This window comes from Moraxella caviae (genome assembly GCF_002014985.1).
Classification (GTDB): Bacteria; Pseudomonadota; Gammaproteobacteria; order Pseudomonadales; family Moraxellaceae; genus Moraxella; species Moraxella caviae.
The window spans coordinates 57,672-141,939 of sequence record NZ_MUXU01000034.1 but is presented as its reverse complement, the minus strand read 5'-3'; the positions used below and the strand labels follow the sequence as shown (position 1 = coordinate 141,939).

The 84,268-nt window shown below is 48.3% G+C and carries 63 protein-coding genes (1 of these 63 running past the window's edge); 30 read left to right on the top strand and 33 right to left on the bottom strand.

Going from position 1 to position 84,268, the window contains the following annotated elements; translation table 11 throughout:
• Nucleotides 1-193: 193 nt before the first annotated feature.
• Both nudC and dnaQ read right to left on the bottom strand, forming a co-directional pair.
• A complete protein-coding gene (nudC, locus tag B0181_RS05560) occupies nucleotides 194-1,213 on the bottom strand; it encodes an NAD(+) diphosphatase (RefSeq protein WP_078276513.1) in 1,020 nt (339 codons plus the stop codon).
• A 75-nt stretch (nucleotides 1,214-1,288) separates the two neighbouring features.
• Entirely contained in the window at nucleotides 1,289-2,845 is a 1,557-nt protein-coding gene (gene dnaQ / locus B0181_RS05555; protein ID WP_242620177.1) for a DNA polymerase III subunit epsilon, read from the bottom strand.
• Nucleotides 2,846-3,191: 346 nt separating this feature from the next.
• Here dnaQ and B0181_RS05550 point away from each other — a divergent pair, with 346 nt between their 5' ends.
• The 10 genes from B0181_RS05550 (at nucleotide 3,192) to B0181_RS05505 (ending at nucleotide 15,382) form a co-directional block, all read left to right on the top strand.
• Complete coding sequence (locus B0181_RS05550; protein WP_078276523.1) at nucleotides 3,192-3,902, top strand: class I SAM-dependent methyltransferase; 711 nt, start codon at nucleotides 3,192-3,194, stop codon at nucleotides 3,900-3,902.
• A complete protein-coding gene (locus B0181_RS05545; RefSeq protein WP_078276512.1) occupies nucleotides 3,895-5,220 on the top strand; it encodes a TIGR03862 family flavoprotein in 1,326 nt (441 codons plus the stop codon). The genes B0181_RS05550 and B0181_RS05545 overlap by 8 nt, the downstream gene beginning before the upstream one ends.
• A gap of 21 nt (nucleotides 5,221-5,241) precedes the next feature.
• On the top strand, nucleotides 5,242-5,727 hold the full coding sequence (locus tag B0181_RS05540) for a DIP1984 family protein (protein WP_371829212.1): 486 nt from the start codon (nucleotides 5,242-5,244) through the stop codon (nucleotides 5,725-5,727).
• Between the two features lie 287 nt (nucleotides 5,728-6,014).
• On the top strand, nucleotides 6,015-7,097 hold the full coding sequence (gene serC, locus B0181_RS05535) for a 3-phosphoserine/phosphohydroxythreonine transaminase (RefSeq protein ID WP_078276510.1): 1,083 nt from the start codon (nucleotides 6,015-6,017) through the stop codon (nucleotides 7,095-7,097).
• On the top strand, nucleotides 7,078-9,174 hold the full coding sequence (locus tag B0181_RS05530; protein ID WP_078276509.1) for an extracellular solute-binding protein: 2,097 nt from the start codon (nucleotides 7,078-7,080) through the stop codon (nucleotides 9,172-9,174). Before serC ends, B0181_RS05530 begins: the two co-directional genes overlap by 20 nt.
• 174 nt (nucleotides 9,175-9,348) lie before the next feature.
• On the top strand, nucleotides 9,349-10,152 hold the full coding sequence (gloB, locus tag B0181_RS05525; protein ID WP_078276508.1) for a hydroxyacylglutathione hydrolase: 804 nt from the start codon (nucleotides 9,349-9,351) through the stop codon (nucleotides 10,150-10,152).
• A 139-nt stretch (nucleotides 10,153-10,291) separates the two neighbouring features.
• Entirely contained in the window at nucleotides 10,292-10,870 is a 579-nt protein-coding gene (locus B0181_RS05520; protein WP_078276507.1) for a manganese efflux pump MntP, read from the top strand.
• 241 nt (nucleotides 10,871-11,111) lie between these two features.
• Nucleotides 11,112-12,191 (top strand): ABC transporter permease subunit, encoded by a 1,080-nt coding sequence (locus B0181_RS05515; protein ID WP_133141554.1) that lies wholly within the window; start codon nucleotides 11,112-11,114, stop codon nucleotides 12,189-12,191.
• A 226-nt stretch (nucleotides 12,192-12,417) separates the two neighbouring features.
• Nucleotides 12,418-13,584 carry an ABC transporter permease subunit gene (locus B0181_RS05510; protein WP_078276505.1) on the top strand — a complete coding sequence of 389 codons (1,167 nt, stop codon included), beginning with the start codon at nucleotides 12,418-12,420 and terminating at the stop codon, nucleotides 13,582-13,584.
• Nucleotides 13,574-15,382, top strand: coding sequence for an ABC transporter ATP-binding protein (locus tag B0181_RS05505; protein WP_078276504.1), 1,809 nt, complete (start codon nucleotides 13,574-13,576; stop codon nucleotides 15,380-15,382). Before B0181_RS05510 ends, B0181_RS05505 begins: the two co-directional genes overlap by 11 nt.
• A 192-nt stretch (nucleotides 15,383-15,574) precedes the next feature.
• On the opposite strand, the gene putA is transcribed toward B0181_RS05505, so the two are convergent.
• The 11 genes from putA to B0181_RS05455 form a co-directional block, all read right to left on the bottom strand.
• The gene (gene putA / locus B0181_RS05500) at nucleotides 15,575-19,165 is read right to left on the bottom strand and encodes a bifunctional proline dehydrogenase/L-glutamate gamma-semialdehyde dehydrogenase PutA (RefSeq protein WP_078276503.1); all 3,591 of its coding nucleotides are present in this window, start codon (nucleotides 19,163-19,165) and stop codon (nucleotides 15,575-15,577) included.
• Nucleotides 19,166-19,547: 382 nt separating this feature from the next.
• The gene (gene rocF, locus B0181_RS05495; protein ID WP_078276502.1) at nucleotides 19,548-20,468 is read right to left on the bottom strand and encodes an arginase; all 921 of its coding nucleotides are present in this window, start codon (nucleotides 20,466-20,468) and stop codon (nucleotides 19,548-19,550) included.
• A 134-nt stretch (nucleotides 20,469-20,602) separates the two neighbouring features.
• On the bottom strand, nucleotides 20,603-21,796 hold the full coding sequence (locus tag B0181_RS05490; protein ID WP_078276501.1) for an ornithine--oxo-acid transaminase: 1,194 nt from the start codon (nucleotides 21,794-21,796) through the stop codon (nucleotides 20,603-20,605).
• 10 nt (nucleotides 21,797-21,806) lie between these two features.
• Entirely contained in the window at nucleotides 21,807-22,970 is a 1,164-nt protein-coding gene (nhaC, locus tag B0181_RS05485) for a Na+/H+ antiporter NhaC (protein WP_207384384.1), read from the bottom strand.
• Nucleotides 22,967-23,245 carry a hypothetical protein gene (locus B0181_RS12255; RefSeq protein WP_207384385.1) on the bottom strand — a complete coding sequence of 93 codons (279 nt, stop codon included), beginning with the start codon at nucleotides 23,243-23,245 and terminating at the stop codon, nucleotides 22,967-22,969. Before B0181_RS12255 ends, nhaC begins: the two co-directional genes overlap by 4 nt.
• Nucleotides 23,246-23,715: 470 nt before the next feature.
• Nucleotides 23,716-25,011, bottom strand: a complete 1,296-nt coding sequence (brnQ, locus tag B0181_RS05480; RefSeq protein WP_078276500.1) for a branched-chain amino acid transport system II carrier protein — start codon at nucleotides 25,009-25,011, stop codon at nucleotides 23,716-23,718.
• 171 nt (nucleotides 25,012-25,182) lie between these two features.
• Nucleotides 25,183-26,010 (bottom strand): hypothetical protein, encoded by an 828-nt coding sequence (locus B0181_RS05475; protein WP_133141466.1) that lies wholly within the window; start codon nucleotides 26,008-26,010, stop codon nucleotides 25,183-25,185.
• A gap of 174 nt (nucleotides 26,011-26,184) precedes the next feature.
• Nucleotides 26,185-26,898, bottom strand: a complete 714-nt coding sequence (locus tag B0181_RS05470; protein ID WP_078276498.1) for a sulfate/molybdate ABC transporter ATP-binding protein — start codon at nucleotides 26,896-26,898, stop codon at nucleotides 26,185-26,187.
• A 46-nt stretch (nucleotides 26,899-26,944) separates the two neighbouring features.
• Complete coding sequence (cysW, locus tag B0181_RS05465; RefSeq protein ID WP_078276497.1) at nucleotides 26,945-27,784, bottom strand: sulfate ABC transporter permease subunit CysW; 840 nt, start codon at nucleotides 27,782-27,784, stop codon at nucleotides 26,945-26,947.
• A gap of 103 nt (nucleotides 27,785-27,887) precedes the next feature.
• Complete coding sequence (gene cysT, locus B0181_RS05460) at nucleotides 27,888-28,751, bottom strand: sulfate ABC transporter permease subunit CysT (protein WP_078276496.1); 864 nt, start codon at nucleotides 28,749-28,751, stop codon at nucleotides 27,888-27,890.
• A gap of 391 nt (nucleotides 28,752-29,142) precedes the next feature.
• A complete protein-coding gene (locus B0181_RS05455; RefSeq protein WP_078276495.1) occupies nucleotides 29,143-29,727 on the bottom strand; it encodes a Uma2 family endonuclease in 585 nt (194 codons plus the stop codon).
• A 319-nt stretch (nucleotides 29,728-30,046) separates the two neighbouring features.
• Here B0181_RS05455 and B0181_RS05450 point away from each other — a divergent pair, with 319 nt between their 5' ends.
• From B0181_RS05450 to B0181_RS05430, 5 genes are all read left to right on the top strand, one after another.
• Entirely contained in the window at nucleotides 30,047-30,688 is a 642-nt protein-coding gene (locus B0181_RS05450) for a response regulator (protein WP_078276494.1), read from the top strand.
• A 361-nt stretch (nucleotides 30,689-31,049) separates the two neighbouring features.
• Nucleotides 31,050-33,797 (top strand): DNA gyrase subunit A, encoded by a 2,748-nt coding sequence (gyrA, locus tag B0181_RS05445; RefSeq protein WP_078276493.1) that lies wholly within the window; start codon nucleotides 31,050-31,052, stop codon nucleotides 33,795-33,797.
• A 312-nt stretch (nucleotides 33,798-34,109) separates the two neighbouring features.
• On the top strand, nucleotides 34,110-35,189 hold the full coding sequence (locus B0181_RS05440; protein WP_242620121.1) for an RluA family pseudouridine synthase: 1,080 nt from the start codon (nucleotides 34,110-34,112) through the stop codon (nucleotides 35,187-35,189).
• A 91-nt stretch (nucleotides 35,190-35,280) separates the two neighbouring features.
• A complete protein-coding gene (locus tag B0181_RS05435; protein ID WP_078276492.1) occupies nucleotides 35,281-36,219 on the top strand; it encodes a purine nucleoside phosphorylase YfiH/LACC1 family protein in 939 nt (312 codons plus the stop codon).
• A 114-nt stretch (nucleotides 36,220-36,333) separates the two neighbouring features.
• Entirely contained in the window at nucleotides 36,334-36,912 is a 579-nt protein-coding gene (locus B0181_RS05430; protein WP_078276491.1) for a flavodoxin family protein, read from the top strand.
• A gap of 193 nt (nucleotides 36,913-37,105) precedes the next feature.
• On the opposite strand, the gene B0181_RS05425 is transcribed toward B0181_RS05430, so the two are convergent.
• From B0181_RS05425 to tolQ, 5 genes are all read right to left on the bottom strand, one after another.
• Nucleotides 37,106-37,477: a hypothetical protein gene (locus B0181_RS05425; RefSeq protein ID WP_133141465.1), complete on the bottom strand. Its 372-nt coding sequence runs from the start codon at nucleotides 37,475-37,477 to the stop codon at nucleotides 37,106-37,108.
• Nucleotides 37,477-38,781: a PD40 domain-containing protein gene (locus B0181_RS05420; protein ID WP_078276489.1), complete on the bottom strand. Its 1,305-nt coding sequence runs from the start codon at nucleotides 38,779-38,781 to the stop codon at nucleotides 37,477-37,479. The genes B0181_RS05425 and B0181_RS05420 overlap by 1 nt, the downstream gene beginning before the upstream one ends.
• A 254-nt stretch (nucleotides 38,782-39,035) precedes the next feature.
• Nucleotides 39,036-39,896 (bottom strand): hypothetical protein, encoded by an 861-nt coding sequence (locus B0181_RS05415; RefSeq protein ID WP_078276488.1) that lies wholly within the window; start codon nucleotides 39,894-39,896, stop codon nucleotides 39,036-39,038.
• A 212-nt stretch (nucleotides 39,897-40,108) separates the two neighbouring features.
• On the bottom strand, nucleotides 40,109-40,552 hold the full coding sequence (gene tolR / locus B0181_RS05410) for a protein TolR (protein WP_172462136.1): 444 nt from the start codon (nucleotides 40,550-40,552) through the stop codon (nucleotides 40,109-40,111).
• Between the two features lie 127 nt (nucleotides 40,553-40,679).
• Nucleotides 40,680-41,345 (bottom strand): protein TolQ, encoded by a 666-nt coding sequence (gene tolQ / locus B0181_RS05405; RefSeq protein ID WP_078276487.1) that lies wholly within the window; start codon nucleotides 41,343-41,345, stop codon nucleotides 40,680-40,682.
• A gap of 190 nt (nucleotides 41,346-41,535) precedes the next feature.
• Here tolQ and hrpA point away from each other — a divergent pair, with 190 nt between their 5' ends.
• The 7 genes from hrpA to B0181_RS12075 all read left to right on the top strand — a co-directional run bounded on the left by hrpA (nucleotide 41,536) and on the right by B0181_RS12075 (nucleotide 54,579).
• Nucleotides 41,536-45,768: an ATP-dependent RNA helicase HrpA gene (gene hrpA / locus B0181_RS05400; RefSeq protein WP_078276486.1), complete on the top strand. Its 4,233-nt coding sequence runs from the start codon at nucleotides 41,536-41,538 to the stop codon at nucleotides 45,766-45,768.
• Nucleotides 45,769-46,049: 281 nt separating this feature from the next.
• Complete coding sequence (locus tag B0181_RS05395; RefSeq protein WP_078276485.1) at nucleotides 46,050-47,195, top strand: beta-ketoacyl-ACP synthase III; 1,146 nt, start codon at nucleotides 46,050-46,052, stop codon at nucleotides 47,193-47,195.
• A gap of 230 nt (nucleotides 47,196-47,425) precedes the next feature.
• On the top strand, nucleotides 47,426-48,502 hold the full coding sequence (prfA, locus tag B0181_RS05390; RefSeq protein WP_078276484.1) for a peptide chain release factor 1: 1,077 nt from the start codon (nucleotides 47,426-47,428) through the stop codon (nucleotides 48,500-48,502).
• A gap of 103 nt (nucleotides 48,503-48,605) precedes the next feature.
• Nucleotides 48,606-50,111 (top strand): lysine--tRNA ligase, encoded by a 1,506-nt coding sequence (lysS, locus tag B0181_RS05385; protein ID WP_078276483.1) that lies wholly within the window; start codon nucleotides 48,606-48,608, stop codon nucleotides 50,109-50,111.
• 159 nt (nucleotides 50,112-50,270) lie between these two features.
• Nucleotides 50,271-52,637, top strand: coding sequence for a DNA polymerase III subunit gamma/tau (gene dnaX / locus B0181_RS05380; RefSeq protein WP_371829205.1), 2,367 nt, complete (start codon nucleotides 50,271-50,273; stop codon nucleotides 52,635-52,637).
• A 541-nt stretch (nucleotides 52,638-53,178) separates the two neighbouring features.
• Entirely contained in the window at nucleotides 53,179-54,060 is an 882-nt protein-coding gene (locus B0181_RS05375) for a LysR family transcriptional regulator (RefSeq protein ID WP_078276482.1), read from the top strand.
• Between the two features lie 348 nt (nucleotides 54,061-54,408).
• On the top strand, nucleotides 54,409-54,579 hold the full coding sequence (locus B0181_RS12075) for a hypothetical protein (RefSeq protein ID WP_158078936.1): 171 nt from the start codon (nucleotides 54,409-54,411) through the stop codon (nucleotides 54,577-54,579).
• A gap of 101 nt (nucleotides 54,580-54,680) precedes the next feature.
• Here B0181_RS12075 and accC read toward each other — a convergent pair whose 3' ends face one another.
• From accC to yajC, 7 genes are all read right to left on the bottom strand, one after another.
• A complete protein-coding gene (accC, locus tag B0181_RS05370) occupies nucleotides 54,681-56,036 on the bottom strand; it encodes an acetyl-CoA carboxylase biotin carboxylase subunit (RefSeq protein WP_078276481.1) in 1,356 nt (451 codons plus the stop codon).
• An 11-nt stretch (nucleotides 56,037-56,047) separates the two neighbouring features.
• Nucleotides 56,048-56,476: an acetyl-CoA carboxylase biotin carboxyl carrier protein gene (accB, locus tag B0181_RS05365; RefSeq protein ID WP_078276480.1), complete on the bottom strand. Its 429-nt coding sequence runs from the start codon at nucleotides 56,474-56,476 to the stop codon at nucleotides 56,048-56,050.
• Nucleotides 56,477-56,972: 496 nt separating this feature from the next.
• A complete protein-coding gene (locus B0181_RS05360) occupies nucleotides 56,973-57,626 on the bottom strand; it encodes an LOG family protein (protein ID WP_078276479.1) in 654 nt (217 codons plus the stop codon).
• 172 nt (nucleotides 57,627-57,798) lie between these two features.
• On the bottom strand, nucleotides 57,799-58,710 hold the full coding sequence (locus tag B0181_RS05355; RefSeq protein WP_078276478.1) for a DMT family transporter: 912 nt from the start codon (nucleotides 58,708-58,710) through the stop codon (nucleotides 57,799-57,801).
• Nucleotides 58,711-58,900: 190 nt separating this feature from the next.
• Nucleotides 58,901-60,055: a protein translocase subunit SecF gene (secF, locus tag B0181_RS05350; RefSeq protein WP_078276477.1), complete on the bottom strand. Its 1,155-nt coding sequence runs from the start codon at nucleotides 60,053-60,055 to the stop codon at nucleotides 58,901-58,903.
• 8 nt (nucleotides 60,056-60,063) lie between these two features.
• Complete coding sequence (gene secD, locus B0181_RS05345) at nucleotides 60,064-61,941, bottom strand: protein translocase subunit SecD (RefSeq protein ID WP_078276476.1); 1,878 nt, start codon at nucleotides 61,939-61,941, stop codon at nucleotides 60,064-60,066.
• Nucleotides 61,942-62,067: 126 nt separating this feature from the next.
• On the bottom strand, nucleotides 62,068-62,394 hold the full coding sequence (yajC, locus tag B0181_RS05340; protein WP_078276519.1) for a preprotein translocase subunit YajC: 327 nt from the start codon (nucleotides 62,392-62,394) through the stop codon (nucleotides 62,068-62,070).
• Between the two features lie 327 nt (nucleotides 62,395-62,721).
• Between yajC and B0181_RS05335 the strand changes: the two genes are divergently transcribed.
• The 3 genes from B0181_RS05335 to B0181_RS05325 all read left to right on the top strand — a co-directional run bounded on the left by B0181_RS05335 (nucleotide 62,722) and on the right by B0181_RS05325 (nucleotide 68,123).
• A complete protein-coding gene (locus B0181_RS05335) occupies nucleotides 62,722-63,930 on the top strand; it encodes a CNNM domain-containing protein (protein WP_346221995.1) in 1,209 nt (402 codons plus the stop codon).
• A gap of 376 nt (nucleotides 63,931-64,306) precedes the next feature.
• Complete coding sequence (locus B0181_RS05330; protein ID WP_133141507.1) at nucleotides 64,307-64,900, top strand: hypothetical protein; 594 nt, start codon at nucleotides 64,307-64,309, stop codon at nucleotides 64,898-64,900.
• 469 nt (nucleotides 64,901-65,369) lie between these two features.
• Nucleotides 65,370-68,123 (top strand): LysM peptidoglycan-binding domain-containing protein, encoded by a 2,754-nt coding sequence (locus B0181_RS05325; protein WP_078276475.1) that lies wholly within the window; start codon nucleotides 65,370-65,372, stop codon nucleotides 68,121-68,123.
• 209 nt (nucleotides 68,124-68,332) lie between these two features.
• Here the strand turns inward: B0181_RS05325 and B0181_RS05320 are convergent, their stop codons facing one another.
• The 4 genes from B0181_RS05320 to B0181_RS05305 all read right to left on the bottom strand — a co-directional run bounded on the left by B0181_RS05320 (nucleotide 68,333) and on the right by B0181_RS05305 (nucleotide 73,151).
• Nucleotides 68,333-69,673, bottom strand: a complete 1,341-nt coding sequence (locus tag B0181_RS05320) for an MFS transporter (protein ID WP_078276474.1) — start codon at nucleotides 69,671-69,673, stop codon at nucleotides 68,333-68,335.
• Nucleotides 69,674-69,896: 223 nt separating this feature from the next.
• A complete protein-coding gene (locus B0181_RS05315) occupies nucleotides 69,897-71,654 on the bottom strand; it encodes a phospholipase D family protein (RefSeq protein WP_242620143.1) in 1,758 nt (585 codons plus the stop codon).
• A 61-nt stretch (nucleotides 71,655-71,715) separates the two neighbouring features.
• The gene (locus B0181_RS05310) at nucleotides 71,716-72,897 is read right to left on the bottom strand and encodes an aspartate aminotransferase family protein (protein WP_078276473.1); all 1,182 of its coding nucleotides are present in this window, start codon (nucleotides 72,895-72,897) and stop codon (nucleotides 71,716-71,718) included.
• 65 nt (nucleotides 72,898-72,962) lie between these two features.
• Nucleotides 72,963-73,151: a DNA gyrase inhibitor YacG gene (locus tag B0181_RS05305; RefSeq protein ID WP_078276472.1), complete on the bottom strand. Its 189-nt coding sequence runs from the start codon at nucleotides 73,149-73,151 to the stop codon at nucleotides 72,963-72,965.
• Between the two features lie 600 nt (nucleotides 73,152-73,751).
• Between B0181_RS05305 and B0181_RS05300 the strand changes: the two genes are divergently transcribed.
• Nucleotides 73,752-75,257 (top strand): DUF3360 family protein, encoded by a 1,506-nt coding sequence (locus B0181_RS05300; protein WP_078276471.1) that lies wholly within the window; start codon nucleotides 73,752-73,754, stop codon nucleotides 75,255-75,257.
• Nucleotides 75,258-75,531: 274 nt separating this feature from the next.
• Nucleotides 75,532-75,702 carry a hypothetical protein gene (locus B0181_RS12215; protein WP_169835762.1) on the top strand — a complete coding sequence of 57 codons (171 nt, stop codon included), beginning with the start codon at nucleotides 75,532-75,534 and terminating at the stop codon, nucleotides 75,700-75,702.
• Nucleotides 75,703-75,809: 107 nt separating this feature from the next.
• Here B0181_RS12215 and B0181_RS05295 read toward each other — a convergent pair whose 3' ends face one another.
• From B0181_RS05295 to aspS, 3 genes are all read right to left on the bottom strand, one after another.
• Entirely contained in the window at nucleotides 75,810-76,577 is a 768-nt protein-coding gene (locus tag B0181_RS05295) for a glycosyltransferase (protein ID WP_078276470.1), read from the bottom strand.
• An 84-nt stretch (nucleotides 76,578-76,661) separates the two neighbouring features.
• Nucleotides 76,662-77,570 (bottom strand): lysophospholipid acyltransferase family protein, encoded by a 909-nt coding sequence (locus tag B0181_RS05290; protein WP_078276469.1) that lies wholly within the window; start codon nucleotides 77,568-77,570, stop codon nucleotides 76,662-76,664.
• A gap of 15 nt (nucleotides 77,571-77,585) precedes the next feature.
• Nucleotides 77,586-79,382 (bottom strand): aspartate--tRNA ligase, encoded by a 1,797-nt coding sequence (gene aspS / locus B0181_RS05285; protein WP_172462135.1) that lies wholly within the window; start codon nucleotides 79,380-79,382, stop codon nucleotides 77,586-77,588.
• Between the two features lie 571 nt (nucleotides 79,383-79,953).
• Between aspS and B0181_RS05280 the strand changes: the two genes are divergently transcribed.
• The 3 genes from B0181_RS05280 to B0181_RS05270 all read left to right on the top strand — a co-directional run bounded on the left by B0181_RS05280 (nucleotide 79,954) and on the right by B0181_RS05270 (nucleotide 83,914).
• Complete coding sequence (locus B0181_RS05280) at nucleotides 79,954-81,840, top strand: potassium/proton antiporter (protein ID WP_078276468.1); 1,887 nt, start codon at nucleotides 79,954-79,956, stop codon at nucleotides 81,838-81,840.
• A 132-nt stretch (nucleotides 81,841-81,972) separates the two neighbouring features.
• Nucleotides 81,973-82,983 carry a protease SohB gene (gene sohB, locus B0181_RS05275; protein ID WP_245953309.1) on the top strand — a complete coding sequence of 337 codons (1,011 nt, stop codon included), beginning with the start codon at nucleotides 81,973-81,975 and terminating at the stop codon, nucleotides 82,981-82,983.
• 76 nt (nucleotides 82,984-83,059) lie between these two features.
• Nucleotides 83,060-83,914 carry an SDR family oxidoreductase gene (locus tag B0181_RS05270; protein WP_078276466.1) on the top strand — a complete coding sequence of 285 codons (855 nt, stop codon included), beginning with the start codon at nucleotides 83,060-83,062 and terminating at the stop codon, nucleotides 83,912-83,914.
• Between the two features lie 107 nt (nucleotides 83,915-84,021).
• Here B0181_RS05270 and B0181_RS05265 read toward each other — a convergent pair whose 3' ends face one another.
• Nucleotides 84,022-84,268 carry the final stretch of an ABC transporter permease gene (locus tag B0181_RS05265; RefSeq protein ID WP_078276465.1) on the bottom strand. 581 nt of this gene lie beyond the right edge of the window, so the window shows 247 of its 828 coding nt (coding positions 582-828); its start codon lies beyond the right edge, outside the window; the stop codon is at nucleotides 84,022-84,024.

Here is an 84,268-nt window from a genome sequence, read left to right as displayed (position 1 = left end):
CCTGATTTTGAAAATAGCCGTTTTAAAAAATGAACAATAAAAAGAGCGGTTTGTAAGCCAAATCGGCTAAAATTTCAAAAATATATTTTACAACCCATTGAATTTATTAAATTTTCTTTCTGAATTTAATCTGTAAATAGCGTTGAATTGCAATATCAAATCAAGCCAATAAACAATCATCAATAAACAACCATCAATCGGTTTGGCTGACAGGCTGATTATCCGCCAAATCCACACCGTGTGCGGACAACACATTTACAATCAACTCATGCGCAATCGTCCCCACCGCAGGAATGCGTGGAAGTTTGTCAAGGTCAAAAAACTTAGCATCGGTGATTTCATTGGGCTGCACGCAAATCTCGCCACCCGCCCAGTTGGCGGTAAATCCCAGCATGATGTTCGTAGGATAAGGCCAAGGCTGGCTGCCGATGTAGCGTGGCTCGTCAATCGTCAGCCCAACTTCTTCCAAGACTTCACGGCGCACCGCAGATTCCAGCGATTCGCCAGCCTCCACGAAGCCAGCCACCAAGCCGTACATACCTGTGGCGGTGTGGCGTTGGTGCAGCGCCAAAAGAATTTGCGGCTGTCCGCCTGTGGGGTGCGTGCGTGTGATGGCAACGATGATACACGGCTGCACCCTAGGATAAGCACGGTGGCGGCAGCGTGGGCAAACCATGGCATGCTCAAAATGGTGCTTGCGTGTGGGCGCAGCGCAGCGTGAACAAAAGCGGTGGTCGGCTTGCCAAAGGCTTAGCTGAATGGCACGGCTGATGAGTTCGTTGGCGTGGCGGCTGTGATGGCTGACTAAGTTGCGATATTCCACCAGTTGCAGCGATTTGTATTCGCTGCTTAAAAACACATCGCCATGCTGTCCAATCACGCCACAAGAAAGGGCGTAATCCAGAGAAATGACGTAAAGATGATTTGCCGAAATGCCATCAAACACATCGCAGTCATCCAATGCACCGCAACTGGCGGCGGTTTGGTTTGTGTTGGTGTGCGATTTATCAACTGAGTTATTGGCTGAATCATCAACCGAATTATCATCGGCATTCTCACCATGCGCTTCAAAAAATCCTAAATTAACCGCAAATCCTGCGTCATTTTTCGTGCGGAGAATCTCTTCGCTGATACTGCACAAAGCAGGCGTACCATCAGCGCACAGCACGCTTTCACGGTGAATGATTAGGGCTTTTTTGGGCGAATTTTTCATGGGTGATGATGGGTAAATATCGTGATAAATCAAAGGTTTAGTGTAAAAACGCTGTCAAAATTGCCGTGCGTTTACTTATTTTAGCACCTGCGCACGCCAAGCGGCATCTGCGTCTGCGTCCGCCACTGAAGCGGTGAGCAAATGTGCGTATTCGTGCAGCGGCGTAAAGTGCGCCTTGCGTGTGCCGCCTTCGGTGTTTGCGCTTTCGTCTTCGTCAATGGCAAGCGCAATTTGCCCGCCTGTCATCGCCAAATACACTTCTGCCAAAATCTCGGAGTCAAGCAAAGCCCCGTGGAAGGTACGGTCTTGCTTACCGACATCAAGGCGGCGCACCAGTGCGTCTAGGGAGTTTTTTTGCCCCGGATAGAGTTGCTTGGCGATGGCGAGCGAGTCGGTTACTTGCACACGGTCGCTAAAATCCGTCAAGCCAACCTTGTCAAATTCCATTTTCAAAAAGCGCATATCAAAGGCGGCGTTATGTGCGATGATTTCGCTGTCCACCATAAAATCATAAACCGCTTGAGCAACGTCCGCAAATTTTGGCTTGTCGGTCAAAAATTCATTAGAAATGCCGTGAACTTTGATGACTTCATCGTCCATGGTTTTTTCTGGATTGATGTAAACGTGCAGTTTGTTGCCAGTAAATCTGCGCCCAATCATCTCAATCACACCCACTTCCACAATGCGGTCGCCATTTTGGTCTTCAAAGCCTGTGGTTTCCGTATCCATAATCAGCTGTCGACTGGAGCTGTAGCGGTGATTTGGCGCTGGCAAAATCGCCCAAAAATCAGGATTGGCGCGGTCGGTTTTGCCGTCATAATTGGGGTTTTGGTTATTATCAGGGCTGATGGCGAATGTGGTCATGGCTTGCTTGCTTTGTTGGTTGGTTTTTTGATTGATTGGAGTGTTGTTTAAATGGTCGTTTGTGTTATCGTTTGTGTGATTGCTGGTATTGTCATGATTGTCATCAAAATTGGCATGAAAACCGTTTTGGTAGTCGTCATGAAAATCACTGGTTTGATTTGCCAAAATTTGCGGTACGCTGTGCGTGGTTGGTGTTTCTGTCGTGGCTTGATTTGCCGCTGCTCGATTTGCCATAGCCACGTTACTGACAGCGTCCGCAGGCTGCTTTTTTGCGTGGTCATCGCCTGCTTGGTTTGCTAAATGAGCGATAAATTCTCTGCCTGCGCCCAGCGCGCCACGATTGGCAAGCTCGTCCGCCATTTCGTTGCCAGCGTGTCCTGCGTGTCCTTTCACCCATTGCCAGTCAATTTGTCGCCCTAGACTTAGTGCGTCAAGGCGTTGCCAGAGTTCGGCATTGAGTACAGGTTTGTTGTCTTTTTTGCGCCAGTTGTTCTTTTTCCAAGCAAAAATCCACTCGGTAATGCCGTTTTTGACATAAGCCGAATCCGTCCACAGCTGCAGCGGTGTGGTTTTTGGGGTGTTTTCAAGGGCGGTGATGGCAGCGAGCAGCTCCATGCGGTTGTTGGTGGTGTCCGCTTCGCCGCCCCAGATGTTGTCAATGTCGCCATTAGGATAGCAAATGTGTGCGCCAAATCCGCCCGCTGCGGCTGCGTTTTTGCCGTTGCCTTTGCACGCGCCATCGGTATAGGCGATGATAAATTGTGTCATGGTTTAAGTTTGTTTGTCGTGATGAATGCTTTAAAGTGCTATTATATCACGAATTGGTGCGCTTGCTAAAGTTGGCTTTGGTGTGGCTGTTGGCGTGTGGATTTTGCTGTGTTTAGCCAAATCATTGATAAGCCTGCAGGCGTTTGGCGGCTAAATTGGCGAACAATTCGGCGGATAAATTGCTTGGATAAAGACAAAATGTTGGCGTGTCTTGTGTTATAATGTTGAGATTTAGCTTACCCAATTTCAAACCCAAATTTAAACAACATCGCAAACGCCCAAATTTATGAACACCGCAGCCAACCCAGCCGATACCGCACAAACTCTGACAAATCACGCCGAGCAAATGAGCGCCAAAGTCTCGCACCGTTTTGTGCGTCAATTTGCCGCTGACAAATTAAGCCGTCCTAAAAACATCGTATTGCCAGCGTTGGACGCAAGACCGCTGTTTTTTGAGATTGGCGCAGGCAAGGGCAAGCACGCGTTATTATTCGCCAGTGAACACGCTGATAAACGCTTGATTGCCGCTGAGCGCACGAGCGAAAAATTCGCCGCCTTTGCCAAAGCGGTGCGCACCAAAGCAGGCGTGGCAGAACAAGACGCAGCGATTGCAAGCCTTGAAAATTTGGACGCTGTACACGCAGATGCGATGGCGTTTGCGGTACATTTTTTGCCGCCAGCTTCGCTTGATGGCGTGTTCATTTTGTACCCCAATCCTGAGCCGCACAACAAAAACCAACGCTGGCTGAATATGCCGTTTTTTGAATTTTTGATTTCACGGCTCAAAGCAGGTGCGCCCATCGTGCTGGCAAGTAACATTGCCGAGTACATTGACGAAGCGGAAAACTTGCTGAACCAAACGTGGCTGCTGCCTTATCAAAAGCAGCAAATCAGCGCCAATTCGGCACGCACGCATTTTGAAGTCAAATATTTGGCGCGCGGCGAGATGTGCCAGCAGCTTGTGATGTTTAAGCCAAATTATTATCGCACACGTTTTGATGAATTTGACGGCACAAAAGGCGATGCCAGCTGTGATGACGAGCGTGCGCATGAATGATGGGCAAAACACGCCTGCCAGAGCAAGTGGTGATTTGCAAGCAGGCGCACACGATAAAACCGTTGCCATTGTGGGTGCGGGCGCAGCAGGGCTGATGGCGGCTGAAGTGCTGTCTGCCAAGGGCGTGCGTGTGTTTGTGTACGAGCAAATGCCCAGTGCAGGGCGTAAGATTTTATGGGCAGGCAAGACAGGCTTAAACATTTCTCATGCCGAGCCCAGCGAGCAATTTGTCAGCCGTTATGCACCAAGCGAGCCACTTGCCAAGATGGTGGCGGATTTTGGCGCAGACGCAATCCGTGCGTGGCTTGACGACTTGGGCGTGCAGACGTATATCGGCTCAAGTGGGCGCATTTTTCCTGTAGAGATGAAGGCTTCTAAGTTTTTGCGTGCGTGGCTTGGCAGGCTGCATCATCAAGGCGTGCGCTTTTTCTACCGCCACCGTGTGCAAAAGATTTGTGGCAATACGCTTGAAATCGTGGACGAGACGAGCGCTTGCCAAACGCATACTTTTTCGGCGATTATCCTAGCGTGCGGTGGCGGTTCGTACGCACGGCTTGGCAGTGATGGCGCATGGCAGGCGTGGTTTGCTGATGATGAGCTTGCGCCACTGTTCGCCAGCAATGTGGGCGTGTGCTGTGCGTGGTCGCCCTTTGCCGCACCGATTTTTGGGCAAGCGTTAAAACGTGTGCAGGCGAAAGTTTGCTTGGAAAATACGCACCACAAAGCTCAGCCGACCGCAAACACACCGCAAAACACGCCAGAAACCACCGCCATAGGCGATATTGTGGTGAGTCATTATGGGCTAGAAAGTGGCGTGATTTATCGGCTGGGGCGTGCGCTCAGACAGACGCAGCAAGCGAGCCAAACTGGCAAATCTGCCTTCACGCTGTGGCTGGATTTATTGCCAGAGCGCAGCGAGCGTGAGATTTTGGCGGCATTAAAAGACAAAAAACGCTCACTCACCACTTGCCTAAAAAAGGCGGGCTTGGATGCGGTTAAAATCACGATTTTGCGTGAATGTGTACCAAAAGAAAGCTGGACAAACCGCAGCCACATCGCCCACGCCATCAAAAATTTACCCGTACCACTCACAGGATTTCGCCCAATGGACGAAGCCATCAGCACAGGCGGCGGCGTGCGTTTTTCAGCGGTGAATGACGCATTGCAACTAAAAAGCAATCCTTTTGTGTTTTGTGCTGGCGAAATGCTGGATTGGGACGCACCGACTGGCGGCTATTTGCTGACGGCGTGTCTTGCAATGGGGCGCAAAGTTGGGCATAATGTGGCACAGTTTTTGACGGTTGAACCGAAAAGTTGATATTTAGCTAAATCTGATTTTATGATGAAACTTGCCGAAGCGCTGATTATCCGCAGCGATTTACAAAAGAAATTTCAGTCTTTGCAAGCACGCCTGCACGCCAATGTGCTGGTGCAAGAAGACAGCGAGCCTGCCGAAGCACCTGACGAGCTTTTGGCTGAGCTGATGCAGGTGAGCCGTGAGCTGCATGCGCTGATTTATCAAATTCACCGCACCAACGCTACCGCTACTCTTGCTGATGGGCAGCCCATGCTGCAGGCACTGGCACTGCGTGATGAATACGAGCAGCAGCACAAATTATTGCTAAGCGCCATTGAAGCTGCCACGCCAAGCCAGCGTTATGGGCGTAACGAAATTAAATGGCAGTCTTTGGTTGATGTCAAAGCCTTGCAAAAGCAAGCGGACGACATTGCAGTCAAATTGCGTGCGCTGAATATGGCGATTCAGGCGGCAAATTGGCAAGTGTCTTTGATTGATGATGGGCGTGTGAATAATAGGGCTGAGTGATTGGTTTTATTATTTAGATTGTCTAAATATTTTTAGTTTTGAGTATGTTGGGCGAATATCAAGCCCAGACTTGGGGCGAAGCAAGTCATCTTTACTTTGCTAAGCGTGGGGGCGCGCTATGCCTTATGGCAGTACAATTTCGCCTTGCACTTTGTATTGATTACATCGGCACGCAGCACTTATTATCACCAGATATTGACGGCATACTCATCTTTTTATGACGAAAAATAAGCGTTGATTGAACGAAAATTTACTGTGTTTTTATCCACATTTATTAAGGAAAACTTATGAATCGTTTTGCGAATTTTTGTGCAGGCCCAGCCGCTATGCCAACCGTGGTGCTTGAGCGCGCCCAGCGTGAGCTGCTTGATTGGCAGGGTAAAGGCTCATCGGTGATGGAAATCAGCCATCGCAGCGCGGATTATATTGAAGTTGCCGAGCGTGCCGAAGCCAATTTGCGCAAACTGATGGGCATCAGCGATGATTATGCGGTGCTGTTTTTACAAGGCGGCGCGGCGTTGCAATTTTCTGCCATTCCGCTTAATTTGATGAATGGCGGCACAGCAGATTATCTGACCACAGGCGCATGGTCGCAAAAGGCGATCAAAGAAGCCGAACGCTATGCAGCGCTTGGGCTTGGCAAGGTGAATTTGGTGGCAGCAGGTGATGGTACGGACGTGCCAGATGTCAGCGAGTGGCAGCTGTCGGATAATGCAGCGTATTTTCATTATTGCCCAAACGAGACCATTCATGGCGTGCAGATTTTTGACACACCAAAAGTGAATGCGCCTATCGTGGCGGATTTTTCATCGTGCATTTTGTCTGAGCCTGTGAATGTCAATGATTTTGGTTTGATTTATGCAGGCGCGCAAAAAAACATCGGCCCTGCTGGTTTGACGATTGTCATCGTGCGTAAGGATTTGCTGGATCGTGCCAGTGCATTTTGTCCAAATGTGATGAATTATAAAAATCAGTTTGACAACGATTCAATGCTCAACACGCCTGCGACTTTTGCGTGGTATTTGTCTGGCTTGGTGTTTGAATGGCTGCTGGAGCAAGGTGGCGTGGAAGCGATTGCCGTACAAAATCGCAAAAAAGCCGCCATGCTGTACGAAGCCATTGACGGCAGTGATTTTTATAGCAATAACGTCAATCCAAAGCACCGCTCTATCATGAACGTACCGTTTCGCTTGGCGGACGATGGTTTGGACAAGCTGTTCTTGGAAGAAAACAAAAAGGCGGGCTTACTAAACCTAAAAGGTCATCGTGTGGTGGGTGGTATGCGTGCGAGCATTTATAACGCCATCACGCCAGAGCAAGTGGCGGCATTGGTGGCGTTTATGAAAGAATTTGAAGCACGCCACGGCTGATTTGCAGTTGATGAAGGCTAGATTTGCCCGTACAGCGTACAGTAAATGTCTGTGCGCTGTACGTTTGTGCGCCAAACAAAACAGGGCAAGCGATACCGCCAAACAAAACTCAGCCAAAAATTTGGGTATATCGGCTTGTGCGGCTGGTATTTTAACAGTCAGCGTTTTGGCGTTGGTAGGGTGTGGCAATTCTTTGAACGACACCGAGAAAACCGCCAACCAAACCGCTCAAGCTGCCAGTTTGAATGATAGCGCCCAAGACAATGCCGCTCAAGACAATGCCGCCAAAGACAAGCCATCTGCGGCTGATTTGACCGTGCCTGATTTGAATGCGCCAAGCGTCATCACCACGACCACCATCGCCATTAAAAATCATGCCGAATACGAGAATGCCGAGCATTTGCCCTACGCCAATCCCAACGCGCCACAAGGCGGCACGCTTGCCATGACAGCGACAGGTGCGTTTAACAGCGCCAATGCTTTTATTGATGATGGCGTGGCGGCGGCAGGGACGTATTATCTTTACGACACCTTGATGACAGGCTCATTGGACGAAGCCTTTGTGCTGTATCCGCAGCTTGCCAGCGCCATCACGCGTGATGTCAATGACCCAAGCTGGGTGGTGTATCACATCAATCCCAAGGCGAGATTTTGGGACGGCACACAGGTAACTGCGGCAGATGTGCAGGCGACTTTTGAAGCGATTTTAGATAAAGGCTTGATGTCTTGGCGTGGGTTTTTGGCAGGTATTCGTGCGGTGCGTGCGCTTGATGATGGGCGAGTGATTTTTTATTTTCATGACCATGCCAGCCCTGAAATGTTCGCCAATGTGGGGCTGATGCCTGTATTTGCCAAGGCGGATATTGACGCACGTTTTACAAAAGTTTCTTTAACGCCTTTGATGGGCAGCGGTGCGTATCGGCTGACGAAAATTGAGCCGTCTCGCTTGGTGGAATACACCAAAGACCCAAATTATTGGGGGGCGGACGTGATGGCGAATCGTGGCAGGTTTAATTTTGAGCGCATTCGTTTTGTATACTATCAAGACGAAGCGGTGGCGAGCGAAGCGTTTTTGGCAGGGCAATTTAATTTATTGATTGAAAGCAGTCCTGCTAGGTTTAATGCCTTGCCTACCCCAAAAGGCGTGGTAAAACAGAGCTTTACCAACACCAATCCTGTGCCGATGCAGGGACTTGTGATGAACACACGCCGTGCGCTGTTTGCTGATGTGAAGGTGCGCCGTGCGCTGAATTTGGCGTTTGATTGGTCGTGGGCAAAAAGCGTGCCGAAGTTTGTCAATGCCAAGCGTCTAAACAGCTATTTTTATGGCTCAAAACTGGCAGCAACAGGTGCGCCAAGCGATAAAGAGCGTGAAGTTTTACTGTCTTTACCGCTTGACGATGTGGAAAAATCAGCACTGGTGGGTACGCCCAGCTATCTACAAATCGGCAAGCCACATTCGCACCGTGAAAATTTACTGCTGGCAAGGCAGCTGTTATTACAAGCAGGATTTCGCTACCAAACGCCAGATGGCAAGCCGCCAAACGCCAGCACGCCAAGCGTTTTGGTGGATAAAAAAGGCGTGCCTGTGCGTTTTGAGATTTTGCTAGACAGTGATGAATATGCGCCTTTGCTGCTGCCTTTTGTGCGCAATTTGGCACGGCTGGGCATAGACGCACGCTTACGGCGCATGGAGCGAGCCAGTTTTATCACCGCCAAGCGTGCCTTTGATTATGATTTGATTGTGGACAGCTTTATGCAGGGCAACTCACCGGGGGCGGAGCAGGCGTATTTGTGGGGTTCGGCAGCGGCTGATGAAGCAGGCAATCAAAACAGCATTGGCGTAAAAAGTGCGGCGGTGGACGAAGTGATTGCACGGCTGATTGCGGCGGATAATCGTGCCGACATCGTGCTTTATACTAAGGTGCTTGACAGGCTGCTTTTGGCGGGCGAATACATGATTCCGTGGGGCGGCGAGAACGCCACTTATGTCATGTACAAAGACATCACGCCACCGCCACGCACACCGCAGGCAAGTTTGGGTTTGGATTATTGGTATCGTGCGGATACGCCTTGAGCGGTCGTATTTTTGAAATTTTGACTAAGATTTGGGTGCGGTTTAAAAGCCGTTATGTTTCGACAGGCTCATCAAGAACGGTTTTTGTGATTCAAAAGACTTACCAAGAACGATGCTTTAACACCCCGAACGATTGTTTAAATCACTAAAATCAATTTTATCAGGAAAATAATCATGCAAATTCACGCCATCAAAGCCTTTGATGATAATTATATTTGGACGCTGGTGAATGGCGATCAAGCCATTGTGATTGACGCAGGCGATGCTACACCTGTGCTTAAATTTTTACAAGTCAATCAGTTAACGCTTGTCGCACTTCTCATCACCCACCACCACCACGACCACTCAGGCGGCGCAAGCGAGCTTTTGGCAGCCTATCCTAAAGCGCAGCTCATCGCTCATCAGGCGCATGGCGTGGCGCAGACGGTGAGTGTAGATGAAGGCGATGTGCTAAATTTTGAGGGTTTTGGTGAGTTTCAAGTGTGGCGCACCGCAGGGCATACCGACACGCATTTAAGCTATGTGGCGAAATTTGCCGATGACGTACGCCAGCACGTTTTTTGTGGCGATGCGCTGTTTAGCGGCGGCTGTGGGCGTGTTTTTACAGGGACGCTGGACGAGCTGCACGCAAGTTTGCGCCGTTTGGCAAGTTTGCCTGACGACACGCTGTTTTATCCTGCGCACGAGTACACACTGGGCAATTTACGCTTTGGCTTGGCGTTTGCCGAGCAGCCGCAAGACATTCAAGCTGCCATCACACGCACGCAGGACAGTCTTGCTAAAGGCGTGCCATCTTTGCCAACCAGCCTTAAAAACGAGCGTAAAATCAACGTCTTTTTGCAGGCTTGTCAAGACGATGTGAGTGCGGATTTGGCGCAAAAAGTTGCCGAGCGCGCCAATAAAGCTGGGCTAAAAATGGCAGATTTGTCGTCTTTGTCGGTATTTAGTGCTTTGCGCGAGCTAAAAAATAAGGCGTGATGGATTGCCGAATGAACGCACTTGGTAAAACTTGCTTAAATTTGCCAAGCAGGCTGTGATACAATATGCAAAAAGTGCGCCAAGGTGCGTAAAAACGACACAAAACCGCGCAAAACAATAAAAATAAAATGGGCTGGGTATGAATCTGCTGTCTTTGCTGGTGTTGGCATTTGGTATGTCTATGGACGCTTTTGCAGTGGCGCTTGCCAAAGGCGCAACCGAGCGGCAGCCGCATTTTTGGCAATCGCTCAAGGCAGGTGCGGTGTTTGGTGCAGTCGAAGCCATCACGCCTGTCATCGGCTGGGCGATTGGTTCAGCCGCCAGCGCGTGGGTGGCGCAGTACGATCACTGGATTGCTTTTGTTTTGCTGTCTTTTTTGGGCGCGCGTTTTATCAAAGAAGCCTTTGCTGGCGATACGGCAGATGAAGTGAGTGCAAGCCAAGCCGCCAAGCCAAAACCGAGTAAGCTGTGGCTGCTGGTGCTGACCGCCTTTGCCACCAGCATTGATGCGATGGTGGTTGGTGTGTCGCTTGCGTTTATGGAAGTGAACATTTGGCTTGCGGCATTGCTCATTGGCATGGCGACCACCATCATGGCGACCATTGGGCTGTATTTGGGCAATCGTTTGGGTGCGTATTTTGGCAAGCGTGCGATGCTTGCTGGCGGCGTGGTTTTGCTGGTGATTGCCGTGTCTATTTTGTGGGCGCACGTGGGTTGATGGCGTGTTTAATTAGCGTGTTTAATTAGCGTGTTTAATGGACGTATCAAATAAACAAAAAGGGCAGGCGTGATGTTTGTTGCTTTTGGTTTTAAGATTTTTTAAAAATTGCACGCTTGGTGTGGATTTTTCATTTAATTTTATTTAGGTTTGTCTGAATTTGGCGTTGCTTGCTTAATGCTATTTATTTAACATCATTTGACGCTGTTTAACTTCATTCATCATTAAAGTAAATCTAGGGGTGGCTGTGCGGTATGTGCTGGGGCGGCTTTTGCTGTTTGTGCCGACTTTATTGGTGATTTTGGCGGTGAATTTTGCGCTGATTCAGGCTGCGCCGACTGGACCGCTGGAGCAGAGCATTGCCGCCATCACCGAAGAAAAGCGCGCGCTGGGGCAAGGTTTTGCGCTGGACGGCGTGCGCTATCAGGGCGCAAATGGGCTGTCTGATGATATGCTTGCCGAGCTAAACGCGCGCTTTGGGTTTGACAAACCTGTGCTTGAGCGTTTTTGGCTAATGGTGTCGCAGTATGCGCGGTTTGATTTGGGGCAGTCGTTTTATCAAGGCGAAAAAGTGGCAACGCTCATCGCTCAAAAACTGCCCATCACTTTGCTGATGGGTGCGCTAAGCCTTGTGCTGATGTATGGCGTGGGCGTCAGTGTGGGCGTGTGGCAGGCGCACAGTCGGTTCAACGCACCAAAACAAAACCGCGCCAGTAAATTTGACACGCTGACCACACTTGTGTTGTCTGCGCTGCACGCTGTGCCGTCTTTTGTGCTGGCACTTTTGCTTTTGGTGCTGTTTGCAGGCGGGCGATTTTGGCAGTGGTTTCCCATGCAGGGCGTGATGTCGGCAAATTTTGCTGAACTTAGCACGCTTGGTAAGGTTTGGGACGTGCTGCACCATTTGGCGCTGCCTGTGCTTGCCAATGCGGCAGGGTTGGTGGCGGCGATTGCGCTGCTTGTGAAATTTAGCGTTTTAGGGCAGCAAAATGCGCCTTATGTGCTGGCGGCGCGTGCGCGTGGGTTTACAGGTGTGCGCTTGGTGCGCGGGCATTTGCTAAAAAACGCCATTTTGCCATTGGTTGCTGAAATGCCGCTTGTGGTGGTGGGTGTGCTGTTTTCGGGTAATTTTTTGGTGGAAGTGGTGTTTAACATTGATGGTTTGGGGAGGCTTGGCTATGAAGCCATCATCACCAAAGATTATCCTGTGATGTTTGGCGTGCTGTATGTGTTTACGCTGCTGTCTATGGTGGTGCAGCTGGTGTTTGATTTGCTGTATGCGCTGATTGACCCGCGTGTGAATTTCGCCAAAAAATACTGACAAAGCCATTGTTATCAATGAAAACCATTTAAAAATACTTAATAATAAATCCATAAAGTTATCATCTATTTATTAAGTTTTTTTAACCAATTTACCCATCGTGCCAACGCAGTTAAAAACCCGCGCCCTTATCAAAATCTCGCTTATCGTCAGTCTATTTTAGCATTGCCTGCTTTTAATCCATCTTTTCTCATTTCCGATTTTAATCTCTGAATTTTAAAACCGCATGACCCACGCCAAGCACAGCCGTTCTTACGATTTTCAGCAAAACCGCCAAACTTTTTGGCGCAGTTTGTCTGTGCTGTGGCGTAAATTTGCCCGCCAAAAATCCGCCAAAATTTCTGCGCTATTATTCGCCTTGGTGTGTGTGCTTGCATTGGCAGCGCCCATCATCGCCAATGACAAGCCGATTTTGGTGTATTATCCTGCAAGCCAGCCAGTAAACAACTTTTTACAGCAAACTTCATCACAAACGGCAAACCGCTCTTTTTCTTGGTCTTTCCAGTCAAATTCACCTGCGTCAAACTCATCGCCTTGGTTTTTCCCTGTGTGGCGTGATTATCCAGAGACGGCATTTGGCGGCGTGTTTGAGACGAGCGCGGATTTTTCTGACCCTGCATTGATGGCGCACTTGGCGCAGCACGGCTGGGTTGTCATGCCGCCCATCACTTATGCAGCTGGCACGATTGCACCTGTTCAAGATGGCGTTTTACACCCAAGCGCACCAAGCAAGGCACACTGGCTTGGCACGGACAGCGTGGGGCGAGATGTGCTGGCGCGCGTGCTGTACGGACTGCGCACATCGCTTGGTTTTGCGCTGCTTTTGACGCTGCTTGGTGCGTGCATTGGTGTGGCGTTTGGTACGCTGATGGGCTATGTGGGCGGTGCGGTGGATTTGCTGGGGCAGCGGTTTTTGGAGATTTGGCTTGGCTTGCCGCAGCTGTTTATTTTGGCAATGCTTGCCAGCGTGTTTGCGCCATCTTGGTGGCTGCTGTTTGCTGTCATGTTGGCGTTTTCGTGGGTGAGTTTGGTGCAGGTGGTGCGTGTACAGATGTTGCAATTACGCAATATTGACTATGCGCTTGCCGCACGCAATCTTGGTGTGTCGCATACGCGCATTGCCGTGCGCCATCTGTTGCCGCCTGTGCTGGCGGTGGCGTGTGCGCAGCTGCCTTTTGTGATGGTGGCGAACATTTCGGCATTGGCAGCGTTGGATTTTTTAGGTTTTGGCTTGCCCGCCACATCGGCAAGTTTGGGCGAGCTTTTGGCGCAGGGCAAAAATCATCTGGATTCGCCGCATTTGCTGCTGGTGGGTGTGGCGGTGCTTGGTGGCGTGCTGACGCTGCTGGTGTTTATTGGCGATGGACTGCGGGAGCTGATTGATGAGCGATAAGATAGCCGCTGCGGCAAATTCGCCAATGCAAGTAAATGTAAATCCTGCAAAAAACATTCTACTTCAGGTGCAAAATCTGACCATCACCACGCCAAGCACTGCGTATTCACAAGATACGCCTAGCAAAATTTGCCGTGTGCAAGACGTGTCTTTTACGATTGGCTGTGGCGAGATTGTGGCGTGGGTGGGCGCATCTGGCGTGGGAAAAACGCTTGCCGCTCATGCGTTACTGGGCTTGGCTGATGGTGCAAAAGTGTCAGGTGTGGCAACCTTTCACCTTCATCAAGCCAATCAAGAGCAAAATCAAAATTTAGAAAAAATTGATAATAAAAACACCAATTTTACCGATGGCAATTTAGAAAAACTACACAAAAAATCCTTTAACTTGCCGCTTAATTGCCCAAATGATGACGCATGGCAAGCGGTGCGTGGCACGCTGATTGGCTATATCGCCCAAGAGCCGCACGCCACGCTAAACCCTGTGCATACGGTGCGCACGGCATTTGCTAAGCTGTTCGCACGGCTAAATTTACCCAAAAAACATTACCACGCCAAGGCGATTTCTTTACTTGCACAAGTGGGACTAAACACGCCAGATGAGTATTTGCCACGCCTGCCGCACCAGCTGTCTGGCGGTGAAGCGCAGCGCATTGCCATTGCGCTGACCCTTGCGCTTGACCCTGTGTTAATCATCGCTGATGAGCCGACCAGTAATCTGGACGATGATAAACGTGATGAAATCCTTGAGCTTTTGCAGTCGCTTGCCAAGCAGGGGCGCAGTATTTTGCTGATTACGCACGATGTGGCGGCGGCGAAAATTAGCGATCGTGTGCTGGCGTGGCGTGCGCACCCACAGGGCAGCACCTTGTCTGCGCAGTTGCCAAGCGATACTGGCTTGATGGAATTATCACGCATGGCGCAGGATTTGCCAGCCAATCATCATAACAAGCCGCAAACTACGCCCATGCTGAGCGTGCGAAATTTACGCATTCGCCATCAGCAAGGGTTTTGGCAAAAGGAATGGAAAGACTTTTGGGGAATAGGGCGGCAGAATTGGCAGCGGTATTTTAAGCAACAATGCACGTTATTTGGGCGGTTTTTCCACCAAAATTCTGATGATAAATCGTCAAAAAACGTATTGCAAAGCCAATCACAAAATCAAGCGCAAATCCAGCCGCAAGACAAGCAAGGCATAAGTTTTGAAATCATGCGTGGCGAGATGGTGGGGCTGATGGGTGCGTCTGGTGCAGGCAAAACCAGCCTTGCCAAGGTGATTGCTCGGCTTAGCGGCGCGCAAGTATCTGGTGAAATTTTGGTGGACGGCGTGTCGGTTTTGCCTTTGGCTGGCAAGGCGCTGCGTGCGCATTATCCGAGCGTGCAGTACATTTCGCAAAATGTGGGCGCAAGTTTTAACCCCAGACGCACGATTTTTGAGAGTTTGACTGAAGGTTTGCAGGCAAACAAGCGTGCGATTGACAGGGAGCAAATCAGCGAACTTTTGGCGTTGGTTCAGCTTGATGAAAGTGTGCTACCACGTTTGCCGCACACTTTTTCAGGCGGTGAAAAGCAGCGGCTTGCCATTGTGCGTGCGCTACTCATGCAGCCAAAACTGCTGATTCTTGACGAGCCGACTTCCATGCTGGACACCGACACGACCATCGTTTTGCTAAAGCTGCTTTATCAAATCAACACACGCTTTGGCACGACAATGCTTGTCATCAGCCATGACAAGGCGGTATTGCAGGCGGTGTGCGGGCGTGTGGTGAGATTGAATGATTTTAAGGTGTTTGGTGATTAGTTTGTATTTAGGATTTGCTTGTAAAAGGAATTTGTATTGCAAGATGTTGGGTTGTGCTATCACTAACCTAAGCACTCATACCAGCCTATCATTCCACTGTTTTTATTCTTATCAATTTTTAAAACCACAAAACCTTCCACCAAAAAACAAAACACGCCAAATTTGACGTGTTTTGTGTGGGGTGAAACAAGCTTATGCTGAAGCCATTAGGCTTGCGTTGCCGCCTGCTGCGGTGGTGTTATGGCTGCGGCTCACTTCGTGGTATAGGCGCGCCATATCCAAGCCATTTTCGGCATGAATCACACGGCGGATTGCGCCATCTAAGCCAGCCAGACGCTCTTGTTCTGCGCTTGGCATGGCAGACAGTGCTACGATGATGTCGTTTGCGTCCACGCCTTGCTGTTCTTTGACTTGCAGCACATCATCAAAATGCTCCGCCCAAATCGCCAGCGGATGCTCAGGCGTAACGTGCGCTTGCACACCATTTGCCGCCAGCACCGCCAGTGCGTTTGTCGCCTTGGCAAGATTGCCGCCGTACAGCGTTACCGCTTTTGGTGCGTGCCATGACAAGGTGTTCGCTTCACCTGTCGGGCCTGCTAGGGTGCTGCGTGCGTGGTTTAGCGAGTTTTGGCGTGCAGTGTCAGCGCAGGCTTGCAAATCGCTCAATTCTGCATCCGACAAGCCCATTTCGTTTGCCATATCCAGCACAGCTTTTAAAGACACTTCGTCCACGCGCGCAGGATAATCAAGCACTGGCAAATCCCAAGCGTCAAGCGTGCTTAGACGCTGCAAGTAGAATGGGCCGCCTGCTTTAGGGCCAGTACCGCTCATCGCATGACCGCCAAACGGCTGCACGCCAACCACCGCACCCACGATGTTGCGGTTGATGTAGACGTTGCCTGCTTCAATGCGATCGCAAATGTGGGCAATCGTGCCATCAATGCGGCTGTGAATGCCGTGCGTCAGCGCAAAGCCTTTGCTGTTGATGTTGTCAATCAAATCGTCAAGCTCATGCGCAGCAAAACGCACAACGTGCAGCACAGGGCCGAACACTTCTTTTTTCAGCTGCGACAAATCTTTTAATTCAAACATGATTGGCGCAACAAACGTGCTGCTTGCGGCAGTAGATTTAATCGCCACTTCATGATATGGTGCGATTTGTTTAAGTGCGTTGATGTGATTGTTTAGATTATCTTGGGCTTCTTTGTCAATCACAGGGCCGACATCAGTGGCAAGCAGTGCAGGATTATTCACCACCAGCTCGTCCATCGCACCTTTAATCATCTCAACCATGTGATCTGCCACGTCTTCTTGTACGCACAAAATGCGCAGCGCAGAGCAGCGTTGACCTGCTGAGTCAAAGGCAGAAGCCAGCACGTCTGTACACACTTGCTCGGCAAGGGCGGTAGAGTCCACAATCATGGCGTTCATGCCGCCAGTTTCGGCGATCAGCACAGGATTGTCTTCACGCTTGGCAAGCAAGGTATTGATGCGCTTGGCAACGTCCGTTGAACCTGTGAAAATCACACCATTGATGCGAGTGTCGGCAGTCAAGGCTGCGCCCACATCGCCTGCGCCCAGCACCAGCTGCAGCACGTCAGTCGGTACGCCAGCTTCGTGCAGCCAAGACACCGCAAGGTGCGCAATCAGACTGGTTTGCTCAGCAGGCTTGGCAACGACCGTATTACCAGCCGCCAGCGCAGACACCACTTCGCCCACGAAAATGGCAAGCGGGAAGTTCCAAGGGCTGATTGCCACCACCGTGCCAAGCGGTGCAGATAGGTTTAGGCGCTCGGTTTCATCGGCATAATAACGACAAAAATCCACCGCTTCACGCACTTCAGCAATGGCGTTTGGCAAGGTCTTGCCTGCTTCACGTCCTGCCATCATCATCAGTAGTGCCATGTGTTTTTGTGATTCTAGCGTGTCGGCAAACTTACGCAAAATCGCAGCACGCTGGCTTGGCGTGGTTTGCTGCCAGCTGGTTTGGGCGGCGATGGCAGTGCTGATGGTGTCAGCCACCGCTTCAGGTTTGATGAACGCCACATGACCCACCACATCGCTGTGATCAGCAGGGTTTAGTACGGCGTGCGCAGGTGAGTGCGCTGCTGGATAATGCGTGATGGATTGCACATTAAACTCAATGTGGCTTGCTGCGCTCATGTCTGCTTCTAGTGCCGCCAAAACGTGCTCATTGCTTAGATCAATGCCGCGCGAATTTAGGCGATTATTGGCATAAATATGGCTTGGGTTTGGCGTGAGTGGGTTTGGCGTGATGTTATTGACATCAATGCTGTCAAGCGGCGATACCACCAGCTCATCAATGCTGACGTTTTCGTCCACGATGCGATTGACGAATGATGAGTTCGCACCGTTTTCTAGCAGGCGGCGCACCAAATAGGCAAGCAAAGTTTTGTGCGTGCCAACAGGCGCATAAATGCGCACACGGCGACCTAGGTTTTTCTCGCCAACCACTTGGTCATACAAGGTTTCGCCCATGCCGTGCAAGCACTGAAATTCAAAGTCTTTGTCCTTGCCCATCTCGTAAATGGTAGACAGACTTTGGGCATTGTGCGTGGCAAATTGTGGGAAAATCACGTCTTGGGCTGCCAGTAGTTTTTGCGCGCACGCAAGGTATGACACGTCTGTATGCACTTTACGAGTGTAAACAGGGTAGCCGTCCATGCCGTCCACTTGCGCCCATTTGATTTCGCTGTCCCAGTATGCGCCTTTTACCAAGCGAATCATCAGTTTTTGGTTGTTGCGGCGAGCTAGGTCAATCAGATAATCAATCACATAAGGGCAACGTTTTTGGTAGGCTTGCACCACAAAGCCGATGCCGTGAAAGCCTGCCAAATCAGGGTCTGACACCAAGGCTTCCATCAAATCAAGCGACAGCTCAAGGCGGTTGGCTTCTTCAGCGTCAATGTTTAGACCGATGTTATATTCTTTAGCCAGCATAAATAGTGCTTTTAGGCGTGGCAAAAGCTCGCTCATCACACGCTCGTGTTGCGCGCGGAAATAGCGTGGGTGAATGGCAGAAAGTTTTACTGAAATGCCGTTGCTGTCGTAGACATCACGCGCGCCAGAGTCTTTACCGATGGCATGAATGGCGGTAACGTAATCTTGATAATAGCGGTCAGCGTCCGCTGCGGTCATGGCAGCTTCGCCCAGCATATCAAAGCTAAAACGATAGCCAAGTTTTTCACGGTCTTTGCCGTTAGACAGGGCTTCACCGATGGTTTGTCCTGTTACAAATTGCTTGCCCAGCATTTTCATGGCGTAGTTTACGCCGCCACGAATGAAAGGCTCACCGCCTTTTTGAATCACGCGGGTCAAGGCTGCGCCAAGGGTTTTTTCGTCCGTTTTGGCAGACAGCTTACCAGTCAATACCAAGCCCCAAGCGGCAGCGTTCACAAACATAGATGGGCTGTTGCCAACGTGGCTTTTCCAGTCGCCGCCAGCCATTTTGTCTTTGATGAGCTTGTCGCGCGTGGCGTTATCAGGAATGCGCAAAAGTGCTTCGGCAAGACACATCAAAGCGATGCCTTCTTCGCTAGACAATGAAAATTCGTGCATCAAGGCATCAACGCCTGATGATTTGCTGCGATCGGCACGCACCGCGCCAATGAGTTTGCGCGCCAAATCATCAATGCGGTTTTTGCTTTCTTGGCTAAAATCTAGGGTGGCTGCTAGGTTTTTTACCGCAAGCGTTTCGTCAAGGCGATAAGCGGCAGTGATGGCATCACGCAAAGGCGATTGAGTGTGTGAAAAAGCGAACATGGTATTCCTTATTGTAAGCAACTTATTTGCAATAAATAAAAGTTTGGAATAATTGTTGGTTGAAAAATTAAGGTGTTTTTTGTTTTGCCCTAAAACTTAAAAAACGGCACGCTTTGCGAAGTAGGCTTTGATGGGCTAAATTTGCCTTTAAGCTACACTAAGCATACGTTTTTTAAGAAAACACGACATTATAACACCATCTGGTTACAAAACCAATGCTTTGGGCGTGTTTTGTATGGCGACTTGTGTTATGGTGCTGTCAAATACGTTTATGCGATGGCAAATTACCTGAATGCAAGCTGGGCTGTCCGTTTATATAAAAGCGATACGACAAGGGAGCTTGCCATATCGCTTGGTGTTTTACATTTAGCAAAGACTCAGCTTAGCTGCGAACCAGTGTACTTTTGCCAAATAAAGATTCCACCATATCCACCGCCATCACAGCGGTGCGATTGCGTTCGTCCAAGGCAGGGTTTAGCTCCACGATGTCCAAAGACGCCATGCGGCAAGTGTCGGCAATCATCTCCATGCACAAATGCGCTTCACGGTAGGTTGGGCCGCCAAGCACGGTGGTGCCAACCGCAGGCGCAATGGACGGATCTAGAAAATCCACATCAAAGCTGACGTGTAAATGCGTGTCATCGTCTAAGCCCTGCAGGGCTTTTTGCATGGTGTGCTTCATGCCATTTTCGTCAATATAGCGCATGTCGTAGATTTCCACGCCTTGCTCATAGACGAACACTTTTTCTTCTTCGTCCACGCTGCGAATGCCGATTTGGCAAACTTGATCTGGCGTGATGGCAGGAAAATGACCGCTCATGTGAATCATGGTTTCATCACCAAAACCGCACAAAGACGCCACTGGCATACCGTGTACATTGCCTGATGGTGTCATGGCGGCGGTGTTAAAATCGGTGTGTGCGTCCAGCCATAAGATGCGCAGTTTTTTGCCAGTTTCTCGGCAAAATCTTGCCACAGCAGAAATTGAACCTAACGCCAAAGAGTGATCGCCGCCCATCATGATGGGCATACGTCCGTCTTTTAGTTCTTGGTAGACGGCGTCATGCGTGGCTTGGTTCCAAGCGATGTTTTCTGGCAAATGTCGATAGCCATTGACAGGCGGCTGCCACGGATTGACAGGACCAGACAGATTGCCGCAGTCTTTTACGTCAAGTCCACGCTTGGCAAGATGCTCGGCAATGCCTGCCACACGCAGGGCTTCAGGCCCCATGCTTGCACCGCGCGCGCCTGCGCCCACGTCCGTTGGTACGCCAATCAAGGAAACTTTGCGATTGATGTTCATAATGCGTCCTTTTGTTTTTAATCAATGTGTTTGCCAAATGAGTTTAAGTTTATAACAAAACCTTTGGTTTACAGCCTTGCCACCATCAAAAATAGCCTTGTAAGAACAAGACTATTTTTGGTTTGGCGTGATGATTATGCCGCCAGCACTTGACGGATTTTCACCAAGGCTTCATCCAGCTCTTCTTTGGTGATGATGAGCGGCGGTGCAAAGCGAATCACGGTGTCGTGCGTTTCTTTGCACAATAGACCCAGCTCTTTAAGTTGCTCGCAATATGGGCGTGCTTCGGTGTTCAGTTCCACACCAATAAACAGACCACGACCACGCACGTCTTTGATGATTGGATTTTCAATCTTTTTAAGCTCGTTTAAGAAATACTTGCCAAGTGTGGCTGAATTTTCGCACAGTTTTTCGTCAATCAGCACATCAAGCGCAGCGATGGATACCGCACACGCCAGTGGGTTGCCGCCAAAGGTTGAGCCGTGTGAGCCGGGATTGAACACGCCTAAGATGTCTTCGTTTGCCACTACGCAAGAGATTGGGAAAACGCCGCCGCCTAGGGCTTTGCCTAGGATATACATATCAGGCACCACACCTTCATGCTCGCAGGCGAACATTTTGCCAGTGCGCCCAAGACCTGCTTGGATTTCGTCAGCAATGAACAGTACGTTGCTGTCTTTACACACATCAAAAGCCGCTTTCATAAAGCCTTGCGGTGGAATGTTAATGCCTGCTTCGCCTTGAATTGGCTCAATGATGAAAGCCACGGTGTTTGGTGTGATGGCGTCTTTTAGGGCTTGCAAATCCCCATAAGGCACAAGTTTAATGCCGCCAAGCATTGGGCCAAAGCCGCGCTTGTAGTCGTCATCGCTTGACAGTGATAATGCGCCCATGGTGCGGCCGTGGAAGTTACCTAAGCAAGCGATGATTTCTGCCTTGCCGTCTTCCACGCCTTTTACGTCATAGCCCCAGCGTCGTGCGGTTTTGATGGCGGTTTCTACCGCTTCTGCGCCTGTATTCATTGGCAGGGCGTGGGTTTTGCCAGACAGTTGGCAGATTTTTTCGTACCAGCCGCCCAGTTGGTCGTTATAAAACGCACGAGACGTCAGCGTGGCACGTTCGGCTTGCGCTTTTAGGGCGTTGATGATTTTTTCGTGGCAATGACCTTGGTTCACCGCTGAGTAGGCAGACAGCATATCCATGTAGCGATTGCCTTCTGGGTCTTCTACCCAAATGCCTTTGGCCTTGCTAATGACGATAGGCAGGGGCAGGTAGTTTTTTGCGCCGTATTTTTCGGTTTGGGCGATCAGTTGTTGTGATGTAGTCATGGTTCACTCCTTAAACAGTGGTAGGTTGAGATTTTTTGGCATAAGTGATTTTAAATCCAAGTAATGCCATGATGATTGCCAAAATTGGCGTTGTCCAGTTTAAAATCGCATAAGGCGCAAATTCAAATGGATTGACTTGCAGCATTGAAAAAGCAAATACGCCACAAGTATTCCAAGGAATCAGCACCGATGTCATCGTACCACCATCTTCTAGCGCACGAGACAGATTTTTGGTGTGCAGCTCTTTTTCTTCATACGCCTTGACGTACATACGCCCCGGCAGCAGGATAGAAATGTACTGCTCTGATGTGGTTAGATTGGTTAAAAATGCCGAGCCGATGGTCGCCACAATCAGGCTTTTTGCGGTTTTGGCGACTTTTAAAATTTGCTCCACCACCGAGCGCAGCATACCTGTTTGCTCAATGATACCGCCAAAACTCATGGCAACAATCGTCAATGAAATGGTGTACATCATGGATTCAATGCCGCCGCGGTTAAACAGCGTATCAATCATTTCATGTCCGCTTTCAATGCTGTAGCCGTCATGTAGAGTGTTTACCGCCGTTGCCATATCGCCGCCTTGTACAAAGACGTGGCACAAAAAACCAAGTGCGATACCTGCGGTCAGTGCAGGCAGGGCAGGCACTTTTTTGACAACCAAGATAATCACCGCCAAAGGCACAAGCAAAAGCCAAGGTGAGATGACGAAGTTTTTATCAATAGATGTTAAAATTTCTTCAATTTTACTCAAATCGCTGCCTTGTGCGCCAAATTGCTGACCGATGACAAAGTACGCCACCATGGCAATGATAAAGGCAGGCAGGGTGGTTGCCAGCATATTTTTGATATGCTCAAATAAGTCGGTGTTGGTGATACCAGCGGCTAGGTTTGTGGTGTCAGACAGTGGCGAGAGTTTGTCGCCAAAATACGCACCAGACACCACCGCGCCAGCAATCATGGCAGGCGGAATGTCAAGGCTAAGACCAATGCCCATGCCTGCCACGCCAAGCGTACCCATAGTAGACCACGAGCTGCCGATGGCAACTGTAACAATGGCACAAATCAAGCAAATGGTGATGAGAAATAAAGAAGGGGAAATGATTTGCAGTCCATAATAAATCATGGTGGCAATCACGCCGCCGCCAATCCACGAGCCAATCGTCAGACCAATCATGATGATAACACGATGGCAGGCAGCGCCATGCGAATCCCTGTGTACACGCCGTTTTCAATGGCGCTCCACGAATAGCCATGCAGCATGGCAATCACGCCAGCCACCACCGCGCCGATGATGAGCGGAACGTGTGGCGATGCTTCAAAGCCGATGATTGCGATTGCCATGGCGATAATCATCACCAGCATTGGCAAAAAAGAGTAGAAAAATGGAATGTGAATTTTTACTTTTTTAAGATTTTTTCCATCATTTAATCGCTGCTCATATGTATTCATAAGTCCTCCAAAATGCAGCAAATTCCTATTTGTGCGTTTCCAGTTGCACCTTTGGCTATCCAGCCTGTTTTATCATTTTAACGCCAGTGATTTTGACGCTGGCTGTTTTTAAATTCGTCCTAATTTTTGGATTGATTTGGCGTATTGATTGATGTTTCGCTTGCCAAATCTTTGTTTTTAAATGGATAAATGCTGAAAAATAGCAGCTGCGCCACAAAAACAGCAAATATCTTACAATAAGAAAAATTGTATAGTCAAGGCAATTTACGACAGATATAGAAAATTTTTATAAAGTTTCTTAATTACAAATTTTTAGTTATGAATTAGCAAACGATAAGTTATGTGTGAGTTGGTGATAAATTGCACTTGAAAAATGCGTCTGCGCCAATCTTATTAAATGCCATAAAAAAACACGCCAAATTGACGTGTTTTAGCTAAATCAACGTGTTTTCAATGCGTAAAATCAAACGCTACACCGCCCAAGATTTCCTAACCCAAGCCAGCGCATAGCCAATCAGTGCGCCAACGATGGCAAAAGGCAGCCATTCCATAGACGCACTTTTTAGTGGCAGCTCGGCAATCCATGCCATGCCAAGTTTTTCGCCCACAGTAGAAATGATGGAAATTACCACGACAAGCGCAATCATCGCACGCTGCGCCAGCAAAGGCATTCGCCACAGTTTTGCGCCCATCAAGGCAATCAGCACAGTAATGGCGATGGGGTATAAAATCAGCAGCACAGGCACGGACGTGGTGATGACAGCGTCCAAGCCACGGTTCGCCAAAATAAAGCTGATTAGTGCAAAGATGTACACATAAGTACGGTAAGAAAAACGTGTGAAAACTTGGCTAAAATACTGACTGATGGCGGTAATCAAGCCCACCGCAGAAGTCAGACACGCCAGCAAAACAATGATTGCCAGCACGCTTTGCCCAGCTGTGCCAAAGATTTTTTCGGTGGCGATGTGTAAAATGAACGTACCGACATTTTGTCCTTTGGCTTCGGCAAGTAAGGCGGTATCAGCAGGCATTTTATTGCCAATCCAGCCGATTGCCGCATACACAAACACAAGCAAAATCGCTGCAATAAGGCCAGCTTGCGTGGTTTGGCGAGTGAGTGCTTTGCCTGATACGCCTTGGGATTTGATGGCGGAAATGACAATCACCGAAAACGCCATCGCTGCTAGAATATCCAGCGTAAAATAGCCTTCCACCACGCCTTTGGCAAACGGTGCGCTGTGCTGCATGACGGCAGGCGTAACCCCAGCAAAGTGTGGCACAGCAAGCACCACCAAGCCAAAAATAAACAGCAGTAAGACAGGCGTCAGGATTGAGCCAACCCTGTCCACCATTTTTGATGGGTTGAGCGACAGCCAAGTGGCGGCGATAAAATACAGTGCCGTAAAACCAAAGGACATCAAGGTGCTTGGCGCGCTCAATAAAGGCGTAATCGCCATATCATAAGCGGTGGCTGCGGTGCGTGGAATGCCAAATCCCGGCCCAAGCGCCAAATACACCGCCACCAAAAACACAAGTGAAAACGCAGGGCTGATGTGGTCTAGTGCCTGCTTATAACCGCCAGTAAACAGCGAGCTGATCACGATGGTTGCCAGTGGCAAACCCACGCCAGTCAAGATAAATCCTGTGATGGCAGGCAGAAAATCACTGCCCATTTCAAGCCCAAGTTTGGGCGGAAAAATCAAATTGCCAGCCCCAAAAAAGATGGCAAACAGCATAAAGCCGATGATGAAGGTGTTTTTATTCACGAAAGTTACTGCTTTATAAGGTTAAAAAACTATAAGAATGCTAAAAAGATTGCAAGAAAGGAATTTTAAAATTAGCTGTCTTTATTTTAAAAGTGTGCAGTCTTTGCTTTGTCAGTGTAAATTTCACTGCGCATTGTGGTGCATTTGCCGCTTTTTAAGTGCGGACGCAAGTTATTTTTTGTCTTTTTTGGGCTTGACGGGTTTATTGGGATTGTCATCTTCGGTGATGATGTCGGCATTGGGGTCGCCAAAACTTAAAATCTCACCAAAATTTGGCTGCGCCTTTAAAATCAGCTGTTCGTGCATGGTAACGCCTGTGTTGATTTGCACTTTGCGGATATTTTTCATGACGATTTTGGCTTTTTTAAGCCAGCGCCCAATCTCAAGATAAATCACATCGCCTTTATGCTCGGTGAACGGCACGCCCTTGATGGGAATGCTGCTAAGAATGAATGGCAGAGGGTCTTTTTTTAGTAAGGTGCGGTAGCTTTTGACGGCAAAACGTGCCAGCGGCGCCTGCCAAAACTTGCGTGAATGCAGCTCAATGATGTCAGTGTCGGAAATTTGGCGCAAAACCAGCCTTTGTCTGTGGCGGTCAAGTTGTAATTGCACCAGCTCAAAATTACTGGCAACGGTGGCAAAAATACCTTTAAAATTCACCGTGGCGATAAGGCGTAGCCAGCCATCGTGCAGTTCTAGTTTTAAATCCAGCACCATATCCACGTTTTTGGTAACGTATTGATACAGCAAATCGTTTAGTTGTTCTTGACTGACTGTAACAAAAAATTCATCAATAAAACTGTCGGCAGCACTGGCGTAGCTGTGCTTGACACTGCCAAGCGTTTGCTGCCAGCTTAAAAACAAATCTTCTACAAAGGTCTCACGATTAAAACCGCTGACATCAATAAACTGCTGTAAGAAATTCAGACCGAGCGTGGGGCGTGCCTGTGCGGTGTCGTTTGGCGTGTGCGAATGGGCAAAATGTTGCGAATGTGGCATGGTGGCTTGTGATTTGTTCAACTAAAATTTGCCCATTGTAGCAAATTTGCCCATCGCTTGTCTAATCGCTTGGCGGCTGCGTCTTGGTTGGCTTGTTGCGCTGATTTTGTGTTAAAACCAGTTTGCTAGCTAAGTTTATAAATTTAGGCTTATAAACTAGATAATAAATCCAGCTTACAACCCCAAAAAATCCACCACAAATTCGCTGTTCGGACGTGCCAAAATCTCATTAGGCGTACCGATTTGTTCCACCTTGCCGTGATTCATCACCACGATGGTGTCCGACACCGCCGCCGCTTCTTCTTGGTCGTGCGTTACCATGATGGCGGTGATACCAATGCTTTTTTGGATTTCTTTTAAAGACGTGCGCAGCTCTTTGCGAACCTTGGCGTCCAGTGCGCCAAAAGGCTCGTCCAATAGTAAAAGTTTGGGCGATGTTGCCAAGGCTCTTGCCAGTGCAATGCGCTGACGTTGTCCGCCAGAAAGCTCGTGCGGATAGCGATTTTTGGTGTGCGGTAATTGCACAAGCTGTAAAAGCTCGTCCACTTTTTTGTCAATCTCGGCTTTGCTTGGTGAATTTTTAAGCAAGTTTAAGCCAAAAGCGATGTTTTGTGCCACCGTTTTATGGCGAAATAGGGCGTAATTTTGAAACACAAAACCAATGCCGCGTTTTTGTACTGGCGTGTCGGTTACGTCTGTTTCGTCAAAAAATATGCGTCCGCTGTCGGCAAATTCCAAGCCTGCAATGATGCGCAAAAGCGTGGTTTTGCCGCAGCCAGATGGGCCTAATAAAGTGGTCAGCTCGCCTGTGTTGACGGTGAAATTGATGTCGTTTAAGGCGGTAAAATCGCCAAATTTTTTATGAATGTTGTTAATATGAATGCTCACGGTGCGTCCTGTTTGAATTATTTAACTTATTGATAATACTGATATTTTAGCGTTTTTTATTGAGTAAGTTTTGTACAAGTAATGTCAAAATCGCAAGCAGCGCCAAAAGACTTGACAGCGCAAATGCGGTGGTGAAGGCGTATTCGTTATAAGCGATTTCAATCATCAAAGGCATGGTGTTGGTCTCGCCACGAATGTGTCCGCTCACCACCGACACCGCACCAAATTCGCCCATCGCGCGTGCATTGGTGAGAATCACGCCGTACAGCAGCGCCCATTTGATGTTTGGCAAAGTAACGTGCCAAAACATTTGCCAGCCACTTGCGCCCAAGGTCAAAGCCGCTTCTTCTTCGCTGTCGCCTTGAGATTGCATGAGCGGAATGATTTCACGCGCGATGAATGGAAAAGTTACAAATAAAGTCGCCAGCACAATGCCAGCGGTGGCAAAAATGATTTGAATGCCGTGCGCTTCTAGCCAGCCGCCAAGCAGCGTATTTGCGCCAAATAAAAGCACAAACATCAAACCTGCCACCACAGGTGATACCGCAAAAGGTAAATCCAAGAGCGTGGTGATGATAAATTTGCCTTTGAATTTATGGCGTGTAATCAGATACGCCAACGCCATGCCAATGATGGTGTTAATCGGTAAAACAATGGCGGTGGTGAGCAAGGTGAGCTTGATGGCGTGCAACGCGTCAGGGTCGGTGAGTGCTGATACATACGCTGCCACGCCGTCTTTGAGTGCTTCATAAAACACCACGCCCAAAGGCACGACCAGCATGACAAGCATAAACAGCACCGCAAGCGTGATGGCAAGCCATTTTAGCCAAGTGCTGTCTTTGGTGGCTGGGTGCTTTTGATATGCGTAAGTGTTTGAAGTTGCCATGGTTTTTATGATTTTAAGTGGTTTGGGGTGAGTTTATCAATGCTTGAAAGTTTGTCTGATTGTTTGTTTGAGATTTTGCTTAAAACCTTGCCTAAGGGTGAATTTAATTGGTTTTTGCACCAAGTCTTGCCGAGAGTTTCCACTGCGCAAAATTGATGGCAAACAGCATGATGAGCGAAATCAACAGCATGAATAACGCCACGCAGCTTGCGCCTGCCACATCAAATTGCTCAAGTTTTGAGACGATGATGAGCGGCAGGATTTCTGATTGCATGGGGATATTGCCTGCGATAAAAATCACCGAGCCGTACTCGCCTGTGGCGCGCGCAAACATCATGCCAGCACCGATTAAGATGGCGGGTGCGATTTCTGGCAGCAGCACTTTTAAGAAAATTTGCCAACGATTTGCGCCCATCACCGCTGCCGCTTCTTCAAATTCCACCGCCACTTCGGCAAGCACAGGCTGCACCGCGCGTACAATGAACGGAAAGCTCACCACCACGAGCGCCAGCCAAATGCCGATGGGCGTAAAGGCGATTTTAATGCCGAATTTGGCGAAAAATTGCCCAAATAAGCCAAAAGGTGCGTATAAAGTTGCCAGCGCAATGCCTGTAACGGCGGTCGGCAGGGCAAATGGCAAATCGACCAAAGCATTGATGATGGATTTGCCCCAAAATTCATAACGCACCAGCACCCACGCAATCAGCACGCCAAACACCACGTTGGTCAGCGTAGCGGCAATCGCCATCAGTAAAGACAGCTTAATCGCCGCCAGCACTTGTGGTTCTTTGATGGTGCGAATGATGTCGTCAATGCCCATGCTAAGCGTGGTCAGCACCATCATGGCAAAGGGCAGCACCACCAGCAGCGACAACGCCAGCACGCTGATGCCCATCGACAAGCCAAAAAACGGCATGATGCGGCGGCGTTTGTTGGTGGGTTTGGCAAGAGTTGGCGTGTTTGTCATGGTTGTGTGCCGATTGGTATATGGATATAAAGCTCAGTGATTAAAAGTCGCCAATATCTTGGCGGTGCGATTGATGGCTACTTTACTAAAAAGATGCGGCAAAAACTATGGCTAAAAATTGATATGCTTTTTCGTTTTTGGAATTTGTGCGTAAAGATGGTAAGGCAAAAAGACAGAAAGACAACAAGGTGGGAAAGTTGGCAATAATAGGAAAAGCGAAAATTGCCGTGCGTGGTCAGTCGCTTTAAAAATAAAAAACCAAACTGCAGCCGTGCTATTTTGCCAGTGCGTACAATTTGGCAAAAATAAGATGGGCTGTGGTTTGGTTAAGTTTAAAAATTGGCTTTAGCAAGAGCAAGTTTGCCATTAATTTACCAAAAGCGCATTGCCATCATTCAGCAAAAATATCGTCCACCGCAATGCGAAGTTCGGGGAACAGCGGCGATTTGACGATGTCGCCTTCGGTGAACGGACGACCCGTGATAAATTTGCCGTCTTGTAAGGTGTAAACCAGCACGCTGAAATTGGCGGGGTCAACAATCCAATATTCCAGCACGCCTGCTTCTTGGTACAGCTCAAATTTGATGTTCATCTCACGCTTGCTGTTGCCTTTGGAGAGAATTTCTATCACCAATTCAGGCGCACCGTTGCAGCCTGCATCGTCCAGCTTGCTTTTATCGCAAATCACGCACAAATCAGGCTGCACCACCGTATCTGCCTTGCCCTTGGTGGGAATGGGCAGGCGCACATCAAAAGGTGCGGTGTAAACTTTACAAGGGTGGTTGTGTAAAAAAGTGCGAAACGTCAAAAACAGATTGCCAGACACGTCTTGATGAAAACGTGTGGGCGCTGGACTCATGGCTAGGATTTTGCCTTTGATGAGTTCCACGCGTTCGTTTAATTGCCACAGCATATAATCGGCGTATGAATAGGTTTTACTCATGTCAAGCTGGGCAAGGCTTGTGATGGCTGTCATGACTTATTCCTTTATTGTGATTTAATTGATGATGTGTTTGTATTGTAGCAGGACGCACCGAAAAACGCCAACGGCTTTCACGGCAAATTGATAAATCGGCATTTGGCAATAAATTTACCACAAATGATTTGCAAATTGTGCAAATAATGTATAGAATTTTGTCTTTGCTTGTGTTTTTATGATGGGTTTGAACGCCAAAAACGTGCCAATTTTCTTAAAAGCATGACGATTTTTTGGTGTTTTGATTGGTTGAGAATAGTCTGTAAATATTTAAGAATAACTTAATTATAAAACGATTGGCTTGACTGCGGAGAAAGCGATGACGATTAAAATTTTGGTGGTAGATGACCACGATTTGGTGCGTATGGGTATCACAAGAATGCTTGATGACGACCCGACCATTGAAGTCATTGCTGAAGCTGACGATGGCGATAGCGCAGTGCAGTTGGCGCGCTCGTTACGTCCTGATGTGGTGCTGCTGGATGTGAATATGCCAAACATTGGCGGCGTGGAAGCAACAAGACGCATCAAGCAAATTGATGATGGCATTAAGGTTTTGGCGGTGTCTAGCCTAAGTGCGCAGCCGTATCCGTCCATGCTACTAAAAGCAGGCGTGAACGGCTACATCACAAAAGGCACGCCGCTTGATGAGATGATTCGCGCGATTAAAAAAGTACACACAGGTAAGAAATATTTTAGCCATGACATCGCTGAGCAGCTTGCCGAAGCCATGCTGGGCGAGCAGCCAGAATCGCCATTTGATGCACTGTCTGAGCGAGAAAAACAAGTGGCGATGATGGTGGTGAATTGCCAATCCGCCCAAGAAATCGCCGATCAATTATTCGTCAGCGTCAAGACAGTGAACACTTATCGTTACCGCATTTTTGAAAAATTGGGTGTAGACAGCGATGTAAAATTGACACATTTGGCAATGCGGCATGGGTTGGTGTTGGCAAATTAAGTGCAGATTAGCTTGCGCATAAGTTTTTAGAAAATCTAAATAATAAGCCTGCTAATTAAACCCATAGCTTAAACGATTTGCTCGTGTGTTTAAAAAACTTAAGCGATTAAAATTAAGTTTGTTTGATAAATTCACGCGCTAAATTTTTATTAACTATTTGCTAAATATTTGGCAACAGACCGTCTTAATAAGGCGGTTTTTGTTTTTATCAAGAAAGCAAATGCCAAAATCAGCCAAGAAAAACGCATAAAAGACGTAAAAATGCGTTTGCTGTAGGATTTTATGTATTGTGAAAGCCCTAAAAGTGTAAAATTATGCTATAATACCCCAATTTATCATAACGATAAGTCTAAGGACATCTATGACCGACAGCAGCATTACCCCCGTTGGTATCGTTCACGAACTCAAGCAGTCGTACCTTGACTATGCGATGAGCGTCATCGTTTCGCGTGCCTTGCCTGATGTGCGAGACGGCCTAAAGCCTGTACATCGCCGTGTGATGTACGCTATGCACGAGCTTTCAAACGACTATAATAAGCCTTATAAAAAGTCTGCGCGTGTCGTGGGCGATGTCATCGGTAAATACCACCCGCATGGCGACACTGCGGTTTATGATGCGATTGTGCGTTTGGCGCAGCCGTTTAGTATGCGCTATATGCTGGTGGACGGTCAGGGCAACTTCGGTTCGGTGGATGGCGATCCGCCAGCGGCGATGCGTTATACCGAAGTGCGTATGCAAAAACTCACTCACCAAATGCTTGCCGATTTGGACAAAGACACGGTGGATTGGGAAGACAACTACGATGGCTCTGAAAAAATGCCGTCTGTTTTGCCTGCGCGCGTGCCAAATTTACTGGTCAATGGCGCAACGGGTATCGCTGTGGGCATGGCAACCAACATGGCACCGCATAATCTTACTGAAGTGGTGAATGCTTGTCTTGCCTATGCAGACGACCCAATGATCAGCGGCGATGAGTTGGCAAGCCACATCACAGGCCCAGATTTTCCGACTGGCGGCATCATTTATGGCCGCAGTGGCATCAAGGACGCTTACCGCACAGGCAAAGGGCGTGTACATATTCGTGGGCGTTATCACATTGAGAACATGGAAGGCGCGTCAAAAGACCGTGAGCGCATTGTCTTTACTGAAATTCCTTATCAAGTCAATAAGGCCAAGCTCATCGAGCAAATCGCCCAGCTTGTCAATGACAAAAAGCTAGACGGCATTACAGGCGTGCGTGATGAGTCTGACAAAGAAGGTATGCGCATTGCCATTGATTTGCGCCGCGGCGAAAACAGCGAAGTGGTGGTGAATAACCTATTCCAGCAAACACCGCTAGAAAGCAGCTTTAGCATTAACATGGTGGCGCTGGATAACGGTCAGCCACGCCTATTGACGCTGCGTGATTTGATTGCGGCATTTATCCGCCATCGTCAAGAAGTGGTAACACGCCGCACGATTTTTGAGCTCAATAAAGCCAAAGCGCGCGGACATTTGCTAGAAGGTTTGACTATTGCGCTTGCCAATATTGACGAAGTGATTGAAACCATCAAGCAATCTGCCAACCGAGCCGAAGCGCGCGAAAATCTTTTGGGGCGTGTGTGGCAGTCTGGCGGTGTGGTGGCAATGCTGCAAGCTGCCAATGCCACATCTATTCGCCCAGACATCATTGAAGGTGAAGATTTAAATGCGCCTTATGGCTTGATTAACGATGATACGCAATACCGTTTGTCGCCAGATCAGGTCAATGCGATTTTGGATATGCAGCTGCACCGCTTGACAGGGCTTGAGCAAGAAAAACTCTCTGGCGAGTACCGTGAGATTTTGGGTGAGATTGCACGTTTGCAGCTGATTTTGTCTGACTTTAGCAAGCTGATGGGTGTGATTAAAGCCGAGCTTACCGAAGTGCGTGATAATTTTGGTGATGAGCGTAAAACCGACATCGTGGACGCGCGCCATGATTTTAATCGTGAAGATTTGATTCCAGAGCAAACCGTGGTGATGACCGTGTCTGCCACAGGCTATGCCAAAACACAGCCAATCAGCGATTATCACGCCCAAAAACGTGGCGGCAAGGGTAAATCTGCCACCGCCATGAAAGAAGACGATGTGATTGAGCATTTGCTGGTTACCAGCACGCACGCACACATCATGTGCTTTACCAACACAGGGCGTGTGTTTGGCTTGCGCGGCTTTGAAGTGCCGCTGGCGTCTCGTGGCTCAAAAGGCCGTCCGCTGGTTAATCTCATCAATCTTGAAAGCGATGAAACCGTAACAGCAATTTTGCCAGTGGAAGACCTAAAAGCGGACGATAAATTTGTCTTTTTCGCCACGGCAAGCGGCACGGTGAAACGTGTGGCGTTAAGCCAATTTGCCAATTTGCGCTCCAATGGTTTGCGTGCCATTGATTTGGTGGAAGGCGACAGCCTAGTGGGCGTGGCGATTACCGATGGAGAACAAGAAATCATGCTCTTTAGCAACGAAGGCAAGGCGATTCGCTTTAAAGAAAGCATTGTGCGTGATATGGGACGTACTGCCAAAGGCGTGCGTGGCATGAAGGTGAATTTGCTTGCCAATTTGGGGCTTGATGATGACGAAGCTGGCGACAGCGAGCAAGATGAGACCGATAACGACAGCGTGGTGTCAGTAAGCCGCGTGGTGTCTTTGGTGGTTGCTGCGCCAAACAGCACAGATCAAATCCTGTGCGCCTGTGAAAATGGCTACGGCAAGCGCACGCCAATTAGCGAGTTTACCTTGCGTGAAAACCGCGGCAGTCAAGGCAACATCGCCATTAAGACATCTGAACGTAACGGTCAGCTGGTCAAAGCGGTGTCGGTTACTGGCGATGAAGACGTGATTTTGATTTCGGACAAAGGCACGCTGGTGCGCACGCCTGTTGAGCAGATTGCCACCGCAGGACGTAACGCCCAAGGTGTGCGCCTGATTCGCATTGGCGATGGCGAGACTTTGGTGGGGCTGGCTTGCGTGGAGCATGAAGACGACAGCGAAGAAGTGCTAGAAGAAGCATTGACCGATGCGCAAGACCGTCAAAACGCCGACCAAGCGCAAGACGCAGAAGAACAAGCTGCGCCGTCTGATGATGAGTAAGTGCGAATAAATCAGACTAAACTGCGCCAAATCCAAGGCGGGCAACAAAGCAGATCGGCAATGGCTTGGTCTGTTTTGTTTGTATTTATAAAACGGTGATTTTTGGTGGTGAAATCAAGGTTTTGATTAAAGTAAAACTTTGATTGAATTAAAATTTTGCTTGAAGTGAAAGCTGAAATTGACATTGAAGTTTAAATAGCCACTTGGCAGGCAATAAATACAAGTGAAAGCCAAGTTGAAAAACCAAGTCAATGACAATTAAAAATCAAAACTAAAAATCAAAAAAATACAACATTGAGCGGTAAGTTTAACATGAGTGAGCAAGGCGAAATGACGCACAGCGCACAAATTTTAGCGTGTGATGATGGAAGTTTTGACGCTTATCCTGACGCTGAATTTGACGAGCTTGAGAGCGTGGCGGACGGCGAAAGCCTTGAGGATAAAGGCTTGCAAGTGGTTGAGCGCAGTTATATCGTTGATGAAGCGCACGCAGGCGCACGCCTTGATAAAGTGGCAGCCACAGTTTTTGCGGATTTTTCCAGAGTGCAGCTGCAAGATTGGATTGGCGATGGCAAACTCACTGTCAATGACAAAAACGAAAAGCCAAAATACCGCGTGAAAATTGGCGATGAGCTGACACTAAATGCGCAGCTTGCCAGCCATTCTGAAGATTTGCCAGAAAATATCGCCATTGATGTGGTGTATGCGGACGCTGATGTGCTGGTGATTAACAAGCCTGCTGGCATGGTGGTACACCCCGGAGCAGGCAATCGCACAGGCACGCTGGTGAATGCGTTGTTGTATCATTATCCTGATAACGCAAGTTTGCCACGAGCGGGCTTGGTGCATCGCATTGATAAGGACACCACAGGGCTTTTGGTGGTGGCGCGTAGCAAAAAAGCTCAGCTTGATTTAATGGCGCAGCTCAAGGACAAATCGGTGTATCGGCATTATCAATGTGTGGCGGTGGGCGCGGCGGTGGATATTTTGCGCCAAGCGCGCATTGATTTGCCCATCGCGCGCCACCCAACGCAGCGCACCAAAATGGCGGTGCGTGAAGGCGGCAAACCTGCGGTTACGCACATCATCAAAGCGCAAGCGCTGAACGACCGCTACAGCCTTTTGGACGTGCGTTTGGAGACGGGGCGTACGCACCAAATTCGTGTGCATTTGTCGCATTGTGGCTTTGCGCTGGTGGGCGATCCTGTGTACGGCACGTCTGTACGCTCTGGCTTAAGTCAGGCGCAAAGGCTTGCGGTGCAAGGCTTTTCTCGTCAAGCGCTGCACGCACACACGCTGGGATTTACGCACCCTGCCACAGGCGAGCCGCTGGAATTTAGCGTGCCTTTGCCGGCGGATATGCAGGCTTTGATTGATGCGCTGTCCGAATGACGGCCGGGATTTTTTAATCTTTCGCCAAAGACGATTGATGATAAAACGACGTTTTCAATAAAACGATGCTTATAACAAAAACGATGAACGTATGAACGCTGATTTTCCTGCCATGTTTTCTAATGGCACGCCACAGCCAGCCACGCCAAACACTTGCCTAGGGGCAGACAATTTGGCGGATTTTGACGTGCTGACTTTATACCAAGACGAGCAAGTGTGGGTGGGGCAGACCACGGCAGGCGAGTTTGATAAGTTTGGCTTGCAAGATTTGTACGGCAGTGGCAATTTTGGCTTGCACGTTGGCGATGATGGTGCGCAGGTTTTGACAAGACGTGCCAGACTTTTGGCGCATATTCACGATAAATTGGCAAACGCAGCGGACAATTCATCACAAATATCATCACTGCATTGGCTAAATCAAACGCACAGCGATGTGGTGGTGGATGTGGACGATGGTTTGTTGCCGCAGTCAGCTGATGCGCTTGTTAGCAGCAAGGCAGGCGCAGGACTTGCCATCATGACGGCAGATTGTGTGCCGATTGCGCTGTTTGCGCGTGTGGGCGAGTGTGTGCCAAGCGTGGCGTGTGTTCATGCTGGCTGGCAAGGGCTGGCAAATGGTATCGTGGCGAATGCGGTGCGTGCTTTGCGTGCCAAATGTGATGATGGGGCGCAGATTTTTGCCGTGATTGGTGCGTGCATTGCTTATCCGTCTTATGAAATGCCCGTGGCGTTGGTGCAGCGCATTGCTGCAGATTGTGCAGCACTGGGTTTGGCGGCGCAAAATGGCGCACCGATGAATGCTGAAGCGATTTTTAACGTCATCGCCAAGCCGCACGATAATACTGAAAAATGCTGGCTTGATGTGGTGGCGTTGGCAAAACTTGAGCTTTTGACGCTGGGCGTGCAAGTGCTGAATGACGATGTGCCGTGCAGCTATCAAGACGGTAGATTTTATTCGTATCGTGCGCAAACTCACGCCAAAAAGCCCGCCGCAGGACGCATGGCAACCATCATTGTCAAGCGGCAATAAGATGGGCAATACAGCTGAGAAAATTTTAATTCTTATTTCGTCTGCACAAAATAGATTTTGTTTTTATTATTTAAATAAACTTAATAATACTTCTTATCATTATCCTAAAATATTATGAACCCAATCACCAAAGATTTCACACCGACCATCGCCATCGTGTATCATTCCAGTTATGGACACACTCGCCGTGTGGCGCACGCCATCGCTCGTGGCGCAAATGCTCAGCTTGACGCAAAGGCGCTGGACATCTTGCAGCTTAGTGATGACGACTGGGCGTATTTGGACAATGCGGATTTGATTGTGTTTGGCAGTGCGGTGTACATGGGCAGCGTGACGGCGGCATTCAAGGCATTTATGGACAGCACATCAAAGCGCTGGGTGGCGCGCACTTGGCAGGGGAAATTTGCCGCAGGCTTTGCCAATTCTGGCGGCTTAAGCGGTGATAAACTTGCGGTTTTGCAGCAAATCACGCTGTTTGCCATGCAGCACGGCATGAATTGGGTGGGTATGCCGCTTATGCCAACGGGCAGTAGCGAGCAGGATTTGAACCGTCTGTCCAGTTTTTTAGGCTTGATGACGCAATCCATTGATGCGCCAGTGGAAGAGACGCCATGCGAAGGCGATATGGCAACGGCGCTTTGGTTTGGCGAGCATTTGGCGCAAACGGTTTTGCGCTTTGTGGGTAATCGCTGATTTTAATGGTTTATCAAAACAGCAAATAAAACCTTAGTGCATTTCGCTCTTATTATTAAGAATTCCTAATAAAAACGACAACTTAGCTGGGTTGTCGTTTTTTGTTTTGGGGATTTATTGTAAATGATTTCTTGGTGAGGTTTGCTTGATTTATTAACCAACCAAAGATTGACCAGCCTTATAAAACCAATCTTCAAAACCAACTTTCCAAAATAAAAAAATCGTCCAATTCCTTGGCTGGTGTGGATTTAGTGCGGTTTTTTATGGGTAGGGTGCTTGGTGTAGTTGCATTGGAAGTTCTTTGTAAGTGCTTTGACTTTGCATGATTTTGTAAGCCGCTTGGCAAACGATTTTGCAAACGGTCATGTACATAATTGTGCGCACCGCTTGTGTGTTGTGGTGTATTTTTGGCATTGATGGCGGTGGGCGCACTGACAGGAATGGGGCTGTGTGCCAGCTGAACGTGCTGACAGCCGACAAGCAGCGCACCACTTGCCATGACGGCAAATGCACTTAGTGAGCGAGTTTTCCCAGTGCGCAAAAACTTAGCCAGTGATAAAGACATCAGCGCCATGCAGGGTCTCGCACGGTTGTGGCGTTTAGGCGGATTTGGCGTTTTTTGCCGTCTGGTGATGCGATGGTGAGCGTGCTGCCTGTGGCGTACAGCAGGCGCTGACCGCTGGGCGAGAAACTTGCCAATGTGTCCGTGCCAGCGGTTCCGACGCTTTGCGCGTTTGCGCCATTTAGGTTTGCCAGCATAACTCGGCCGCCTTGCACATAGGTTAGGCGTGTGCCGTCTTGGCTGGGCTTAGGGTTGGTGCCTGTCAAGCCAAGCGGTGCGATTTTGCCATCGCTAAAGCGGTAGCGGTACAGCTTAGGCGTGCGTGAGCCATTGTCCGCGCTAAAGATAAAGCCGCTGCCGTCTGGCAAATAGCTGGGCGAGTTTTCTGCGCCTGCCAAATTGGTGCGGCGTGTCAGCGTGCGAGCAATCAAGTCCAATTCGTAAATGTTTGGGTTGTGGTTTTCGTGGCTGCCAGAAAAGAGCAATTTTGTGCCATCAGGCGAAAAAGATGCGCCAAGATTATTGCCTTTAAATGGCGTGGCAAGCTCTGGCGTGCTGCCGTCCGTGCGCTGCACATAAATGACAGGCAAGCCGTCCGTGCGCTGCACCGAATAGGCGATGCGCGTGCCATCAGGTGAGAAAGTCGGTGAGAAAATCGAGCCTTGCACTTGGGTGAGTGTGCGCAGCGTCGTGCCGTTTGGTGTGGCAAGAATTAGGCTGGACGTTTTTTGTGCGCCGCGCCCTTGTTCGGCAACATAAGCAATCTGCCCTGTAAAATCGCCTGCCTTGCCTGTGATGGCTTGGTGAATGCGTTCGCTGATTTTGGCAGCGGCGGTTTCTTTGGCTTGTGGGGTGCTGTCCATAAATTCATCGCCACTCAGTACGGTTTTGCCTGTTTCTACGTCTATCAATTCATAACGCAGCGCACGTTTTGCACCCGCCAAAGAATGCGCACTGCCTGTAAGTACATAGCGAAAACCTGCTTGTTGCCACGTTGTTAGGCTTTGGCTGACGCTTTGACTGGTGGCGTTTGGCACGGGCAATCCAGACGCTGTGGCATGAAGTTCGCCATTTAAGGTCTTGGCAAGTGCGCTAGAAAGTGCGCCATCACCCACAAAAGGCGCAATGGCGATGGCGTGATTGATGACGCCTGCACGACTGACGCTTAGCACCAGCTCGTCATTGTTGTCATAATGCGCGCTGATGTTTGGGTTGGCATGGGCGATAACGCCAACCAAAGCGCAGGCAGAAATGGTAAAGGTCTTTACCGCAGGTGAAAACAGCGACTGAAAAGTGGTGAATTTCATAAATTTTAAATTTTTTAAGAGATTGTGCGCTATTTTACAATGCTATGCGTGATTTCGCCATGATTTTTGTGTTGTTTTATGTTGTGCGAAATTATGTGAGTGGGGTGAAGTTGGGCGGATTGTGTAGTTTGGCAAGTTTGGTTAAGTTTTTGTCGTACTTTAATTCGGTAAAACAAACTTGACAAGCAATCCATTTGGCAAAATTTTACAAACCGCCGTATCGCGCTGATTTTGACAGATTGACACAAGCGCACTTAATCTCTTGGTGGCGTGGTGTTAAATTCAATGGTCAAACTTTCCATCATGCCAGCCAGCTCGTGCAAAGGTGAGCTTTGTCTGATGGCTTGTTCGATAAATGGCTGTAGCTCTTTATCGCCAGCACCAAAGCGGATTTGTAAGACGTTGCCCGCTGCGTCTAGTGAGATGGTGGCTTTTAGGCTTTTGCCCGCTTGGGCGTGGCTTTGGGTCTGCTCCCAGCGTGTGAAAATGCGACCAGCGGCGCTTTTACCAGCTTGTTCACGTTCGGCTTTGCTGACGATTTTTTGCACCTTTGGTGTGGCAGGCGCACCATCGGCATTGGCGTTTTGGGTGGTTTTACTACTGTCTTTGGTGTTGGTGTTATTATCGGTGTTATCGGCTGGGTTTGGGCGTGGTTTGTCGTCCAAAAGGGCGTTGATTTGCGCTTGTTTTTCAGCATTGGCGGCAAAACGCTCGGCAAATTCATCATCGCTGATGGCTGGCGCGTCCCAGTCGCTGCTCCAAGTGCTTTCCCAATTTGCCAAGTCGTCAAACTGCGTGTCGTACTGCGCCGTGCGTGGAAAGTCATGAAATGCCGCTGGCTGCGTGGTAGAAGCGCTTGGCTTTTGGTGTGTGCTTGCGGTTTGTTTTTCTGCTATGGTATTTTTGGCAATGTGTGCAGCGAGTGCCGATTTGATGTCGTTAAATTCAGCGCCGCTTGCCAGCTGGGTTTGGGTAACGCTTGGCTCTGGCAAGGCGCGCACCGCACCAAAAACTGCCACCGCCACAAAAACGCCCGCGTGCAAAAGCGTACTGCCAAAAACAGGCAGGACGATGGCGGTTTTGTTGGGCTTGGCGTGGGTTTTTGGTGTTTGCATGGTGAATTTGGGTTTGGCTGGCTGTGTAGCTGTTGCTGTTATATGGGTTTGTGTGGTTGTGATTTTGGTTCGTGATTTGTGGATTTTTAAGATACTATTTGGCAGTATTTTTAATAAAAACTGAATAATTTTATTGTATGAGTAAATTCTATTATAAATCTAAATTAAATAATACCGCACCAAATTTCTTAAGAGTTTAATAAATCTATCCATCACTGATTGCCATCGCTTACCAATGCCACTTCGTCAATGCCAGCGGCTTGTACTTGCGCCATCAGCGACATGATTTGCTGATAAGCGATTGCGCCATCGGCATTGATGAGTACGCGTAAAGTAGCACCTTTTGCGGCGCGTTCATTGGCAAGCTGATTTAAGAGCATTGGCAAATCATCACGGCTCACCGCCATATCCATCGCCTTGCTGTGGCTGACAAACAGTGAGCCGTCTGCCGTCATGGCAATCAGTACAGGCAATTCGTCCGCCGTGTCAAGATTTTGCGTGGCGGCTTTTGGCAAATCCACCTTCACGCCTGTGGTGAGCATGGGCGCAGTAACCATAAAAATCACCAGCAGCACCAGCATGACATCAATATAAGGCACGACATTCATGCTGGCGTTAAGAGCAGGTTTTTGGCGAGAATAAGGCGTGCGATTCATAGTGTTATTTTGGTGAAAATGGCGGTAAAATTATATTTTTATTTTAAGAAAATCTAAATAATTGGTAGAAAATTTATCCGCCACAAGTTTAGATTTTCTTAAAGTTATTAGGTTTATGGTTTGTTTTTTATGGCTTGTCTTTCAGCAGCAAAGCGGCAAGCAAATCATCGCAAAACAGCGCACGCAGCTCGTGCAAAGCCTGTGCCTTGGCGGTGAAATGGTTGAAAGCTAGGCTTGCTGGAATGGCGGCAAACAGACCAATCGCCGTGGCAATCAAGGCTTCAGCAATGCCGGGCGCGACTGTGGCAAGGCTTGCGCTGCCCACGTCTGACAAGCCAATAAAAGCGTTCATAATGCCCCAAACCGTACCAAAAAGACCGATGTAAGGCGACACCGAACCAATACTGGCAAGCCACGACAGCCCACGTTCCATCTCGCCTTGCTCTTTGCCAAGCTGGCTGCGCAGACTGCGCTCAGTGATGGCGGCGGCTTGTTCGGCATTGTGTGTTTGTCTGGCGGTGGTAAAAGTGCGCACGCCTGTATCAAAAATCGCCTCTAGTCCTGATTTTTCACGTTCGGCTTGTACGCTTTGATATTTGTCATCAAGCGATGGATTGGCGTCAAACCACGCCACAAACCGCTCATCAAAGCGTGCCGTACTGCCCAATTTGCCAGCAAAACGAAAAATCAGCACCCAGCTGACAAAAGACAGCGCCACAAGCAGCGCCATCACAATTTGCACCAGCACGCTGGCTTGGGCAATCAGGCTTAACACATTCAAAGATTCGTTCATAAAGTCGTTATCGTTATAAAGATTTGCTTACAAAAAAGACAAATCGGCTTGCTAATGGTAAAATAAGCGCCATTATAACACACAAATTTTATCATCGCTTATAAAAGAGTTGTTTGTTAAAACAAACGCCAGAAACTCACTCAATACATTATCCAACAAATTACCTGATAAATCATCACAGCAATCATCAATGAATACACAAAAAAACAGCACGCATTCACCAAACATTCTTGCCAAAGACCGCCATTATATCCAGCGTTTGCGCCAAGAAATTAAAAAACTTGATGGCGAAAACAAGAGCAAAAAACAAGCGCATTTAGATGGCGTGATTGAGCGTTCATCGGCGGCGGTGTCGGCGCGCATTGCCAGCGTGCCAAGCGATTTGGCGGATAAATTAAACCCTGATTTGCCAGTAACCGCCATGGCAGCCGACATCATTCACGCCATTAAGACGCACCAAGTCATCATCGTGGCGGGCGAGACAGGTTCAGGCAAAACCACGCAGCTGCCCAAACTTGCCATGCTGGCTGGGCGTGGTATCACAGGGCAAATTGGGCATACGCAGCCTAGAAGACTTGCCGCGCGTTCGGTGGCGACACGCATTGCTGATGAGCTTGGCGAGAAACTTGGGCAAACGGTGAGTTTTAAAGTGCGCTTTACCGAAGAAGGCGGTGCGCATAGCCTTGTTAAGCTGATGACGGACGGTATTTTGCTTGCTGAGCTTGCGCACGATAAGTTTTTGAGCAAATACGACACCATCATCATTGACGAAGCGCACGAACGCAGCCTAAATATTGATTTTATTTTGGGTTATTTAAAGCGGCTTTTGCCAAAACGCCCTGATTTAAAAGTCATCATCACTTCAGCAACGCTGGACACACAAAGGTTTGCTGATTATTTTGGCGCAGGTTTGCCAGCGGGTAAAAGCGTGCCGATCATCAATGTGCAGGGGCGCAGCTATCCTGTGGAAGTGCGCTATCGTCCTTTGACCGACCAAATCGTGCGCAGCCATGATGATGACGCCTTTGATGAAATGGAAGATAATCTGCCTAGAGCTTTGACAGCGGCGGTGGCAGAGTGCTTTGAAGATGCACGCAAAAAAGGGCATCCAGAAAAATCCGACATTTTGATTTTTGCCAGCACGGAAGCTGAAATTCGTGAATTGCAAGACATCTTGGCGGCGCACGCACCAGCGCATACCGAAGTGCTGCCTTTGTTTGCACGCCAAAGCTATGCCGAGCAGCAGCGGATTTTTGCGCCATCGGGCAAAGGGCGGCGCATCATCATCGCCACAAACGTTGCCGAAACGGCGCTGACCGTGCCAAACATTTATTATGTGATTGACTTAGGTTTTGCGCGTATCAGTCGTTATAATTATCGCTCACGCATTCAGCGCTTGCCGATTGAAGCCATCAGTCAAGCCAGCGCCAATCAGCGCAAGGGGCGTTGTGGGCGCATCGGTGAAGGTGTGTGCATTCGCTTGTATTCAGAAGAAGATTTTTTGGCACGTCCAGAATTTACCGAGCCTGAAATTTTACGCACCAATTTGGCAAGCGTGATTTTGCAAATGGAAAATTTGGGGCTTGGCAATGTGGCGGATTTTGAGTTCATCACGCCGCCTGATTTTCGCTTGATTAACGATGGTAAAAAGCTGCTGCACGAGCTTGGCGCCATCAACGATAAACCGACCAAAACGGCCGCCAAAAAACGCAAATTCACGCCAAGCGCGCTTACCACCATTGGCAAGCAAATGGCAAGAATGCCGATTGATCCACGTTTGGCGCGTATGCTGATTGCAGGCGATACGTTTGATTGCTTAGCGGATATGCTTGTCATTGTCTCTGCGCTGGCGGTGCAAGATGTGCGTGAACGACCTGCCGCCAAGCAAATGCAAGCCGACCAAAAGCACGCTTTATTCCGTAAGGAAAATTCGGACTTTTTGTTCTATGTGGAATTGTTTGACGTGCTGTTTAACGCCCACGAAATGCACGGCGGCGAGAAGCTGTCTGGCAATGCACGAAAAAATTTCGCCAAAAAGCATTATTTGAGCTTTGTGCGTATCAAAGAATGGCAAAAAACGCACGAACAACTGAGCCGCATGATGGCAGAATTGGGCTTTGTGATTGCCAAGCAAAGCGATGAAAAACTTGCCGAACAAACTACGCAAAACAAAGATGCACAAACCAAAAACACACGCCTAAGCCTAAAAAACAAAGACAAATCACGCAAAATCAGCCCAAGCGTGAAAATTGCCGACCCAAAAGCGGTGCATTATGCCAACATTCACCGTGCGCTTTTGACGGCGCTTTTGTCTTTTGTGGCGCATAAAACCGACACAGTGGGCGAATATTTGATGGCAAGAAGTCAAAAAGCACGCATTTTCCCTGCGTCCATTTTACACAAAAAAGGCGTGGAGTGGCTTTTGGCGTTTGAAGTGGTGGAAACATCGCAAGTGTATATGCGCTGCCTTGCCAAGATTGAGCCTGAATGGGTGCTGGCAAGCGCAGGCGAGCTGCTAAAATATCATTATTACGAGCCGCATTGGTCAAAGAAAACAGGGCGAGTGCGTGCTTTTGCGCAAATCAGCTTGTTTGGGCTTGTCATCACGCATAAGCAGCCTGTGAACTTTGAGCAGATTGACATTGCGGCAAGTCGTGAGATTTTTATCCGTGATGGTTTGGTGGCGGATAATTATCCTAAGCCGTTGCCGTTTTTGACGCACAACCACGCTAAAATTGCCGAAGCGATTAAGATTGAAGATAAGCTGCGGCGGCGAGATTTGTTGGTTGATGAAGAAAATCTGTACCAATTTTACGAAGCGAAAATCCCAAGTCATATTGCGTCCGCCAAGGCGTTTGAAGATTGGCTGGGCGAGCTTGGCGATGATGGCTTGCTGTATTTTAGCGATGAAGACGTGCTGAACGAAAACGCCAAAGCAGGCAAGGAATTTCCTGAATTTTGGCAGCTTGGTGCGCTAAAATTGCCGCTGTCTTATGTGTTTGACCCAAGCTCTGACGATGACGGCGTGAGCGTGCGTGTGCCGATTAAGGCGCTTTCGCAGCTTGACAGCGTGGATTTGCTGTGGGGGATTGCAGGCTGGCGTGATGAGCTGGTTTTGCAGCTACTTAAATCCTTGCCAAAAGACATTCGCCGCCACATTGTGCCGATTCCTGATACGGCGGATAAGATTTTTGATAAGCTGGATAAAAGCGGTACATTTGGGCTGTTAGACCAGCTGTGTGCGGCATTGGCGCAGCTTGGTGTGCAGGCAAATCCGAGCGATTTTAATGTGGCGAGCATTGATAAATACTTGCAGCCTTTGGTGTGCGTGCTGGACGAAAAAAACCGCGTGATTGATAAGGGGCGTGATTTGGCAAAATTACAAGCACGCCATAAAAGCGAAACGGGCGTGGTCGTGGCGGCGGCTGAAGGCGTGCATGACACTTTTCCAGAGTATTTTAGTTTTGTGCGCAGTCGCCACACGGCAGGCGTGGTGATGCAGGAATTTTCAGCGTTGGCGAGTGATGACACGCAAGGCAAATCCGCTGGCAATCAGGCAAAAAACAGCCATAAAGTTGCCATTCATCAATTCACCGACCTAAAAACTGCCATCAACACCCACAAAAAAGGCGTGCTGACCTTGATTAAAGGCAAACTTGGCGCAAAACAAAAGCAGCTTGCCAGTCAGATTGACAAGGCGTTCAAACTTGCCTTTGCACCGCTTGGCGATTTAGAACAGCTAAAAACGTTGGTGATTGACGCAACTTTGCAAGCGACTTTGGATTTACACGGCGTGAATTTTGTCAAAGCGGACTTTGATAGGGCAAATGCCGATGGCACAAACTTTGAAAAAGGCAATCACGACCGCAGTGCCATCGCAGCGATTTGCGATGACAAAATGAGCAAAACGCTGGAAATTTTGCCTTTGACGAGTGATGAATTTGAGCATACGCAAAAGGTGGTGGTGGCGCAGTTTTTAAGCGTGGGGCAAACCGTGCTAAAAACGCTCAAAGACATCTACACCACATGGCAGACGGTGCGTGGACAGCTTTTGATGCTGGATCGAGAAGTGTTTGGTGAGAGTATTGATGACGCAGAAGATCAGCTTGATGATTTGGCGTTGGCGGACTTTATTTATCGGCTGGATTTTAGTCAGTGGCAGCAGTATCCACGTTATTTGCAAGCGTTAAAAATCCGCCTTGAGCGTTTGCCGAACAACCTTGATGGCGATCTTGATGGTGTGTATTTGCTTGATGAGCATATGGAGCGCCTTGCCAATCGTGCGCACGACCCACGCTTTGCCGAGTATCGCTGGCTGGTGGAAGAGTATCGTATCAATTTATTCGCCCAGCCGATGAAAACGCTGGCGGCAGTGTCGCCAAAACGCCTAGAAAAACTGTGGGCGCAGCTGATGACCAGATGACGGCAGAAAGTTTCACTCAGCAATCGCTGCGTGCAGGCGTTTTTGTGCGGTGCGTGATAAGCAACCACAAGCAACCCAAGCGATACAAAACTTTGCTTTCTTTTTGATAAAAATGTGCTAAACTAAGCACAAATGTAAACAAATTTTACAAAGTAACTTTGATTTGAAAAGAAACTTTGAAAAGAATTTGGCAAAAAGTTGTGCGATTTGGCTTTGGCTTAATCAAGCAAGAGACGAGTAAGCCGTGAACATTTGCACAAACTGACAACATAGGACGAATTATGGCTATTTATATCACCGCCACAGGGCTACACACCCCAAAAGACAAAATCACCAACGAAGAGCTGGTGGCTGCTTTTAATACTTATGTGGATAATTATAATGCCGAAAATGCCGCCGCCATTGAAAGCGGTGAGAAGGTTGCGCTGCAACATTCTAGTGCAGAATTTATTGAAAAAGCGTCAGGCATTAAATCACGCTATGTGATTGATAAAAAAGGTATTTTAGACCCAAAAATCATGGCGCCAATTTTCCCTGCGCGTAAATTGGGCGAAGAGCTGTCTATCATGGCAGAGATGGGCGTGGACGCATTACAAAAGACGCTGGATAATGCAGGGCTAAAAGCGGACGATTTGGACGGCATTATTTGTGCGTGTTCAAATTTTCAGCGTGTGTATCCTGCCATCGCCATTGAAATTCAGCACGCCATCGGCATGACGCACGGCTTTGCTTATGACACAAACGTGGCGTGCAGTGCGGCGACTTTCGGCATTGCAGGCGCGGTGGGCAGCATTAAGGCAGGACTTGGCAAGCGCATTGCTGTGGTGAACGTAGAAATCACCTCAGCGCACCTAAACTGGCGCAACCGAGACAGCCATTTCATCTTTGGTGATGTGGCAACAGCGACCATCATTGAAGAGCTGGACACGCCAAAAGGCTATGAAATCCTAGACAGCAAGCTGTGGACGCAATTTAGCACCAATATCAAAAATGAGTTTGGCTTTATGGATCGCAGTGAGTTTTTGGCGGCAAATTCTGGTATGTATCCAGACTTGCAAGAGCCAGTAACTGACAAGCTGTTCTTACAAGAAGGGCGCAAAGTATTCCGTGAAGTTTGCCCGAAAGTGTCTGAAATCATCAGCACGCATTTGGCAGAAAATAACATTGACACTAAAAACGTCAAAAAACTGTGGTTACACCAAGCCAACATTAACATGATTGATTTGATTTTGCGCACGGTGATGGGCAAAGACGCGGACAAATCCATCGCGCCGATTGTGATTGATGAGTTTGGCAACACCAGCTCAGCCAGCCCAATCATCGCTTTTCACTTAAAACAAGACGGCATTGAATCTGGCGATTTGGCGGTGATTTGCTCATTTGGCGCAGGTTATTCCATTGGCTCAGTGATTGTCAAAAAAGTATGATTTGACAAAACTGCTTTGACAAAACTGCTGACAAACTCAAAACCAAATCCTTATTGGGGTTTGGTTTTTGTTTTTTAATAAAAAGTCATTTTGCCAAAAACTGGTTTTAATAAAAGACGGTTTTAACAAAAATCGGTTTTACTAAAAAATCCTACGCAGGTTTCACATTTTAGTAAAAATTTTGCTATAATAGAGTGTTTTTAGATAATCAGACTACGCTAAGCCTTACTATGAAAGACAGCCTACGCACTCGCCTTGATCAAATGGTGGATCGCTTTGAAGAAGTAACCGCCTTGCTTTCTGACCCTGATACGATTGCCGATAATAAGGCGTTTCGTGCTTTGTCGGTGGAGCATCGTGATTTGTCGGAAGTGGTGAGCGCTTGGCAGGCATTTTTACAAGCCGAAGAAGATTTGGCAACTGCCGAAGAGCTGCTATCCGACCCTGACATGAAAGAGATGGCGGCAGAAGAGATTGAAGCGGCAAAGGCGAAAATTGATGAGCTTGGTGAGACGCTAAACGTACTCATGCTGCCAAAAGACCCGAACGATAAAGTACCAGCCTTTTTGGAAATTCGAGCTGGCACAGGTGGCGATGAAGCGGCGATTTTTAGCGGTGATTTGTTCCGTATGTACCAAAAATACGCCCAATCTCAAGGCTGGCAAGTGGAAGTGCTGTCTGCCAGCGAAGGCGAGCATGGCGGCTACAAAGAAATCATCAGCCGTGTGTCGGGTACAGATGTGTATGGCAGACTAAAATTTGAAAGCGGTGCGCACCGAGTGCAGCGTGTGCCAGCCACCGAGTCGCAAGGGCGTGTGCATACGTCTGCGTGTACGGTGGCGGTCATGCCAGAAGTGGAAATTGACGATACGGTGGAGATTAACCCTGCCGATTTGCGCATTGACACTTACCGCTCAAGCGGTGCAGGCGGGCAGCACGTCAATACCACAGATTCAGCGGTGCGCATCACTCACATTCCTACGGGCGTGGTTGCCGAATGTCAGCAAGAGCGCAGTCAGCACGCCAACCGCGAAAAAGCCATGAAAATGCTGGTTGCACGCATTCAGCAGGCAAAAGTAGAAGCGCAAATCAGCGCCACCAGCGATATGCGCCGTAATTTGGTGGGTAGTGGCGATCGCAGTGAGCGCATTCGCACTTATAATTTCCCACAAGGGCGCATGACCGACCATCGTATCAACTTGACTTTGTACAAGCTAGATGCGATTATGGAAGGCGATTTGACCGAGCTATTAGACAGTCTTTTGCGTGAACATCAAGCGGATTTGATGGCAAGCAGCGCAGAATGATTGATGGCGCAAGATTTAGCAGCAGATTTTGGCGTTAAATTTTAGTATTTAAATTAAATCGTATCAAAACAGTAAACAAAACAGCAAAACATTGAGAACTCTTATGACCGACCAAACCCAAGCACAAACTGCTCAAGACGAAAACCAGCTCATCACGCAGCGACTAGAAAAGCTGCAAGCCATCAAAGACAGCGGCAAAAACCCGTACCCAAATACGTTCCGCCCAAAAAATTATTGTGGCGATTTGCAAAAAACCTTTGAAAATCAAAGCAAAGCTGAGATTGAAGCGGGTGAAAAAGTGCAAGTGAGCGTGGCTGGTCGTGTCATGCTAAACCGTGGTTCGTTCATCGTCATTCAAGACATGACAGGGCGCATTCAGCTGTATGTGGATCGTAAAAACTTGCCGAGCGAGACGCTAGACACCATCAAATCGCTGGATCTTGGCGACATCGTGGCGGTAAATGGCTACATCGGACGCAGTGGCAAGGGTGATTTGTATGTGCACATTGAAGACTTTGAGCTTTTGACGAAGTCTTTGCGTCCATTGCCTGACAAATTCCATGGACTTGCCGACACTGAAGCGCGCTATCGTAATCGCCATGTGGATTTGATCATGAACGAAGAGTCGCGCCGCACGTTCACCATTCGCAGCCAAGTGATTGCAGGCATTCGCAAGTTCATGCTGAATGAGCGTTTTATGGAAGTGGAAACGCCGATGATGCACCCAATTCCGGGCGGTGCGGTGGCACGTCCGTTCATCACGCACCACAACGCGCTGGATATGGAGCTGTATTTGCGTATTGCGCCTGAATTGTATCTAAAACGCTTGGTGGTGGGCGGTTTTGAGCGTGTGTTTGAGATTAACCGCAGCTTCCGTAATGAAGGGGTGTCAGCACGCCACAACCCAGAATTTACCATGATTGAGTTTTATCAAGCGTATGCCGATTATAAAGACTTGATGGACTTGACCGAGCGTCTGTTTAATGAGCTTGCCACGGACATTCTTGGTACAACTGAGCTGAGCTATCAAGGCGAAAGCATCAGCCTAAAAGCGCCGTTTGCCCGCGTGCCGATGACCAAAGCCATTGAAATGTACGCTGAAAACTTTGATATGGCGAAGATTGCCGACCGTGATTATTTGGCGGATTATGTCAAAAATGTGCTGCATCAGGAAGTTAAAGATATTTTTGGTGTGGGCAAATTGCAAACCATCATTTTTGAAGAAACTGCCGAGCATAAATTGCGCCAGCCAACTTTCATCACCGAATACCCAGCAGAAACTTCACCGCTGGCACGCCGCAATGATGAAAATCCAGAAATCACTGACCGCTTTGAGCTGTTCATTGGCGGACGTGAGATGGCAAACGGCTTTAGTGAGCTGAATGATCCGATTGACCAAGCCGAGCGTTTTCGCCAGCAAGTTGCCGAAAAAGACGCAGGCGATGACGAGGCCATGCACTTTGACGCAGACTTCATTGAAGCGTTGGAATATGGCTTGCCGCCAACCGCTGGCACAGGCATTGGCATTGACCGCCTAGTCATGCTGCTGTCGGACAGCGCATCCATTCGTGATGTGATTTTGTTCCCGCATATGCGCCGTAAGGACTGATTTATTTGCGCCATCAGACCGTAGTGGCGATGGCTTGAATGGATTTAGCAAAAGGGCTGGCGTGTGGTTCAGCCTTTTTGTTCTTTTGTGTTGGCAAGTGAAATTAAAATTCCCAGTGCTATCACAAAAGCCAATGACGACACCGCTTTAAAGATTGAAATTATGTCTCAATATCAAGTACTTGCTCGCAAATACCGCCCAAAAAACTTTGCCCAGCTGCTTGGGCAGACGCACGTTTCGGCGGCACTTGCCAATGCGATTGACACCAACCGCTTGCACCACGCTTATTTGTTTACAGGCACGCGCGGCGTGGGCAAGACGACAATCGCGCGGATTTTGGCAAAATGTCTAAATTGCGACACAGGTATCACCAGCAAGCCTTGTGGTGTGTGCGATTCGTGCGTGAGCATTGATGAAGGGCGTTTTATTGATTTGATTGAGATTGATGCGGCAAGTCGCACCAAGGTGGAAGACACCAGAGATTTGCTGGAAAACGTGCCGTACGCACCCACGCAAGGACGCTACAAGGTGTATTTGATTGACGAAGTGCATATGCTGTCTACGCACTCGTTTAATGCGCTGTTAAAAACCTTGGAAGAGCCGCCAGCGCACGTTAAGTTTATCCTAGCAACCACCGACCCACAAAAACTGCCCATCACCATCATTTCGCGCTGTTTGCAGTTTGTACTGCGTCCTTTGTCGCAAAGTCTGTTGCATGAGCATTTGCAAAAGATTTTGACCGCTGAAAACATCGCATTTAGCGATGGCGCGCTTTGGCAGCTGGCGCAGTCCGCTAAAGGTTCGGTGCGTGATGCGCTGTCTTTGACCGACCAAGCCATCGCCTTTGGTGGCGGCGCGCTCCAAGATGACACTGTGGCAAATATGCTGGGCTTGGTGGATAGTCTTGATGTGCTGGCGTTGATTGGTGATATTTTTGCCGACAGACGCACGCAAGTGGCGGCGCACATTGCACGGCTGCGTACACAGATGGTGGACGCCAGCGCGATTTTTGATCGTTTGGTGGACAGTCTACACCAGATGGCGTTGGTGCAAGTTTTGCCTGATGTGCCGCTTGATATGAACGATGCGCAAAAGCAGGCGTTTTATGAGCTGGCGGCGAGCATTCCTGCTGACGTGCTGCAGCTGTATTATGACATCGCCATCAGAGCGCGTGATGGTGTGCGCCTTGCGACCACGCCCATGCAGGCGCTGGAAATGGGGATTTTGCGTCTGCTGGCGTTTCGTCCTTTGGCGGTGGGTGTTGCGCCTGCTGATAAGATTGCCAATGCAGCGCCCAATCCGTCAAATCCGCCTAATGATACGCCTGCAGACAATTTAGCGGCTGACACTTCACTGCAGATTGCACCAGCGGAAAATTCTATCAATTCTGATGGTGTGGATTTGGCAAATGCTGATGAGTTGCTGTCCGATGAGCTGCATTTAAATGATTTGCCAGCCAATCATTTGCCAACTGACGATTTGCAAGCTGATGATTTGCCAACTGATTATGCGCAAACTGATAATCCGCCAGCTAATCAACCGCTAGCTGACAACTCCCAACTTGACAATTTACCGCCCAGCGATGAGAGCGATGAACTTGAAAATACGGATAATCTGACGCACGCCAACTTAACGCACACGCCAGCCGATAACAACGCCAATCTTGCCGATGATACGGCAGGGCAAACCTTGCAAACTGAGCATAACGAGTTGAAGCATTCGCCAAGTGATGACGCTTTGTATTCACACACGGCGCACGCAGTTGATAAGCTGTCGGTGAATGATGAAAATTTGCCAGTGGTGAGTGATGATTTATCGAAAGTGAACGCTGATGATGAAGCTTTGCTAGGCGAAACGCAGTCAGATAAAGCTTTGCCAAACGGTGATTTTAATACGGCAAATTTATCAAGCAGTGAGCCAACGATTGATGGCGAGTTTAATCACGCATCAACGAGCGCACCAAGCAACGAGCTAAATAGCGAACCAGCCAACGAACGAATCAACGAACCAACTTATACACAAACCCAAGACGAGCAGACGCACAACTTGCCTACCGTTTATTCCAAGGCACAAATGCGCGAACGACTAAAAGCGCCGCCCGCTGAGCTGTCAGGCGATTGGACGCAGGATAAGTGGGATTATTGGCTGTCTGGCGCGCGCCAAGCAGGGGTTTTGAGCAATGATGAACTGGCGCTACTGTCGGCAAGTCAGATGGTGGGCGAGATTGAAGGCGACAGTACGCTGTATGTGGGCGAGCATAATGCGCAGGTTCACGCAAGTTTTGCGACTTTTAAGCAAAAAATCACCGAACAATTTACCAATATGCGCCTGAGTGATGACTTGCCGCTTTTGCAAAATGTGGACGATACGCCAAAGCAGCGCCAACTTGCGCGCCGTGCGCAGGTGATGATGGACGTGCAAAGCCAGCTGACTAACAGTCCTGTGGCGATGAGTTTATGGCAGCAAGGTTTTATTGTGGACGATGGTCAGCCGATTTTAGCAGGCGCAAAGCTGCTTTTGGATTAATAAAATCTAAACCAAAAATAAAAATGACCAATCAGTCATTTCTAAAAACCTTGACACATCTAGCTTTTAGCAGGTTAAAAATTACAAAAATAGAACACTTGTGCTAAAAATATGGCTTTGGCACTTGATTGGTATAAAATTTGTACAATTCTAATCCTTTTGTAATAATTGATTATTAGATGGGTAGGGCGTGCTGTGTTTGACGAATGCGTCAAGACTGGACACTTGTCCAAAATAAAATCTTACCAAATGATACAATTTCATTTACGTTTGTGCTTGTATTATTGATAGAGATTGGTTATTATAAAGTAAAAGAAAAATTATAAGACTGTTGGCTATTATTAAAAGATGGTTTGTTAAAAATAAAAGACAGTGATAAAACCAACAGTGCCACAGTTGTGGGTAACGCAAGGTTTTTACCGAATTTTGAGCCATGTTTGCGTTTTAGTTGTTTTGCGTGCACCGTTCACACCTTGCACGTTGTCAAAATTCGCAACGCCTGCCGTCAGCCGATGGCGGGGTTCAAAACTTGAGGTGGAATATGTTAGAAAATTTACGGGGCATGGCGGTATTTGCCAGCGTGGTCAAACAAGGTTCGTTCAGTGGTGCAGCAAAGGAACTTGGTATTACGACCAGCGCAGTCAGTCAGCAAATCCGCTCACTTGAAAGCGATTTGGGCGTGGCACTACTGCACCGCTCAACGCGAAAATTAAGCCTAAGCGAAGCAGGTGAAAGCCTGTATAATGAAGCATTAGAAATTGTGAAGGCTGCTGAGAGAGGACGCGACAGCGTAAGCCAATTAAAAGATGAAGTGTCTGGCAGCTTGCGTGTGGCAACATCGCCAAACCTTGCCAAAACGTATTTACTGCCTGCGCTTGCAAGCTGGATTGCTGAGCATGAGAATCTGTCTTTGAACGTGATTTCTCGTGGCGACAGTCTGGATTTGATTGAAGATCGCATTGATGTGGCACTGATTTTGGACGAAGAGCCACAGCCAAACGGCATTGAGTTGACCAAAGTGAAGCAAGTTTGGCTTGCTGCGCCAAGTTATCTGAAGGTGCATGGCGCAATCACTTCGCCAAAAGATTTGGCAGATCAAACCATCATCATTTGCGGCGATAAGCACAACGAAAGCCTTGAATTTAAAAAAGGCGATGAAAAGCAGCACTCTATGCGTGTGCAATCTCGCTTGATGAGTAACGACCCTGACATTGCGCTGGCGCTTGCGGTGGCAGGTCATGGCGTGGTAAAAGCCAATGAATTGGACGCAAAAGAGCTTGTGCAAGCAGGTAAATTGGTGCCTGTGCTGACTGATTATGAGCTAAATCCTTTGGTGTTGTCTGTGGTTACTGCCACCAAAGAGCAGCTGCCAGTCAAGGCGCAAAAGTGCATTGAAGTATTGCGTGAGTATTTTAAAGTTTGATGAATTGCCAGTACATAAAAAGCCTTGCCCAGTGCAGGGCTTTTTTATTTATCTGTTTTACTTATATGGCAGGGCAAGCAGTCAAGCGGGGTAATAGCTGAGCAGATAATAGCCAGACAAAATAAATGCGCTGCAGAGTAAATTCACGCACCAAGATTTGTGTATTGCCATAAAAAGTGTGTATAATTGGATTTGTTATAAGAAGGGTTTTAAGATGGGCAAGGCGCAGTAGATTGGCGACAGTAGGGCAAATGGGCAGCAGCGCAAATCGACAGTGGTGTAATTTCACCGACCGAGATTGGTTAAGGCTTGGTTAGGGCTGATTGAAAGGCTGGATTGGGAGATAAAATGATACGCAAAAGAACACGCACAAGGCTAAATAAGCGCAATCATCGCTATAATTTTCACCGTAAAACCAGACGCATCAGAGCGCGCTTGGCAAGGCGCAGACGTGCTTGGCATTCTTTGGAGTATTGGCGCACGCACGTCCAATCGGTGTGCGACACGGCAAGTCTTTAACTGTGTATTTTAGTGCATAAAATCAGCGCAAAACAAAGTTTTAAACGCAAAAATAAGACGCCACTTGAGCGTCTTATTTTTACCGCAATTAAATCACAAAATCAGTGTTTTTTACCATTGCCAGAAAGTAAATGTTCTTCAAGATAATGAATGTTTTGTGCTTCATTGACAAAGGCTTCATCTTGTAAAATCACATCACGGTGCAGCGGAATGTTGGTCTTAATGCCTTCAATCACCAGCTCGTCCAATGCGTTCAGCGTCTTAGCGACCGCTTGGCGGCGTGTTTGCGCATGACAAATCAGCTTGCCAATCAGCGAATCATAATAGCTTGGAATGGTGTAGCCTTGATACAAATGCGAATCAAAACGCACGCCACAGCCGCTCGGTGTGAATAGATTATCAATGCGACCCGGACAAGGCATGAAAGTCTTAGGATCTTCAGCATTGATACGGCATTCGATGGCGTGTCCACGAATGGTGATTTCGTCTTGATGGTAGCTTAGCCCATAGCCAGCGGCGATTTTTAGCTGCTCCACCACGATGTCAATGCCAGTAATCATCTCGGTAACAGGGTGTTCCACCTGCACACGCGTGTTCATCTCAATAAAGAAAAACTGACCGTCTTCGTATAAAAACTCAAACGTCCCTGCGCCACGATATTTGATTTGTTCACACGCACGCACGCACGCATCCAAAATCGGCTGGCGAATGTCGTCTGGAATGCCGGGAGCAGGTGCTTCTTCCAGCACTTTTTGATGGCGGCGTTGTAATGAGCAATCACGATCAAACAAATGCAGTGCATTGCCGTTGCCATCGCCTAGGACTTGCACTTCCACATGGCGTGGATTTTTCAAAAAACGCTCCATGTACACAGTGTCATCACCAAAGGCGCTTTCGGCTTCGGCTTTGGCGGCTTGCACTTGGTTGATCAGCTCTTCAAAGCGTTCTACCACACGCATACCACGACCGCCACCGCCAGCTGCCGCCTTGACAATCAGCGGAAAGCCGATTTGTTTGGCTTGTTCTTCGGCATTGTGCAGGGTGATTGCGCCTACAGAACCCGGAACGGTTGGTACGCCTGCTTTTTTCATGGCGTTAATTGCCGAAACTTTATTGCCCATCAGGCGAATGTGGTCAGCGTGCGGCCCAACAAAAGTCAAGCCCGCTTCTTCTACTTTTTCAGCAAAATCGGCATTTTCGGACAAAAACCCATAACCGGGGTGGATGGCGTCTGCGCCCGTTACTTCGGCAGCGGCAAGGATTTTATTCACGTCCAAATAGCTTTGGCTGGATGGCGCATTGCCAATGCACACCGCTTCATCTACAAAACGCAAATGCATTAGGTCTTTGTCAGCGGTAGAGTACACACCCACCGTGGAAATGCCCAGCTGCTTACACGCACGCACGATGCGCAAGGCAATCTCGCCACGGTTGGCGATCAGTAGCTTTTTAATCATGGCAAATCCTATCAGGCTTTATAACGAATCACAGGCTGTCCAAATTGTACCACGTCAGCATTATTAACTAGGATTTCTTCAATGATGCCGCTTTGAGTGGCTTCTAGTGGATTCATGATTTTCATCGCTTCAATGATGCCCAGCTGATCGCCTGCTTGCACTTTTTGACCAACTTTAACAAATGGCGGATCATTTGGACTTGGCGCAGAATAAAACACGCCCACCATTGGCGATGTCTCCACCTTGCCGCTTGGCTTAGCAGCGGCAGGCGCACTGGCAGCAGCAACTGGCGCGGCAGCAACGGCAGCAGGCGCAGCGATGGTCTGTACAGCGACATTGCGTGTCAGATTGACGTAATTGTCGTCATGCCCGTATTCTAAATTTACGAGGTCTTTTTCTTCCATTAGGTCAATAAGTTCACGAATTTTTTTGATGTCCATGCCATCACCTTTTGTTGATTAAGTTTAGTTTGATGAATTGCCCAGCTTGGCTTGTGCAAATATGCCAACACCATCAGTGATACGATGGGCGTACATCTTTTGCATATTGTAACAAATTTTTGCAACAAACCAAATCTTTAAATTGTATCCGTGCTAAATTTCAGGATAAATTTTGACACGGCTGGCAATTTTAGGTCGTTTACTGAATAATTGTTGGGCAAAATTTTAATGCTTATAGTGTACATTCGTTTTATTTTATTGCAAGTAATTTTTTGACAAATTTTACAAATTTTCACGAAAATTGCTCAATTTTACGCAAATTCATGCCAAAATTGCGGAAATTTTGTGCAAAAGCTGCCAAAAACTACTCAAAATCTGCCTAAAATTCATGTAAAAAATCAGCAAAACCGCGCTAAAAAACCGCCCAACCGAACATTGAGCGGTGCGGATTTGTTGGGTGGGTGGAAAATAGAGCGAACAAAAGTTTGGCGCTTAATTAAAGCTGCGATTTTGGCGTGTGGTGCAAGGCTTTTTCTGGCGATGTATCAAGCCACGTTGGGCGTGTCCATTTGGGTGCGTCAATGAAGCGATAATTCGCCATCATCTCAAGCAGCTCATCAGGGTCGTCAGACACGCACAAAAGCGATAAATTGGCGTGCGGCATAAAGCCTTCGTCCGCCGCCTTTTGCAGCGTGGCGATGACAGGGTCAAAAAATCCGTGGGTGTTCAGCACACCGATGGGCTTGGCGTGCAGGCGCAGCTGGGCAAGCGACAGCACTTCGTACAGCTCTTCAAAAGTGCCAAGACCGCCTGCCAAAGCGATAAAACCGTCCGCAAGCTCAATCATTTTGTATTTGCGTGTTGCCATGTCTGTAGTTTCAATCAGCTCGCTAAGTCCTTGATGTGCCACTTCTTTTTCTACCAAAAACGTAGGAATCACGCCCACCACTTCACCGCCTTGCTCAAGCACGGTGTCAGCAACTGTACCCATCAGCCCGATATTGCCGCCACCATAAACCAAGCGCATATCACGCTGTGCTAGGGCTTGTCCCATTTGTTGGGCGGCTTTGTGATATTCTGGGCGCGCGCCTAAGTTTGAACCGCAATAGACGGCGATGCTTTTTAGGGTGTTTGGGTTTTGTGCGTTCATGTGTTTTCCTTATTTGTGAGTGTTTGTGGTGTGTTTTTAGGGTGATTTTTGATGAATTTGTTACTTTTAAAGATGGTATCTACAAAGAAAAGAAATTGTCTGTGCTTTATGCTTGCAATGAATTTGGGTTTGTTGGTAGATTAAGCCGATAAAGCCAAATCGAATCAGTGCGTTATTTGCCAAATTTTGCGCCCACGCCTTTAAGCCAGCGCCAAGGCTGCACCGTACCAAGTCCCATGCCAATCAGCCCAAGCAGCATGACGCCACTAAGCGGCTCGCCCAAGAGCGGCACAGCTAAAATGGCGGCAATAAAAGGCGCAAGTGAAGCCAGTCCGCCAGCGAAAAATGCGCCAAGTCTTGCCACTGCCAAGGCGTAAGTGATGGTGGCAATAATCATCACCACGATGCTGTGAAAAAATCCTTGAAAAGCAAGGTGGGCAAGGCTGGCATTGGGCGATGAAAAGCCAATCACGCCAAAATACACCGGCAAATACAGCGCCGCCGACCAAATCGCCGTGCAGCACATTGTTTGCCATGCGCTAAATTGCCAAGCACGCAGCAACAAGCCAAATGCCGCCCAACAAAACGCACTGAACGCAAAAATCGCATCACCCAAACCAAAACTGCCGCCAGCACCAAAAGCAATCATCATCAGCATGGCAATGAGTGTGGCGATGATGATGTATAGGGCGATTTTGGTGTTGGTGTCTGGTTTTTGCCGAAAAAATAGCGCCGATAAAAGGGCGGTTGCTACAGGAATCATGCCATTTAAAAACACCGCGCCATGCACCACAGGCGCAAGCAAAAACGCACTGTATACAAGACAGCTGTAACCCACGCCACCGACCAACGCCAGCACCACCGCCTTATAACTGAACAAAAATCGCCACTGTTTTTGGTAGCATAGCACAGGCAGCAGCACCAAGGCAGCGATGGCAAAACGCATGGCAATCACGTCCCACGCAGCGATTTGCCAGCGCACATTTAGGCGAGACAGTAAGCTAAAACTGCCCCAAACGCACATGGTAAAAACGATGAGCGGATAGCCTTGAGTGGTGGCGGGCAGGCGGTGAAAAAATTTCATGGCAAGCGCAATCGGTGGCTAATTTCAAAATGAATTGAGATAAAGACGTAAGCATAACAGATTTACAAGTATTGGGCTAGGGAATACGCCACAAAAATGTAAATTTTGCCAAGATGGTTTTCTTTTATTCATAAAAAAACAAGCCCAAAAATGATTTTGAGCTTGTTTGTGTTTGCGTTGAATTGAAAAATCAGTCTTTGGCGTTTTGTAACTCTGGGTCGGCAAAAACCACGACTTCTTCTTCAAATTCTGGCTTGATTTTCACCACGAAATCATCGCGCGATAATCCCAGCCACAGCGGCACGACACTGGCGATGTACACAGACGAGTACGTCCCTGCAATCAAACCAATAAACAGCGCTACCGAGAACCAGTACAGACCATCACCGCCTAGGAACATCATGGCGACCACCACCACAAACACCGTACCCACCGTCATAAAAGTACGGCGCAGCGTTTCGGTTTGTGAAAGGTTGATGACTTGCACAGGCGATAAACCACGCACACGGCGAAAGTTTTCACGGATACGGTCATAAACAACGATGGTGTCGTTGATAGAATAACCAATCAACGCCAGCACGGCTGCTAGCACCGTCAAGTCAAACGGCCAGCCAAAAATGGCAAACATACCCACCACGACAACCACGTCATGAAACAGCGCCAATACGCCGCCTAGAGCCAGTTTGAACTGAAAACGCAGACCGATGTACAGCATCATCATACCAAGTGCCACCGACAACGCCAGCAAAGAATTTAGGTAAATTTCGTTACCCACTTGCGAGCCGATGATGTTGATGTTGTCCACGTTGGCAGGGTTGTTTGGCAAATCCAAAGATTCACTTAGGCTTTGCGCCAGCGTCTCAGCGTCTCGGTCTTGTGGCGGCAAGCGCACCAAAAGCTCTTGGCGTGTGCCAAGATACTGCACCACAGCGTCCGTAAAGCCATCTTCTGCCAGCGCAGACACCACTTGGGTTTGCTCCACAGGCGATTCATAGCGCACGTCCGCTGACACACCGCCAGTAAAATCAAGCCCCAAGTTTAGCCCATTTACCACAAAAGCGATGATGCCCGCTAAGATAAGTGCAATAGAAATGCCCATCATCGGCTTGGCAAAGCTCATGAATGGAATGATGCGCTGATTGGCAATCAGCTTCACGCCACCTTCTTTTTCGGTAGCTTCATCACTTTGGGCGATGATGTCGCTGTCTGCCAAAGCCGCTTCGTTGGCTTGGGCATTACTGCCTTTACCATCACGGCGCGGGCCTTTGCGGCGGCGCAGCTCACGCTCACTTAACGGCGTGCCATCGGCATGAGTGCGAGCGTCATTTGAATTATGTTCTGTCATAGCAACTCCTAACCGATACTAAGTTTGGTGAGATTTTTGCGATTTCCGTACCAAAGCTGAATCAGCGCACGAGTAACAACAATCGCGGTGAATAGCGATGTAACAATACCGATTGCCAAGGTAACTGCAAAGCCTTTGATTGGGCCTGTGCCGATGGCAAATAGGATAAACGCCACCAGTAAGGTAGTGATGTTTGCGTCAAAAATCGAGCTAAAGGCACGGTCAAAACCTGCCACAATCGCCGATTTGGCACGCGCGCCATTGGCAAGCTCTTCACGGATACGCTCAAAAATCAGCACGTTTGCGTCCACTGCCATACCGATGGTCAGTACGATACCTGCAATGCCCGGCAAGGTCAAAGACGAGCCGATGATTGACATGATGGCGGTCATGATGATGACGTTTAGTGCTAGGGCGATGTTGGCAATCAAGCCAAACACACGATAAAACACAATCATCCACAAGAACACCAAAAGATAGCCCACTTGCGTTGAGAATAGGCCTTTGTCAATGTTTTCTTGACCAAGCGATGGGCCGATGGTGCGCTCTTCTACAAAGTACATCGGAGCGGCAAGTGCGCCAGAACGCAAAAGCAACGCAAGTTCGCTGGCTTCAGCTTCACTGTCAAGCCCCGTGATTTGAAATTGTGAGCCTAGCACCGCTTGAATGGTGGCGCGGTTAATCACGCGTGTTTCGGTATAAGGCGTACGCACTTCGGTCAGCTCGCCTGTGGCTGGGTCTTCTTCATAGCTCACACGCTGCTTATTTTCAATGAACAGCACCGCCATTTGTTTACCAACCGCAGTACGCGTGGCGTTTTGCATTAGGCGGCCGCCAGATGTATCAAGCGTGATGGATACTTGCGGGCGGCCATTTTCGTCCACGCCAGCTTGTGCGCCTTGCACTTTTTCGCCCGTTACGATGGCTTGGCGATTTAGTAGAATTTGTGGGCCGTCAAGCGTGCCAAAAGGAAAGGCTTCGCTGCCAGCAGGTGCGATGCCGCCTGTGAAGGTGTCGGCATTGTCGCTCACCATACGAAATTCTAGGTTTGCGGTGCGCCCAAGAACACGCTTGGCTTCGGCGGTGTCTTGTACGCCCGGCAATTCCACAACAATGCGGTTTGCGCCTTGTGATTGCACCAAGGCTTCTGCCACGCCAAGTTCGCTGATACGGTTACGCAAGGTGGTCAAGTTTTGTCCAACGGCGTATTCGTTGATTTCGGCAAGTTTGGCTTCGGTATACGTCAGCTCAAGCGCTGCGCCTTCTTGTGCTGCCAGTGGACGCAAACTAAAATCCATGCCCATGGCGTTTTGTAGTACGTTTTGGGCGCGATTGCGAGCGTCTTGGTTGTTAAAAATCAGCATCATGCCGCTTTCGGTGGTGCGCAGGCTTTTTACGGCAATCTGCTCAGCACGCAGCGCACGGCGAGCGTCTTGGCTTGCGGTGCCAAGGCGTTGCTCTAGGGCTTTTGCCATGTCCACTTCAAGCACAAAGCGCACACCGCCACGCAAGTCCAGACCAAGTTTCATCGGTTTTGCGCCAATGTCTCTTAGCCATTGCGGGGTGGTTTGGGCTAGGTTTAGTGCCACGACGTATTGTTCGCCAAGCTCGCGGCGCAATACTTCTTGGGCTTTTAGCTGATCTTCGGCATTGCTTAGGCGCACTAGGGCGCTGTTATCGGCAAAGCTGCCGCCATGATACGAAAGCCCTGCTTTTTCTAGCAGAGTTTCAGACCGAGTAAGTACGTCTTCGGTAAGCTCAGTGCCTGCGCTTGCGCCTGTGATTTGTACCGCAGGTTCGTCTGGGTACAGATTTGGCAGGGCGTATAAGCCAGACACGACAAGCACCACGACGATAAGTATGTATTTCCAAGCAGGGTAGTGCATAGGGGTATCTTATGGTAACGAATGCTTAGCAAACGCCAAGCATAAAAACACAAAACCAAGCGTTACCCAGTTGGATACGCTTGGGGGAATGGTGTGTGTCCATCATGATGAGTGGACGCAAAAGGGTTAGATGTTGTCAATCGTACCAGCTGGCAATACGCTGATTACGCTGGCACGCTGAACTTTGATTTTATTGGTGCTGTTTAGCGCGATGACAGCGTAGTCGCCATCAATCTTTTCAATCTTACCCATCAAACCGCCAGCAAACACCACTTCATTGCCAGCAGCTAAGCTGTCTACCATGGCTTTGTGCTGTTTGTTGCGTTTTGATTGTGGGCGAATGATAAGAAAATAAAAAATCGCAAAAAACGCCACAGGAATCAAAAGCTGACCCAGCAAAGATGGCTGTGATGCGCCGCTGGCTGCGTGAGCGGCAGGAATGATAAGCTCCAACATGATAAAACTCCGTAATAAATGACCAAAATAGCCAATGAAAAATGTGAAAATTAAAAAAGTATGTAAGTGTTTTGCAGTGCGTGCGCTTTATATGAAAATGAAAATTGCCATGCCACCAGCAAAACATCTTGGCAAAATAACGCATATCATACCACATTTTCAGCAATTTGCGCAGATTTTACCGTCAATCCGCCAATTTTACGCCAATTTGTCAATTTTTCACGCAACACAACATTTCTTTACTTGCAGTTGGGCGCATTTTGTCTTAATATGGCAGCTAATTTTGGTTATTTTTCTATTTATATGTCCCGTCCCCGACCGCGTTTGTCATCATCTTTTCTTAATTCTACTCATCACACCGCCAAAAATCTTTTGATTGCAGGTATTTTGCTTGCTGTGCCGATGCTTGCCTTTGCCAATACTGGTACGGCAACAAGCACTAACGTCATTTTGCTGGTTTTTTATATTTCTTTGTCGCTGATTGCGTCTTTTGTGTGTTCGGTGTCTGAAGCTACGCTTTTGACCATGACGCCAAGCTACATTGACACCATCAAAGAAGACGACCCAAAAACCGCCGCCATGCTTGAAGATGTCAAGGTGAATAACATTGAAAAATCCATCTCGTCCATCTTGACGCTAAACACCGTGGCGCACACGCTGGGTTCTTTGGGTGCAGGTGCGCAGGCGGCAGTGGTGTTTGGCAGTGCGTGGTTTGGTGTGTTTAGTGCGGTGATGACGATTGCCATTTTGATTGGTACAGAAATCATTCCAAAAACGCTGGGTACGACTTATTGGCGTAAATTTGCCTTGCCTGTGGCGTATTTTGTCAAGGCGATTAACATTGTATTGCTGCCGATTGTGTGGTTTGCCGAGAAAATTTCACGCCTTTTGACGAAGGGTAATACCGAAAACAGCTTTAATCGCCATGAGTTCATCGCACTTGCCAATGCAGGCGAAAGCTCAGGGCAGATGAGCGAGCTTGAAACACGCATTATTAAAAATTCACTGGCGCTTAGCATGATTAACGTAGAAGACATCGTCTCTCCGCGTTCGGTGGTTGCAGCGTTTGATGAGAAAATGACGGTAGGTGAAGTGTTTGCCAATCACCCAAAATTGCCGTTTTCACGCTTTCCGATTTTTGATGAAGATTTGGACAATGCCACAGGTTTTGTGCTTAAATCAGACCTACTCATCGCCAAAGCCAACCAAGAAATCCACACGCCAATCCATAAATTTAAGCGGGATATTACCTTTGTTTTTGCTAAAATGAAGCTGTTTGATTTGCTGGATTTGATGCTCAAAGAGCGTGTGCATATTGCGCTGGCGGTGGGCGAATTTGGCGAAGTCAAGGGACTTGTCAGCCTAGAAGACGTGCTAGAGACGCTTTTGGGACTGGAAATCGTGGACGAATTTGACCGTGTGGACGATATGCAGACTTTGGCAAGACAGCTGATGGACAGACGCATGACGCGCTTGGGCGCAAAATTAGAACAAGACGATGACGTGGCAGATGCGCCAAATGCGCAGTCTTGATGTGGTATTTGTTATGAAATAAGGCGCAAACTTCGCCAAGTTATACGCAAACTCCACTTAATTTGCCAAAATTTAATATTTTGTTACATTTTGCCTACATTTAGCGATGGTTGCTTAGCATAAATCTGTTATTGTGCTACCAAGTCTTGTTGTGTGTCTTGTGATGTCTTGTTGTGTGTCTTGTGATGTGCTTTTTGCGACTGATAAATTTACACAGCGATAAGGCATGAAGTTTTGTTGTAAAGTCTTGGTTTATTCAAGTGATTTGCCAAACGCCATGCCAAATTTTTGCTTATTTTATGTCAAGTTTTCAAGTGCTTAAATTTGCAATCGTTTAAATTTTAGCCGCTTAAAAATTGGCAACCACTCAAATATTATGATGAAACTGATTAAAAAACCAAATACCGCTTCAAGTGCTGCGCCAAACGCTAAGCTGACAGCGGTCAAATCCACCTTAAAAAACCACGCCTTAAAATTGGGTGCGGCAGGGCTTGTACTGAGCAGCTTGCGTAAGCCGCGCTGGCTGGGCGTGGGCTTAATGACGCTGGCTTCGGCAAGTCTTTTGGTAAGTGTGCCTGCGTATGCGATGAGTGAAGCGTCCGTGCAGGGCTTTGCTGCCGCCATGAAAAACGCCGCCAACAGCCAAAACATCGGCAAAGTGGCTGAGCTGATTTCGGATGAAGCCATCATCTCGCTGTCTCGTGGCAATAAAAGCACAAGCCTTGATAAAAACGGCTATTTGCAGCTGCTACAAAAGGGCTGGGCAAAGGCGAAAAATTACCGCTACGACATTCAGGTGAGCAATGCCGTCATCACAGGCGATCAAGCCCGTGTGCAAATCACCACCACAGAGACGTGGACAGAAAACGGCAGACCTGTGCGTATCACCACATCATCACGCGCCACTTTGTCGGAAATGAGCGGCAGTGCGGTGATTTTGCGCTCGGTTACGCAAGTTTCGGTGAATTAACCACAAACAAAGCGCACGCTTTGACGGCAAAATGACAGTGAGCGCATAGATAATTTTGCGCAAAGTTTGCCAGATTGTGCGCTTTAGTATCAAAACATCACAAAGATTCGCCTAAAGTGGGCGTTTCTTTTTATTGTACGTTTTGTAACATTTTTCTTGGATTTTTCTAGGGCTGAATAGGGCATTAGGCTTTTGTTCTTACAAGCTCTGTGTTAGCATTGCCTTAATTTGCCGTGCTGATTTGGCTTAAAAGGTTTTTGGTAGTTTTTAAAAGGCAATAAAATTTAAAAGACGATAAAACGATTGCAAAGTTGTTATCGGCAAAAACATTGTCATAAATTAAAAACCGTCATCGCAGCTCGGCTGGCAAACGCATTTTATTTATAAGCAAGTTTTGCCACTTACGAATCTTGCCAATCTTGGCATTTAATCTTTACAATTAAAACTTAAATTTAGGACGTTGTTGCTCATGTTTGACTCATCGCACACCACCCAACCCAACCCAACTGCACCAAAAAACCGCCTTCTAAAGCCGCTGTCCATCGCTGTGTCAGCGTGTCTTTTGGCGGCGTGTAGCAGCACTGGCACAAACACCGCAGCAACCAGCACCACGCAAACACCGCAGCGCACCGTTGCTCAAAGCACTTCGGTGAGTTATTCTGGCGTTTTAGATCAAGAAACGCTGGACGCGATGGAAGATCTTTTGACCGCAACAGATATGTCGATGGTGGAAGGCGATGCGCTCACCGTGCAGCGTTATGGTGATTTGTGGGATCGTATCCGCCGTGGTTATCGCATGGGCGACACCTATAACGCACGCATTGAAGCGCAAAAATCATGGTTTTATAGCCGCCAAAGCTATCTAGATCGCTTGACGGCGCGTGCATCTCGTTATTTGCACCACACCGTTACCGAAGCGGAGCGCCGTGGTATTCCTACTGAGCTTGCGCTTTTGCCAATCATTGAAAGCTCGTACGACCCATCGGCAACAAGTAACGCTGCGGCAGCTGGTCTTTGGCAGTTTATCCCAAGCACAGGGCGCATTTATGGATTAAACCAAAGCTCAAGCTATGATGGTCGCCGTGATGTGATTGAATCCACGCGCGCCGCTTATGATTTCTTGACCAGCTTGTACAATCAATTTGGCAGCTGGGAGCATGCTTTGGCGGCATACAATGCAGGCCCGGGGCGTGTGTCTCGCGCCATCAGAGCCAATGAAGCGGCAGGCTTGCCAACCGATTATTGGTCGCTAAAACTGCCAACCGAAACCATGAACTATGTGCCACGTTTTCTAGCGGTGGCGCAAATCGTGCAGCAGCCTTCCAGCTATGGCGTGCATTTGCCTGCCATCGCCAACCACACGCACTTTAGAACCGTGCCTGTCAATTATGGCGTGAGTCTTTATGATGTGGCAAGCGTAACTGGCGTAAACGTGGACGAGCTGCGCCTGCTAAACCCTGCGCTGATTAACTTTACGGTGGACGCAGCAGGCCCAAATCGTATCGTCATTCCAGACAGTCTAGACGCTAGCGTGGACGCGCGCTTGTCGGCATTGTCGGGTTATGGCTATGGTGGCGGCTATGCAGCAACTGCGCCAGCACAAACCACGCAATATGTCTTGCCAAATACAGGCGCACAGACAAACAGCAATTCACAGCAAGAATTGATTGCGGCAAACACCTTGCCAACGACCATTGCGCAAGTTACCCCAAATAATACCATCGTCCAAGAGCCGCCGCTTTCTACCGAAGAGCGTGATTTTATCGCTGCACAAATTCAAGCCAACACGCCAGAAGTGGTGCAGGCGGTCAGTCCGATTGATGGCAATATTGAACTAGACGCTGTACAAACCGCCCAGTCGGTTTTAGATGCGCGTGGACAAACCAAATCGCTGAGCTACTCTGCGCCAAGTACGGCTAACATTGCAAGTTCGCCTACGCCAGTGCAAACCATGCCAACGCCTGCGCCAGTACAGCCAGCATCAACTAATACAAACACCAGCCGCCCACAGCCAGCACCGCGTGCTGAGAGCTACACGGTCAAATCTGGCGATACGCTGACAGGCATTGCGGCGGCGCACGGCTTGAGTATCAGTCAGCTTGCCAGCTATAATAATCTCACCACCACATCGCACGTTCAGCGTGGGCAAAAATTATGGCTTGTGGCAGGTAAAGTAAAACCAGCCAGCACGCCAAGCACCACGACTGCAAGCACGACTAACACTAGCTCGTCAAGCGCAAGCAATCGTCAGCCTGCCAAACCAACCACGCACCGTGTGCAATCTGGTGAGAGCTTGACTTCTATTTCTAAAAAATACGACATGACGGTGGCACAGCTTGCGGCATTGAATGGCTTGTCGGTAACTGATGGCGTGCTGATTGGGCAAACGCTAAAACTGAGCGGTACGCCTGCGCCTGCACGCACGTCTAGCACCACGCCTGCACGCACAAGCACGGCAACCACAAGCACCAAAACCGCTGCCAACACGTCAAATTACACCGTAAAAGCTGGCGATACCTTGACAGGGCTTGCCAATCGCTTGGGCGTGAGCAATGCCGACATCGCAGCGTTAAACGATTTTAATGCCAACTCGCCACTCATCGCAGGGCAAACCATCAAAGTGCCAGCCAGCCAAGCTGCGGTAACAAGAAAGCTGAACAACCAGCCGACCAAATACGCCGTACAAGCAGGCGACAGTCTGACTGGTGTGGCAGCCAAACACGGCATTAGCATTGATGAGCTGGCGGCGGCGAATAATCTGACGCGTACGTCAAACTTGCTGCTTGGCACAACGCTGACCATTCCTGCAGCAGGCACGACAACAAACCGCACCAGCAGCAGTTCGGCAAGTGCGACTACTTCACGCACCACAAGTAGTGCAAATAATACAACCGCCCAGCCAGCTCGTGGTACGACCTTTAAAGACACTGAAAATTACACCGTGCAAGCAGGTGATAATTTGACGGCGCTTGCCAATAAATTTGGTGTGTCGGTGGCAGATTTGGCAGCGATAAATAACTTGGCGGCAAATGCAGGCTTGCTGCGTGGGCAAACCATCAAAGTGCCAAAATTGACCACGGCTTACACGGTGAAATCTGGCGATGGCTTGATTTCTTTGGCACGCCGCTATGGCATCAGCGCGGCTGAACTTGCCAAAATGAACAATTTGGACGCCAATGCCAATTTGGTGATTGGGCAAAAATTGACCGTGCCAAACAAATAACCAAGCGCACGAATTTAAAAAAGCACCCTAAGTTGGGTGCTTTTTGTTTGGCAGGTATAAGCAGCTGGAAACTGGAGCGACTGAAAACAGGACTTGAAGTCGGCTTTAAAAATTTGATGGATTTAATTACCAGCCGTTCACACTTTAAAAGTTAAAATTTAAGATGACAAATTGGCTGTCTTGCCAATCATCATGCTTGAAATGGAGAGCTATCGTTTCAAATCATGGGCGGTGCGCGGCATATAATAAATATAAAAACTCACAAATACACACAACAGCCCAACGCATGCCAAATACAGTGCAGGGGTGAATGAAAAATGAAACGTGGCAAATCCAAGCGCAAAGGGCAGTACACCGCCAACGATGGCATAAGCGCTGTTATATGCAATGCCTAAGCCTGTCATGCGAAACCGAGTGGGAAATAGGCGCACCATCACGGACGGCAGCGCGCCCACCATGCCACCAGCACAGCCAAGTAGGGCGAAAAATATGAGCATCAATTCGCTGTCGGCACGCAGCTGATAGAAAAACAGCACGGATTGTAAAATCAAAAACAAACCGCCAAACACCAAAATGCGTCCTGCATTAAATCTGTCTACCAAATACCCAAAGATTACCGCGCTGATGACCATAAACAGCATGCTAATCAAGCTGCCAAAGCGCACAATCGTGCCTGACAAGATGAAATTGGCATCAATCAAAGGCGCAAGCAAAATCGGAATAAACATAAAAAGACTTGCCATCACCCAAGACAGCAAAAATGCAAAAGTTATGCCCAAACCCAAACGCTGCGAGAACATGGCGTAGCGTTTTTCGTGTGTGGAGCGTCTGCTGTCGTTTAGATTGATGACGCCCATTTGTGCTGAGTTGTTTTGAAAATCTGCGTCATTTTGGGTGCGAAAAATGGGGGTTTCTTTGGTTTGGCGCGCCAAAAAATATGCCACCAAGCTAATAATGCCACCAATCAAAAATAGCACACGCCAGCCCCAGCTGGTCATTTGCACAAAGCTGAGCGAGTCATTCAGACTGCTTGCCACGCCTGCCAAAATCAGCAACGAAAGCACGCACATTGCACTGACAACGCTGCAACCAAAACCGATGTTTTTGATGGGTAAATGTTCGCAAATAAAAACCCACGCCGCTGGCATGACACCGCCCAACGCTACGCCTTGACCAAGGCGTGCCACCACAAGCAAAATGGGCGCAAGAATGCCGATTTGGGTGTGGTTTGGCAAAATGGCGATGATGAAAGTACAAATCGTGGCGATGAGCAGGCTTTGGGTGAGTGCGGTGCGTCTGCCCTTGGAATCGCCTAAGCGCCCAAACAGCACGCCACCCACAGGACGTGCGATGTATCCTGCGGCAAATAAACCGAATAATTGGGCGTTATAAGTGGCGGCGGTGTCGGCAGTTTTGAAAAAAGCGGCTGAAAGCGCGTCTGTCAAATAGATAAACACTGCAAAATCAAAAAACACCACGCCAGCACACAGCCCAATCAATAAGATGAGCTGTAAATGTTGTGGGCTTAAAAGGCGTTCTACATTTGGCATGATGTATTAGCAAGGCAAAATTTATACACGTTAAGCATAAATTGTATAACAGTTTTTACAAAAATACTAATATTTTTTACACAGCAGAGAGTATGTCTGCGATGATTGGAATGAAAGGTTATTTGTGGTGGTGTGGGAATGGATTTTTAAAGGTGGAAATTTGACTGATGAAATCATCAAAGATGAAATAAAGACAAAATCAATTAAGTAATAAATGCTACCATCACAACAACCAATCCAGCGGCAGCACACCCAAAATGCTGACACCTGCACGGTCTTTTAAAGTAGTGTCAGGCTCTTTATTAAAGACGATGGGTTTGCCTTCGTGGTTGGTGTGCCATTCTAGGCGGTTTTTGTCGTTTAGGCGCACTTCATAGGCGACATTGAGTAGATTATCGCTTGCCAGCGCCTGATGCAGCTGCTGGGCTAGGCGATGATCGTCAATCACCACGCCAAGCTCGGTGTTGATGTTGGCTGAGCGTGGGTCGATGTTATAAGAGCCAATGAACACATGGTGTTCGTCCACCGCAAAGGCTTTGGCGTGCAGGCTTGTGGTGCTTTGCGGTGAGCGCCAGAATTTTTTGTCTTGCGCGGCTTCGTTTTGGGCGGTGGGTTTTAGCTCGTAGAGCTTTACGCCTGCTTTGAGTAAAGGCTTTCGCCAGTGTGCATAGCCTGAATGCACCACGCCCACGTCAGTTGCACCAAATGAATTGGTCAAAATGCGCACGTCCACGCCTTGTTTGGCAAGATTTACCAAAGTGCGCACGCCGTCTTTGGTCGGCACAAAGTATGATGAAATGACGCTAAGATTTTTGGTGGGCGTGCCAAAGGCATGGCGCAGCTGCTCCACCAAATGTGCGTCCGCATTGCTGTGTTTTTGCAATTTATCGGCAGGGTCTGCTACAAAGGTGATGTTCGCCCAGCGAAACGGCACGCGGTTTTGGAGCAAATCATTACCAATGGTGGAATTTTGCACGGCAGTACGATAAGTGCGCAGAGCTTTGGCGCTGGCGTCAGCTTGTTTGCCCTGCTGGATTTCAGCAAGTGTGGCTTCGTTTAGCAATGCCAAAACGTCCGTTTGTGTAGGCTGTGTCAGCGTTTCAATGTCGTAACTGTTGGGCGAATTCCAATAATGCTCAAAACTTGCATTGATGTCATGCACCACCGCACCAATCAGCAGCACGTCCAAATCAGCAAAGGCGTTATCGTTTGTGTTGTTCAGATATTCGTTGCCGATGTTGCGTCCGCCCACAATGCTTAGACGATTGTCAAAAGTCATGCTTTTGTTGTGCATTCGGCGGTTGATGCGTGCAGGATTGGTGAAAAAATTGATGGCGCGCGCCGTGCGATACAAAAACGGATTGGTCAGACGCACGGCAATGTTTGGATGCTTGGCAAATTGCACCAGTGCTTCGTCCAGTGCAGGTGAGCCGTTCATGTCGTCCAAAAGCAGGCGCACTTTCACGCCACGCTCGGCAGCTTCCCACAAATCCTTCATCAAAAGCTGACCTGCTTCATCATTGTGCCAAATATAGTATTGTGCATCAATGGTGTGCGCCGCCATATCAGACAAAATGCTGCGCGCAGCAAAGGCGTTTGCCCCTGTAGAAATCGGATAATAGCCCGATTGTCTGGCGTGATGGGTGGCAAGCTGCTCGTCCACCGCAGCGTTTAATTGCTCAGAAACGCTCAGCGTTTTTTGCGGATTTGTCGCCTGCTTTGGCGGTAAATTTGAAATTGAGTTTTGAGCGTATTGTGTATTTTTTGTACTTTCGTTGTAATTACTAAGACTTTGCGCATTAAGCTGCTGCGCCGTTTGTGTCAGCGCAACGCTTTTTGGCAAGTGCGGATTGCTTGGCAAACTTTGACAGCCTGCCAAAATAAAGGCACTTAATGCGATTGAAAACACCTTAACACTAAAACACATTGGTAAAACGGCAGGGCGTACCACCAAAGCATTTGCCTTGGTGGAATTGTTCAAAAAATCACAAATTTGCCGTGCCATCTTATTTAATCCGCTCGGTTGCCAAGTTTTGTCTATTTTAAGCGCCAACTTCACCTGCAAACACATCGTCCAGTAGTGCGCTTAGACGAGTGATGAGCTCGTCAGTGTCGGCATCGCTGAGATTCAGTGCTGGCAAAAGACGAATGACATTACCGCCAGTAACGTTTAAAATCAAGCGGTACTGATTCAGTGCGTGTGCCACAATGCCGCTGCAATCCATATTTTCTGGCAAGACAATGCCAATCATCATGCCAACACCACGCAAGGTTACGCCTTTGTCAGCATAGCGATTTTGCACCGCTTGGCGAATGGCAGCGCCCTTATCGTGGGCGTTTTGTAACACTTGCGGTGTCAGCGTTTCATAGACAGCGCACACCACACGGCTGCCAAAAGGCGTGCCGCCGTAGGTTGAGCCGTGCGAACCTACGCCAAAAAGCTTAGTCGCCTTGCCTGCCACCATGCACGCACCCACAGGAAAGCCGTTACCCAAGCCCTTGGCGGTAGTCAGCACGTCAGGGCGCACGTCTGTGTGCTGGTAGGCGAAATATTTGCCTGTGCGACCGTTGCCCGTTTGCACTTCGTCCAGCATGAATAGCCAGTCGTTGTCATGGCAAAGCTGCTCAAGTGCCTTTAAATAGCCAGCGTCAGGGGAGTGCAGACCGCCTTCGCCTTGAATCGGCTCAACCAAAATGGCGCATACGTCTTTATCACTGGCAAGTGCTTCTACCGCCACCACATCATTAAACGGCACACGGATAAAATCATCGTCTAGCGTGTAAAAGCCTTCGCGCGCTTTTGGGTTGGCGGTGGCGCTCACTGTGGCAAGCGTACGACCATGAAAAGCGTGCTGCATGACGATGATTTTTGGGTGTGTCAAGCCTTTTTTATGGGCAAAAAGGCGTGCTAATTTGATGGCGCATTCATTGGCTTCTGCGCCAGAATTGCCGAAAAACACTTTTTCCATGCCTGCCGCTTGACACAAAAGCTCGCCTGCTTTTTCTTGCCATGGAATGCCGAACAAATTACTGGTATGCACCAACGTTTCGGCTTGCTCTTGCATTGCTTTGGTGATGGCAGGGTGGCAATGCCCAAGCCCGCACACCGCAATGCCTGTCAAAGCGTCCAGATAGGCGCGATTTTGCTCGTCATACAAATAAGAGCTTTCGCCACGCACAAAATTCACAGGCTGGCGGGCGTAAGTTGGCATTAAATAAGACATGGATTTTCCTTGATTAAAATGTTTTTATGAAGGTTGTTTCTTGTCGCTGTTTTTACAAATTTAAGTCAGTGCTGATTTTCGCTCAATTCATCGCTAAAAGGCGTGTCTTGAGTGGCGATTTTGTAATCTTCGCTTGCCCATGCGCCAAGATCAATGAGTTTGCAGCGTTCTGAACAAAACGGACGGCTGGGATTGTCTGTCCAAGTGGCTGGTTTTTGGCAGGTTGGGCAAGGGTAAGTGGTGATGGCGGTCATGGTTTGCTTGTTTTTAAAATTGTTATGAAAAGTGATTGTTAAAAGCGGTTTTGTAATTAAGCATTTGCTTTAAAATGGCGGTGCAAATTTAATCTTACACTATACCAAATCAGCACCCAAAAATACATCATTTTACAAAATATAAAGCATAAAATTTAATGATAGTTTCACCGTGCAAAACCACATCAAATTGTCTAAACAAGCAGTGTTTATCAAGTGTGGCGTGCTTTTTGTGGGGTTGATATAAAGTAGGGCGATGCGTGCGCGTCAAGGCGTGCGCGTAAAAATCCGCCATGAATTTTTAAAATCATCAAAATAATACATGACAGAAACAAAAAAGCAAGCTATAATCACGCACGCTAAACCAAGTCTTTTGCTTGGTGGCGTTTTGATGTTTTGGCGGCTGTATTTGCGCTGTCAATACCGCTTTAAAAAATCAGCGAATTTTCCATTGCTTTTTTAAGCCAAATTCGTATATTTTTCAAAGCCTTAGTCAAAACGCTTCTTACCTTTTCGCACGTTTATAAGGCAATTTTGGCATCACAGATGATGAAAATGCCGAACGTGCGGCGACGTTCACAATGATTAAGGAGTAAAATTGTGAGTCAAGTTGAAGATTCAGTCGCAGGCAATGGGGTTTTGAGTGATTTAGGTGGCAAAAGCTACCAAGAATTGCACAAACCAAGCTCAGAATTTGCCAGCCGTGATGAATATCTGAGCCACGAGCTGCAAATCATGCAGCCAAAGCGTTGGCGACCAAACCTACCTTTTAAAGATTACCGTTTTGAATTTGAAGACACCATTCCTGCGATGGCAGGCACGATTGGTAAAATCGTGATGGTGGGCGCAATGGCGGCAGCATTTGCAGCACCGCTGGGCTTGGGCGAGGCGTTCGTCCTTGAAAACGTGCGCTATGAGATGATCATTGCCGGTATCATCGTGCTATTACTGTCTGGCTTTTTATTGCCAACGTCAAACTTGGCAGGTACGCATGGCCCTTTGATTCCGCTGATTCCTATCGTCGTGGCGGCAGGCGGACACCCGTTGGCATTCGGTGTGCTGATTGGTGTGTTTGGTATCATTCTGGCGCTGTTTAAGGGCGGCAGTTTGATGGCGAGGCTCACCAGTAATGGTGTGGCAGGCGGTCTGCTTTTATACCTTGGCTTTGTCGGTACGATTGGGCAGGTGAAAAATATGATTGCGTGGGCAGAAGGCATTGGCTTGCCGCACATCGCTTTTGTGATTATCATTGCCACCATCGTCATGTATGCACTGCTTGAGCATTGGCAAAAACGCTGGCTGGCGGTGCCGATTGGCTGTACTTTGGCGGGTCTGCTTGCCTTTGCTTTGGGTGCGCCTTTTGAATTTAAAACTGCGCCCGGCTTGCCACCAATGAACCCAATGTATTGGTGGGGCGAGAATACAGGCTGGACGCTGGGCTTACCTGATTTAAAAGCGTTTATCGTGGTGTTCCCATTTGCGGTGTTGGCAGTTGCCATGTGGTCGCCTGATTGCTTGGGTCATCAAGTGTTCCAAAAAATCAGCTATCCGCCACGTTCTGAGCGCACTTATATGAACATTGACGACACGATGGTCGGCTGTTCGGTGCGCCAAATCGCAGGCTCAGTGATGGGCGGTGCAAACTTCACTTCATCGTGGGGTACTTACATCGTGCCAGCGGCGATTGCCAAGCGTCCAATTCCAGCAGGTGCGGTATTGACAGCTGTCTTTTGTATCATTGCCGCCATTTGGGGCTATCCGATGGACTTGGCGATTTGGCAGCCTGTACTAAGCACAGCGCTGATTGTGGCGGTGTTTGTGCCACTGCTTGAAGCTGGCATGGAAATGACGCGTAAGGGCAAAACCACGCAGTCGGCAGCCATCGTGGTATTCGCTTCTGCGCTGGTAAACCCTGTGTTTGGCTGGTCTTTGACCATGCTGCTTGATAACCTTGGCTTGATTGGCGATAAACAGCGCAGCCGTGATTTGGGCTTGTCTGGGCGTGTCATCATTCCTTTGGTAGGCTTTATCATCTTGTGTCTGTCTATGGGCTTGGTGGGTATGTTCCCCGGCGTGCCTGCATTGCTGCCGCAGTTCCGTGTGTAGTAAGATTTGACACCAAAACGCTCGTAATTTTACGGGCGTTTTTTTTGGTTTGATTGTAGCCTGATTGCGGCTTAAGTTTGGCTAAATTGCGGTTTAAAAGACAGTCTTGGACTGATAATAGCGATGAATTTTTGGTAAGCAGGACGCATACCACAAATGCCAAATCAACGAAAAAGCACTTGCAAAATCTTTAAGGATTGCTATAATTAGCGCCTTAATTTTAGGCTCTGAGCCGCAAGCTAGAGTAAGAATAACAAACCAAAAGGCGATAATCATGGCAGCACATGACGAACAAACCACATTTAATATGCGTGTAGACAAAAACTTGGTGGAGCAATTCAAGCAGGCGGCACGAGACAATAACCGCACCGCAAGTCAGCTGCTGCGTGATTGCATGATTGAATACGTCAAAAAACACCGCCAAGCAGATATGTTTAAGCGCTGATTTTATGACAAGCTGATTTTATGTAAAAAAGCCCCAATCGTTTGATGGGGCTTTTTTGTGGGGTTTTTAAGTTTAGTGGTGTAATTTGTTTACCACGTTGGGTGCATTTATCGCCACGCCTGCTTAATCCATTCGCTTGGCAAAACATAGCGGTGCCATTTACCGCCGCCGCCTTTGATGGCGTCTGGCGGATTGATTTCCCCATGAAAAACGACGATTTTTGCGCCAGTAGGCTTTTTGGGCGGCATAAAATACGCCAAAGGGATTTTGCGCAGGCAGTGGTATTTAAAGCTGACGCACCATGAGCTGTCCCAATATTCCAAATGGTGATGTTCACGCAGATAATTGGATAAAAATGCTTGCTCGTGGCGTACTTCGGTGCGAATTTTGGCGAAATTTTGCTCAAAAAAGCTTAGCAAATTTGGGTAGGTGTTATAGCCCACTTTAAAGCGGTACACTGAGCTGTTGCCCACCATGCGCCAAGGTTTTTTCCAGTCGCGGATAATCATCACACTGTCGTCATGCTCAGCTTTGTGGGTGAAAAAGCAGTCAATATTATCCACAATCACCAAATCAATGTCCAAAAATAGTGCCGTGCCTTTTAAATCGTATAAATCAGGCTTAAAAGTGGTGAGTTTTTTCCAGCCACGCTCAGGCAGATTTGGCGGCAAATTCAGCTCTGGAATGGGATAACAGACCACTTCTGGGCGAATGCCAGTGCTGTCATCTGTCAAGCACACAAAGGTGAACGGCAGGGTCAGATGACGCTCAACCATGTTATACAAGCGATTGACGTACTCAGCGCCATATTTTGTACCCCATTTCATGCAGATGACGTAATTGGTGTCGGCATGAGTGCTAGTCGGTTCTGTCATGGCGTTTCTCTTTGGTTTTTGATGAGTTGGCTTGTGTGGCTTGTTTGGTAAGTTTAAGATTTGCTGTTGATTTTAAACAAAATTTTACCCATTGGCATGATGTTTGAGTGCTAATTTATGCAGTTCATCAAAGGGCAGTAAATACGGATTTTCACCAAAAGGGGTAAATTTAAAGCGGCGATAACCCCACATATAATGCGCAAGGTGCGGCTCAATCATGCGCTGCATGGCGGTATTGAGCGCAGATGTTGCGGTGTAAATGTCGGCATCACGAAGGTTTGGGTCTGCCAAATCATAGCAAAACACATCAAAACCTTGTCCATCAGTACGGCGAATGCACGCCAAGCCAACGAGCGCACAGCCTGTTTTATGGGCGAGTTTTGGCACGAGCGTACCTGTCAAAGTCGGCACGCCAAAAAAAGGCGCAATTTCACCGCTGTTACGGTCTGGCACGTGATCAGGCAGCACCACACTAAAGCTGCCTTGTTTTAAGGTTTTAAAAATCGCCTTAACACCGCTGCCATCCGTTGGGACGAGCGTTGCATTCAGCCTTTGTCTGCCTTGTAGCACAAATTCATCAAGTTTTACGTTATTTGATGGCTTGTACATGATGGTGGGTTTGCCAAATTGGTTAATCCACGCATTCATCATCTCCCATGTGCCAATGTGCGGCACCACAGCGAGCATACCTTTGGGGTTGGCAAGACCGCGCTGCAAGATGTCAAAACCATGCACGTCTTTAATTTGTGCGACAGACCAAGCAGGCGGCATTGCCCAGCTTTTGGCGCTATGCACTGTGCTGATGAGCTGATTGGTGAGTGCTTCTTTGGCAAGCGCATCACGCTGATCGTCTGGCATGGCAGGATATATCAAGGCAAGATTGGTGTGAATGCTGCGATAAATGCTGGCATTCGCATTTCTTGCCAAGATTGCTGCCATGCGTGCCACTGTCGTCAGCACGGACATTGGCACGAACTTTAGCCAAGCGAACATCATAAATGGCGTGTGTTATTGCGCTTTTTCTTTTTCACGCACACGAATGCCAAGTTCACGCAGCTGCTTGCTGTCCACTTCAGCAGGTGCTTCGGTCAGCGGACATTCTGCAGTTTTGGTTTTCGGGAAGGCGATTACATCACGGATTGAGCTTGCACCCACCATCAGCATGATTAAGCGATCCAAACCAAACGCCAAACCACCGTGCGGTGGCGCACCAAAGCGCAGGGCTTCTAGCAGGAACTTAAATTTCAGTTCGGCTTCTTCTTTAGTGATACCCAGTGCGTCAAATACTGCTTCTTGCATTTCTACGGTGTTGATACGCAGGCTACCGCCGCCGATTTCCGTGCCGTTTAGCACCATGTCATAAGCGATAGACAGCGCAGTTTCTGGATTGTTTTTCAAATCTTCTACCGAGCATTTTGGGCGTGTGAATGGGTGGTGTACCGAAGTCCACTTGCCATCGTCAGTTTCTTCAAACATTGGGAAGTCCACAACCCACAAAGGCGCCCATTCGCAAGTGAACATTTCAAGGTCTGTGCCAATCTTCACACGCAGTGCGCCCATGGCATCATTCACCACTTTGGCTTTGTCTGCACCAAAGAAAATGATGTCGCCTGACTGGGCTTCGGTGCGCTGAATCAGCTCAACCAGCACATCATCGGTCATGTTTTTGATGATTGGTGATTGTAGACCTGATTCTTTGTCCACGCCGTTGTTGATGTTGTTTGCGTCATTGACTTTGATGTAAGCCAAGCCTTTTGCGCCATAAATGCCGACAAATTTGGTGTATTCGTCAATTTGCTTACGGCTCATTTCACCGCCATTTGGAATGCGCAGGGCAACCACGCGGCCTTTTGGATCTTGGGCAGGGCCTGAGAATACTTTAAATTCTACGTTTTGCATGATGTCTGCCACGTCCACCAGTTTTAGTGGAATGCGCAAATCTGGCTTGTCAGACGCATAATACTTCATGGCGTCCGCATAAGTCATGCGTGGGAAAGTGTCAAATTCCACGTTCAGCATGGTTTTGAACAAAGTTTTGGTCAAGCCTTCAGCGATGTCCATGATTTCATCGTCAGATAGGAACGATGTCTCAATGTCCACCTGTGTAAATTCTGGCTGACGGTCAGCACGCAAGTCTTCATCACGGAAGCACTTGGCGATTTGATAGTAGCGGTCAAAGCCAGACACCATCAAAAGCTGCTTGAACAGCTGTGGTGATTGTGGTAGGGCGAAAAACTCGCCTTGGTGTGTGCGTGATGGCACAAGGTAATCACGCGCGCCTTCTGGGGTAGCACGAGTTAGAATTGGCGTTTCTACGTCCAAGAAATCGTGATCGTCTAGGTAGCGGCGAATGACAGAAGTCGCTTTGGCACGAAACTTCATGCGCTCTTGCATTTCTGGGCGGCGCATATCCAAGAAACGATATTTTAGGCGCAATTCTTCAGAAACGTTGATGTTTTCGTCATTTAATGGGAATGGCGGTGTGTCAGCCTTGGCAAGCAGTTCAATCTCTTTTGCCAAAAGCTCAACTTTGCCGCTGGTCATGTTGTCATTTTCTGTGCCTTCATAACGGCGACGCACACGACCTGTGATTTTTAGCAGGTATTCAGAACGGGCTGCGTCCGCAGTGGCAAAGGCTTCTGGGGTGTCAGGGTCAATCACCACTTGTAGCAAGCCTTCACGATCTCGCATGTCTAGGAAAATCACGCCACCATGGTCGCGGCGGCGATGAACCCAGCCTGCAATGGTGATGGTTTGATCGGTAAGTGCTTCGGTTACAAGACCGCAGTAATGACTACGCATCATAAAAAATTGCCTTATTTAATACGTTTTCTTTGGTTGTTTGATTGGTTGTGGGCAGTTTTGCCACAAAAACATTTTTAAACACTGTATTATGCCTTGTAATTGGATTTGGCGCAAGATGTCTTTAAAGGATTTTTGTACATTTTTGTAGCTTTTTGTGCGTGAAATGGATTTACGCAAGGAATTGATGGCGTCATTTTAAACCTAGCTTTTGGCTGAATGTTTAGCTGTTTTTTGGCCAATCTAAATCTTGTTTGCTTGTTTGTAGCATAAGTGTAAAATTTTGGCGTTGTGGGCGTGTGATGGTGGCGAAAAATTCGCTAGTGTGATAGGATAGCACGCTTGCTAAAATTTTTGTAAACGGACTGATTTTACTGATGTTTTGCACCGATGCTTGATAAGCGCTTAGTAAAATTTATTTTATGCGCTGTGTAATAAAACTTATCAGTAAGGATTTGGTAAAACGTTTGTAGTTAGTGGCAAATTTAGCATTTATTATTTTTACCATTTATTTAATCACTTTTCATAAATTTTCACCAACTAAAACCTAAATCGGGAGAGTATTTTACAACCAATGGACACGCTCAATATTTTATATTTGGTGGCTTCGGTGCTGATTTTTGCCAGCATCATGACCACAACGCTGTCGGCACGTTTGGGCGTGCCTTTGTTGCTGTTTTTTCTTGGCGTGGGTATGCTGGCTGGCGAAGAAGGTGTGCTGGGCATTCAATTTGCCGAGTACAATCTGGCAAACTTCATCGGTCAGGCGGCGTTGGCGTGTATTTTGCTTGATGGCGGTTTGCGCACGTCCTTGCAATCGTTTCGTGTGGGGCTAAAACCTGCGGTAACGCTTGCCAGCTGGGGCGTGCTTGCCACGGTGTTTGCGCTGGGACTGTTTGCCACTTGGCTTTTAAATATTGATTGGCGCTTGGGTCTTTTGATGGCGGCGATTGTCGGCTCAACGGACGCAGCGGCGGTATTTAGTCTGCTAAGAAATGGCGGCGTAAAACTAAACGACCGTGTGCAGTCCACGCTTGAGATTGAATCTGGCGCAAACGACCCGTTGGCGATTTTGCTGGTAACGGTGATGATCGCCTTTAATCTTGACCCTGCCAGCCAAACGGTGGGCGATATTTTGCTGACGTTGGTGGGGCAAATTGGCATTGGTCTGATTGTGGGTGTGCTGTCTGGTTGGGCGTTATCAAAACTTTTACCAAAAGTACACTTGGCAGAAGGTATGTACGCCATTTTAATCATGTCGGCAGGCTTTGTGGTGTTTAGCGCAACCAATCTTTTGGGTGGTAGCGGCTTTTTGGCGGTGTATTTGGCAGGTGTGGTGATTGGCAACACCAAAGTGCGCGCCACCGAGCACGTTTTGCGTGTGATGGACAGTTTTGCGTGGCTGTCGCAGGCGGTGCTGTTTGTGGTGCTGGGACTTTTGGTTGTGCCGTCTAGTATGCTGGAAGTGTGGCATTATTCGCTGATTATTTTCTTGTTTTTGCTGTTTGTGGCGCGTCCGTTTGCGGTGTTTTCATCGCTATTGCCTTTTGGTTTTGCCATGCGTGAAATCGGCTTTATTTCGTGGGTGGGTTTGCGCGGCGCTGTGCCGATTACCCTTGCGATTATCCCTGTGATGATGGCGGTGCCGGGTGCGGATTTGGCGTTTAACATCACCTTTGGTGTGGTGATTTTATCTTTGCTGGCTCAAGGGGCGACCATTCCGTTTATGGCGCGTCTGTTTAAGGTGTGGGTACCAACCAACGCTGAGCCAAAAGCCGAGCATGAGATTTGGGTGGGCGATCAAGCGAACATTACTTTGTATGAATTTGAAGTGAAAAATGGCGCATTTGCCATCGGTCGCCACCCAAAAAATCTGTCGTCTAAGTTCAGTTCGTCTGAAATTAAGCTGTTTGCCTTGGTGCGCAATGAGCGCCGTGTGGCGGTGAACGAAGACACCACGCTAAAAGTGGGCGACATCGTCTGGTATGCGCTGGCGGGCGATTATGCGGCAAGCATTGCCAAGATTTTTAATAATTCTGCCACACAATACCAAAAAAACAGCGAATTTTATGGCGATTGGCTGCTGTCGCCGCACGTTCGTATTGCCGATTTGCCATTTTATAATTTGGCGACATGCTCGCAGCAGCAAAGCAAACTTGCCAATAACCGCTTTGGCAAATCTGTCGCCAATGCGATTGACGTGCTGACTGTGCCGCCTGATGCGGTGGGGCTGTCTGGCATTGATGATGAGTTGATTGCCACTTTGACCGAAGCTAAGGATATGACGGTAGAAGAATTCATGCTGTCGCATTTTAAAACCGAGCCTGTCAAGGGCGATGAAGTGCGCCTAAACGATGCGTGGTCTTTGATTGTGCGTGATGTCAGCACCAAAGGGCAGCTGCGTGGTATCGGTCTTAAAAACTTGCAACGCAGCAGCACGCCAAAAACTGGTGCGGCTTAAGTTTTACGATAAAAACTGGCTTTGGCGTGATGATTGCGCCATGCAGCTAAGTTTTAAATCGCTTGAAACCATTTTTTAAAAGCTGTTTTTCAAAACCATTTCAGCCATTTTGTAAATTGGTTTTTGACGGTTATTTTTAAGTCATTTGTAAAAGTATTTTTAGGAAAATTCATGCTGTTTCATTCTGCTAAAAAGCCTGTTGAATTACAAATCATTCACCTAAACCGCGTCCAAAAAGAACGTAAAGAACACCTAGAAAAAGCCTTTAATGCCAAAGACGAAAAAGGTAAATCTTTACTCGCCAAGCTGTGCGCCAAACGCAAAGAATTAAAAGAAAAAGACCAAGACGACAGCACGCTGGACAAAGACGCACGCAGCGTGTTTGTACTGGATTTTGAAGGCGACATCAAAGCAAGCGCTGTTAATCATTTGCGTGATGAAATCAGCACCATTATAAGCACCGCCAAAGCAGGCGATGAAGTGGTGGTGCGCCTAGAAAGTGGTGGCGGTCAAGTCAATGCGTACGGCTTGGCGGCGGCGCAGCTTGCACGCTTAAAGACGGCAGGACTGACTTTGACGGTGTGCGTGGATAAAATCGCAGCCAGCGGTGGCTATATGATGGCGTGTACTGCCGATCGTATCATTGCCAGTGATTTTGGCGTGATTGGCTCCATTGGCGTGGTGTCGCAGCTGCCAAATTTCCACAAATTGCTACAAAAACACGACATTGATTATGAGCTTTTCACCGCAGGCGAATATAAGCGCACCGTAACCTTGTTTGGCGAAAACAGCGATGACGACCGCGCCAAATACCAAGCCGACCTTGAGCGCATTCATGTGCTATTCCAAGAATTTGTTGCCAAGCACCGCCCAAAACTGGACGTGGCAAAAGTGGCGACTGGCGAGTTTTGGTTTGGCACGGACGCTTTGGCGTTGGGCTTGATTGATGAAATTGGCACGTCTGATGCGTATTTGGTGTCTTTGCTTGATAAGTGCAATGTATTTTTATTGCAATCACGCAGCAAACCTACACTTGCCGAAAAACTTGGCTTGGCGGAGCAATTGCACACCAACATCAAGGGCGCATTTGAGCAAGCTGTCAGTGCGGTGCCTGATTTGCTGGCAAAATTAAGCCGTCCTTAAGCGTCCTTAAGATAGCGACATAAACCGCACGAAGTTGTAATTTTAAATAACAATCATCACAAACTGACAAAACTCTATGAAAAAACTAGAAGAAGCGTTTGCAAAAGTTGATAAATTTGGACGCAAAATCGCCAATCAATTTAATAAAATCAAAGACTTAAATAAAATTCGTGGTATTGGCGATGGTAAAACCGTACTCATCACAGGTGCAAGCTCTGGACTTGGGGCGGCAATGGCGCGCAAATTTGCGTTTTTGGGCTATGATTTGGCGATTTGCGCCAGACGCTTGGAGCGATTGGATGCTTTAAAAGCCGAGCTTGAGCGAGAATTTGGCGTGCGTGTACACACCAAAGCACTGGACGTAACCGTGCATGATGACGTGTTCACCGTGTTTGAAGCCTTTGCCGAAGAGTGCGGCGGCTTGGATAAGGTGATTGTCAATGCGGGCGTGGGCGACAGCCGTGTGATTGGGCATGGGCGTTTTAACATCAATCGTGCCACTGCCGAGACCAATTTTATCGCTGCTTTGGCGCAATGTGAAGCCGCCATGCAGATTTTCCGCCGCCAAAACAGCGGTCATTTGGTGGTGATTTCTAGTATGTCAGCGGTGCGCGGTTTACCACGCCACTTAACGACCTATGCCGCCGCCAAAGCAGGCATTGCCGCACTTGCCGAAGGGATTCGTGCCGATACCATCACCGAAAAACTGCCGATTCATGTGTCCACGATTTTTCCGGGCTATGTGCGCACCGATTTGAACATTGGCGCAAAATATCTGCCGTTTGAAGTGGAAGAAGATGAAGGTGCGGACGTGATTGTCAAGGCAATTGAAGCGAAAGTTGATGAAGCCTATGTGCCTGCGTGGCCGTGGCTGCCGATTGGTCTTGGCATGAAATATCTGCCGCTGCGTGTGATTACAAAATTTTTGTGATTCTTGCTTTGCAACTTTACTTTTGTAATCTTTACCAAAATAAAAGCCGCTGATGATGCGGCTTTTTGAATTTGTTTAAGCATTAAAATTTGGTTAGTAAAGTTGCGCTAGTGCTTATGCTTAATTTCAGGAATGACAAGCTGTCCGCGTGCGTTGAAAAAGCGTTTTACCACCAAAAGAGCTGCAAGCGTGGAAGCCAGCGTACTGCCAGCACAAATAAAAAACATGGTAACAATCTGATAGCGCACCGCCTGCGTGGGGTCAGCACCTGCCAAAATTTGACCGGTCATCATGCCCGGCAAGCTCACCAAGCCCACGACCATCATAGAATTGACGGTGGGCATCATGCCATTG

Bases quoted from the DNA above. Each gene is read 5' to 3' on its own strand.
- nudC (WP_078276513.1), bottom strand. From the start codon at position 1,213: ATGAAAAATTCGCCCAAAAAAGCCCTAATCATTCACCGTGAAAGCGTG.
- dnaQ (WP_242620177.1), bottom strand. From the start codon at position 2,845: ATGACACAATTTATCATCGCCTATACCGATGGCGCGTGCAAAGGCAAC.
- B0181_RS05550 (WP_078276523.1), top strand. From the start codon at position 3,192: ATGAGCGCCAAAGTCTCGCACCGTTTTGTGCGTCAATTTGCCGCTGAC.
- B0181_RS05545 (WP_078276512.1), top strand. From the start codon at position 3,895: ATGAATGATGGGCAAAACACGCCTGCCAGAGCAAGTGGTGATTTGCAA.
- B0181_RS05540 (WP_371829212.1), top strand. From the start codon at position 5,242: ATGATGAAACTTGCCGAAGCGCTGATTATCCGCAGCGATTTACAAAAG.
- serC (WP_078276510.1), top strand. From the start codon at position 6,015: ATGAATCGTTTTGCGAATTTTTGTGCAGGCCCAGCCGCTATGCCAACC.
- gloB (WP_078276508.1), top strand. From the start codon at position 9,349: ATGCAAATTCACGCCATCAAAGCCTTTGATGATAATTATATTTGGACG.
- B0181_RS05520 (WP_078276507.1), top strand. From the start codon at position 10,292: ATGAATCTGCTGTCTTTGCTGGTGTTGGCATTTGGTATGTCTATGGAC.
- B0181_RS05510 (WP_078276505.1), top strand. From the start codon at position 12,418: ATGACCCACGCCAAGCACAGCCGTTCTTACGATTTTCAGCAAAACCGC.
- B0181_RS05505 (WP_078276504.1), top strand. From the start codon at position 13,574: ATGAGCGATAAGATAGCCGCTGCGGCAAATTCGCCAATGCAAGTAAAT.
- putA (WP_078276503.1), bottom strand. From the start codon at position 19,165: ATGTTCGCTTTTTCACACACTCAATCGCCTTTGCGTGATGCCATCACT.
- rocF (WP_078276502.1), bottom strand. From the start codon at position 20,468: ATGAACATCAATCGCAAAGTTTCCTTGATTGGCGTACCAACGGACGTG.
- B0181_RS05490 (WP_078276501.1), bottom strand. From the start codon at position 21,796: ATGACTACATCACAACAACTGATCGCCCAAACCGAAAAATACGGCGCA.
- nhaC (WP_207384384.1), bottom strand. From the start codon at position 22,970: ATGATTGGTCTGACGATTGGCTCGTGGATTGGCGGCGGCGTGATTGCC.
- B0181_RS12255 (WP_207384385.1), bottom strand. From the start codon at position 23,245: ATGAATACATATGAGCAGCGATTAAATGATGGAAAAAATCTTAAAAAA.
- B0181_RS05475 (WP_133141466.1), bottom strand. From the start codon at position 26,010: ATGCCACATTCGCAACATTTTGCCCATTCGCACACGCCAAACGACACC.
- cysW (WP_078276497.1), bottom strand. From the start codon at position 27,784: ATGGCAACTTCAAACACTTACGCATATCAAAAGCACCCAGCCACCAAA.
- cysT (WP_078276496.1), bottom strand. From the start codon at position 28,751: ATGACAAACACGCCAACTCTTGCCAAACCCACCAACAAACGCCGCCGC.
- B0181_RS05455 (WP_078276495.1), bottom strand. From the start codon at position 29,727: ATGACAGCCATCACAAGCCTTGCCCAGCTTGACATGAGTAAAACCTAT.
- B0181_RS05450 (WP_078276494.1), top strand. From the start codon at position 30,047: ATGACGATTAAAATTTTGGTGGTAGATGACCACGATTTGGTGCGTATG.
- gyrA (WP_078276493.1), top strand. From the start codon at position 31,050: ATGACCGACAGCAGCATTACCCCCGTTGGTATCGTTCACGAACTCAAG.
- B0181_RS05440 (WP_242620121.1), top strand. From the start codon at position 34,110: ATGAGTGAGCAAGGCGAAATGACGCACAGCGCACAAATTTTAGCGTGT.
- B0181_RS05435 (WP_078276492.1), top strand. From the start codon at position 35,281: ATGAACGCTGATTTTCCTGCCATGTTTTCTAATGGCACGCCACAGCCA.
- B0181_RS05430 (WP_078276491.1), top strand. From the start codon at position 36,334: ATGAACCCAATCACCAAAGATTTCACACCGACCATCGCCATCGTGTAT.
- B0181_RS05425 (WP_133141465.1), bottom strand. From the start codon at position 37,477: ATGTCTTTATCACTGGCTAAGTTTTTGCGCACTGGGAAAACTCGCTCA.
- B0181_RS05420 (WP_078276489.1), bottom strand. From the start codon at position 38,781: ATGAAATTCACCACTTTTCAGTCGCTGTTTTCACCTGCGGTAAAGACC.
- B0181_RS05415 (WP_078276488.1), bottom strand. From the start codon at position 39,896: ATGCAAACACCAAAAACCCACGCCAAGCCCAACAAAACCGCCATCGTC.
- tolR (WP_172462136.1), bottom strand. From the start codon at position 40,552: ATGAATCGCACGCCTTATTCTCGCCAAAAACCTGCTCTTAACGCCAGC.
- tolQ (WP_078276487.1), bottom strand. From the start codon at position 41,345: ATGAACGAATCTTTGAATGTGTTAAGCCTGATTGCCCAAGCCAGCGTG.
- hrpA (WP_078276486.1), top strand. From the start codon at position 41,536: ATGAATACACAAAAAAACAGCACGCATTCACCAAACATTCTTGCCAAA.
- B0181_RS05395 (WP_078276485.1), top strand. From the start codon at position 46,050: ATGGCTATTTATATCACCGCCACAGGGCTACACACCCCAAAAGACAAA.
- prfA (WP_078276484.1), top strand. From the start codon at position 47,426: ATGAAAGACAGCCTACGCACTCGCCTTGATCAAATGGTGGATCGCTTT.
- lysS (WP_078276483.1), top strand. From the start codon at position 48,606: ATGACCGACCAAACCCAAGCACAAACTGCTCAAGACGAAAACCAGCTC.
- B0181_RS05375 (WP_078276482.1), top strand. From the start codon at position 53,179: ATGTTAGAAAATTTACGGGGCATGGCGGTATTTGCCAGCGTGGTCAAA.
- B0181_RS12075 (WP_158078936.1), top strand. From the start codon at position 54,409: ATGATACGCAAAAGAACACGCACAAGGCTAAATAAGCGCAATCATCGC.
- accC (WP_078276481.1), bottom strand. From the start codon at position 56,036: ATGATTAAAAAGCTACTGATCGCCAACCGTGGCGAGATTGCCTTGCGC.
- accB (WP_078276480.1), bottom strand. From the start codon at position 56,476: ATGGACATCAAAAAAATTCGTGAACTTATTGACCTAATGGAAGAAAAA.
- B0181_RS05360 (WP_078276479.1), bottom strand. From the start codon at position 57,626: ATGAACGCACAAAACCCAAACACCCTAAAAAGCATCGCCGTCTATTGC.
- B0181_RS05355 (WP_078276478.1), bottom strand. From the start codon at position 58,710: ATGAAATTTTTTCACCGCCTGCCCGCCACCACTCAAGGCTATCCGCTC.
- secF (WP_078276477.1), bottom strand. From the start codon at position 60,055: ATGACAGAACATAATTCAAATGACGCTCGCACTCATGCCGATGGCACG.
- secD (WP_078276476.1), bottom strand. From the start codon at position 61,941: ATGCACTACCCTGCTTGGAAATACATACTTATCGTCGTGGTGCTTGTC.
- B0181_RS05330 (WP_133141507.1), top strand. From the start codon at position 64,307: ATGATGAAACTGATTAAAAAACCAAATACCGCTTCAAGTGCTGCGCCA.
- B0181_RS05325 (WP_078276475.1), top strand. From the start codon at position 65,370: ATGTTTGACTCATCGCACACCACCCAACCCAACCCAACTGCACCAAAA.
- B0181_RS05320 (WP_078276474.1), bottom strand. From the start codon at position 69,673: ATGCCAAATGTAGAACGCCTTTTAAGCCCACAACATTTACAGCTCATC.
- B0181_RS05310 (WP_078276473.1), bottom strand. From the start codon at position 72,897: ATGTCTTATTTAATGCCAACTTACGCCCGCCAGCCTGTGAATTTTGTG.
- B0181_RS05305 (WP_078276472.1), bottom strand. From the start codon at position 73,151: ATGACCGCCATCACCACTTACCCTTGCCCAACCTGCCAAAAACCAGCC.
- B0181_RS12215 (WP_169835762.1), top strand. From the start codon at position 75,532: ATGGCAGCACATGACGAACAAACCACATTTAATATGCGTGTAGACAAA.
- B0181_RS05295 (WP_078276470.1), bottom strand. From the start codon at position 76,577: ATGACAGAACCGACTAGCACTCATGCCGACACCAATTACGTCATCTGC.
- B0181_RS05290 (WP_078276469.1), bottom strand. From the start codon at position 77,570: ATGTTCGCTTGGCTAAAGTTCGTGCCAATGTCCGTGCTGACGACAGTG.
- aspS (WP_172462135.1), bottom strand. From the start codon at position 79,382: ATGATGCGTAGTCATTACTGCGGTCTTGTAACCGAAGCACTTACCGAT.
- B0181_RS05280 (WP_078276468.1), top strand. From the start codon at position 79,954: ATGGACACGCTCAATATTTTATATTTGGTGGCTTCGGTGCTGATTTTT.
- B0181_RS05270 (WP_078276466.1), top strand. From the start codon at position 83,060: ATGAAAAAACTAGAAGAAGCGTTTGCAAAAGTTGATAAATTTGGACGC.